General features: G+C 71.0%; 99 protein-coding genes and 1 pseudogene (1 of these 100 running past the window's edge). 55 read left to right on the forward strand and 45 right to left on the reverse strand.

Annotated elements, in window-relative coordinates:
- Positions 1-132 precede the first annotated feature (132 nt).
- The 3 genes from ABZ027_RS22060 to ABZ027_RS22070 form a co-directional block, all read right to left on the reverse strand.
- Positions 133-1,533, reverse strand: a complete 1,401-nt coding sequence (locus tag ABZ027_RS22060; protein ID WP_356770842.1) for a glycoside hydrolase family 16 protein — start codon at positions 1,531-1,533, stop codon at positions 133-135.
- Between the two features lie 241 nt (positions 1,534-1,774).
- Positions 1,775-2,605, reverse strand: coding sequence for an IclR family transcriptional regulator (locus tag ABZ027_RS22065; protein ID WP_356770844.1), 831 nt, complete (start codon positions 2,603-2,605; stop codon positions 1,775-1,777).
- 4 nt (positions 2,606-2,609) lie between these two features.
- The gene (locus tag ABZ027_RS22070; RefSeq protein WP_356771050.1) at positions 2,610-3,035 is read right to left on the reverse strand and encodes a MarR family transcriptional regulator; all 426 of its coding nucleotides are present in this window, start codon (positions 3,033-3,035) and stop codon (positions 2,610-2,612) included.
- 307 nt (positions 3,036-3,342) lie between these two features.
- Between ABZ027_RS22070 and ABZ027_RS22075 the strand changes: the two genes are divergently transcribed.
- The 4 genes from ABZ027_RS22075 to ABZ027_RS22090 are packed head-to-tail and all read left to right on the forward strand — an operon-like array spanning position 3,343 to position 7,141.
- Positions 3,343-4,260, forward strand: a complete 918-nt coding sequence (locus ABZ027_RS22075) for an SDR family oxidoreductase (protein ID WP_356770846.1) — start codon at positions 3,343-3,345, stop codon at positions 4,258-4,260.
- A 2-nt stretch (positions 4,261-4,262) separates the two neighbouring features.
- On the forward strand, positions 4,263-5,147 hold the full coding sequence (locus tag ABZ027_RS22080; RefSeq protein ID WP_356770848.1) for an amidohydrolase family protein: 885 nt from the start codon (positions 4,263-4,265) through the stop codon (positions 5,145-5,147).
- Positions 5,148-5,158: 11 nt separating this feature from the next.
- A complete protein-coding gene (locus ABZ027_RS22085; protein WP_356770850.1) occupies positions 5,159-6,670 on the forward strand; it encodes a long-chain fatty acid--CoA ligase in 1,512 nt (503 codons plus the stop codon).
- 15 nt (positions 6,671-6,685) lie between these two features.
- Complete coding sequence (locus tag ABZ027_RS22090; protein ID WP_356770852.1) at positions 6,686-7,141, forward strand: MaoC family dehydratase; 456 nt, start codon at positions 6,686-6,688, stop codon at positions 7,139-7,141.
- A gap of 111 nt (positions 7,142-7,252) precedes the next feature.
- Here the strand turns inward: ABZ027_RS22090 and ABZ027_RS22095 are convergent, their stop codons facing one another.
- The 7 genes from ABZ027_RS22095 to ABZ027_RS22125 are packed head-to-tail and all read right to left on the reverse strand — an operon-like array spanning position 7,253 to position 17,957.
- Positions 7,253-8,929 carry a PHP domain-containing protein gene (locus tag ABZ027_RS22095; RefSeq protein WP_356770854.1) on the reverse strand — a complete coding sequence of 559 codons (1,677 nt, stop codon included), beginning with the start codon at positions 8,927-8,929 and terminating at the stop codon, positions 7,253-7,255.
- Between the two features lie 26 nt (positions 8,930-8,955).
- Complete coding sequence (locus ABZ027_RS22100) at positions 8,956-10,788, reverse strand: LamG-like jellyroll fold domain-containing protein (RefSeq protein WP_356770856.1); 1,833 nt, start codon at positions 10,786-10,788, stop codon at positions 8,956-8,958.
- A 48-nt stretch (positions 10,789-10,836) separates the two neighbouring features.
- The gene (locus ABZ027_RS22105; protein WP_356770858.1) at positions 10,837-13,767 is read right to left on the reverse strand and encodes a glycoside hydrolase family 2 TIM barrel-domain containing protein; all 2,931 of its coding nucleotides are present in this window, start codon (positions 13,765-13,767) and stop codon (positions 10,837-10,839) included.
- Positions 13,764-14,627, reverse strand: coding sequence for a carbohydrate ABC transporter permease (locus ABZ027_RS22110; RefSeq protein WP_356770860.1), 864 nt, complete (start codon positions 14,625-14,627; stop codon positions 13,764-13,766). Before ABZ027_RS22110 ends, ABZ027_RS22105 begins: the two co-directional genes overlap by 4 nt.
- A gap of 15 nt (positions 14,628-14,642) precedes the next feature.
- Positions 14,643-15,605 (reverse strand): sugar ABC transporter permease, encoded by a 963-nt coding sequence (locus tag ABZ027_RS22115; protein ID WP_356770862.1) that lies wholly within the window; start codon positions 15,603-15,605, stop codon positions 14,643-14,645.
- Positions 15,605-16,891: an extracellular solute-binding protein gene (locus ABZ027_RS22120; protein WP_356770864.1), complete on the reverse strand. Its 1,287-nt coding sequence runs from the start codon at positions 16,889-16,891 to the stop codon at positions 15,605-15,607. Before ABZ027_RS22120 ends, ABZ027_RS22115 begins: the two co-directional genes overlap by 1 nt.
- A gap of 46 nt (positions 16,892-16,937) precedes the next feature.
- Positions 16,938-17,957: a carbohydrate kinase family protein gene (locus tag ABZ027_RS22125; RefSeq protein ID WP_356770866.1), complete on the reverse strand. Its 1,020-nt coding sequence runs from the start codon at positions 17,955-17,957 to the stop codon at positions 16,938-16,940.
- Between the two features lie 140 nt (positions 17,958-18,097).
- Between ABZ027_RS22125 and ABZ027_RS22130 the strand changes: the two genes are divergently transcribed.
- From ABZ027_RS22130 to ABZ027_RS22150, 5 genes are all read left to right on the forward strand, one after another.
- Positions 18,098-18,874 (forward strand): DeoR/GlpR family DNA-binding transcription regulator, encoded by a 777-nt coding sequence (locus tag ABZ027_RS22130; protein ID WP_356770868.1) that lies wholly within the window; start codon positions 18,098-18,100, stop codon positions 18,872-18,874.
- Complete coding sequence (locus tag ABZ027_RS22135; RefSeq protein ID WP_356770870.1) at positions 18,871-20,208, forward strand: 6-phospho-beta-glucosidase; 1,338 nt, start codon at positions 18,871-18,873, stop codon at positions 20,206-20,208. The genes ABZ027_RS22130 and ABZ027_RS22135 overlap by 4 nt, the downstream gene beginning before the upstream one ends.
- Before the next feature lie 72 nt (positions 20,209-20,280).
- Positions 20,281-23,337, forward strand: coding sequence for a glycoside hydrolase family 38 C-terminal domain-containing protein (locus ABZ027_RS22140; RefSeq protein WP_356770872.1), 3,057 nt, complete (start codon positions 20,281-20,283; stop codon positions 23,335-23,337).
- Positions 23,338-23,446: 109 nt separating this feature from the next.
- Complete coding sequence (locus ABZ027_RS22145; RefSeq protein WP_356770874.1) at positions 23,447-24,697, forward strand: alpha-L-fucosidase; 1,251 nt, start codon at positions 23,447-23,449, stop codon at positions 24,695-24,697.
- 92 nt (positions 24,698-24,789) lie between these two features.
- Positions 24,790-25,311, forward strand: coding sequence for a cupin domain-containing protein (locus ABZ027_RS22150; protein WP_356770876.1), 522 nt, complete (start codon positions 24,790-24,792; stop codon positions 25,309-25,311).
- Between the two features lie 44 nt (positions 25,312-25,355).
- Here ABZ027_RS22150 and ABZ027_RS22155 read toward each other — a convergent pair whose 3' ends face one another.
- On the reverse strand, positions 25,356-26,534 hold the full coding sequence (locus tag ABZ027_RS22155) for an ATP-grasp domain-containing protein (protein ID WP_356770878.1): 1,179 nt from the start codon (positions 26,532-26,534) through the stop codon (positions 25,356-25,358).
- Positions 26,535-26,941: 407 nt separating this feature from the next.
- On the opposite strand from ABZ027_RS22155, the gene ABZ027_RS22160 reads away from it, so the two are divergent.
- Both ABZ027_RS22160 and ABZ027_RS22165 read left to right on the forward strand, forming a co-directional pair.
- Positions 26,942-27,802 carry a metallophosphoesterase gene (locus ABZ027_RS22160; RefSeq protein ID WP_356770880.1) on the forward strand — a complete coding sequence of 287 codons (861 nt, stop codon included), beginning with the start codon at positions 26,942-26,944 and terminating at the stop codon, positions 27,800-27,802.
- Positions 27,799-28,479, forward strand: a complete 681-nt coding sequence (locus ABZ027_RS22165; RefSeq protein ID WP_356770882.1) for a 4'-phosphopantetheinyl transferase superfamily protein — start codon at positions 27,799-27,801, stop codon at positions 28,477-28,479. The genes ABZ027_RS22160 and ABZ027_RS22165 overlap by 4 nt, the downstream gene beginning before the upstream one ends.
- Positions 28,480-28,514: 35 nt before the next feature.
- Here ABZ027_RS22165 and ABZ027_RS22170 read toward each other — a convergent pair whose 3' ends face one another.
- Both ABZ027_RS22170 and ABZ027_RS22175 read right to left on the reverse strand, forming a co-directional pair.
- Positions 28,515-28,754, reverse strand: a complete 240-nt coding sequence (locus ABZ027_RS22170; RefSeq protein ID WP_356770884.1) for a hypothetical protein — start codon at positions 28,752-28,754, stop codon at positions 28,515-28,517.
- Between the two features lie 192 nt (positions 28,755-28,946).
- Positions 28,947-29,597: a helix-turn-helix transcriptional regulator gene (locus ABZ027_RS22175; protein WP_356770885.1), complete on the reverse strand. Its 651-nt coding sequence runs from the start codon at positions 29,595-29,597 to the stop codon at positions 28,947-28,949.
- A gap of 224 nt (positions 29,598-29,821) precedes the next feature.
- Between ABZ027_RS22175 and ABZ027_RS22180 the strand changes: the two genes are divergently transcribed.
- From ABZ027_RS22180 to ABZ027_RS22210, 7 genes are all read left to right on the forward strand, one after another.
- Positions 29,822-30,493 carry a hypothetical protein gene (locus ABZ027_RS22180; RefSeq protein ID WP_356770887.1) on the forward strand — a complete coding sequence of 224 codons (672 nt, stop codon included), beginning with the start codon at positions 29,822-29,824 and terminating at the stop codon, positions 30,491-30,493.
- Positions 30,494-30,627: 134 nt separating this feature from the next.
- Positions 30,628-31,779 carry an FAD-binding oxidoreductase gene (locus ABZ027_RS22185; protein ID WP_356770889.1) on the forward strand — a complete coding sequence of 384 codons (1,152 nt, stop codon included), beginning with the start codon at positions 30,628-30,630 and terminating at the stop codon, positions 31,777-31,779.
- Positions 31,776-32,078: a (2Fe-2S)-binding protein gene (locus ABZ027_RS22190; protein WP_356770891.1), complete on the forward strand. Its 303-nt coding sequence runs from the start codon at positions 31,776-31,778 to the stop codon at positions 32,076-32,078. Before ABZ027_RS22185 ends, ABZ027_RS22190 begins: the two co-directional genes overlap by 4 nt.
- A complete protein-coding gene (locus ABZ027_RS22195; protein ID WP_356770893.1) occupies positions 32,071-33,486 on the forward strand; it encodes an FAD-dependent oxidoreductase in 1,416 nt (471 codons plus the stop codon). The genes ABZ027_RS22190 and ABZ027_RS22195 overlap by 8 nt, the downstream gene beginning before the upstream one ends.
- Before the next feature lie 31 nt (positions 33,487-33,517).
- Positions 33,518-34,414, forward strand: a complete 897-nt coding sequence (locus tag ABZ027_RS22200) for a dihydrodipicolinate synthase family protein (RefSeq protein ID WP_356770895.1) — start codon at positions 33,518-33,520, stop codon at positions 34,412-34,414.
- A gap of 63 nt (positions 34,415-34,477) precedes the next feature.
- Positions 34,478-35,479 (forward strand): proline racemase family protein, encoded by a 1,002-nt coding sequence (locus ABZ027_RS22205; protein WP_356770897.1) that lies wholly within the window; start codon positions 34,478-34,480, stop codon positions 35,477-35,479.
- Positions 35,480-35,545: 66 nt separating this feature from the next.
- On the forward strand, positions 35,546-36,277 hold the full coding sequence (locus tag ABZ027_RS22210) for a GntR family transcriptional regulator (RefSeq protein ID WP_356770899.1): 732 nt from the start codon (positions 35,546-35,548) through the stop codon (positions 36,275-36,277).
- Positions 36,278-36,296: 19 nt separating this feature from the next.
- On the opposite strand, the gene ABZ027_RS22215 is transcribed toward ABZ027_RS22210, so the two are convergent.
- The 5 genes from ABZ027_RS22215 to ABZ027_RS22235 form a co-directional block, all read right to left on the reverse strand.
- Positions 36,297-37,232 carry a PDR/VanB family oxidoreductase gene (locus ABZ027_RS22215; protein ID WP_356770901.1) on the reverse strand — a complete coding sequence of 312 codons (936 nt, stop codon included), beginning with the start codon at positions 37,230-37,232 and terminating at the stop codon, positions 36,297-36,299.
- The gene (locus ABZ027_RS22220; RefSeq protein WP_356770903.1) at positions 37,229-37,411 is read right to left on the reverse strand and encodes a hypothetical protein; all 183 of its coding nucleotides are present in this window, start codon (positions 37,409-37,411) and stop codon (positions 37,229-37,231) included. The genes ABZ027_RS22215 and ABZ027_RS22220 overlap by 4 nt, the downstream gene beginning before the upstream one ends.
- A complete protein-coding gene (locus ABZ027_RS22225) occupies positions 37,408-38,475 on the reverse strand; it encodes an aromatic ring-hydroxylating dioxygenase subunit alpha (RefSeq protein ID WP_356770905.1) in 1,068 nt (355 codons plus the stop codon). The genes ABZ027_RS22220 and ABZ027_RS22225 overlap by 4 nt, the downstream gene beginning before the upstream one ends.
- Positions 38,476-38,577: 102 nt before the next feature.
- Positions 38,578-40,107: an APC family permease gene (locus ABZ027_RS22230; RefSeq protein WP_356770907.1), complete on the reverse strand. Its 1,530-nt coding sequence runs from the start codon at positions 40,105-40,107 to the stop codon at positions 38,578-38,580.
- A gap of 181 nt (positions 40,108-40,288) precedes the next feature.
- Complete coding sequence (locus ABZ027_RS22235; RefSeq protein ID WP_356770909.1) at positions 40,289-41,587, reverse strand: MFS transporter; 1,299 nt, start codon at positions 41,585-41,587, stop codon at positions 40,289-40,291.
- Between the two features lie 160 nt (positions 41,588-41,747).
- On the opposite strand from ABZ027_RS22235, the gene ABZ027_RS22240 reads away from it, so the two are divergent.
- Both ABZ027_RS22240 and ABZ027_RS22245 read left to right on the forward strand, forming a co-directional pair.
- Positions 41,748-43,799 carry a phosphocholine-specific phospholipase C gene (locus ABZ027_RS22240; RefSeq protein WP_356770911.1) on the forward strand — a complete coding sequence of 684 codons (2,052 nt, stop codon included), beginning with the start codon at positions 41,748-41,750 and terminating at the stop codon, positions 43,797-43,799.
- 64 nt (positions 43,800-43,863) lie between these two features.
- The gene (locus ABZ027_RS22245; RefSeq protein ID WP_356770913.1) at positions 43,864-44,709 is read left to right on the forward strand and encodes a phospholipid scramblase-related protein; all 846 of its coding nucleotides are present in this window, start codon (positions 43,864-43,866) and stop codon (positions 44,707-44,709) included.
- A 76-nt stretch (positions 44,710-44,785) separates the two neighbouring features.
- On the opposite strand, the gene ABZ027_RS22250 is transcribed toward ABZ027_RS22245, so the two are convergent.
- Together ABZ027_RS22250 and ABZ027_RS22255 are read right to left on the reverse strand one after the other, a co-directional pair.
- Positions 44,786-45,766, reverse strand: a complete 981-nt coding sequence (locus ABZ027_RS22250) for a hypothetical protein (RefSeq protein WP_356770915.1) — start codon at positions 45,764-45,766, stop codon at positions 44,786-44,788.
- Positions 45,763-46,560, reverse strand: a complete 798-nt coding sequence (locus ABZ027_RS22255; protein WP_356770917.1) for a phosphatase PAP2 family protein — start codon at positions 46,558-46,560, stop codon at positions 45,763-45,765. Before ABZ027_RS22255 ends, ABZ027_RS22250 begins: the two co-directional genes overlap by 4 nt.
- A gap of 222 nt (positions 46,561-46,782) precedes the next feature.
- Here ABZ027_RS22255 and ABZ027_RS22260 point away from each other — a divergent pair, with 222 nt between their 5' ends.
- On the forward strand, positions 46,783-47,460 hold the full coding sequence (locus ABZ027_RS22260) for a TetR/AcrR family transcriptional regulator C-terminal ligand-binding domain-containing protein (RefSeq protein WP_356770919.1): 678 nt from the start codon (positions 46,783-46,785) through the stop codon (positions 47,458-47,460).
- A 310-nt stretch (positions 47,461-47,770) separates the two neighbouring features.
- Here the strand turns inward: ABZ027_RS22260 and ABZ027_RS22265 are convergent, their stop codons facing one another.
- Positions 47,771-48,745 (reverse strand): DUF2510 domain-containing protein, encoded by a 975-nt coding sequence (locus tag ABZ027_RS22265; protein WP_356770921.1) that lies wholly within the window; start codon positions 48,743-48,745, stop codon positions 47,771-47,773.
- 446 nt (positions 48,746-49,191) lie between these two features.
- Here ABZ027_RS22265 and ABZ027_RS22270 point away from each other — a divergent pair, with 446 nt between their 5' ends.
- Positions 49,192-51,876, forward strand: a complete 2,685-nt coding sequence (locus ABZ027_RS22270) for an AAA family ATPase (RefSeq protein WP_356770923.1) — start codon at positions 49,192-49,194, stop codon at positions 51,874-51,876.
- A 22-nt stretch (positions 51,877-51,898) separates the two neighbouring features.
- On the opposite strand, the gene pcaD is transcribed toward ABZ027_RS22270, so the two are convergent.
- Genes pcaD through pcaH form a run of 4 tightly spaced genes read right to left on the reverse strand, consistent with a single transcriptional unit; the run spans position 51,899 to position 55,751 of the window.
- Positions 51,899-53,041, reverse strand: a complete 1,143-nt coding sequence (gene pcaD, locus ABZ027_RS22275; protein WP_356770924.1) for a 3-oxoadipate enol-lactonase — start codon at positions 53,039-53,041, stop codon at positions 51,899-51,901.
- Positions 53,038-54,369, reverse strand: a complete 1,332-nt coding sequence (pcaB, locus tag ABZ027_RS22280; protein WP_356770926.1) for a 3-carboxy-cis,cis-muconate cycloisomerase — start codon at positions 54,367-54,369, stop codon at positions 53,038-53,040. The genes pcaD and pcaB overlap by 4 nt, the downstream gene beginning before the upstream one ends.
- Entirely contained in the window at positions 54,366-54,971 is a 606-nt protein-coding gene (gene pcaG / locus ABZ027_RS22285; RefSeq protein ID WP_356770928.1) for a protocatechuate 3,4-dioxygenase subunit alpha, read from the reverse strand. Before pcaG ends, pcaB begins: the two co-directional genes overlap by 4 nt.
- Before the next feature lie 6 nt (positions 54,972-54,977).
- Complete coding sequence (pcaH, locus tag ABZ027_RS22290) at positions 54,978-55,751, reverse strand: protocatechuate 3,4-dioxygenase subunit beta (protein WP_356770930.1); 774 nt, start codon at positions 55,749-55,751, stop codon at positions 54,978-54,980.
- Positions 55,752-56,004: 253 nt separating this feature from the next.
- Here pcaH and ABZ027_RS22295 point away from each other — a divergent pair, with 253 nt between their 5' ends.
- Positions 56,005-56,469 carry a MarR family transcriptional regulator gene (locus tag ABZ027_RS22295; protein WP_356770932.1) on the forward strand — a complete coding sequence of 155 codons (465 nt, stop codon included), beginning with the start codon at positions 56,005-56,007 and terminating at the stop codon, positions 56,467-56,469.
- 30 nt (positions 56,470-56,499) lie between these two features.
- Here ABZ027_RS22295 and ABZ027_RS22300 read toward each other — a convergent pair whose 3' ends face one another.
- Positions 56,500-57,504, reverse strand: a complete 1,005-nt coding sequence (locus tag ABZ027_RS22300; protein WP_356770934.1) for a DUF3048 domain-containing protein — start codon at positions 57,502-57,504, stop codon at positions 56,500-56,502.
- 183 nt (positions 57,505-57,687) lie between these two features.
- On the opposite strand from ABZ027_RS22300, the gene ABZ027_RS22305 reads away from it, so the two are divergent.
- Positions 57,688-58,878: an alcohol dehydrogenase catalytic domain-containing protein gene (locus ABZ027_RS22305; protein ID WP_356770936.1), complete on the forward strand. Its 1,191-nt coding sequence runs from the start codon at positions 57,688-57,690 to the stop codon at positions 58,876-58,878.
- Between the two features lie 51 nt (positions 58,879-58,929).
- On the opposite strand, the gene ABZ027_RS22310 is transcribed toward ABZ027_RS22305, so the two are convergent.
- A complete protein-coding gene (locus ABZ027_RS22310) occupies positions 58,930-59,997 on the reverse strand; it encodes an ATP-dependent DNA ligase (protein WP_356770938.1) in 1,068 nt (355 codons plus the stop codon).
- 74 nt (positions 59,998-60,071) lie between these two features.
- Between ABZ027_RS22310 and ligD the strand changes: the two genes are divergently transcribed.
- Positions 60,072-61,136, forward strand: a complete 1,065-nt coding sequence (ligD, locus tag ABZ027_RS22315) for a non-homologous end-joining DNA ligase (RefSeq protein WP_356770940.1) — start codon at positions 60,072-60,074, stop codon at positions 61,134-61,136.
- Here the strand turns inward: ligD and ABZ027_RS22320 are convergent.
- Positions 61,123-63,279 (reverse strand): family 16 glycoside hydrolase, encoded by a 2,157-nt coding sequence (locus ABZ027_RS22320; protein ID WP_356771052.1) that lies wholly within the window; start codon positions 63,277-63,279, stop codon positions 61,123-61,125. The genes ligD and ABZ027_RS22320 overlap by 14 nt on opposite strands.
- 71 nt (positions 63,280-63,350) lie before the next feature.
- Positions 63,351-65,780 (reverse strand): ThuA domain-containing protein, encoded by a 2,430-nt coding sequence (locus tag ABZ027_RS22325; protein ID WP_356771054.1) that lies wholly within the window; start codon positions 65,778-65,780, stop codon positions 63,351-63,353.
- A gap of 253 nt (positions 65,781-66,033) precedes the next feature.
- Between ABZ027_RS22325 and ABZ027_RS22330 the strand changes: the two genes are divergently transcribed.
- Positions 66,034-66,981 carry a multicopper oxidase domain-containing protein gene (locus ABZ027_RS22330; RefSeq protein WP_356770942.1) on the forward strand — a complete coding sequence of 316 codons (948 nt, stop codon included), beginning with the start codon at positions 66,034-66,036 and terminating at the stop codon, positions 66,979-66,981.
- 88 nt (positions 66,982-67,069) lie between these two features.
- A complete protein-coding gene (locus ABZ027_RS22335) occupies positions 67,070-68,107 on the forward strand; it encodes a LacI family DNA-binding transcriptional regulator (RefSeq protein WP_356770944.1) in 1,038 nt (345 codons plus the stop codon).
- Positions 68,108-68,120: 13 nt separating this feature from the next.
- Here ABZ027_RS22335 and ABZ027_RS22340 read toward each other — a convergent pair whose 3' ends face one another.
- Entirely contained in the window at positions 68,121-68,912 is a 792-nt protein-coding gene (locus tag ABZ027_RS22340) for a VOC family protein (RefSeq protein ID WP_356770946.1), read from the reverse strand.
- A 255-nt stretch (positions 68,913-69,167) separates the two neighbouring features.
- Here ABZ027_RS22340 and ABZ027_RS22345 point away from each other — a divergent pair, with 255 nt between their 5' ends.
- Positions 69,168-69,413 (forward strand): WhiB family transcriptional regulator, encoded by a 246-nt coding sequence (locus ABZ027_RS22345; RefSeq protein ID WP_356770948.1) that lies wholly within the window; start codon positions 69,168-69,170, stop codon positions 69,411-69,413.
- A gap of 152 nt (positions 69,414-69,565) precedes the next feature.
- On the opposite strand, the gene ABZ027_RS22350 is transcribed toward ABZ027_RS22345, so the two are convergent.
- The 4 genes from ABZ027_RS22350 to ABZ027_RS22365 all read right to left on the reverse strand — a co-directional run bounded on the left by ABZ027_RS22350 (position 69,566) and on the right by ABZ027_RS22365 (position 74,217).
- Positions 69,566-70,543 carry an acyl-ACP desaturase gene (locus ABZ027_RS22350; RefSeq protein WP_356770950.1) on the reverse strand — a complete coding sequence of 326 codons (978 nt, stop codon included), beginning with the start codon at positions 70,541-70,543 and terminating at the stop codon, positions 69,566-69,568.
- Positions 70,544-70,754: 211 nt separating this feature from the next.
- Positions 70,755-71,531: a dimethylargininase gene (gene ddaH, locus ABZ027_RS22355; protein ID WP_356770952.1), complete on the reverse strand. Its 777-nt coding sequence runs from the start codon at positions 71,529-71,531 to the stop codon at positions 70,755-70,757.
- A gap of 205 nt (positions 71,532-71,736) precedes the next feature.
- Positions 71,737-73,362 carry an ABC-F family ATP-binding cassette domain-containing protein gene (locus ABZ027_RS22360; RefSeq protein ID WP_356770954.1) on the reverse strand — a complete coding sequence of 542 codons (1,626 nt, stop codon included), beginning with the start codon at positions 73,360-73,362 and terminating at the stop codon, positions 71,737-71,739.
- Between the two features lie 438 nt (positions 73,363-73,800).
- Positions 73,801-74,217 carry an SsgA family sporulation/cell division regulator gene (locus tag ABZ027_RS22365; RefSeq protein WP_356770956.1) on the reverse strand — a complete coding sequence of 139 codons (417 nt, stop codon included), beginning with the start codon at positions 74,215-74,217 and terminating at the stop codon, positions 73,801-73,803.
- Positions 74,218-74,536: 319 nt separating this feature from the next.
- Between ABZ027_RS22365 and ABZ027_RS22370 the strand changes: the two genes are divergently transcribed.
- The 4 genes from ABZ027_RS22370 (at position 74,537) to ABZ027_RS22385 (ending at position 77,048) form a co-directional block, all read left to right on the forward strand.
- Positions 74,537-75,619 (forward strand): oxidoreductase, encoded by a 1,083-nt coding sequence (locus ABZ027_RS22370; RefSeq protein ID WP_356771056.1) that lies wholly within the window; start codon positions 74,537-74,539, stop codon positions 75,617-75,619.
- A gap of 69 nt (positions 75,620-75,688) precedes the next feature.
- The gene (locus ABZ027_RS22375) at positions 75,689-76,018 is read left to right on the forward strand and encodes a plasmid stabilization protein (RefSeq protein ID WP_356770958.1); all 330 of its coding nucleotides are present in this window, start codon (positions 75,689-75,691) and stop codon (positions 76,016-76,018) included.
- Positions 76,019-76,073: 55 nt separating this feature from the next.
- Positions 76,074-76,805, forward strand: a complete 732-nt coding sequence (locus tag ABZ027_RS22380) for an endonuclease V (protein WP_356770960.1) — start codon at positions 76,074-76,076, stop codon at positions 76,803-76,805.
- 96 nt (positions 76,806-76,901) lie between these two features.
- Positions 76,902-77,048: a hypothetical protein gene (locus ABZ027_RS22385; RefSeq protein ID WP_356770962.1), complete on the forward strand. Its 147-nt coding sequence runs from the start codon at positions 76,902-76,904 to the stop codon at positions 77,046-77,048.
- A 34-nt stretch (positions 77,049-77,082) separates the two neighbouring features.
- On the opposite strand, the gene ABZ027_RS22390 is transcribed toward ABZ027_RS22385, so the two are convergent.
- Positions 77,083-78,261: a saccharopine dehydrogenase NADP-binding domain-containing protein gene (locus ABZ027_RS22390; protein WP_356770964.1), complete on the reverse strand. Its 1,179-nt coding sequence runs from the start codon at positions 78,259-78,261 to the stop codon at positions 77,083-77,085.
- A 182-nt stretch (positions 78,262-78,443) separates the two neighbouring features.
- Between ABZ027_RS22390 and ABZ027_RS22395 the strand changes: the two genes are divergently transcribed.
- The gene (locus ABZ027_RS22395) at positions 78,444-79,709 is read left to right on the forward strand and encodes a CaiB/BaiF CoA-transferase family protein (protein WP_356770966.1); all 1,266 of its coding nucleotides are present in this window, start codon (positions 78,444-78,446) and stop codon (positions 79,707-79,709) included.
- Here ABZ027_RS22395 and ABZ027_RS22400 read toward each other — a convergent pair.
- Positions 79,648-79,773 (reverse strand): annotated as a pseudogene (locus ABZ027_RS22400) (hypothetical protein); the annotation flags it as partial. The gene ABZ027_RS22395 and the pseudogene ABZ027_RS22400 sit on opposite strands and share 62 nt — an antisense overlap.
- On the opposite strand from ABZ027_RS22400, the gene ABZ027_RS22405 reads away from it, so the two are divergent.
- From ABZ027_RS22405 to ABZ027_RS22415, 3 genes are read left to right on the forward strand one after another with little or no spacing between them, the layout of a single operon-like run.
- Complete coding sequence (locus ABZ027_RS22405; protein WP_356771058.1) at positions 79,718-80,848, forward strand: acyl-CoA dehydrogenase family protein; 1,131 nt, start codon at positions 79,718-79,720, stop codon at positions 80,846-80,848. The pseudogene ABZ027_RS22400 and the gene ABZ027_RS22405 overlap by 56 nt on opposite strands.
- Before the next feature lie 22 nt (positions 80,849-80,870).
- On the forward strand, positions 80,871-82,085 hold the full coding sequence (locus ABZ027_RS22410; protein ID WP_356770968.1) for an acetyl-CoA C-acetyltransferase: 1,215 nt from the start codon (positions 80,871-80,873) through the stop codon (positions 82,083-82,085).
- Positions 82,086-82,126: 41 nt separating this feature from the next.
- Entirely contained in the window at positions 82,127-84,304 is a 2,178-nt protein-coding gene (locus ABZ027_RS22415) for a 3-hydroxyacyl-CoA dehydrogenase NAD-binding domain-containing protein (RefSeq protein ID WP_356770970.1), read from the forward strand.
- A gap of 81 nt (positions 84,305-84,385) precedes the next feature.
- Here the strand turns inward: ABZ027_RS22415 and ABZ027_RS22420 are convergent, their stop codons facing one another.
- Positions 84,386-85,165, reverse strand: coding sequence for a MerR family transcriptional regulator (locus tag ABZ027_RS22420; protein WP_356770972.1), 780 nt, complete (start codon positions 85,163-85,165; stop codon positions 84,386-84,388).
- Between the two features lie 237 nt (positions 85,166-85,402).
- Between ABZ027_RS22420 and ABZ027_RS22425 the strand changes: the two genes are divergently transcribed.
- The 7 genes from ABZ027_RS22425 (at position 85,403) to ABZ027_RS22455 (ending at position 96,470) form a co-directional block, all read left to right on the forward strand.
- Positions 85,403-86,869: an amino acid permease gene (locus ABZ027_RS22425; protein WP_356770974.1), complete on the forward strand. Its 1,467-nt coding sequence runs from the start codon at positions 85,403-85,405 to the stop codon at positions 86,867-86,869.
- A 148-nt stretch (positions 86,870-87,017) separates the two neighbouring features.
- A complete protein-coding gene (locus ABZ027_RS22430) occupies positions 87,018-88,436 on the forward strand; it encodes a glycosyl hydrolase family 28-related protein (RefSeq protein ID WP_356770976.1) in 1,419 nt (472 codons plus the stop codon).
- Positions 88,437-88,733: 297 nt separating this feature from the next.
- Positions 88,734-90,218, forward strand: a complete 1,485-nt coding sequence (locus ABZ027_RS22435) for a glycosyltransferase family 2 protein (protein WP_356770978.1) — start codon at positions 88,734-88,736, stop codon at positions 90,216-90,218.
- Between the two features lie 196 nt (positions 90,219-90,414).
- Positions 90,415-92,370: a Xaa-Pro dipeptidyl-peptidase gene (locus ABZ027_RS22440; RefSeq protein WP_356770980.1), complete on the forward strand. Its 1,956-nt coding sequence runs from the start codon at positions 90,415-90,417 to the stop codon at positions 92,368-92,370.
- Positions 92,367-93,611, forward strand: coding sequence for a M14 family zinc carboxypeptidase (locus ABZ027_RS22445; RefSeq protein ID WP_356770982.1), 1,245 nt, complete (start codon positions 92,367-92,369; stop codon positions 93,609-93,611). Before ABZ027_RS22440 ends, ABZ027_RS22445 begins: the two co-directional genes overlap by 4 nt.
- 145 nt (positions 93,612-93,756) lie before the next feature.
- Entirely contained in the window at positions 93,757-94,785 is a 1,029-nt protein-coding gene (locus ABZ027_RS22450) for an oxidoreductase (protein WP_356770984.1), read from the forward strand.
- A gap of 44 nt (positions 94,786-94,829) precedes the next feature.
- Positions 94,830-96,470: an ABC-F family ATP-binding cassette domain-containing protein gene (locus ABZ027_RS22455; protein ID WP_356770986.1), complete on the forward strand. Its 1,641-nt coding sequence runs from the start codon at positions 94,830-94,832 to the stop codon at positions 96,468-96,470.
- A gap of 1 nt (position 96,471) precedes the next feature.
- Here the strand turns inward: ABZ027_RS22455 and ABZ027_RS22460 are convergent, their stop codons facing one another.
- The 5 genes from ABZ027_RS22460 to ABZ027_RS22480 all read right to left on the reverse strand — a co-directional run bounded on the left by ABZ027_RS22460 (position 96,472) and on the right by ABZ027_RS22480 (position 101,586).
- Positions 96,472-97,041, reverse strand: a complete 570-nt coding sequence (locus tag ABZ027_RS22460; RefSeq protein ID WP_356770988.1) for a putative glycolipid-binding domain-containing protein — start codon at positions 97,039-97,041, stop codon at positions 96,472-96,474.
- 92 nt (positions 97,042-97,133) lie between these two features.
- Positions 97,134-99,521 (reverse strand): Tex family protein, encoded by a 2,388-nt coding sequence (locus ABZ027_RS22465; RefSeq protein WP_356770990.1) that lies wholly within the window; start codon positions 99,519-99,521, stop codon positions 97,134-97,136.
- A 132-nt stretch (positions 99,522-99,653) separates the two neighbouring features.
- Complete coding sequence (locus ABZ027_RS22470; protein WP_014676189.1) at positions 99,654-99,785, reverse strand: LPFR motif small protein; 132 nt, start codon at positions 99,783-99,785, stop codon at positions 99,654-99,656.
- A 97-nt stretch (positions 99,786-99,882) separates the two neighbouring features.
- Positions 99,883-100,752 (reverse strand): hypothetical protein, encoded by an 870-nt coding sequence (locus tag ABZ027_RS22475; RefSeq protein WP_356770992.1) that lies wholly within the window; start codon positions 100,750-100,752, stop codon positions 99,883-99,885.
- A gap of 78 nt (positions 100,753-100,830) precedes the next feature.
- Positions 100,831-101,586: an enoyl-CoA hydratase-related protein gene (locus ABZ027_RS22480; RefSeq protein ID WP_356770994.1), complete on the reverse strand. Its 756-nt coding sequence runs from the start codon at positions 101,584-101,586 to the stop codon at positions 100,831-100,833.
- 278 nt (positions 101,587-101,864) lie between these two features.
- On the opposite strand from ABZ027_RS22480, the gene ABZ027_RS22485 reads away from it, so the two are divergent.
- Positions 101,865-102,374: an ATP-binding protein gene (locus ABZ027_RS22485; protein WP_356771060.1), complete on the forward strand. Its 510-nt coding sequence runs from the start codon at positions 101,865-101,867 to the stop codon at positions 102,372-102,374.
- Between the two features lie 7 nt (positions 102,375-102,381).
- On the opposite strand, the gene idi is transcribed toward ABZ027_RS22485, so the two are convergent.
- The 3 genes from idi to galE form a co-directional block, all read right to left on the reverse strand.
- Positions 102,382-102,975: an isopentenyl-diphosphate Delta-isomerase gene (gene idi / locus ABZ027_RS22490; protein WP_356770996.1), complete on the reverse strand. Its 594-nt coding sequence runs from the start codon at positions 102,973-102,975 to the stop codon at positions 102,382-102,384.
- A 186-nt stretch (positions 102,976-103,161) separates the two neighbouring features.
- Entirely contained in the window at positions 103,162-104,100 is a 939-nt protein-coding gene (locus ABZ027_RS22495; protein ID WP_356770998.1) for a cation diffusion facilitator family transporter, read from the reverse strand.
- 130 nt (positions 104,101-104,230) lie between these two features.
- Positions 104,231-105,220 (reverse strand): UDP-glucose 4-epimerase GalE, encoded by a 990-nt coding sequence (gene galE, locus ABZ027_RS22500; RefSeq protein ID WP_356771000.1) that lies wholly within the window; start codon positions 105,218-105,220, stop codon positions 104,231-104,233.
- Between the two features lie 488 nt (positions 105,221-105,708).
- Here galE and ABZ027_RS22505 point away from each other — a divergent pair, with 488 nt between their 5' ends.
- The 11 genes from ABZ027_RS22505 to hpnE all read left to right on the forward strand — a co-directional run.
- Positions 105,709-107,505, forward strand: coding sequence for a DUF5941 domain-containing protein (locus ABZ027_RS22505; RefSeq protein WP_356771002.1), 1,797 nt, complete (start codon positions 105,709-105,711; stop codon positions 107,503-107,505).
- A complete protein-coding gene (locus ABZ027_RS22510; RefSeq protein ID WP_356771004.1) occupies positions 107,502-108,254 on the forward strand; it encodes a phosphocholine cytidylyltransferase family protein in 753 nt (250 codons plus the stop codon). Before ABZ027_RS22505 ends, ABZ027_RS22510 begins: the two co-directional genes overlap by 4 nt.
- The gene (locus ABZ027_RS22515; RefSeq protein WP_356771006.1) at positions 108,242-109,303 is read left to right on the forward strand and encodes an iron-containing alcohol dehydrogenase family protein; all 1,062 of its coding nucleotides are present in this window, start codon (positions 108,242-108,244) and stop codon (positions 109,301-109,303) included. Before ABZ027_RS22510 ends, ABZ027_RS22515 begins: the two co-directional genes overlap by 13 nt.
- A complete protein-coding gene (locus ABZ027_RS22520) occupies positions 109,281-110,060 on the forward strand; it encodes a CDP-alcohol phosphatidyltransferase family protein (protein WP_356771008.1) in 780 nt (259 codons plus the stop codon). Before ABZ027_RS22515 ends, ABZ027_RS22520 begins: the two co-directional genes overlap by 23 nt.
- Positions 110,057-110,941: a glycosyltransferase family 2 protein gene (locus ABZ027_RS22525; RefSeq protein ID WP_356771010.1), complete on the forward strand. Its 885-nt coding sequence runs from the start codon at positions 110,057-110,059 to the stop codon at positions 110,939-110,941. The genes ABZ027_RS22520 and ABZ027_RS22525 overlap by 4 nt, the downstream gene beginning before the upstream one ends.
- 115 nt (positions 110,942-111,056) lie before the next feature.
- Entirely contained in the window at positions 111,057-111,986 is a 930-nt protein-coding gene (locus tag ABZ027_RS22530; RefSeq protein WP_356771012.1) for an ABC transporter permease, read from the forward strand.
- Complete coding sequence (locus ABZ027_RS22535; RefSeq protein WP_356771014.1) at positions 111,979-112,758, forward strand: ABC transporter ATP-binding protein; 780 nt, start codon at positions 111,979-111,981, stop codon at positions 112,756-112,758. Before ABZ027_RS22530 ends, ABZ027_RS22535 begins: the two co-directional genes overlap by 8 nt.
- Before the next feature lie 388 nt (positions 112,759-113,146).
- Complete coding sequence (gene hpnC, locus ABZ027_RS22540; RefSeq protein WP_356771016.1) at positions 113,147-114,049, forward strand: squalene synthase HpnC; 903 nt, start codon at positions 113,147-113,149, stop codon at positions 114,047-114,049.
- Complete coding sequence (hpnD, locus tag ABZ027_RS22545; protein ID WP_356771018.1) at positions 114,046-114,996, forward strand: presqualene diphosphate synthase HpnD; 951 nt, start codon at positions 114,046-114,048, stop codon at positions 114,994-114,996. Before hpnC ends, hpnD begins: the two co-directional genes overlap by 4 nt.
- On the forward strand, positions 114,996-115,136 hold the full coding sequence (locus tag ABZ027_RS22550; protein WP_356771020.1) for a DUF6380 family protein: 141 nt from the start codon (positions 114,996-114,998) through the stop codon (positions 115,134-115,136). The genes hpnD and ABZ027_RS22550 overlap by 1 nt, the downstream gene beginning before the upstream one ends.
- On the forward strand, positions 115,133-115,343 hold the 5' portion of the coding sequence (gene hpnE, locus ABZ027_RS22555) for a hydroxysqualene dehydroxylase HpnE (RefSeq protein ID WP_356771022.1). 1,304 nt of this gene lie beyond the right edge of the window; the window shows 211 of its 1,515 coding nt (coding positions 1-211); its start codon is at positions 115,133-115,135; its stop codon lies beyond the right edge, outside the window. The genes ABZ027_RS22550 and hpnE overlap by 4 nt, the downstream gene beginning before the upstream one ends.

Here is a 115,343-nt window from a genome sequence, read left to right on the forward strand (position 1 = left end):
CGCCCGGTTTTCGCCGGTCATGGGGTCTTGGTCGGGCGGAAATTCGTTAATGATCAAGCGGAACAGCTTGGAATCGGACCCTCGGGTCTATTAACCACGCGCGCGTGGAGCCCCCAGTGCCGAAGTCGCTTGTCAGTGGCCGAAGTTGAACCAGTTGACGTTCACGAAGTCGGACGGCTGGCCGCTCGTGAAGGTGAGATACACGTCGTGCGTCCCCGTCACCGAACTGATGTTGGCCGGGACCGTTCGCCAGGACTGCCAGCCGCCGGTGCCGGCGACTGCGAAGCTGCCGACGGGCGTGGCGGTACGGCTGTCCAGGCGGACCTCGACAAGTCCGCTGACGCCGCCCGACGCGCCGCTCGCGACCCGGGCGACGAACTGCCTGGCCGCCGTGGAGCCGAAGGTGACGCCCTTGTACAGGGCCCAGTCGCCGTTCGCGAGGGAGCCGATGTTCTGTCCGCCGCCGGTGTCCGACGTGGTCTCGGTGGCCGTACCGGACTGGGCGTCGTACGACTCGGCCTGGATGGTGCCGTAGGCGTCCCGGTTGCCGGGGGGCGGGGGAGTGGTGCCGCCTCCGCCCGACGACAGCACCTGCACGTAGTCGACGACCATCGGCACGCCGGAGCGGGTGTCGCCGTCCAGGCCGCCGCCGAAGGCGTCCGGGAAGGCGCCGCCCATCGCCACGTTCAGGATCAGGAAGAAGCCGTGGTCGGTGGCGTTGGTCCAGGTCGTCGCGTCCACCTGGTTCGCGGTGACGGTGTGGAAGTTGACGCCGTCGACGTAGAACCGGATCGCTTCCGGGCTCGCCGAACGGTCCCACTCCATCGTGTAGGTGTGGAAGCCGGACTGGCAGGTCGTGTTCGGGCAGGCGGTGGAGTTGCCGAGGCCCGTGGTCTCGTTGCAGGGGCCGCCCGGGTTGCTGCCGCAGTGCATGGTGGCCCACACCGTGTTGCGGCCCTGGACGTTCTCCATGATGTCCAGCTCGCCCACGCCCGGCCAGTTCTGGTAGTTGCCCCGGTAGGGCGCGCCCAGCATCCAGAACGCGGGCCAGTACCCCTCGGCGGCGGTGCCGGTGACGTTCGGCATCTGGAGGCGGGCCTCGACGCGCAGCTTGCCGCCCGCCGGGGGCTGGAAGTCGGTGCGGTTGGTCTCGATGCGGCCCGAGGTCCACCTGCCGGAAGCGTCACGCAGGGGGGTGATGCGCAGGTTGCCGTTGCCGTCGAGCGAGACGTTGCCGGTGCTGTTGGTCATCGTCTCGACCTCGCCGGTGCCCCAGTTGGCGGGGCCGCCCGGATACGAAGTCCCGGTCGCGTACTGCCAGTTGGAGGTGTTCACGCCGGTGCCGGCGCTCCCGGTGAAGTCGTCGAGGAAGACCTGCGTCCAGCCCGACGGGGGCGTGGGTGCGGAGGCGTTCGCGGAGGGGGAGGCGACCGTGGCGGCCGCCGCCGCGAGGCCGAGCGTGCTGACGACGGCGACGAGTGCCCGTCGCAGCGGGCGTCGCCGTCTGTGGGGTGTGCCGGAGGTGTCAGTCATGGGGGGCCTCTCGGGTACGAGGGGGAATGCGCGGGTGCCTCGAAGAGCACCGCCCTGACGTCTGAGAGCGCTCTCAGGGTGCGCGGTCAATGTGCTCCCCGGCACTGGGGTCGTCAAGAGGTGAAACCGAGAAAGTCTTTTTGGCGCAGGTGAGTTGACACGGTGAACGGCCACGGGGACCGACGGTGGGCGGGACCGCGGCGGGGACCACGTGGTCAGGTCAGCAGGCGCGCGCCCGTCCTCATCGCTGCGAGGCTGCCCCTCCGGCGGACCTCGCCCCGCCCCGCGGCCGTCCCGCGTCCGGCTGCCACCCCAGGGCCCGGGAGATCCCACGCGCCGCGAGCCGCACCGCCGGGACGAGCACCGGCACCTGGGCGCCGTCCTGCGGCACCACCACCGACACCGCCGCGACGAGGGTCCCGCCCGGTCCGCGCACGGGCGCCGCCACCGACAACGCGTCCTCGGTCACCTGACGGTCGCTCACCGCCACGCCCGAGCGCCGCACCTCGGCCAGCGTCCGGCGCAGTCGTCCGGCGTCGGTGAGGGTGTACGGGGTGAGGGAGGCGAGCGGCCTGGCGCAGTACTCCTTCTGCAGTTCCGCGTCGCCGTACGCGAGCAGCACGAGTCCCACCCCGGTGACGTGCAGCGGCCAGCGGCCGCCGACGCGGATGTGCACGCCGACCGACGAACGGCCCGAGATCCACTCGGTGTAGACGACCTCCGAGCCGTCGCGCACCGCCAACTGCACGTTCTCGTGCGTGGCCTCGTACAGGTCCTCCAGGTGCGGCAGCGCGGCCTGGCGCAGCGCGAGTCCCCGGGGCGCCAGGGCGGCGACCTCCCACAGTCGCAGTCCGACGTGGTAGACGCCCGAGTCGTCCCGCTCCAGGGCACCCCACTCGGTGAGTGCGCCGACGAGCCGGTGGGTGGTGGTGAGGGACAGCCCGGCCCGGCGGCTGATGTCCGTCAGGCACAACGCCGGGTGGTCGTGGTCGAACGCGGCGAGGACCGACAGCAGCCGGTCGGGCGCGGAACGCGCCGCCTGCGACAGGGCGGCGTCGGCGGTCGTCGGCATGGCCTCACCCCAGCCCGGTCTCGGCGACTCTCTGCAGCAGCGAGTGGAGCACATCGCGCTCGGCGGGGTCGAGGGGCTGGAGCAGCTCGTTGGTGACCCGCAGTCCGGCCTCGTCGGTGTCGCGCAGGAAGGCGCGGCCGTCCGCGGTGAGCACGACGATGCGGCTGCGCCGGTCGTCGGGCGAGGGCCGGCGCTCCGCGAAGCCCAGCTTCTCCAGGTCGTCCACCAGTCCGACGATCGCGCTCGGGTCGTAGCCGAGGGAGGTGCTCAGTTCACGTTGCAGGGCCCCCTCCGACGTGGTGAGGAAGCGCAGCAGCGCGTAGTGGCGCAGGCGCAGGCCGGATTCCTGGAGGGAGGCGTTGAACAGCTGCCCCGAGCGCAGTCCGAGCCGGTAGAGCAGGTAGCCGGTGTCCGCGTGCAGGCCTCGCATCCACGGCTCGTAGGCGTCGATCGGAGCGGGGCCCGCGGCAGGGGGCGTCGGGTGCGGCTGGCGGGCGATGGTGGTCTCCCTGGTCGGGGCCCCGTCGGGGCGGTCGTGCGGGGCGCGTCGTGCGGGCGCGTCGTGCCTGGTGCTCCCAGTCTGACGCACCTGCCCGGTCGACAACAACTATTGACGTCAACAATTATTGCTCTTAGCTTCGATCTCGGCGGCCGTATCGAGCCGCTCCAAGCAGCTCCGAGCCGTTCCAACCGCACCAAGCCGCATCACTCGCGTCAGTTTGTGAAGGGACCCGCCCGTGCCCAGCATCGATCTCACCGGCAAGGCCGCCGTCGTCACCGGCAGCGGCCGGGGCCTCGGCCTCGCCTACGCGCACGCCCTGGCCGCCCACGGCGCCTTTGTGGTCGTCAACGACATCGACGAGGACGTGGCCGAGCAGGCCGTGAAGTCCATCACCGCGGCCGGTGGCACCGCCGTCGCCGAGGTGGTCCCGGTCGGCACAACCGAGGCCGCCGACCGGCTGGTGGGCCGCGCCGTGGCGGAGTTCGGGCGCCTCGACGTCCTGGTCACCAACGCCGGCATCCTGCGGGACAAGGTGCTGTGGAAGATGACCGACGACGACTTCGACGCGGTGATCACCACCCACCTCAAGGGCACCTTCACCTGCGCCCGTGCCGCCGCCGTCCGTATGCGCGAGCAGGGCGAGGGCGGCAGCCTGATCCTGGTCGGCTCCCCGGCCGGGCAGCGCGGCAACTTCGGGCAGACGAACTACGCCGCGGCCAAGGCGGGCATCGCCGCGATGGCCCGTACCTGGTCCATGGAGCTGGGCCGCGCGGGCATCACCGTCAACGCGATCGTGCCGGTCGCCGCGACCGCGATGACCGAGACCATCCCCGCCTTCGCCCCGTACGTCGAGGCCATGAGGAACGGCGAGCCGCTGCCGGGCTTCCTCCGCAAGGGCGAGGGCTTCGGCACCCCCGAGGACTGCGCCGCGCTCGTCCCGTTCCTCGCCTCCGAGGCCGCCCGGGGCATCACGGGCCAGGCCATCGGCATCGGCGGTGACAAAGTGGCACTCTGGTCGCATCCGCAGGAGATCAGCGCGGCCTACGCCGACGGCGGCTGGACCCCCGAGACCCTGGCCGACGCCTTCCCCACGTCGGTCGGCGCCGAACTCCAGAGCGTCGGCATCCCCGCCCCGAAGTTCCCGGAGGCCTGACCATGGCGACCCTCAACGTCGAGGATCTCGTCGCGATCGACGTCCACACCCACGCGGAGGTGTCCTCGAAGGGACACTCCTCGCTCGACGACGACCTGCACGACGCCTCCTCCGCCTACTTCAAGGTCGAGGGCAAGCGCAAGCCGACCCTGGAGGAGACCGCCGCCTACTACCGCGAGCGGCGGATGGCCGCCGTGATCTTCACGGTGGACGCGGAGTCGGCGACCGGCACGCCGCCCGTCCCGAACGAGGAGGTCGCCGAGGCGGCCGCCGCCAACGCGGACGTCCTCATCCCGTTCGCCTCCATCGACCCCTTCCGGGGGAAGGCGGGGGTCAGGCAGGCCCGCCGCCTGGTCGAGGAGTACGGGGTGAAGGGCTTCAAGTTCCACCCCAGCATCCAGGGCTTCTTCCCCAACGACCGGTCCGTGGCGTACGCCCTCTACGAGGTGATCGAGGAGACCGGCACCATCGCGCTGTTCCACACCGGCCAGACCGGCATCGGCGCCGGTGTGCCCGGCGGGGGCGGGATCCGGCTGAAGTACTCCAACCCCCTGCACGTGGACGACGTGGCCGCCGACTTCCCGCATCTGAAGATCATCCTGGCGCACCCGTCCTTCCCCTGGCAGGACGAGGCCCTCGCGGTCGCCACCCACAAGCCGGGCGTGCACATCGACCTGTCCGGCTGGTCGCCGAAGTACTTCCCGCCGCAGTTGGTGCAGTACGCCAACACCCTGCTCAAGGACAAGGTCCTCTTCGGCTCCGACTTCCCCGTCCTCACCCCCGACCGCTGGCTCGCCGACTTCGAGAAGCTGTCGATCAAGGACGAGGTGAAGCCGAAGATCCTCAAGGAGAACGCCGCCCGCCTGCTCGGGCTGACGAAACCGTAAGGGGCGTCACGATGCGTAACGAGGGACTGGGCTCGTGGCCCGCACGCCGGGCCCGCAAGACCCCGCACCGCACCGCCCTGGTCCACGGTGAGCAGGTGACGGACTACCGCACGCTGCACACCCGCACCACCCGCCTCGCGCACGCCCTGCGCGCCCGGGGCGTCCGGCGCGGCGACCGCATCGCCTATCTCGGCCCCAACCACCCCTCCTACCTGGAGACACTGTTCGCGGCGGGCACCCTCGGCGCGGTCTTCGTCCCCCTCAACACCCGCTTGGCCGGCCCGGAGATCGCCTACCAGCTCGCCGACTCCGGCGCCAGGGCCCTCGTCTACGGCCCCGCGTTCCAGGGGCTGGTCGCCGGGCTGCCGGGCAACAGCGACGTCCGGACCTATGTCGAGGTCGGCGCCGAGTACGAGCAGATGCTCGCCGAGGCACCGGCCGAGCCGATCGACGAGCCGGTCACCCCCGACGACACGTGCATCATCATGTACACCTCGGGCACCACCGGACGCCCCAAGGGCGCGATGCTCACCCACGGCAACCTGACCTGGAACGCGGTCAACGTCCTCGTCGACACCGACCTGATCGCCGACGAACGCGCCCTGGTCTCCGCCCCGTTGTTCCACACGGCCGGCCTCAACATGCTCACCCTGCCGGTCCTGCTCAAGGGCGGCACCTGTGTCCTGGTCGAGGCCTTCGACCCGGAGGCCACCTTCGACCTGATCGAACGGCACCGGATCACCTTCATGTTCGGGGTGCCGACGATGTTCGACCAGGTGGCCCGGCATCCGCGCTGGCCGGACGCCGACCTGTCCTCCCTGCGGATCCTCACCTGTGGGGGTTCCCCGGTGCCGAGCCCGCTGATCGCCGCCTACCAGGCGCGTGGCCTGACCTTCCTGCAGGGCTACGGCATGACGGAGGCCGCACCCGGCACGCTGTTCCTGGACGCCGAGCACGCCCTGAGCAAGGCGGGTTCGGCCGGGGTGCCGCACTTCTTCAGCGACGTCCGGGTCGTCCGGCCGGACCTCGCTCCGGCCGACGTCGGCGAGACCGGCGAGGTCGTGGTGCGCGGACCGCACGTCATGCCCGGCTACTGGGGGCTGCCCGAGGAGAGTGCCGCCGCCTTCGCCGACGGCTGGTTCCGCAGCGGGGACGCGGCCCGGACCGACGAGGACGGCTATGTCTTCATCGTCGACCGCATCAAGGACATGATCATCTCCGGCGGCGAGAACATCTACCCCGCCGAGATCGAGGACCTGCTCCTCGCCCACCCGGACATCGTCGAGTGCGCGGTCATCGGCGTACCCGACGACAAGTGGGGCGAGGTGCCGCGCGCGGTGGTCGTGCCGCGCGAGGGCGCCGCGCTGGATCCCGACGAGGTGCTGGCCTCGCTGGCCGGGCGGCTCGCCAAGTACAAGATCCCCAAGTCCGTGGTGGTGGCGGACGAACTGCCGCGCACCGCCTCCGGGAAGCTCCTGAAGTCCCGGGTGCGCAACCGTTACGGAAATCACCAACTCCCTTAAAGGAATCGGCTACTTATGAGCATCACCGTGAACGGCCTCGACGAACTGAAGAAGCTGGCCGGAAGTGACCTCGGGGCCAGCGAGTGGATCGAGGTCACGCAGGAGCGGATCAACACGTTCGCCGACGCCACGGGGGACCACCAATGGATCCATGTGGACCCCGAGCGCGCGAAGGAGGGCCCGTTCGGCGCGCCCATCGCCCATGGATACCTGACGCTTTCCTTGTTCATCCCGTTGTTCACCGAGCTGCTGGATGTCGAGGGTGTCTCGACGAAGGTCAACTACGGGCTGAACAAGGTGCGCTTCCCGTCCCCGGTGAAGGTCGGGTCGAAGATTCGGCTGGTGGGGAAGCTGGCCTCGGTCGAGGACGTGCCGGGCGGGGTGCAGATCACCGTCGACGGGGCCATCGAGATCGAGGGTGGTGCCAAGCCCGCGGCGGTGTTGCAGAGCCTGTCGCGCTTCTACGCGTGAGCGGTTTCGCCGGCGCCGTGGCTTCATGTCGCCGTAGGGGCTGAGCTTTGTGGGGAACCGCGCGGCCGTTGTGGCTGGTCGCGCAGTTCCCCGCGCCCCTTGCGGGACGCCTCAGTTGCCGACCACGTCCACGAAGATCGGGTTGGAGTAGAACCAGGTGTCGGCCCACGGGTCACCGTCTCCGGGGACGTGCGGGATCGGGCCGTGCGGGTCGATGGCGGCACCCAGGTAGCCGGTACCGTTGCGTTTGCCGTCGCTGCCGCGCAGGCGGACGTAGAAGGACTCGTCCCCGGCGGTGACCGGGATGCGCAGGGTGTACGTCCCGGTCCGGCCGGAGACGTCCTTCGTCTGGACGACCTTGGTGTCGGGAGCCTGCCAGGTGTCCCGGTCGGTCACCGGGCCGCGCACCGCGCCCCGGATCAGGTCCACGTGGGCCAACTGGGGCAGGATTCCCTGGGTGTTGGGGCGGGAGGCCGTGGTGACGGTGACGTTCAGGGTGAGCTTCTCGCCCTTGCGGACCCGCACTCGGCCGCCCAGTGTCACACCGGGACCGAAGTCGCGGTCCCGCTGCAGTCGCACGTCGAGACCGTCGAGCAGATGCCCGTGGTCGAGCCAGACCCGGCCCGCGCGCAGGCCCGCCATCACCGCGCGGTAGCCGTAGCGGGTCACGCCCACATGGGTGCGGCTGAACTGGCCGGGCCAGAAGTCACCGCCGGGCTGCGGGGAGTCCGTGTTCACGGGGTCGGGGATCTTGCCGGTGTTGTCGAAGTTCTGCCCCGGCAGCCAGTCGCCGTTCTTCCACGTGTCGAAGACGACCCGGTGGACGTCGGAGTTGGTGGTGATGGTGAACAGCTTGCCCTCGGCGAGCATCGCGTCCCACATGCCGCCGACCGTCGACGTCATCCAGTCGAAACCGCCGTACAGCACGTACGTGTCCTCGGGGTAGCCGGCCCAGGAGTTCACGGACGGCTTGTTGGTGTACTCGCCGCGCTGTGAGGTGGGGCCCTCCCAGCCGGGGATGCCGCCGCCCTGTGCGCCGGGCGCGCCCTCCATGCCGATCATGATCTCGGGAGCCGCGTCCCGCCAGTTGCGCATCTCGTGCGGGGAGTCGATGCCCAGCCGCATCGGATGGTTGGCGAAGACGAGGACGTCGTCGATGTAGCCCGTGCGGCGCTGTTCGGCGAGCCACTGGATGGCCTTGACCGCGTGCGCCTCGTTACGGGCCGTGTTCGGGTTGTCCGGGGCGCCGTCCGTGTAGTTGAGCAGCTTGCCGTCATAGGCCAGCTCGAACTGGGTGAGGACGTCGACCTCGTGGGGACCGGGCGCGGCGAAGATCGTGCAGTGCTCGGCGGCCGGGATGTACCACTCCAGGCCCTGGAAGATCAGCTGGCGGGGGTTCTCGGCGCGCGCCTTGAGGATTTCCTGGTGCTCCATGGCGGCGCCGTACCAGGCGTGCCCGAAGTTGGAGTGCTCGTTGAAGACCATCCAGTCGAGGCCGTACTTGGCGGCCGCGGTGGCCAGCTGGGAGAAGGTGTACTTCGCGTCGTGGCTGTAGACGCTGTGCACGTGGTGGTCGCCGACCAGGTAGGCGAGGCGGGGGTCGCCGCCGCCGAGCGGTCTGTCGTCCGCCGCTGCCGCCACCGCGGGCGTGGCCGCCGAGCCGAGCGCGAACGCCGCCCCGAACAGGCCGGCGCTGCGCAGCAGCCCGCGCCGGGAGACACCCTGCGGGTCGAGTTCGGAGGGGGAGACGGACGGGTCGGCCCAGGCGGGCAGCTGTTGCTCTGTCATGGTTCTCGCGCCTTTGCTTCGGGACGTCAGTGGTTCATGAACGAGGTGACGGGCAGCGCCCGTTCGACGATCCGGACGTCGCCGAGCCGTCCGTGCAGGATTTGGTCGATCTTCCCGGCGTACTCGTAGCCCCCGAGCAGCCACGGCAGCCCGACGGAGGTGAGCCCGACGGCGGTGGCGTGCGGATTGCGGGCGACGGGGCAGCCCTGGACGTACATGATGGTGTGGGAGCCGTCGTTGACGACGGCGACGTGCCACCACACCTCCCGGGCCGTCTCGTCGCCCCAGTTCGTGGCGATGCCCTCCTGGTTGAGCGGCCGGACCGCCCACTGCGGGCCGGGCCCGTCGGACAGCGACAGCGTGGCGAGCGGCTCGTCGGGATCGTCCGCGGTCTTGCCCGCGGCACCGCCCGTGCCGGTCCGGCTGACCAGACCCGACCATGCGTTGTGGTCGGGGTCCCAGTCGGCCGGGAGGCGGTAGAACGCCTCGATGGTGTAACCGGCCTTGAAGGTCGCGGAGTTGAGGGGCGCCCCGTCGACCGTGCGCAGGTAGGCGCCCTCCAGCGGGGACTTGTACCCCTGGAACTCGAGGCTGCCGTGGCCGGGCTGGTCGGGGTGGTGGTCCGCCGACCAGCCCAGCGAGCCACCGCCCACCGACACCAGGGTCAGGTCGTTGCCGCGGCCGGACAGGTCACGGACGGTGCCGGACACGGGCGACTCGAAGCGCCAGTAGGCGACCGTGCCAGGGACGAGCATTTTCGACACGGGGCGGGCCGGGCGCGCGGGCACCGGGTCGAAGCCGGAGAAGCGGTCGGCGAAGTCGATGTCGACGGAGAACCGGTCGGCGTCGCCGCTCAGCTCGATCTCCTGCCGCTCCAGTTCGTTGAGCCCCTTCGCGGCACGGCCGAGGATCCACGGGGAGACCGTCTCGACGTCGATGACGTCACGGTCCAGGTCGAAGTGGTAGAGGCGGATCATCGCCGCGCCGCCGAAATACCTGTTCTGATAGTTCGTCAGATGCAGGTGGACGTCGTTGCCCGCCGCGTTCTTGCGGGTGGCCCGGCCGGCCGGCCAGTAGTGCCCGTTGAGGGTGAGGAAGATCTGGTCGTGGTCCGCGATCAGCTGGTCCCACAACTGCTGTCCGTAGTCCGACAGGGTGTCGTCCTCGACGACCAGCTCGTGCGTGGTGAGGACGACCGGGGTCTTCGGGTGCCGGGCGATGACGTCCTTGGCCCAGGAGAAACCTTTCGCCGACAGCCTCCAGTCCAGGGCGAGCACCAGCCACTCGCGGCCGCCCGCCTTGAACAGGTGGAAGGTGTTGTAGCCGTCGGGCGAGGCGCCGCCGAAGGTCGGCTTGTCCTTGAACCGCTGCGGCCCGAAGGCGTCCAGGTACGGCGTCGGCCCCCGCTGGTCGTCCGTCGAGGACTTCACGTCGTGGTTGCCGGCCAGGACGCTGTAGCCGACGCCACGCCGGTCCAGCAGCCCGAACGCCTCGCTGATCGCGGTGACTTCGACCTGGGCGCCGTTCTCGGTGAGGTCACCGAGGTGGGACAGGAAGACGATGTTGTCTTCCGTGCCGTGCTCCAGGAGGTAGCGCAGGGACGCCTCGATGGGCGCCTTGTCGATGCTCGGCCCGTCGAAGAGGTACTGCGTGTCGGGCATGACGGCGAGGGTGAAGCGGCGGCTGTCGGGATCGGGCCGCCAGCCCGCCTCCGCGGCCGTGGCCGCCTCGGCGGCCGTCGGCAGCGCGAGACCCGCCGTGGCCGCCGCGCCCAGCAGCGCGGTCGCCCGCAGGAAACCGCGTCTGCCGGCACCGGCCTGCGCGGCCTCGCCCTGGTCGTGCTCATGGGAAACGCACACGTGTGCTCCGTAACACTGCGTAAAGGTGACAGAGGAGGTGTGGGGGGTTCAGTGGGCGCGCAGGGTCCAGCTCCAGCGATGGGTGCCCGGTGCGAGGAGGTAGGAGGGTGAGGTGTCCGGACCGCACGAGGCGGTGCCCAGGCCGCGGTGGGCGGCGTCGAGGTGGACGACGCACCCGGCCCGTGGGGCGAGTTCGTCGTGATGGGTCACGGAGGTCAGGTCCTCCGCGCGGTAGCGGGTCACGGAGACCTGCCGCGGTGTGTCCAGTGCGACTGTCAGCCCGGTGACGTCCGGTGCCGACAGGGTGAAGCGCCGTACGCCGTGCCGCCCACCGCTCTCCTGCGGGCGCAGGTAGGGGGTGAACAACTCGTCCACGGGGACTGAGTGGTGGCCGACCGGTGCTCCGAAGGCGCGGTCCGGATACGACTCCCAGGGGCCCTGCCCGTACCACTCCATCAGGTCCAGGCCCGCCACCGTCTCGAACACGGAGCCGACCCGGGCCACATCGGTGAGGGCCTGCGGCAGTTCGGCCGACTCCTCGACCTGGATGCCGCCGTCGACCGGGGTGAACACCTGCGTGTGCCGGATGACACCGGCGGCCGCGGCGTACTCCGCGGACACCGTGACGCGGCCGTCCGCCCGGCGCACGTCGACGAGCTTGCGCACCAGCGTGTCGAGGCCCCAGGCCCGCCAGTTCGCCGCCATCCCGCCGAGTTCGTCGTTGTCCGTGGGGGCCCGCCACAGCGACAGCGTGGGCGCCGAGGCGAGCAGGGGATGGACCAGCAGGCCGTCGCCGTCGACCTCCACCTCGACCGAACGGTTCCGTACGGGCGGGGGAGTGGTCTGGGGGGCAGCCGCCCGCAGCCGTACCTGCGGCAGGCACACCACCGTCCCGCGCGGGGCCCATGGCTCGTCCCCGGCGGTGGTCACGCGCAGGGTCAGCCACGCCTCCCCGCCGTCCTCGGGCAGCTCGAAGGGCAGCGGCACCGCCGCCGTCTCGCCCGGCCGCAGATCGGGCAGCTCGGCCGGCGCGGTCAGGGTGCCGCCGTCCGCCAGGGACAGCCGCCACTCGCCGGACAGCCAGTCCAGGCCGCGGAAGTGCTGGTGGTTGCCGATGACGACGCCCTCGTGCCGGAGGCACTCCAGCCGCAGGGGCGCCGCGATCTCCCGGTGCTCGTACATCACGGGCTTGGGAGTGCGGTCCGGGAAGACCACCCCGTCGGCGATGAACGGGCCGTCGTGGATCGTCTCGCCGAAGTCACCGCCGTACGCCCAACGATGTCCGGGCGCGGCGACACCGTTGTCATAAAGGCCGGCGCCCCCACGCCCGACCGGTCTGCCGTCGTTCACACGCTGGAGGATTCCGTGGTCCCAGAACTCCCAGATGAATCCGCCCTGAAGGCCCGGGGTGGACTCGATGGCCGCCCAGTGGTCGGCCAGCGTGCCGTTGCTGTTGCCCATCGCGTGCGAGTACTCGCACTGGATCAGCGGCTTGGTCTGCTCCCCGGACAGCGCGTGCGCCACGCAGTCCTCCAGCGGCGCGTACATGGGGCAGGCGATGTCGGAGGCGAGGCCCGGGTCGGCCCAGCCCAGCTTGGCGGCGCCCTCGTACTGGATCGGCCGGGTCGGATCGTGCCGGCGCACCCAGCCCGCCGCCGCGTCGTGGTTCGCGCCGTAGTCGGACTCGTTGCCCAGCGACCAGATGATCACCGAGGGGTGGTTCTTGTCGCGCAGCACCATCCGGGAGACCCGGTCGACGAAGGCGTTCAGATAGCGCGGGTCGTCGGCGATCTCGTGGGCGTGGTCGTGGGACTCGATGTCGGCCTCGTCCACCACGTAGAAACCGAGCTCGTCAGCCAGGTCGTACAGCGCCGGGTCGTTCGGGTAGTGCGAGGTGCGGACCGCGTTGAAACCGAAGCGCTTCAGCAGCACCAGGTCCGCGCGCATCTCGTCGTGCGTCACCGTCCGCCCGGTCAGCGGATGGAAGTCGTGCCGGTTGACGCCCCGGATGTACACCCGCTCGCCGTTGACCAGCAGGTCCCGGCCGACGATCTCGACGTCCCGGAACCCGATCCGGTGGTGCGAGGTGTCGGCGACGGTGCCGTCGGCGCGGTGCAGCCGGACGGCCAGGTCGTACAGCTCGGGCTCCTCGGCGTTCCAGAGGCGTACGTCCGCCGCCGTGGTCAGCAGCCGCGCCTCGCCGAGGAAGTCGGAGACCCGGTCGTCCTCGGTGTTGACCCGGTCGAACTCCGCGTCCTGGGAGAGCGGGCGACCGTCCAGCTCGCCGCTGACGTACCACCCCTCGGGCAGCGCCCCGCCCGTGTCCCGCACCTGGCAGTCCACCCGCAGGTCGCCGTTCCGTCCCGCGCGTACCGTGACGTCCGCGAGCCGCAGCGGGTCGGTCGCGTACAGCAGTACCGACCGTGTGACCCCGCCGTGCCACCACTGGTCCTGGTCCTCGATGTGCGAGGCGTCCGACCACTTCACGACCGTCAGCCGTACGGTGGCCCGCTCGCCGGGGCGCACCGCCTCGGTCAGGTCGAACTCGGCGGCCAGGTGTGAGTCCTTGGAGATGCCCACCGCGCGCCCGTCGACATGCACAAGCAGCACGCTCTCGGCGGCCCCGACCTGGAGCACGATCCGCCGCCCGGCCCACTCGGCGGGCACGTCCACCTCACGCTCGTACACGCCGGTCGGGTTGGCCGCGGGTGTGGCGGGCGGGAACTGGGGGAACGGCATACGGACGTTGGTGTACTGCGGGAGGTCGTCCGTGCCCTGCGTCGTCCAGGCGCCGGGGACGTACGCGGACGACCAGTCGCCGGCCGGCGGCGCGTCCGGCGCCGGCAGCAGCTGGAAGCGCCACTCGCCGTCCAGGTCCAGCGCGCCGGCGCGGCGGTCGACGGCGTTCATCGGCAGCCGTCGCCAGGAGGTCACCTCGGGTGTCTCCCAGGGGCGCAGCGCGAGCAGCGGGTCCGTCACTTGATCGCTCCCTTGCCGAGGTCGCCGATGATCTGCTTGGCGCCGATCGCGAACACGATCAGCAGCGGGATCAGGGCGAGCAGCGCGCCGGTCATCACCATGCCGTAGTCGGTGGTGCCGTGGACGCCGTTGAGCTGCGACAACGCGACCTGGAGGGTGACGTTGTCCGGGTTGGTCAGGGAGATCAGCGGCCAGGCGTAGTCGTTCCACTGGCCCATGAAGGTGAAGATGCCGAGGAAGGCCAGGCCCGGGCGGACCACGGGGAGCGCCACATGCCAGTACTGGCGCAGGAAGTTCGCGCCGTCGATCTTCGAGGCGTCCAGCAGTTCGTCGTGGATCGCGCTCTTCATGTACTGGCGCATCCAGAAGATGCCGAACGCGTTGGCCGCCGCCGGCACGATCAGCGCCGTCATCGAGCCGATCCACCCGATCTTCGCCATGATCACGAACTGCGGGATGATCGCCATCTGCGTCGGCACCATGAAGATCGCCATCAGCAGGACGAACAGCGCCCTGCGGCCCGGGAACTCGAACTTGGCGAAGACGAACGCGGCCAGCGAGTCGAAGAACAGGACCAGGAAGGTCACCGAGCTCGCCACCAGCAGCGAGTTGAACATCGAGCCGAAGAAGTCGATGTTGTCGAAGAGGCTGCGCACGTTCTGCAGGAAGTGCGAGCCGGGCAGCAGCTTCGGCGGATAGGAGAAGATCTCGGTCGACGTGTGCGTCGACATGATGAGGGCCCAGTAGAACGGGAAGGCCGACAGCAGCAGACCGATGACGAGGACCGCGTGCAGCGCGATGCCCCGGCGCCGGGAACCCCGGATGCCCTTGGAGTCTTTGGTGTCCTGGACGGATGCCATGGTGTCCCGGCCTCCCTAGTCTTCGTCCCGGCGCTGCACCAGGCGCCAGTTGATGATCGAGAAGATGACGACGACGAGGAAGATGCCCCACGCCACAGCGGCGCCGTAGCCGAAGTCGTTGTTGTCGAAGGTCTGCTGGAAGAAGTAGAGGACCATCGTCCGGCCCGCGTGGCCGGGACCGCCGGAGAACGTCGAGTCGTTCGAGGTGTTCTGCAGCAGCACCTGCGCCTCGGTGAAGCTCTGCAGTCCGGTGACCGTGGAGACGACGAGCACGAACAGCAGGGTCGGCCGCAGCATGGGCAGCGTGATCCGGAAGAACGTCTGCACGGGCCCGGCGCCGTCCACCCGCGCCGCCTCGTACAGCTCGCTCGGGATGGTCTGCAGACCCGCGAGGAAGATGATCGCGTTGTAGCCGACCCACTGCCAGGTCATCAGTGTGGCAATGGCGACCTTGATGCCCCACGGCGTGTTCAGCCAGGCCACCTGGTCCAGGCCGACGGCTCGCAACAGGGCGTTCACCAGGCCGAAGTTGGTGGAGAACACCGAGCCGAACACGATCGCGATCGCCACCACCGAGGTGACGTTCGGCAGGAAGTAGGCGAAGCGGTAGACGTTCTTGAACCGGACCGCCGAGTTGAGCAGCACGGCCGTGATCATCGCCAGGAAGATCATGGGGAAGGTGGCCAGCGCCCAGATGATGATCGTGTTGCCGATCGAGCTCCAGAAGTCGCTGTCGCTCACCAGGTACCGGTACTGCGACAGGCCCGCCCACTCCATCGAGCCGAGGCCGTCCCAGCGGTGGAAGGACAGGTAGAGCGAGAAGCCGACGGGAATCAGGCCGAAGGCGAGGAACAGCAGATAGAACGGTGAGATCGCGGCATACAGGTGCCAGTACTTGCGCCATCCCTTCTTCGGCCGCGTGGCGGGCGGGGCCGCCACCGCCACGGGGGGCCTCTCCAGCGCGGGGACGGTGGCCATCAGTAGCTCACCCCCAGGTGCTGCGCGATCCGCCGGCACTTGCTCATGGCGTCACTCCAGGCCTTCTTCGGGTCCTTTCCGAGGACGCCGACGTTCTTGATCTCGTCCTTGATGGGCTGCCCGAGCGCCACGTCGAACGGGCTGTTGTAGGCGACCGCGATCTTCTGCGCGGCGGGCCCGAAGACGTCCGTGGTCACCTGGCCGCCGAAGAAGGGGTCGGGCTCGCGCAGTTGTTTCATGCCGTACGAGGCGGGGGTGGACGGGAAGAGGCCGGCGTCGACGTAACCCTGGGCCTGGTTGGAGGCGTTGAGCATCCACGCGATGATCTCGAAGGCACGCTCGGGCTCCCGGCACGCCTTGGTGACCGACAGGAACGAACCACCGTTGTTGGCGGGCCGCACAGGCATGTCGGCCACCCGCCACCTGCCCTTGGTCTTCGGCACGCCGTTCTTCAGGTCGTAGGTCGCCCACGAAGCGCCCAGCTGGCTGGGCAATTTGCCGGACTCCACCGCCGAGAGCTGGTCCGGGGTGCCGGTGACCAGGTTGGAGACCAGCCCCCGCCGCTTGGCCTCCACGGCCAGTGCCCAGGCGTCGCGTACGTGCTCCTGGTCGCCGATGAAGACGCGGTCCTTGTCGACGTAGCGCTTGCTGCCCTGCTGCACCACGTTCTCGAAGACACTGTTGACGTCGGTGAGCAGGGAGGTCCCCGGAACGCGCTGCTTGAGCCGCTCACCCGCCGCGAAGAACTTGTCCCAGGTGTCCAGCTCCCGGGACACGTCGGCGGGCTCGTACGGCAGCCCCGCCTTGCGGAAGACCTCGTACTGGTAGAGGTGCGCGACCGGACCGCAGTCGATCGGGAAACCGATCATGGAGCCGTCGTCGGCGATGCCCTGTTGCCACTTCCACGGCAGGTACTGGCTCTTGTACTTGTCCGCGCCGAGGGTCCGCAGGTCCACGAACTGGTCCGCGTTGGGCAGGTAGGACGCCATGTCCTCGCCCTTGAGGCCCGCGATGTCGGGGACGTGGGCGCGGCCGGCCATCGTGGTGATCAGCTTGGACCGGTAGTAGCCGCCGATCTTGACGGCCTTGAGGTCGACCGTGCTGTCGTAACGGGCCTTGGCCTTGCTGATGGCCGTGTCGCCGAGGCCGCCGTCCCAGTACCACAGGACCATGGTGCGGCCGGTCGAACCGGTCGGGACGGCACAGCCGGACGCCAGACCGCCGAGCGCTGTGGCGGCCGTACCGGCCAGGCCCGCGCGCAGCAGTCCTCTACGTGAGAGCCGCAAAGCTCCCACCGCCTTTCGGATCTGTCAGTACTTCGCTTGTGGGGGGTCAGTGATGAGGGGCGGGCGGGGTGACGGGGGCGTGTCGCACCGGAGGACCGGGGTCCGCCGGCAGCCGCTCCGCCAGGAAGCCGTACGCCCGCTTGAGTTCGGGGTCGGTCAGGGCGCGCCACCAGCGGTCGACGCCGTACCAGCCGGGGGCCGCGAGGGCGCCGCCGTGATGGCGTACGGACAGTCCGGCCGCCAGGACCGCGAAACGCAGCCGCTCCTCCAGCGGCCAGCCGCCGAGCGAGGCAGCCACGAAGCTCGCGCCGAACACGTCCCCGGCGCCCGTCGCGTCCAGGACGTCCACGGCGAGCGCCGGCACGTCCGCGTACTCGCCGGTCGTCTGGTCGACCGCGACCGCGCCGTCCCCGCCGCGGGTGACCACGGCCACCGGGACCAGTTCGGCGAGGGTGCCGAGGGCCGCGACCGCGCTGTCGGTGCGGGTGTAGGCCATCGCCTCGGTCTCGTTGGGAAGGAAGGCGTGGCACAGCGCGAGCTGGTCCAGAAGAGCGGGCGACCACTCCTGGGTCGGGTCCCAGCCGACGTCGGCGTAGATCCGGGTGCCGTTCGCGGCGGCCTTGGCGAGCCAGCCGGGCGGTTCGGCCTCCAGGTGCACGAGGGCCGTGCGCGCCGCGGGCGGGTCGCCCATCAGAGTGTCCTGCGAGTACGGCGGCTCCTGGCCGTGGGTGACGAGGGCCCGGTCGTGACCGTGCGCCAGCGCGACCGTGACCGGCGTGTGCCAGCCGTCCGCGACCCGGGAGAGCGTGAGGTCGACGCCCTCCTGGCCGGCCAGGACCTCCTGGCAGTACGCGCCGTAGAAGTCGTCGCCGAAGACCGTGGCCAGGGATGTCCTGAGGCCGAAGCGGGAGGCGGCGACGGCCAGGTTGGCGATGCCGCCCGGGCCGCAGCCCATGCCGGCTGTCCAGATCTCCTCGCCGGGTGTCGGCGGCTTGCCCAGACCGGTGAGGACGAGGTCGTAGAAGAGCAGCCCGGTCAGCAGCACCTCGGGCCGGTCGTCATCCACGTGAAAGGTCCTCTCATCCGGAGAGCTCGTCAAAACTCTTCATTTCGTGACCGGAATCGTGCGACGATCCGCGAGCTTGGTCAATACCTGAGCAGAACTGAGCATAGAAATGATTGAAGATGACGAGTAGTGTTCACGTCGTGCTGGCAGAACGACGACATCAACTCATCCTCCGGGCCCTGCGCTCCGGTGGCCCCGCGGCCGTGACCGATCTCTCCGAGCAGCTGGGCGTGAGCCCCGCCACGATCAGGCGTGACCTGGTCAAACTCGAGGACGACGGCATGCTGACGCGGGTGCACGGCGGCGCCGTGGCCGATGAGGGCGACCAGCCCTTCGCCGAGGTCGCCGAGGTGCGCGTGGCGGAGAAGGACGCCATAGCCGCGCGGGCCGCCGCCATGGTCGCGGACGGTCAGTCGGTGCTGCTCGACATCGGCACCACCGCCTACCGCCTGGCCCGGCAGCTGCACGGCCGCAGGCTCACCGTGATCACCAGCAACCTGGTGGTCTACGAGGAGCTGGCGGACGACGAGGGCATCGAGCTGGTGCTGCTCGGCGGCATGGTCCGGCGCGAGTACCGGTCCCTGGTCGGCTTCCTCACCGAGGACAACCTGCGCCAGCTGCACGCCGACTGGCTCTTCCTCGGCACCAGTGGCGTGCGCCCCGGTGGGCAGGTGATGGACACGACCGTCGTCGAGGTCCCGGTGAAACGGGCCATGATCAAGGCCAGTGAGAAGGTCGTCCTGCTCGCCGACTCGGCGAAGTTCCCGGGCACCGGCATGGCGAAGGTGTGCGGTCCCGAGGACCTGGACGCGGTGGTGACGAACGCGCCGGTGAACCCGGCGACGCTGGCCTCCTTCGAGGAGGCGGGCGTCGACGTGGTGCCGGCAGGCAAGAACGGAAAGGCGGACGCGGCGTGAAGCTGACGATTCTGGGTGGTGGCGGGTTCCGGGTGCCGCTCGTGTACGGGGCCCTCCTCGGGGACCGCGCCGAGGGCCGCGTCACCCATGTCGTGCTGCACGACCTGGATGCCCGCAGGCTGTCCGCGGTGACCCGGGTGCTGGCCGAGCAGGCCGCCGGGGTGCCCGACGCGCCCGAGGTGAGCGCCACGACCGACCTCGACGAGGCACTGCGCGGCGCCGACTTCGTCTTCTCCGCGATCCGCGTCGGCGGCCTCAAGGGCCGGGCGAACGACGAGCGGGTGGCGCTGGACCAGGGCGTCCTCGGGCAGGAGACGGTCGGCGCGGGCGGCATCGCCTACGGTCTGCGGACCGTTCCGGTCGCCGTCGACATCGCCCGGCGGGTGGCCCGGGTGGCCCCGGACGCCTGGGTCATCAACTTCACCAACCCGGCCGGCCTGGTCACCGAGGCCATGTCCCGCCACCTCGGCGACCGGGTCATCGGCATCTGCGACTCGCCGGTCGGCCTCGGCCGCCGTATCGCCCGGGTCCTGGGCGCCGACCCCCGCGAGGCCTGGATCGACTACGTCGGCCTCAACCACCTCGGCTGGGTGCGCGGCCTGCGGGTGGCCGGCCGGGACGAGCTGCCGCGTCTGCTCGCCGACACCGACCTGCTCGGCTCCTTCGAGGAGGGCAAGCTCTTCGGCGTCGACTGGCTCCAGTCCCTCGGCGCGATCCCCAACGAGTACCTGCACTACTACTACTTCAACCGGGAAGCGGTCCGGGCCTACCAGCAGGCCGAGAAGACCCGCGGCGCGTTCCTGGCCGACCAGCAGGCCCGCTTCTACCAGGAGATGGAGCGCCCCGACGCGGCCGCCCTGACCGCCTGGGACCGCACCCGGGCCGAGCGCGAGGCCACCTACATGGCCGAGAACCGGGAGACGGCCGGCGCCGGCGAGCGCGACGCCGACGACCTCTCCGGCGGCTACGAGAAGGTGGCCCTCGCCCTGATGCGGGCCATCGCCCGCGACGAGCGCACGACCCTGATCCTCAACGTCCGCAACCAGGGCACCCTCTCGGTGCTCGACCAGGACGCCGTCATCGAGGTCCCCTGCCTGGTCGACGCCAACGGTGCCCACCCGGTCGCCGTCGCCCCGCTCCCCGACCACGCCACCGGCCTGGTCTGCTCGGTCAAGGGCGTCGAACGCGAGGTGCTGGCCGCGGCCGAGTCGGGCTCCCGTGCGACGGCGGTGAAGGCGTTCGCGCTGCATCCGCTGGTCGACTCGGTCAATGTGGCCCGCAGGCTGGTGGAGGGCTACACAGACGTCCACCCTGGCCTGGCGTACCTTGTGTAGACGCGCCTGGTAAGCGCTTTCTGGCCTTCGGGCACTCCCCCCTCCCTGGCTTCCTGTTTCCTGGAGATCTTCATGCACGACGAACGCCGCCGGATCGAGGAGCGCGTCGAGCGCGTCCACACCCAGCGCATCAAGCCCGCGATCTACGCGGCCACCGTCCCCTTCGAGGTCGAGGCCTGGCAGGCGCCGGGCGAGCCGGTCCCCTTCGAGGAGGCCGCCGCCGCGACCTACGCTCCCTTCGCGATGGACACCCCCTGGGGCCCGCCGTGGGGCACGACCTGGTTCCGGATGCGCGGCCAGGTGCCGGCCGAGTGGGCCGGACGGCGCGTCGAGGCCGTCATCGACCTCGGGTTCGTGGGCGACTGGCCGGGCAACCAGGCCGAGGCGCTGGTCCACCTCACCGACGGGACCCCGCTCAAGGCGGTCAACCCGCTCAACCAGTACGTACCGATCGCCAACCCGGCGACGGGCGGCGAGACGGTCGACTACCTGGTCGAGGCCGCCTCCAACCCGGACATCCTCGCCGACAACTTCTCCAAGACCACCCACCTCGGTGACGTCCTGACCGCCGGCGACAAACCGCTGTACACCTTCCAGCGCGCCGACATCGCCGTCCTGGACGAGCAGGTCTGGCACCTCGACCTGGACCTTCAGGTGCTGCGCGAACTCATGGTCCACCTCGGCGAGCACGAACCGCGCCGCCACGAGATCATGCACGCCCTCGACCGGGCCATGGACACCCTGGACCTGGACGACGTCTCCGGCAGCGCCGCCGCCGTCCGCGAGGTGCTCGCCCCCGTCCTGGCCCGGCCCGCGCACGCCAGCGCCCACACCGTCTCCGGTGTCGGCCACGCGCACATCGACTCCGCCTGGCTGTGGCCGATCCGCGAGACCAAGCGCAAGACGTCCCGCACCTTCTCCAACGTGACGTCCCTGGCCGACGAGTACGACGACTTCATCTTCGCCTGCTCCCAGGCCCAGCAGTACGAGTGGGTGCGCGACAACTACCCCAAGGTGTGGGCCCGCATCCAGGACGCGGTCAAGAAGGGTCAGTGGGCGCCCGTCGGCGGCCAGTGGGTCGAGGCCGACGGCAACCTGCCCGGCGGCGAGGCCATGGCCCGCCAGCTCATCCACGGCAAGCGGTTCTTCATCGAGCACTTCGGCGTCGAGACCAAGGGCGTCTGGCTGCCCGACTCCTTCGGCTACACCGCCGCCTACCCGCAGCTCGCCAAGCTCGCCGGCAACGACTGGTTCCTCACCCAGAAGATCTCCTGGAACCAGACCAACAAGTTCCCCCACCACACCTTCTGGTGGGAGGGCATCGACGGCACCCGCATCTTCACCCACTTCCCGCCCGTCGACACCTACAACGCCCGCTTCAGCGGCGAGGAGATGGACCGCGCGGTCCGCAACTACTCGGAGAAGGGCGGCGGTACCCGCTCGCTGGCGCCCTTCGGCTGGGGAGACGGCGGCGGCGGCCCCACCCGCGAGATCATGGAACGCGCGCGCAGGCTCGCCGACCTGGAGGGCTCGCCCAAGGTCGTCGTGGAACACCCCGACGACTTCTTCAAGGCCGCCCGCGAGGAGTACCCGGACGCCCCCGTCTGGAACGGCGAGCTCTACCTGGAGCTGCACCGCGCCACCTACACCTCCCAGGCCCGCACCAAGCAGGGCAACCGGCGCAGCGAACACAAGCTCCGCGAGGCCGAGTTGTGGGCGACCACGGCCGCGCTGCACGCGCCGGGCTACGCGTACCCGTACGAGAAGCTCGACCGGCTGTGGAAGACGGTCCTGCTGCACCAGTTCCACGACATCCTGCCCGGCTCGTCGATCGCCTGGGTGCACCGTGAGGCGGAGGCCGAATACGCCCGGGTGGCCGAGGAGTTGGAGGCGCTGACCGCCGAGGCGGTCGCCGCGCTGGGCGCCGGAGGCCCCCGCGTGCTCAACACCAGCCCCTACGACCGCTCCGACGTGGTCCGCACCGCCGACGGCACACCGGCGTACGTGGAGGTACCCGCGAGCGGCAGCGCGCCGCTGACCGACGCCCAGCCCCCACAGCCGGTGAAGGCCGCGGGCCGGACCCTCGACAACGGCCTGGTCCGGGTCGAGGTCGCCGCGGACGGCACACTGGCGTCCGTACGCGATCTGCGGGCCGACCGCGAAGTCCTCGCCGGGCCGGGCAACCTGCTCCGCCTGCACACCGACCTCCCGAACTACTGGGACGCCTGGGACATCGACAAGCACTACAAGAACCGCTACACGGACCTGCTGGAAGCGGAGTCGGTGGCCGTCGTCGAGGAGGACCCCCTGCTCGGCGCGATCCGCGTGACGCGCTCCTTCGGCAAGGGCTCGACGATCACCCAGACCATCACCCTGCGCGCCGGCAGCCCCAGGATCGACTTCGACACCGAGATCGACTGGCACGAGGCCGAGAAGATCCTCAAGGCCGGCTTCCCGGTGGACGTCCGCGCCGCGCACTCCTCCGCGGAGATCCAGTTCGGCCACGTCCAGCGCCCCACCCACACCAACACCAGCTGGGAGGCGGCCCGCTTCGAGGTCTCCGGGCACCGCTGGGTGCACGTCGGCGAGCCCGGCTACGGCGTCGCGGTCATCAACGACTCGACGTACGGCCACGACGTGACCCGCACGGTCCGCGAGGACGGCGGTACGACCACCACGGTCGCGCTCAGTCTGGTGCGCGCCCCGCGCATCCCGGACCCCGAGGCCGACCAGGGGGCGCACCGCTTCACGTACTCCCTGCTCCCCGGCGCGAGCATCGAGGACGCGGTCGCCGAGGGCTACGCCCTGAACCTGCCGCTGCGGGTGGCGGACACCGCGGGCACCCCCGAGCCGGTCGTCTCCGTGGACGGCGAGGGCGTGACCGTCGAGGCGGTCAAGCTCGCCGACGACGAGTCCGGCGACGTGGTCGTCCGCCTCTACGAGTCCCGCGGTGGCCGCGGCCAGGGCGTGCTGCGCACCGGGTTCCCGCTGGCCGGCGCCCAGGTCACCGACCTGCTCGAACGCCCGCTGGAGAGCGCTGAGGTCGGCACCGACGGCACGGTCGCGGTGACACTGCGCCCGTTCCAGGTGCTGACGCTCCGCCTGGAGCGCGGCACCACCGGCCGCTAGCACCGGCACCCGGGGGCGGGCGCCCGCCGCGCCCGCCCCCGGGGACCCCTCATGTTCCCCAAGTCCCCTGGTTCCGCCGAGTGACCTTGTCCTGTAGAGGAGTTCAGCCGTGTCCATGCAGCCGTGGTTCACCGACGCCAAGTTGGGGATCTTCGTCCACTGGGGGATCTACGCCGTCGACGGCGTCCAGGAGTCCTGGTCGTTCTACGACGACATCGTCCCGCACGACCAGTACATGTCCCAGCTCGACCGCTTCACCGGCGCCCGCTACGACCCCAGGGCATGGGCCGACCTGTTCGCCCGGGCCGGCGCCCGGTACGCCGTCCTCACCAGCCGCCACCACGACGGCGTCGCCCTGTGGGACACCGCGTACGGCGACCTGAACCTGGGCCGCGACTACCTCACCGGCTACGTCGACGCCCTGCGCGAGAAGGACCTCAAGGTCGGTTTCTACTACTCGCACTCCGACTGGAACCACCCCGACTACGCCTCCACCCGCAAGCCGGGCCGCCCGCCGGAGCTGGAGGACAACCGCTACTCCGAGGTCGCGGCCGAGGACGAGGACCTGGCTGCCTGGGAGCGGTTCATCGCCTACCGCGACGGCCAGATCCGTGAACTCGCCTCCCGCTACCGGCCCGACCTGATGTGGTTCGACGGGGAGTGGGACCGCAGCGAGGAACAGTGGCGCATCCCCGAGCTCGCCGCGCTCATCCGCTCCTACTCGCCCGACGTCGTCTTCAACGCCCGCATGCTCAGCGAGGGCGACTACGCCACCCCCGAACAGGGCGCCCCCATCGAACCGCCCGCCGGGCCCTGGGAGCTGTGCCTGACGATCAACGACTCGTGGGGCTACCAGCACCACGACCACAACCACAAGTCGCTCAGCCAGCTGATCCGCTACTTCACCGAGACCATCGGCGGGGGCGGAAACCTGCTGCTCGACGTCGGCCCGAGGGAGGACGGCACCATCCCCGAGCCGCAGGTCGAACGTCTCGAAGGACTGGGGGAGTGGATCCGCAAACACTCCGCGGCCGTCTACGGGACGGTCCGCGGACTGCCGGCCGGGCACCACTACGGTCCCAGCACCCTCTCCGCCGACCGCCGCACCGTCTACCTCACCCTGTACGACATCCCGCGCGCCGAGATCGGCGTACGCGGCCTGGTCACAAAGGTCCGCAAGGTCACCGTCCTCGGCACCGGCACAGAACTCGCCCACCGGGTCGTGGGCGGGCTGCACGAGGCGGTCGGAGTGCTGTGGATCGACCCGCCCGCGGCGGCGGACCTCGACCCGCACGCCACGGTGCTCGCGGTCGAACTGGACGGTGAGCTGGAGCTGTACCGGGGATCGGGCCGCTTCTGAGCGGGGACATCCCTGCCTCGCCGAATTGACCCATGATTTCGGCCCTGAAATGCCCCCTGTCACCGGTCGACCGGCTCCCTAGGGTTGTGCACATGACGACGAACAGGGAGCCAGAGACCACGATGACCGCGCCGTTCGCACCGGTCCTCACCCGGGCAGCCGGGGCCGAGACGACGAGCGACCCCAGCAGTGTGATGACGCTCCTCGCGGACTCCGACCACACCGGCGGGCGACTCACCAGCTACCGGTCGACGTTCGCCGAGGGCGCCGTCGGGGCTCCCGCCCATCTGCACACGAAGGCGTCCGAGTCGTTCTTCGTGATCGACGGAGCGCTCCAGGTGCTGGTGGGCGAGGAGATCACCGTCCTCGACGCGGGAGACTTCCTCGTCGTGCCCCCGCACACCCCGCACGCCTTCGCCGCCGCGCCCGGCCGGACGGCCGACGTGCTGTTCGTGTTCACGCCGGGCGCGGGCCGCTTCGACTATCTGCGGCTCCTGGGACGGGTGATGCGTGGCGAGGCCGATCCCCAGGAGATCAAGGACTCGGCGCAGCGTTTCGACAACCACTACGTCGACAGCCCGGTGTGGCGCGAGGCGCTCGCCACCCGCGGCTGACCTGCCGCTGCCCCGGCACCTCCACGGCGCCGGGGCGGCGCAAGCTAGTGCCGTGGCAGGGGTGACGAGGGGCGGGCGCCGCCCGCCGCGGCCTCCAGGCGCAGCGCGCCGGTGGCCTCGGTCCTGACCGCGGAGTCGAGTGGGGCGGGCTCGATCGGCGCCCGCTCCACCGGCGGGGGCGAAGACTGCTGCGGAATGGACACCGGGCGCAACGGCCGTGGCCCTGACACCACCGTGTAGTCCTGCCCCAGGAACGGCGGAGCCATCTCGCCCGGGTCCTCGCCGAGCGCCAACTGCACCGCGGCCCAAGGGACGTTGACCCCGCACAGGGACAGCTGGTGCAGACCGCCGGCCGGGCGGGTGTTGACGTCCATCAGGACCGGCGTGTCGCCGAACATCCGGAACTGGATGTTGGACAGGTAGTGCAGCCCGAAGCCCTCCGCGATCTGTCGCGCGGGCTCCAGCCACTGCTCGGCGAGCGTGAACCCGCGCCGGCGGCCGTTCTTGGTGCGGCCGATGGCCAGCCGGATCCGGTTGTCGGGTCCGGTCAGGCAGTCGACCGACACCTCCGGCTGCTCCAGGCGCGGCATGACCAGCCAGTCCACCGGCTCGTCCGCCTGCTTCAGCGCTCCCAGCACCAGGTCGAGCGAGACGTACGGACTCGGGAAGCCGTTGAGTTGCTCGAGCGAGAAGGGGGTGCGCGTGATGACCCGGAAACCCACCCCGCCCGCGCCGGACGCGGGCTTGAAGCAGGCCTTGTGCCCGCCGGCCTCCAACTCCTCGACGGCCGCGACCAGTTCGTCCGCCGACCGGGCCCGCCACCAGGGCGGCACCGGCACCCCGATCGCCTGGACGGCCTCGTAGGCGATCACCTTGTCGTGGAAGACGGCCACGCCCTCCGGCGGCGGGGCGAGCAGCGCCGTCCCGGCCGCCTCGAACTCGGCGCGGTGCGCAACGATCGCCGACTGGTGCAGCCGGGGCACGAACACGTCGATGCCGCGTCGCACGCACTGGTCCAGCGCGTACTCCACGTACCCGGCCGGGGACAGGCCCTCCGGCTCCAGGTCGGCGGTGTCGGCGGCGGCCAGGACGGGGGAGTCGGCGTCGCCGTGAGTCGCATGGATCTCGACGGCACGGTCGCTGGGATTTCTCCGCAGCTGATCCATGAAGAACACGTTCTCCGCGTACGTGCGGTTGAGCCAGACGCGTACGCGAGAGACCATGCAGGCCGCCTTTCAAGGTTCGCGGGCACGGCGAAGCAGGCCGTGCCCGGCCAGGGTGTTTGGAGGTACACCAAACCGCCCCCGTGCGAAGGGGGGTGTGCGGTGGTGTTGGGGCGATCATACGGGTTCCGAAGGGGCGCGCGTGCAACGCGCGTGTTACGGATTACCCGATCATGCCGACTCCGGCCCTGCCGAGCGGGCAACACCGCTGGTACGCGGCGTGCGGAGCACCGCGGCACGAGGTGTGGGTCGCGGACACGAGGACCGCGGGCGGGCGGCTGGACCACGGACCGGCGTGCCGCCGGACGTCTCGCCGGACCCGCCGGTGGGCAGCCCGAGTCGCCCTTGTTCTCGGGCCCGCGGATATGCTCTCGTGGTCACATTCGGGAGCCCGGAGGAGGCGAGAGGTGACGTCGACGGTCGGCGGTGCCGGACAGCTGCTGGCCATCAGTGACCTGCACATCGGCTACGAGGAGAACCGCGCGCTGGTCGAACGCATGCGGCCGGAGACCGACGACGACTGGCTGCTGGTGGCAGGCGACGTCGCGGAGACCGTGGCCGACATCCGCTGGGCGCTGAAGACGCTCGCGGGCCGCTTCCGCAAGGTCGTCTGGGTCCCCGGCAACCACGAACTGTGGACCCACCCCAAGGACACCGTCACCCTGCGCGGAGTCGCCCGCTACGACCACCTCGTCGACGTCTGCCGGGAACTCGGCGTGACCACACCCGAGGATCCCTACCCCATCTGGAACGGCCCCGGTGGTCCGGTCGCCGTGGCCCCGCTCTTCCTGCTCTACGACTACACCTTCCTGCCGGCCGGCTGCTCGACCAAGGACGAGGGACTGGAGTACGCGCACTCCACCGGGATCGTCTGCACCGACGAGGCCCTCCTGCACCCCGACCCCTACCCGACCCGGGAGGCCTGGTGCCGGGCCCGGGTCGCCGAGACCGAACGCCGGCTCGCCGCGTTGCCCGACCACCTGCCCGCCGTCCTCGTCAACCACTACCCGCTGGACCGGCACCCCACGGACGTCCTGTGGCACCCCGAGTTCGCCATGTGGTGCGGCACCCGGCTCACCGCCGACTGGCACCGCAGGTTCCGCGTCGAGACCATGGTCTACGGCCATCTGCACATCCCCCGCACCACCTGGCACGAGGGCGTCCGCTTCGAGGAGGTGTCGGTGGGCTACCCCCGCGAGTGGCGCAAACGCTCCGAACCCCCGGGTCGGCTGCGCCGTATCGCCCCGAGGGAGACCGCGGCGCCGTGATCGCTGAACTGCTGCCCGGCTCGGTGGTGACCGTGGAGGCGTACGGCCACGACGAGCCCGCGACCACAGGGCTGTACCCCGAGGAAGAGGCCGTCGTGGCAAAGGCGGTCCGCAAGCGGCGCCGCGAGTTCGCCGTCGTGCGCTCCTGCGCCCGCCGGGCCATGGAGAAGCTCGGCGTGCCGCCCCAGCCCGTCCTGCCCGGGGAGCGCGGCGCCCCGCAGTGGCCCGCCGGGCTGGCCGGCAGCATGACCCACTGCGACGGATACGGCGCCGCCGCCCTGGTCCGCGTCACCGACCTGGCCTCCCTCGGCATCGACGCCGAACCCGACGGGCCGCTCCCGGACGGCGTCCTGGGCGCCGTGGCGCTGCCCGCCGAACGGGAGCGCCTGCTCCGACTCGCCCAGGACCGCCCCGGGCCCCACTGGGACCGGCTCCTGTTCAGCGCCAAGGAGTCCGTCTACAAGGCGTGGTTCCCCCTCACCGGGCAGTGGCTCGACTTCTCCGAGGCCGACATCGAGATCGACGTCGACCCCGGCGAGCGGCTCCATGGCTCCTTCCGCGCCGAACTCCTCGTACCCGGGCCGGTGGTGGGCGGCCGACGGCTCGGGCACTTCGACGGCCGCTGGGCCGTCGGGCGCGGACTGGTGGCGACGGCCGTCACCGTGCCGCACGGCTGACGTACGGCACGACGCGCGTCCCGGGCCCGTTACGGCTACCGCTGCGGTGGGCACCAGGTGTGCAGCAGCCGGAAGAACTCCTCCTCATTGCCCGTCAGTCCCGCCTCGGCCAGGGCCTGTTCCGCCTCGGCGAGCACGGCGGGCGGGACGACGGGTGGTCGGCCGGAGTCCGGCGGGCCGGGCGCCACGTCGAACGCGGCCCGCACCGTGTGCAGCAGCCGCAGATAGGCCTGGACGGCGGCGCGCTCGCGGTCGGTCAGTACGGCGGTGTGCATCGGGCGGCTCTCCCCAGGTCGACTGCGTCGGTCACGCCGCACACGGCGGCGCACTTCCAGCTTGCCGCCCGCCACTGACAATCCGGCCCCGCCGCACGCCGGTTCGCCCGCATAGCGCAGGCCCGAGGGCACCCACATCCCCGGCGGGAACATCCCTCCGGGCTGAAGTGGAGGGCCACGGCCGCCCCCGGATCAGGACTCGGGACGCTTGACGCTCTCCAGGAGCATGTCCAGCCACTCCGCGACCTTGTCACGGTGCTGGTCGGTGGGCAGCTGAGCGGCCCGCCAGGCGATCCCGCGGACACCGTGGTCCTGCAGCAGCCGTTCCAGCGGGTCGTCGAGCGCCGCGGCCGCCTCCCGTTCGGCGAGCCTCTGCAGGAGTTCCTGCTCGGTGCGCTGGAGGGCACCGGCGAGCGCCTCGGGGTCCTCGGCCGTGAGGAAACCCGCGTGCACCCGGAAGAAACGCTGGATGGCGTCGCAGTGCTCCATCGTGGGGCGCCGGTCGCCGTTGATGAGCGCTCCGGCCTGCTGCCGGGACATCCCCGCGCCGTCGGCTATCTCCTGCTGGGTGTACTTGCGCCCGGTGGGCTTGAGCCGGGTGCGCCGCAGCAGGTCCAGCCGTTGCAGGAACCGGGCCTGCACATCGGGCTCACCGGCGGGGCGGCCGCTCAGCAGGGCCCTGACCACGGGTTCCGGCACACCGGAGGCGACGGACAGCGCACCGGGGCCGAAGATCTCCGTGTGCGGCACGCCGAGCCGGTCGGCCAGTGCGGTGACTCGGCCGACGACGGCCGACAGCACAGTCGACGCCGCGTCGCCGGGACCCTCGAAGCCGATCGACACCGACAGATCTCCTAGGTCTCTCACAGGCTTCTCACAAGCGGATGCCGTGAACTTCCCGGAGACTAGCCGGTAGTTCGAACTCACATCCAGGTCTCGCCACAACTGTGGCCAATTTCTGCCGTCAACCAGCATGAAATGCCACGATAGTTGACACCGCTCGCGTCGGGGAAGCAGGATCAAGGGCGCCGCGTGAAGGCCGCAGAGGCAAGAGGGGTGACCTCCCGATGGCATATCAGGCAGGTGGGCAGCGGTCCGTACCGCGGTCCGTCCCCGAAGGGCCTGAGGCCCGTACGTATCTCCAGGACTACGCCACCCTCCTGGAAGCCGTCACGTTCCCGTCCGTCGTCCTCGACCACCGCTGGGACGTCGTGCTCGCGAACACCGCATTCGCGTCACTTTTCCGTGGCGTGGGTCCGCACCCGACGGCCATGCCGGGCGACAACTTCCTCAGGTTCGTCCTCTTCCATCCCGACGCCGGCACCGTCCTCGCCGACCACGAGTCGCGCTGGTGCCTGCCGGCGCTGGCACACTTCGCCAGCGCCGTGGAGCGGCACGGCCACGACCACGCGCTGGAGTCCATCCGCCGCGAGATCGCCCAGGACCCGATCATGGACGCCGCCTACCGGCACGGCCTGCCGCACTGGATCCGCGCGGTCGGCGAGCAGGCCGTCGAGCACGACGGCGCCATCCGCCCGCTGGTGCACCCCGACCCGCGCTGGGGCGCCACCGACTGCCGCATCGTCGACGAGACCCCGAGGGCCCTGCGGGACCTGGGCTACACCCGGCTGACGCTGGTGCTGCGCCCCGCGCGCCGTCCGGCTCCCGCGACACGACGGACGGCGCGTCCGCGGCGTACGGCGGGACACCTCAGCGTGGTGCCCGCCCCCGAGGCCTGACAGGCACCGCCGGCGTTCAGGTCGCCGACGGCGCCTCGTCAGCCCAGCACCGGGCCCACCGGGGCCGGTTCAGCCCACATCTTCCCTAGGGAGAGGACATTCCCCGACAGTGCGACATGTGACATAGTACTGACGTGAGCAAGCGACTGACCTGCGATGTCGTGGTCGTCGGAGCCGGAATGGTGGGCGCGGCCTGCGCCCTGTACGCGGCTCGCGCGGGTCTCGACGTCGTCCTGGTGGACCGCGGCCCGGTCGCCGGCGGGACGACCGGCGCGGGTGAGGGCAACCTCCTGGTCTCCGACAAGGAGCCCGGCCCCGAGCTGGACCTCGCGCTGCTGTCCGGCCGCCTGTGGCACCACATCGCCGAGGAATTCGGTGAGTTCATCGAGTACGAGGCCAAGGGCGGCGTCGTGGTGGCCTCCTCGCCCGGCGGACTCGCCGCGCTGGAGCGGTTCGCCGCCGGGCAGCGCGCCGCCGGAGTCGTCGCCGAACCGGTCACCGGCGACGCGCTGTACGCCCTCGAACCCCACCTGGCCCCCGGCCTGCCGGGCGGCGTCCACTACCCCCAGGACCGCCAGGTGATGCCCGCCCTGGCCGCCGCCCACCTGGTACGCGCCTCGACAGCCCGCCTGCTCACCGGCCGGACCGTGACCCAGGTGCTGCGCACGCCCAACGGCGCGGTGAGCGGAGTGCGCACCGACGGGGGCGACATCCACGCCCCGGCGGTCGTCAACGCGGCCGGAACCTGGGGCGCCGAACTGGCCGCCCTCGCCGGGACCCACCTGCCCGTCCTCCCGCGCCGCGGCTTCGTCCTGGTCACCGAACCCCTGCCCCGCCTGGTCCACCACAAGGTGTACGCCGCCGACTACGTGGCCAACGTGGCCAGCGACTCGGCCGCGCTGCAGACCTCGCCGGTCGTCGAGGGCACCGCCGCCGGGCCCGTCCTGATCGGCGCCAGCCGCGAACGGGTCGGCTTCGACCGGACGTTCTCGCTGCCGGCCGTGCGGGCGCTGGCGGCGGGCGCCACCCGGCTCTTCCCCTTCCTCGCCGACGTCCGCGCGACGCGTGCCTACCTCGGCTTCCGCCCGTACCTGCCCGACCATCTGCCCGCCATCGGTCCCGACCCGCGCGTCCCCGGGCTGCACCACGCCTGCGGGCACGAGGGCGCGGGCATCGGCCTGGCCACCGGTACCGGGCACCTTCTCGCCCAGGCGCTGACCGGGCGTACCACCGAGCTGGACCTGGCTCCCTTCCGCCCGGACCGCTTCACCGAGGAGGTCGCGTGAGCTCGCCCCTGGACCTGGCCGGCGCCCGGCCGGGCCCCGCCTTCACGGTCACCCTGGACGGACGCGAGATCCAGGCGCTGCCCGGTCAGACTGTCGCCGCCGCGCTCTGGCAGGCCGGGGTCACCTCCTGGCGCACCACCCGGCTCGCGGGCCGCCCGCGCGGGATCTTCTGCGGGATCGGCGTCTGCTTCGACTGCCTGGTGACGGTCAACGACCGTCCGAACCAACGCGCCTGCCTGGTGCCATTGCACCCGGGTGACGCGATCCGCACCCAGGAAGGGACCGGGCACGATGACTGAACGACCGCTCCTCGCGGTGATCGGCGCGGGCCCCGCGGGCCTCGCCGCCACCGTCGCCGCGGCGGCCCTCGGGGTCCGGGTCACCCTCCTGGACTCCGCAGCACGGGCGGGCGGGCAGTTCTTCCGGCAGCCCGCCGCCGAACTGCGGGCCACTCGCCCGCAGGCCCTGCACCATCAGTGGCGGACGTGGGAAAGGCTGCGGGACGCGTTGGACGCGCACCTGGTGGCGGGCACCGTCCGGCATCTGACGGACCATCATGTCTGGCTGGTGGAGCGGCGGACCACCCAGGGCGACGAGGGCTTCACCGTGCACGCCCTGCTCGGACCCGAGCAGGAGGAGCCCGTCGAGGTACGCGCCGACGCCGTCCTGCTGGCGACCGGCGGCTACGAGAAGGTGCTGCCCTTTCCCGGCTGGACACTCCCCGGTGTCCTCACCGCGGGCGGCGCCCAGGCCATGCTCAAGGGCACCCTCGCGGTGTCCGGACGCACCGCCGTCGTCGCCGGGACCGGACCGCTGCTGCTGCCCGTGGCGACCGGACTCGCCGCGGCCGGGGTCCGGGTGGCCGCGCTCGTCGAATCCGCCGACCCGAAGGCCTTCGTACGACACTCCCGCGCACTGGCCGCGCGGCCCGACAAGGCCGCCGAAGGCGCCCGGTACGCGGCCCGGCTGCTGGGGCACCGGGTGCGCACCCTCGTCCACCACACCGTCGTCGAGGCACACGGCTCCGAGCGGCTGGAGGCGGTGACCGTCGCCGCGCTCGACGCCACGGGACGGGTGCGGCCCGGCACCGGGCGCCGTATCCCCTGCGACACCCTCGCCGTCGGCCACGGCATGCTCCCGCACACCGACCTCGCCGAGACCCTGGGCTGCCGTCTCGACGGGCTGAACGTCCAGGTCGACGACGAGCAGCGCACCGACGTACCCGGTGTCTGGGCGGCGGGCGAGACCACCGGCATCGGAGGCGCGGCTCTCTCCCTCGCCGAGGGGCACATCGCGGGCCGCTCCGCCGCGGCCCGCCTGCACGGCACCGCACCCGACCCCCGCGCATGGACGACGGCCGCGAAGTCCCGTACCCGACTGCGGGAGTTCGCCGCCGCGCTGGACGGTGTGTACGCGCCGCCCGCCCACTGGAGTGACCAGGTCACCGACGACACCGTCGTGTGCCGCTGCGAGGAGGTCACCGGCGGCGCGGTCCGCGACGCCGTCACCGAACTGGGCGCCGGCGACCTGCGGACCGTGAAGCTGCTGACGCGGGCCGGGATGGGCTGGTGCCAGGGCCGGGTCTGCGGGCCCGCGGTCGCGGGACTCGCCGGATGCGCGCTCACCCCGTCCCGGCGGCCGTTCGCCCGCCCGGTGCCCCTGGGGGTGCTGGCCCACGCCGGGGAGCCCGAGGACGACCTTCAGTAAAATGTCACACCCTAGTGAGAGGGAACCTCAGATGACCGCCACCGACATCCGCCCCTGGCGCGGCGTCCTCGTCGCCACCGCCCTCCCGCTGCGCGACGACCTCTCCGTCGACCACGACGCCTACGCCGAGCACTGCGCCTGGCTGATCGAGAACGGCTGCGACGGGGTCGTGCCGAACGGCTCACTCGGCGAGTACCAGGTACTCACCCCCGAGGAGCGGGCCAAGGTCGTCGAGACGGCCGTGGCGGCCGTCGGCGGCGCACGGGTGATGCCCGGCGTCGCCGCCTACGGGTCCGCCGAGGCCCGCCGCTGGGCCGAACAGGCCCGCGACGCGGGCTGCCGGTCCGTGATGCTGCTGCCGCCCAACGCCTACCGTGCCGACGAGCGGTCGGTGCTGGCGCACTACGCGGCGGTCGCCGAGGCCGGCGTGCCGATCGTGGCGTACAACAATCCCATCGACACCAAGGTCGACCTGGTGCCGGAACTGCTCGCCCGGCTGCACGGCGAGGGCTACATCCACGCGGTCAAGGAGTTCTCCGGGGACGTCCGTCGCGCCTACCGGCTGGCTGAACTCGCCCCGGAACTGGACCTGTTGATCGGCGCCGACGACGTCCTGCTGGAGCTCGCCATCGCGGGCGCCAAGGGCTGGGTGGCCGGCTACCCGAACGCGCTGCCCGCCGCGAGCGTGGCGTTGTACCGCGCGGCCACCGAGGGCGACCTCGGCACCGCCAAGAAGCTGTACGAGCAGCTGCATCCCCTCCTGCGCTGGGACTCCCAGGTCGAGTTCGTGCAGGCCATCAAGTTGTCCATGGACATCGTGGGCCGGCCCGGCGGCCCCGTGCGCCCGCCCCGCGTCCCGCTGGCGCCGGACCAGGAGAGCGCCGTCCGCGCCGCCACCGAGAAGGCCGTCGCCGCGGGACTGACCTGAGCCGGACCGCCCGACTCAGCCGAGCCGTCCCTCGCCTCGTCGTCCCGGACCATCAGGAGCGTCATGCGCAGCAAACTCGTCCTGCACGCCGTCGACTCGCACACCGAGGGCATGCCCACCCGGGTCGTCACCGGCGGCATCGGCACGATCCCCGGCGCGACCATGAACGAGCGGCGCCTCCACTTCCGCGCGCACCGCGACGACATCACGCAGCTGTTGATGAACGAGCCACGCGGGCACTCGGCGATGAGCGGCGCCATCCTCCAGCCGCCGACCCGCCCCGACTGCGACTGGGGTGTCGTCTACATCGAGGTCTCCGGCTATCTGCCGATGTGCGGGCACGGCACCATCGGAGTGGCGACCGTGCTGGTGGAGACCGGGATGGTCGAGGTGGTCGAGCCGGTCACCACGATCCGGCTGGACACCCCGGCCGGGCTGGTCGTCGCCGAGGTCGCGGTGACGGACGGCGCCGCCACGGCGGTCACCCTCGCCAACGTCCCCTCCTTCTCCGTCGCCCTCGACCGCAAGATCGCACTGGCCGACGGACGGACGGTGACATACGACATGGCATACGGCGGCAACTTCTACGCCATCCTGCCGCTCGAGCAGTTCGGGCTGCCCTTCGACCGTGCCCGCAAGGACGACATCCTCCAGGCCGGGCTGTCCCTCATGGCGGCGATCAACGCCGAGGAGGAGCCCGTGCATCCGGAGGACCCCACCATCCGCGGCTGCCACCACGTGCACCTGGTCGCCCCCGGCGCCACCGCCCGCCACTCGCGGCACGCGATGGCGATCCACCCCGGCTGGTTCGACCGCTCGCCGTGCGGTACGGGCACCAGCGCGCGCATGGCGCAGCTGCACGCCCGCGGTGAACTGCCCCTGCACACCGAGTTCGTGAACGAGTCCTTCATCGGCACCCGGTTCACCGGCCGGCTCCTCGGCACGACCGAGGTGGCCGGTCGCCCCGCGGTCCTGCCCAGCTTCACGGGCCGCGCCTGGATCACCGGCACCGCCCAGTACCTGCTCGACCCGAGCGACCCGTTCCCGGCGGGATTCGTCCTGTAGACCTCGACGACAATGACGGGTACCGCATGACATCGCACAGCGCGACCGCACAGCGAGGAGAACCCCATGGCCGCCCAGCGCACCAGCGCCCCCACCGCGGTTGCCCCGGCCCTGCCGTCCCTCGGCGGCAAGAAGCACAGCTACCGGGAACGGGTCGCGGACGCCCTGCGGGCCGCGCTGATCGCCGGTGAACTGCGGCCGGGGCAGGTCTACTCCGCGCCGACGCTCGCCGCCCGCTTCGGCGTCTCGGCGACGCCGGTGCGCGAGGCCATGCTGGACCTGGCCAAGGAGGGCCTGGTCGACACCGTCCCCAACAAGGGCTTCCGGGTCACCGCGGTCTCCGAGAAACAGCTCGACGAGTACACCCACATCCGCGCGCTCATCGAGATCCCCACGGTGGTGGACCTGGCGATGACGGCCGACCCGGTCTCGCTGGAGGCGCTGCGCCCCGCGGCCCGGGAGATCGTGCGGGCCGCCGTGGCCGGTGACCTCATCGCGTACGTCGAGGCCGACACCCGCTTCCACCTCGGTCTGCTCGCCCTGGCCGGCAACGCGCACCTCGTCGAGGTCGTCGGCGACCTCCGGGGGCGTTCCCGCCTCTACGGCCTCACCGCCCTCCTGGAGGCGGGGCGCCTGCTGGCCTCCGCCGAGGAACACCTGGAACTCCTGGACGCGCTGGCGGCCCGGGACGGGGACGCGGTGAGAGAGGTGATGACCCGTCACCTCGGCCACGTACGCGGTCTGTGGGCGGCCCGGCAGGTCGATCCCGGGCCGGTTCAATGGCCGGAGCAGGGGTGAGGGCGACCCGCCGCCCGCGTCACAGGTCCAGCACGAGCCGCTTGCCCCGGCAGCGGGACACGCAGATGAGCATGGTCTCGCCCGCTTCCCGTTCCTCGTCGCTGAGCACCGAGTCCCGGTGGTCCGGGGTGCCTTCGAGGACGTCCGTCTCGCAGGTCCCGCAGGTCCCCTCCGTGCAGGAGAAGAGCACCTCGACACCGGCCAGACGCACGGCGTCCAGAACCGACACGTCCGCGGGGACGCTGAGCGTCCGCCCGCTGCGGGCCAACTCGACCTCGAACTCGGTGTTCCCACCCACTACTTGGGTCTTCGGCTGGAAGCGTTCGACGTGCAGCGTCCCGGCCGGGCACCGCTGCTCCACGGCGTCCAGCAGTGCCTCGGGGCCACAGCAGTACACGAGGGTGCCCTCGGGTACGTCGTCGAGCACGGACGCGAGGTCCAGCAGCCCCGACTCGTCCTGAGGGGCGATCGTGACGCGGTCGCCGTAGCCGCCCAACTCCTCGGTGAACGCCATGGACCCGCGGGTGCGGCCGCCGTAGAGCAGGCTCCACTCGGCGCCCACCGCCTCGGCCGCGGCCAGCATCGGCAGGATGGGGGTGATGCCGATGCCGCCCGCGACGAAGCGGTAGGAGGGGGCGGGCCGCAGCGCGAAGTGGTTGCGCGGACCGCGCACCCGCACCGTGTCGCCCAGCCCCAACCGCTCGTGCACGTACGCGGATCCGCCGCGCCCGTCCGGCTCGCGCAGCACCGCGACACGCCAGGCCGCCCGGTCCGCGGGATCGCCGCACAGCGAGTACTGCCGTTCCAGGTCCGGCCCGAGGACCACGTCGACATGGGCGCCCGGCTCCCAGCCCGGAAGCTCCTCGCCCCGCGGGTGCCGCAGGGTCAGGGCGAGCACCCCGTCGGCGGCGAACTCCCGCCTCTCGACGACGAGTTCGGTCTCGTACACGCTCATGACTGATGTCCTCGTGGCTGGTGGCCTTCCGGGTGGCCGAGCATCCACTCCCACATCTCGACCGGGTCCTGGGCGGTGTGCTCGGCCCCGCAGTGGCAGGTGCCGTGCAGGACGTCGGTGCCCGGCAGCCAGTCGATGCGGTAGATCTCGCGCGGCCCTGTCGACGACAGCCCGCTCACAGCACCTTCTCCACGGGCTTGTCGCCCTCCTCGACCAGCCGGGCGAGGATGCGACGCGCGGCCAGCCCACCGGTGTCGATGTTGATGCTCAGCTCCTGGTAGCCGGACCGCTCGCTGCCGAGGGTCCGTTGCAGCAGGTTGAGCGCGTCGACGTCCTGCATGACCACCGTGTGGTTGTTGCCCCGCAGGAACTCGGTGACCTCGCTGTCCTCGGTCGCCCAGTCCCGCGAGACCATCCAGAAGTCGTACACCTTGCCGTCGGCGGAGGGCGTGATGGCGTACGTGATCTCGGTGTGGAAGCCGTTCGGGTCGCTGCCGTCCGCCTCCGGCAGCACACCGACCGGGGCGATCCGGCTGTGCAGCAGATACAGGCAGGGCGCGTGGTACTCGATGTCCTGCCACCGCGTGATCCGCCCCTCGATCCCGGTCGAGCGGGCGTAGAACGGCGGGCACTCGGCGTCGTCCATGTGCCGGCTCACCCGCACGACCCCCGCGCCCTCGTCCACCTCGGTGGTGATCGGCGTCTCGGCGACCTCGGGGGTGCCGATGTAACCACCGTGCAGATACGTCTCGTGGGACAGGTCGAGGAGGTTGTCGACGAGGAGCCCGTAGTCGGCGTCGATGGGCTCCATGCCCCGGACGGTCGTCCAGCCGGGGGAGTCGAGGTGACGGGCCCGCGGAATCGTCTGCGGGTCGGCGAGTGTCGGGTCGCCGATCCACACCCACACCAGGGAGTCCTGCTCGACGACCGGGTAGGAGGTGACCCGGGCGGTGCGCGGGATGCGCTTCTGCCCCGGCACGTACACGCACGCGCCGGTCGTGTCGTACGTGAAGCCGTGGTAGCCGCACACGATCCGGTCACCGTCCAGCCGGCTCTCGGACAACGGGTAACGGCGGTGCACACAGCGGTCGTGCAGGACGACGGGCGTCCCGTCCTCCTCGGTCCGGTAGAACACCAGCGGCTCACCCAGAATCGTCCGGCCGAGCAGCTCCTCGCGCCCTACCTCGTGACTGTAGGCGGCTACGTACCACTGGTTCCTGGCGAAGGCGGTGGTGTGCGGCATGGGCGGCGGCTCCCGTCTGTGATGGTGCTCGCATCGTCGGCGAGGGCGTCACAGGGCCGCAATGCCACTTCCGTCCCGCGGAAGGGGTTCGGTCGCCGCGGGCTACCCCTGCTTGGCGGCCGCAGTACGGGTCGGCTTGCCCAGGGCCCAGAAGAGGACGCCGAGGAGCATGAAGACGATGAGCGGTACCGCCTCCGTCAGCAGGTACTTGACGCGCTCGCCGTGACTCCAGCCGTCCGGCGCGTAGTCCGAGCTGAACCAGTGGTCACCGGCCCCCGGGGCGACCAGCTGCACGCTGGCGAACAGGACGAGCGCGGTGAGCACCACGCTGATGGCGACGGGGAAGGGCGCCCGGTACGGGCGGGGGACGTCCGGGGCCTTGCGGCGCAGGACCGCGAGCGCCGGGAAGATGCCCAGGTAGCTGACGAGAGTGGTGGAGACGGCGAGGCCGAGGACGGCGCCGAAGAGCTTGGCGGCACTGCCGTTGGTCAGTTCGTGGGCCAGGACGAGGACGACGGTGGAGACGATGCCGCTGAGGATGTTGACCCGTACCGGGGTGCCGAAGCGGCTGGAGATGACGCCGAGGAAGCGGGGCGCGGCGCCGTCGTAGCCGGAGACGGCGAGGGCGCGGTCGGAGCCCATGACCCAGGTGACGCCCGAGGACAGCACGGTGAGGATGAACATGATCGCGGCGAGGTCCCCGAGCAGGCTGCCGGCGCCGCTGAGGGTGGCGGTGCCGTCGGAGCCGACGTGGCCGCCGTAGACGGTGAAGACCTGTCGCATCGCGTCGAGGAAGCCACCGAGGCCGGTAATGGCCTTGACCGGCAGGACGAGCAGGATGCCGAGGATCGGCAGCGCGTACAGCGCGACGGCGATGGCGGCGCTGCGGAAGATGGCGAAGGGCACGTCCTTCTGGGCGTCGGTCATCTCGTCGCCGGCGGTGTTGGGCAGCTCGAAACCGACGTAGTTGAACATCAGGACGGGCACCAGGCCGACGAATCCCACGTACGTGGGGGAGAAGTCGCCGAGCCCGAATCCGTGCAGTCCGTGCTGGATGCCGTAGATCACGACGGTGAGGGTGAACAGGCCGAGGAGGAGGAAACGGCTCCAGGCGCCGATGGTGGGGATCCACTTGCCGACGTCGAAGGAGAGGATCGCGGCGAGCACGCCCACCCAGACGAAGACGAGGGTGAAGGCGTAGAAGGCCGGGGTGCTGAGGTCCTTCCCGTCGTTGAAGAAGGTGGTGTAGGCGGTGACGGCGGCGACCGAGAGGGTGCCGCCGAGCCACACCGGATTGGTGATCCAGTAAAGGAAGTTGTTGACGGCGCCCGCGAGTCGTCCGAAGGCCCGGCTGGTCCAGATGTAGGGGCCGCCCTCGTCGGGGAACGCGGCCCCGAGTTCGGCGGTGAGCAGCGCGGAGGGCACGAAGAAGACGACGGCCAGCACGATGAGCCAGGTGAACGCCTCGGCGCCGGATGAGGCCACGGTGCCGATGGTGTCCACGCCGACGATGGTGCACAGGAGGAAGAACAGGATGTCGAAACGGCCGAAGTGCTTGCGGAGTTTTTGCCGCTCCGCCTGTGCTGCTGCCGGAGTGTCGGCCGACTCGAACGCTATCTGGCCAGCGGTCACAGAGAGCTCCTGCGTGCTCGTGGTACGGGCGGTTTCCGGCCATACTCCGCCAGTGCCACAAAAACACACAAGTGTTCATGTACAAGTCTTGACCATTGCTTCTCCGCCTGATCGGGCGGCTGCCGAGGCGGCCCTGAAGCCTCGCCCTCGGGAAGGCCGTCGCGAAGGAGGGGCGATGTCCTCAGCGCCGTAGCTCTGTGTGTGCCGTCTCCGGCAGCCGCAGATACACCAGCGAGGACACCAGGCAGAGGGCGGCGACGTACCAGGGGAAGAGGCCCGCGTGGCCCATCTCCTTGAAGAGAGTGCCGAGGTACGGCGCGGTGCCGCCGAACAGGGCGACCGTCAGGGAGTAGGGGAAGCCGATGCCGGCCGCCCGCACCCGGGGCGGGAAGATCTCGGCGTTGACCGCCGCGCTGATCGACGTGAAACCGGTCAGCAGGATCATGCCGGCGCACTGCACGAGCAGCAGGACGACGAAGGAGTCGCGCAGGGAGTGCAGCAGCGGGACGCTCAGGAGGGCGAAACCGAGGCCGAAGAAGAGGAGCAGGGGGCGGCGGCCGAAGCGGTCGGAGAGCAGTCCGCCGAGCGGTTGGAGCAGCCCGAAGAAGGCGAGCGAGATCGTGCCGGCGAGCAGCGCGTCCGACTTGCTGACGCCCGCGTTGAGTTCGGCGTACGTCGGCAGGTACGACGTCCACGTGTAGTAGGCGATGGTGCCGCCCACCGTGATGCCGCAGATCAGCAGGGACTCGCGGGGATGGCGGCGCAGCGCCTCCAACAGGCCGGGGCGCGGCGCCTGTTGCTGCTCGGTGCTGCGGGTCTCCTGCGCGCCCTGCCGGATCCAGAAGCCGACCAGGCTGAGTGCGGCACCGAGGACGAACGGGATTCGCCAGCCCCAGCCGCTCATCTGACCGTCGCTCAACGTGTCCACCAGCAGGGTGGCGATCCCGGACGCGACGAGCTGCCCGGCCGTGGTCGACACGTACTGGAAGCTGGAGAACAGCCCGCGCCGGCCGGGCCCCGCCGACTCGACCAGGAAGGTCGTCGAGGCCGCGAACTCGCCGCCCACGGACAGACCCTGCAGCAGCCGCGCGAGGACCAGGACCACCGGGGCGAGGACACCCACCGCCGCGTACGTCGGCGTCAGTCCGACCAGCAGGCTGCTGCCGCCCATCAGCAGGATGGTGACGGTGAGCGCGGCGCGTCGGCCGTGCCGGTCCGCGACGGCGCCCATCAGCAGTCCGCCGACCGGCCGCATGAAGAAGCCGACCGCGAACACCGCGAACGTGGACAGCAGCGGCACCAGCGAGTTGTCCGCGCTCTTCGGGAAGACCTCGGCGGCGATGTAGGTGGCCAGGAAGGTGTAGGCGTACCAGTCGTACCACTCCACGGCGTTGCCCACGGAGGCCGCGAGGAGCTGTCGTACGGGCCGTTTCGTCGGGGTGGACGGCGACGTGTGTGTATCTGTCATGATCGCGACCATCCCCCGCTCGGGTGTCCTGACACCTCACGTACCGACGACTTTCACATCAGCGACACCAGACCCTTCCCAGACGTTTGGTGGGCTTGGGAAGCTCGCACCGCGCGCATCCGCTCACGTCACGTTCCGGCCATCCGCAGCTCAGGATGAGAGGCACCCAGCCATGCCCGAAGTCAACCGGCGCAGATTCCTCCAGCTCGGGGGCGCCACCACAGCGTTCACCGCGCTGTCGAACAGCATCCAGCGCGCGGCCGCCCTCCCGGCGAACCACCGCACGGGGTCCATCGAGGACGTGGAGCACATTGTCGTCCTGATGCAGGAGAACCGTTCCTTCGACCACTACTTCGGCTCGCTGCGGGGCGTCCGGGGCTTCGGAGACCCACGCCCGGTGACCCGGCCCGACGGCAAGACGGTGTGGCACCAGTCGGACGGCACCAAGGACGTCCTGCCCTTCCACCCGGACGCCGACGACCTGGGCCTGGCCTTCATCCAGGACCTCCCGCACGGCTGGAACGACGGCCACGCCGCCTTCGACAGGGGCGCGTACGACAAGTGGGTGCCCAGCAAGGGGTCCACGACCATGGCGTACCTGAACCGTGAGGACATCCCGTTCCACTACGCGCTCGCCGACTCCTTCACCATCTGCGACGCGTACCACTGCTCCTTCATCGGCTCGACCGACCCGAACCGTTACTACATGTGGACGGGTTACACGGGCAACGACGGCCAGGGCGGCGGCCCCGTCCTGGGCAACGACGAGGTCGGCTATGGCTGGACCACCTACCCCGAGCGCCTGGAGAAGGCGGGGGTGTCCTGGAAGATCTACCAGGACGTCGGTGACGGCCTCGACGCGAACGGCTCCTGGGGCTGGATCCAGGACGCGTACCGCGGCAACTACGGCGACAACTCGCTCCTCTACTTCAACCAGTACCGGAACGCGAAGCCCGGCGACCCGCTGTACGACAAGGCCCGCACCGGCACCGACGCGCGCAAGGGCGAGGGCTTCTTCGACCAGCTGAAGGCCGACGTGAAGGGCGGCAAGCTGCCGAAGATCTCCTGGATCGTCGCCCCCGAGGCCTTCACCGAGCACCCCAACTGGCCCGCGAACTACGGTGCCTGGTACATCGCCCAGGTCCTGGACGCGCTGACCGCCGACCCGACGGTGTGGGCGAAGACGGCCCTGTTCATCACCTACGACGAGAACGACGGCTTCTTCGACCACCTGATCCCGCCGTTCCCGCCCGCCTCCGCCGCACAGGGCAAGTCCACGGTCGACCCCGGTCTCGACCTCTTCAAGGGCGACAGCGACCATGTCGCCGGGCCCTACGGTCTCGGCCAGCGGGTGCCGATGCTCGTGGTCTCGCCCTGGAGCAAGGGCGGGTACGTCTGCTCCGAGACGCTCGACCACACCTCGATCATCCGGTTCATGGAGCGCCGATTCGGGGTGCACGAGCCGAACATCTCGCCCTGGCGGCGGGCCGTCTGCGGTGACCTGAGCGCCGCGTTCGACTTCTCCCGCACGGACACCCGCCCGGTCGCGCTCCCGGACACCGACGGCTACCAGCCGCCGGACCGCGAGCGCCACCCCGACTACGTGCCGACGCCGCCCGCCAACCCGGTACTGCCCCGGCAGGAGCGCGGCCTGCGCCCCGCCCGCCCGCTCACCTACGCGCCGCGGGTGGACGGTTCGGTGGACCCGGCGAACGGGAGGTTCACCCTCACCTTCGCCTCCGGGCCTAAGGCGGGCGCCGCGTTCCTGGTCACCTCCGGCAACCGCACCGACGGTCCGTGGAGTTACACCACCGAGGCCGGCAAGAGTGTCTCGGACACCTGGAACTCGGCGTACTCGAAGGGGTCCTACGACCTGACCGTGCACGGTCCGAACGGCTTCCTGCGCGCCTTCAAGGGGGCCAACAAGGCGGCGGGGCCCGAGGTCACCGCGCGCCACACCGGCGACGACGTCGAGCTGACCTTCACCAACAAGGGCTCCGCCACGGTGCGGTTGAAGGTCACCGACGGGTACGGCGGCCGGGCCAGGACCTTCACCGTGCGGGCCGGTGCCACCGTGAAGCACACCGTCGACCTCGCGGCGAGCAGGCGCTGGTACGACCTGACCGTCACGTCCGAGGCGGACTCGGCCTTTGTGCGGCGGTTTGCCGGACATGTCGAGAACGGGCACCCGGGGGTCAGCGACCCGGCCATCACGACGGAGTAAAGCCTCCGCACGGAGGTCTGCCGGGGCTGGCCGGAAACTGTTGGTCCCGGGGTAATGTGCCCCGGTGACCACGCAATCGAACACTCCTGCAGGCTGGTACCCGGATCCGCACGGGGCGCCGCAGACGCTCCGTTACTGGGACGGCGCGCAGTGGACCCAGCACACCAACCCGGACCAGCAGCAGGCGGCGCAGGGCAAGCCGGCGCAACAGGCGGCGCCTCAGATGCCGCAGCAGCAGGCGGGTCCGGACCCGCGTGTGCAGCGACAGGTGCAGCAGCAGGCCGGGGTCGCGGCGAGCGGCCCCGGCGGCGGGACCCTGTTCAGCGAGCCGGTGCTCGTGGTGAACCAGAAGGCCAAGCTGATCGAGGTGACCAACGAGTACAAGGTCATGGATCAGAACGGCAACCAGCTCGGCTCGGTCGTCCAGGTCGGGCAGAGCGTGCTCAGGAAGATCCTGCGCTTCGTCGCCAGCATCGACCAGTTCCTCACCCACAAGCTGGAGATCCGCGACGCCTACGGTCAGCCCGTGCTGCTGCTGACCCGGCCCGCGAAGTTCCTCAAGTCGCGGGTCGTCGTGCAGCGTCCGGACGGCTCGCCGGTGGGTGAGATCGTCCAGCAGAACATGATCGGGAAGATCAACTTCGCGATGAACGTGAACGGGCAGCAGGTCGGCGCCATCAAGGCGGAGAACTGGCGGGCCTGGAACTTCGCCATCGTCGACCACACCGAGAACGAGGTCGCCCGGATCACCAAGACCTGGGAGGGCCTCGCCAAGACGATGTTCACCACCGCGGACAACTACGTCCTGCAGATCCACTACCAGTTGCCCGAACCGCTGCTGAGCCTGGTCGTCGCGACGGCGCTGACCGTCGACACGGCGCTCAAGCAGGACTCGCGCGGTCTCGGCTGAACCTGTCGCCGACCTGTTGGGTCACTGACCCGAAGACAGCGTGGGCCAGGAATCCCCTGCTTCGGCTGGGGAGGATTCAATGCGGTGTGAGGTGTCCCGGCGTCGCCGACCGGGGCACCAGCGCCGGTTCGGCGGTCGCCGTCGCCGGCTCCAGCCGCAGCACCGCCGCCACGGGGTGGTCGTCCACGGGGTGGTCGTTGACGGGTCGGGCGTCCACGGGCGGGGCGTTCTCCGCCGCGTGCGGCGTTGCCCGGGTGAGCAGCACCACGCCCCACGACGCCAGTCCCGCTCCGGCCAGCGCGAGGAGCACACCCGCCGTGCCGCCCTGCAGCCGCTCGCCGAGCAGGGCCAGCCCGATCACCGCGGCGGCCATCGGATTGGCCAGGGTCACCATCGCGAGCGGGGCGCCGAGGCCGCCCCGGTAGGCGGTCTGCGACAGCAGCAGTCCGCAGGTCGCGAAGGCGGCGACCAGCAGCGCGACTCCGATCACCTGCACGCTGAACAGCGACCCGGTGCGGTCCGTCGCGGCCACCGTCACCGTCTGGGTGAGCGCCGAGGCGACGCCGGACGCGAAGCCGGACGCACTCGCGTGCCGAAGGCCGGGACGGGCGCCCGGCCGTGCCAGCACACCGATCAGCGCCGCCGTCACGCCCGCGACCGCCAGCGCCTCGCGCACGCTCAGCACGTCCTCCGGGGCGGGCCCGGACGCCGTGACCAGGATCGCGGACAGGCCGAGCAGGGTGAGCGCGGTGCCCCGCCACTCCGCCGCGGCGACCCGACGTCCCGCGACGCGCGCCCCCAACGGCACCGCCGCGACCAGGGTCAGCGCCCCCAGGGGCTGGACCACGGTCAGCGGACCGTACTTGAGGGCGACCACGTGCAGCAGCGCGGCCCCCGCGTTGAGCCCGACCGACCACCACCAGGCGCCCGAGCCCAGCAGCCGCAGCAGGCCCGAGCCGGGGTTGCGGGAGGCCAGCCGCTCCTGGGCGACGGCCGCGGCGGCATAGGCGACGGCGGAGAACAAGGACAGCGCGACGGCGAGCAGGGTGGCGTTCATCGGCCCGCTCCGACCAGGACGTTCTCGTCGGCCGGTACCAGTGTCCGGTGGGCACGGCCGGCGGTCGTGGCCGTCCGGTGCGGCAGGTGGATCACCGTGAGCGCGAGAGCGAGCAGGACGCCGGCCGCGATCGCGTCGAGCCAGTAGTGGTTGGCCGTGCCGACGATCACCAGCAGGGTCAGCAGCGGGTGCAGCAGCCACAGCCACCGCCAGCGCGACCGGGTCGCCACGATCAGACCGATCGCCACCATCAGCGCCCAGCCGAAGTGCAGCGACGGCATCGCCGCGAACTGGTTCGACAGGTGGTCGGTCTGCGGCGGGCCGTACACCGAGGGGCCGTACACCCGGGCGGTGTCCACCAGACCGGTCGCGGCCAGCATGCGCGGCGGGGCGAGCGGGAACACCAGGTGCGTGACCAGGGCCGCGGTGGTCAGTGCGGCCAGGATGCGGCGCGCCCAGACGTAGTGCGCCGGGCGGCGCAGATAGAGCCAGACCAGGAAGGCCACGGTGGCCGGGAAGTGCACGGTCGCGTAATAGGTGTTCGCCAGGTGCGCGAGCGTGTCGCCGTGCAGCAGCAGGGACTGGACCGAGCCCTCGCCGGGCAGGTGGACGGCCCGCTCCAGGCTCCACACCCGGTGCGCGTCGCGGAAGGCCTCGGCGGTGTGCCCCGTCGCCAGTTGCCGACCGAACTTGTAGACGAGGAAGAGCCCTGCGACGAGCAGGAGCTCACGGACGAGCGGCGGCCGGGTGGTTGCGTCCGGTTGCGCTTCTGCAGGCTCGGTGCGGGCGTTCATCCCCCGGCCCCTTCGCTGGCGGTGGTGCGAGTGGCGTGCCGGACGAACTGCTCACGCGTCCGGCACGGACACTCATCGGTACGGGTGCGTACCGAAACGATAGTGTACCGATACGCCAGTGTACCGATACGGTCGCGTACCGGTACACTGGCGTATCGATGACGTACGACACACTGGAACGCGAGCCCTGAGGCCGCCCGCCCCGAGCGAGGAGACGAACAGATGACGTCGCAGGCCGCGGACGGACCGGAGACGGCTGCCGCGTCGCGCCGCTCCAAGATCACGCCCGAGCGTGAGAGGGAGTTCTTCGACGCTGTCCTCGAACAGATCCGGGAGTGCGGGTACGACTCCCTGAGCATGGAGGGCATCGCCGCCAGCACCCGCTGCAGCAAGTCGACGCTGTACCGGCAGTGGCGGACCAAGCCCCAGTTCGTGGCCGCGGCACTGCGCGCCAACCGCCTGATGCGCTTCACCGGCATCGACACCGGTTCGCTCGCCGAGGACCTGCTCGAGGCCGCCCGGACCGCGGGTGCCCGGTCGATGAACGACACCAAGCTGGTCCATGCCCTCGGCCACGCCGTCACCCAGGACGACGAGCTGGCTCAGGCGCTGCGCGAGGCGCTCGTGGAGCCGGAGCTCGCCGCGCTGCGCGAGATCCTCCAGCGGGGCGTCGCGCGAGGTGAGGTCGCCGCCGACCATCCGGCGCTGGAGTACGTCCCGGCGCAGATGTTCGGCGTCACGCGCGCCCGCCTCGTCCTGGAGGGAAAGTACGCGGACCGGGAGTACCTGGTCCGCTTCGTGGAGGCCGCGGTGCTGCCCGCGCTGGGCCTGTCCGGCGGATCAGGCGGCGGTGAGGCGACGTCGACCACGTCGACCGAGCAGCCCGCGTCCGGGGCCTGACCCTGACCCACCGGGCACGCCCCAGGACGCCTCGGATCCAGGCGCTCGGCAGGGCCGCAGACCACCTGAGGTCCGGAGCACCTGAACGCCGGATCGCCTGAGGGCGGGACCATGTGAGACCCAGGCCGCCGTCCATGGGATGACTGGACGGTGACCTGTTCGCGCCGCACCGTGGGGACGGGGGCGGCGCGCACCCCGGCCGGGTGGGGCTCCTCTTTGAGCGGAGGGGAGCTCCATCCGGCCTTCTGATCGCAGGGGTTCCGCGACAGGACGGCGACAGGACCCCCTTGCGCTCAGCCCCCGGGAACGGTCAGACGTTCTGGCCGCTGCCGCCGCCCTTCGACACCTTGATGCCCTTGGTGATCTGGTCGAGGACGGCCTGCGTCTCCTCGACGTCGACACCGAAGCGGACGACGACGAGCTGCTGGGCGTTGGCGGGGGCGGGGAAGACCAGCGACTGCACGTACCCGTCGGAGCCCTTGCTCGTGACCGCCTTCCAGCGGACCAGGTAGCCCTTCTGCCCGGCCACCGTCACCGCCTCGGAGGCCAGCACGTCATGCGAGGTGATCTTGCCGTAGCCCGAGCCGTAGGACTCCTTGGCGTTGGCCGAGATGTCGGCCTTCGCCACCTCCTCGGGCGTGCTCCCCTTGGTGCCGAGCGCCAGCGCGGGCGCGGAGTACGCGCCGCCCTTCGTGCACTTCTGGGAGGTGTCGCCGGGGCAGTCGTAGGAGTCCTTCGACGTGAGCTGCGCGCCGACCGAGATCTCCTGGCCGTACCAGCCCTTCGGGATCGGCAGACTGATCCCGTCGATCGCGTCGGTCACCGAGCCGCTCTCGATCTTCGGCGGATCGGACTTGTCGGGCCCGGGCGACCCCTCGGGTCGGGGCGACTGCCCGCCGGACCCGCCCGGCCCGCCGAAGGGGCCGCCCTGACTGCCCGGCCCCGGCCGCGAGTCGGCGGTGTCGGTGGCCTGGCTGTCGCCGTTGGACAGGGCGTACACGCCCACGCCTATACAGGCCAGAACCACCGCGGCGGCGCCCACCGCGATCCCGGTGCGCAGCCCGCGCCGCGAACCGCTCGGAGGCTGGGCCGGGTACCCCGGGTAGCCGGGATGTGCCGGGTACGGTCCCGGGGCCGGCGTCTGTGGCGGCCCCCATGCGGCGGCCGATCCCGTGGGACGGGTCTGGTCCGTCCATGCCTTACCGTCCCACCAGCGGTCGGTGGCGGGAGCGTCATCTGTCTGCCCGGGGTCGGGATACCAGCCGGGAGGAGTCGCCTGCGTCATGCCCCCACCGTATGAGTACTCGGTGAAAGAGGGATGAGAGGGATCACGGTCGGCCCGTTCCGATCGGTGCCGGTCCGGTACGAGTGGCATCCGCCGACAGCGCGACCAGGAACCTGTGACCCGCCGCCGCCCGGCCCGTGATCCGTCCGGCACCCGGTGGACGACGGCCCCAAGCCACCACCCCGCCCGGCAGACCCGCAGTCACCGTGGACCCACTGCCACGCCCCGTGCGGCCCGCGCGGCCACGGCCCGCTCCCGCGCCGCCATGAGCATTTCTGACTGTTGGTCAGGTTTCATGAGGGCTGGTCACGGGCAGGTCGCGTCGACCGCCGTACCCGACGTCACCCGTCACGGCAACAGGTACCCGGACCCGCCTCCGCTTCGCCGGCCGGACGGCTACGCTCGAGTTCTGTACGCCGTTCGGGCGACTTTGGGGAGGTAGGGGGATGACGGAGGTACAGCCCACGACGGCCGCCTCGGCAGCCCTGTGGGAGCGCGACGCGGAAGTCGACTCCGTCTTACGGGCGGTGCGGGCCCTGCGCGCGGACAGCGCTTCCTCGGGCAGCCTGCTGGTGATCAGGGGCGAGGCCGGCTTCGGCAAGACGGCCCTGCTCGCCGAGACCCGCCGCATCGCCGAACGGCTCGGCTGCACGGTGTGGTCGGCCCGCGGCGGTGAGACTCTCCGGTCCGTCCCCTTCAACGTCGTACGGCAGCTCATGCAGCCCGCCCTGGTGTCGCTGATGCCGGAGGAGATACGCGAGTACCTCGGCGACTGGTACGAGATCGCCAGCCCCGCCCTCGGACTCACCGAGCCCGGCGAGCGGCAGGCCGACCCGCAGAACGTGACCGACGGACTGGTCGCCGCGGTGCGCCGGCTGGCCCGGCGCGACTGGCCGCTGGTGCTGCTGATCGACGACGCGCACTGGGCCGACCAGGAGACCCTGCGCTGGCTCGCCGCCTTCACCGAGCGTCTCGACGACCTGTCCGTGCTGGTCGTGGTGGCCCGCCGCCCCGGAGAGGTCACCGGTGAGAGCGCCCGGCTCCTCGACGTCATCGCCGCCACCGCGGGCGCCCCCGCCACCACTTTGAGCGCCCTCACCCCGCAGGCGACCGCCGGCCTCACCCGCGCCACCCTCGGCGACCACGCCGACGCCCCCTTCTGCCGCGAGGTGTGGGCCGTCACCGACGGCAACCCGTACGAGACCGTCGAACTCCTCGCCAAGGTGCGCGACAGCGGTCTGCAACCCTCCGAGGGCGCGGCGGGCGAACTGCGCGCCCTGAACCGCGCGGCCCGCGGCGGCGGTCTCGTCGCCCGCCTGGAGGAACTCGGCATCGACGCCACCCGGTTCGCCTGGGCGGCCGCGATCCTCGGCACCGACATCTCCGTCGGCCTGGTGGCCAGGCTCGCCACCCTGAGCCGCGCCGAGGCGGAGCGCTGTGCCGAACTGCTGTGCAGCGCCCGCATCCTGGCCCCTTTGGACCCGGCGAACGCCCAGGCGGGCGACGGCGACCTGGAGTTCGTCCACCCGCTGATCGCCACCGCCGTCTACGACTCCATCCCGCCCGCCCTGTGCACGGCGATGCACGGCATCGCCGCCCAGGTCGTCACCGACTCCGGGCGCGGCGCGGCGGCCGCCGCCCGGCACCTCCTCCAGGTCCACCCGGACGACGACGAGGAACTCGTGGAGCAGCTGCGCGAGGCCGCCCGCGACCACCTCGCCGTCGGCGCCCCCGACGCGGCCCGCCGCTGCCTCGAACGCGCCCTGCTGGAACCCCCGTCGCCCGAGGTCCACGCGCACGTGCTCTACGAACTGGGCTGCGCGACCCTGCTGACCGCGCCCGCCCGGACCATCGACCACCTCCAGACCGCGCTCGCCATGCCGGGCCTGGACGGCGCCCAACGCGTCGACGCCGTCGTCCGCCTCTCCCAGGCACTGCTGCACAACGACCAGTTGGAGGAGGCCGTCCGCACGGTCGAGACGGAGGCCGCCCGGCAGGAACCCGGGCCGGCCCGGATGCGGCTGCAGGCCGTGCGGTACATGTGGGAGGGCATCCACGCGGGCGAGACGGTCTCCCCGGGGCGCTCGCAGCGACTCGCCGAACTCGCCAGGACCTGCACCGGCCGGGACAACGCCGAGCGTGCCCTGCTCATCCTGCGCGGCTTCGACGCCATGACCCACGGGGAGAACGCCGAGGAGATCGTCGAACTGTCCGACCGTGCCCTCGTCAACGGCCTGCTCGCACCCGGCCTCGGCTGGACGGACACCGAGTGGGGCGTCGAACTCCCCATGATGCTGGCCTCGTCGTACGCGTACACCGACCGGCTCGACCGCGCGGAGAGCCTGTTCACCCAGGCCCTGCGTGCCTACGAGTCGTCCGGCTGGAGCGGCGGCCACCTCGCCCTGGCGCACGCCTACGTCGGTCTCGGACACCGCAGGCGAGGGCGGCTCAGGGAGGCGGAGGCATCCCTGCGCGAGTCGCTGCGCATCGCCGAACGGGTCGGCCGCGGGCTGCCGTTGTACTGGTCGGCGACCTGCAACCTGGTCGACACGCTGCTCGCCCGCGGCCATCTCGACGAGGCCTGGTCGATCGCCGAGCAGTACGGCTTCGCTCCGCCGTACCCGTCCACCATCGTGCTGCCCGACCCGCGCTCGGTACGCGGCCGTCTGCTGCTCGCGGTCGGCCGCACCAAGGACGGCGTCAACGAACTGGAGGCCGCCGAGAAGGCCGCGGCCGCGCGCGGCCACCACAACCCGGTACTGGTCCCCTGGGCCGTCGACCTGGCCCGCGCCCTCGCCGTGGAGGACCCCAGCCGCGCCGCGCGGCTCGCCGCCGACGCCCGCCGGCACGCCGAGCGCTTCGGCACGGACACCGCCATAGGCGAGGCCCTGCGTTGCGCGGCAGCCCTGGAGACCGGTCAGCGCGCGGTCCGGCTGGCCGGGCAGGCCGTCACCTATCTGGAGGCCTCACCCTGCCAGTACGAACACGCCGCGGCCCGGGTGGAGTACGGCGTCCTGTCCCGCTCGGTCACCGAACTCAACCGGGGCCTGGCACTGGCGCGTTCCTGCGGGGCGGACGGACTGGCGGACCGGGCGAGCGCGGCGCTGGAGGCCCTGCGAGGGCCGCGGTAGTCCGGGCCCGCACCCGTCGGGATCACCCCGCGGTGCCGTCCTCTCCCGCCTCCTCCTCTTCCGCCAGCACCCGCTGGGCCGTCGCGAAGGCCGAGTTCGCCGCCGGGACCCCGCAGTACACGGCCGTCTGCAGCAGCACCGCGCCGATCTCGTCCGGGGTGAGCCCGTTACGCCGGGCCGCCCGCACATGCATGGCCAGCTCGTCGTAGTGGCCGTGCGCGACCAGCGCCGTCAGTGTGATCATGCTGCGCTCACGCCGGGTGAGGGTCTCGTCGGTCCAGATCTCGCCCCACGCGTAGCGCGCGATGAAGTCCTGGAAGCGTGCCGTGAACGGCGTCTGCCGGGCCTGCGCCCGGTCCACGTGGGCGTCGCCCAGCACCTCGCGCCGCACCTCCATGCCCCGCGGGGCGCCCGGCCCGAGGTGCGCCCGCAGCGCCGTCAGTACCGCCTGAGGGCACTGCGCGGGCGCCAGGTGCGAGGCGCCCGGCAGTTCGACGAGCGTGGCGCCCGGGACCGCGTCCGCGATCTCCCGCAGATGCGCCGGCGGGGTCGCCGGGTCCTGTCGGCCGGCGACCAAGAGGGTCGGTACGGAGATGCCGCCCAGCGCGTCCCGCAGGTCGAACGCGGCCAGCGCGTCACAGCACGCGGCGTACGCCTCCGGGTCGGCGTCGCGATGGTCGCGCACGAGCTCCGGCACGGTGAAGCCGGGCGTGAACCAACGGGCGTCGGCGCTTTCGGCGAGCCACCGCACGCCCTCGCGCCGGACCCGCTCGGCCCGTTCCTGCCACGCCTTCCAGCCGTTGAAGTGTGCCGAGGAGCAGATCACCGCCAGCGACGACAGCCGCTGCGGATGGTGCACGGCCAGATGCAGCCCGACCGCGCCGCCCAGGGAGACGCCCGCGTACCCGAACCGGTCGACGCCGAGGGAGTCGGCGAGCGTCAGCACCAGGCCGGCGAGGTCGGCGACGGTCGCGCCCGGCCCGATCAGGTCGGCGGCGGAGCCCCCGTGCCCGGGCAGATCCCAGCGGATGACCCGGTGGGTGGCGGACAACTCGGGGGCGACCTTGTCCCACAGGGCGTACGACGTGCCCAGCGAGGGCCCGAGCAGCAGCGGGGGAGCGGTGGTCGGCCCCTCGGCACGGTGGTTGAGCAGCTTGTTGGTCAACGTCGCTCCAGAGCACGGTCGGTGAGGGCGGCGGCGGCACCCGTGTAGCGGGCGGGGTCGGTGAGTTTGTCGAGGTCGAGGCCCTTCAACTCCGCTTCCTCGGCGAGGAGTTCACGCAGGGGTCGGTGCTCGCGGTAGGTGCGCCGGGCGAGTTCGGTGAGCAGCTCCCTGGCCCGGGCCCGGCCGAGCGGCGGTGCCAGCTCGGCGGACAGCCGCTCCGAGACGATCAACCCATGGGTGAGGCCCAGGTGTTCGCGCATGACGTCGGCGTGGACGCGCAGGTGTTCGGTCAGTTCGGCGGTGTCCCGGGCCGCGCCGCCGACCAGCCGGAGCAGGTCCCGCAGCGGCTCCCACTCGGCGTGCCAGGCCCCGGCCGGCCGCTCGTCCTGCGCCACCAGCGACCCGTACAGCGTGGCGGCGAGCTGCGGAGCGCGCCCGGCCGCGGCGGCGACCAGGGTGGACCGTACCGGGTTCGCCTTGTGCGGCATGGCCGACGAGCCGCCGCCGTCGCCCTCCGTCACCTCGGCGATCTCGGTGCGGGAGAGGGTCAGCACATCCACCGCGATCTTGCCGAGCGCCCCCGCCGTGAAGGCCAGACAGCCGGCCAGGTCGGCGATCGGAGTGCGCAGGGTGTGCCAGGGCAGGACGGGAGCCCGCAGGCCGAGTTCACGGGCGTAACCCCGCGGCAGCGCGAGGGGGTCCGTCGCGCCGTACGTCTCGAAGGCGGCCAACGTACCGGCGGCGCCGCCGAGTTGGGCGGGCAGGGCGTCCCCTGCGGTCGCCACCCGGTCCCGTGCGTCCAGCACCAGCGACCGCCACCCGGCCGCCTTCAGCCCGAAGGTCGTCGGGACGGCGTGCTGGGTCAGCGTCCGGCCCGGCATCACCGTGTCCCGGTTGCTGGCGGCGAGGTCGGCCAGCGCCCGCTCGGTGCGGCCGAGTTCGTCGAGGACGAGGGTCAGCGTGCGCCCCGCCACCAACATCGTCGCCGTGTCCATGATGTCCTGGCTGGTGGCGCCCCGGTGGACGTAGGGGCCGTACTCCTCGCCGACCGCCTTCGTCAGATCGGCCACCAGCGGGATGACGGGATTCCCGCCGGCCCGTGCGCGTTCCGCGAGCGACCGCGTGTCGAAGCGGCCGGCGTCGGCCGCCTCGGTCACCGCCGTCGCCGCCTCGGCGGGCGCGAGCCCCACCGAGGCCTGCGCGCGGGTCAGCGCGGCCTCCGCGTCGAGCAGCGCCTGGAGGAACGCGTGGTCGCTGGTGGTGGCCGCGGCGGGGGAGAGCGCCCACCCGGGGGCGAGCAGGCCTGCGTCCGATGGGGCAGATGTCACTGGAACTCCAGGAAGACCGTCTCGCCTTCGCCCTGAAGGCGGATGTCGAAACGGTACGTGCCGTCGTCCTGCCGGGCGGCGATCAGCGTGTCGCGCCGCTGTGCGTCCAGCCGTGCGAGCAGCGGGTCCACGGCGAGCGCCGCCTCGTCGCCGGGCAGGTAGATCCGGGTGTAAAGGTTCACCAGCAGTCCGCGCGCGAACACGCACACGCTGAGGTACGGGGCGCTCTGTCCGCGGGCGCCGGGCCTGAGGGTGCGCGCGGACCAGTGTCCGCCCGCGTCGGTCTGGACGCGGCCCCAGCCGGTGAACTCCACGCCGTTGCGGCCGAGGAAGCCGCCGCTCGCCGGGTCGCGCCGCATCGAGCCGTCGACCTGCGGCAGACGGCCCTCGGGGTCAGGTCCCCACAGCTCCAGGAACGCGTCCGGGAGCGGGTTGCCCTCGCCGTCGTACACATGGCCCTGGAGCGCGATCGTGTCCGGGTGGCCGATCGGGGCGATGTCGCCGCCGCCGGGAAACGGCAGGGCATGCCCGTAGAACGGGCCGACCGTGTGCGACGGGGTGGGCAGCACGGTCTCCGGGCGACTGGTGTCGATCTTCGTCATGGCAGGTCAGCGCCCTTCTTCGAGCCAGGTGGCGTGCGGGCCGTCGAGCACGATGTCCCAGTGGTAGCCCATCGAGAACTCCGGCACCGACAGGCTGTGGTCGTACGTCGCCACCAGCCGCTGCCGGGCCGCGTCGTCCGTCACCGACTGGATGATCGGGTCGTAGGGGAACAGCGGGTCGCTCGGGAAGTACATCTGCGTCACCAGCCGCTGCGTGAACGCCGTACCGAAGAGCGAGAAGTGGATGTGGGCCGGCCTCCAGGCGTTGACGTGCTGGCGCCACGGGTACGGGCCCGGCTGCACCGTCGTGAACCGGTAGAAGCCGCTGTCGTCGGTCAGCGTGCGGCCGACGCCGGTGAAGTTGGGGTCCAGCGGGGCGTCGTGCTGCTCGCGCTGGTGCGCGTAGCGGCCGGCCGAGTTCGCCTGCCAGATCTCGACCAGCTGGCCCCGGACCGGTCGCCCCGCACGGTCCAGCAGCCGGCCGGAGACGGTGATGCGTTCGCCGATCGGCTCACCGTTGTGCTGCCGGGTCAGGTCGTTGTCGATCTCGGTGATGTCCCGCTCGCCGAAGGCGGGGGAGGACAGCTCCACCAGCTCCGGGTCCTTGCTGACGTCGATGGCGATCGGCGGCTGCTTCGGGTGCCGCAGCACCGAGGAGCGGTAGGGGGCGTAGTCGCGGCGCGGCTGGTGCTCGACGGGGGCGCCGTCGGCGATCCGCTTCTCGTACGCGGCGTGCGCGGCCGCGATCTCCAGGTCGATGTCGTGCTGGGTCAGAGGCATGCGGCTTCCTGGGGTTTCCGGACGGTCTCGGCGGAGTCGGAGCGCCCGTCGAGGCGACTGGCGAAAACAATTAGTCAGGGCACTGATTATTCCGATGAGGTCGTGACTCACGCTGCCACCGGAGCGGCACGCCGTCAATACCCTGAAGAACTGCCAGTTCAGTTGCCATAGGTACACCGCCACAGGCCGCAGACAGCGACGCCGCCGCCCGGTATTGTTCAGTGCACCAACGAATACGACCTCGGGAGCGCACATGGCCGCGGTGGACCTCTCCACCCACCCCGGGCACCTGGCCCGGCGGCTTCAGCAGGCGCACTACCTGTTGTGGAACACGATGGTCTCCGAGGAGATCACCTCTCCGCAGTTCGCGGTCCTGAACGCGCTGGTGGCCGAGCCCGGCCTCGACCAGCGCACCGTGGGGGAGCGGGTGGACCTGGACCGCTCCACCATCGCGGAGGTGATCAGCCGCCTAGGCCGGCGCGGACTGCTCGACAAGGTGCGCGACGAGCGGGACGGCCGGCGCTTCCTTCTGCGCCCGACCGACGACGGGCTGCGCACCCACCGCAAGCTCACCGTGCGTACGGCCCGGATGAACCAGGTGTTCCTGGCCCCGCTCTCGGCCGAGGAGCAGACCGTCTTCTTCGACCTCATCCGCCGGGTCTCGGACGCGGCCGAGGGGCTGCGCCATCCCGCGGAGCCCCTGGCCGCCAGGCCCTGAGGTCCGCGGTCTGAGGTCTGCGGGCGCGGCTCAGGCCTTGGTGAACACCACCCACACCTGACCCCGGGCGAAGTTCATCGGCTTACCGGCCGCCGTCGTGAAGGCCGTACCGTCGGTGGCCGAGGCGCGCTTCCAGTTCACGTTGTAGGCGCGTCCGCCGCGCAGCACCTCCGCCTTCCCCGAGCCGACGGTCTCGGTGTACGGCGTGTTGTTGCCGAGGAAGTCGTGGAACGCCGAAGCGCGGATCTTCACGTGCTGCACGACCACCGTGGCAGGAGCCATGCGCTTGCCGTCGGTCGTCACGGCCGGTGTGCCGTCCATCGAGACCAGCCAGCGGGCCTGCTTGCCGGACCAGGTGAAGGTGAAGCGGGCCGAGGGGTAGCGCACGGTCCGCGACTTCTCGGGCTGCCCGCCCGACGGCGCGGCGCCGTAGTGGAAGCCGGTGGTCAGCGCGTCGGCGCCCGGCGCGGAGGACAGCAGCTTGTTCGGACGCAGGTAGAGGTTGTGCGGGGCCGGCTTGTCGGTGCCGCGATAGTAGGCGCCGGCCGCCTTCCCGGGCGGCCGCGCGTCCAGCGGGGCCTTGTTGATCAGCGGCAACAGCTTGCCCTGCGCCCCGGAGAAGGCCAGTGTCGGCCGCTCGAACTGACGCAGCAGCTCCAGGTCCGACTCACGTGCGCTGCGTACCGGGCCCACGGCCTTCGGCAGCTTCGTCGCGTACACCGCCATCAGCCGGCTCAGGCCGCCCTCGACCTGCTCGGCGTACACGATGTCCGCGGAGTTCAGGCCCGTCTGGGGTCTGGCCGCCGCCGCGTTGTCGATCTTCACGGCCAGTGGGGAGGCGCCGTGTGCGCCGCTCTCGGCCGGGCTGGGGCTCTGGTCCGGGCTCGACTGGAGTGTCCGCGGCTCGCCGCGGCTGTCGTCGGTCGGGTCGGGTGAGCCCGTGCAGCCCGCCGCCAGCGACGCCGTCACCGTGGCGGCCAGCAGTGCCGCCGCCGAGGCGGTGCGGCGGGTGCGCGCCTTCTGCCCCTTGCTCACCGTGGCCACCTGTCTCGTGTCATCGATTGTGCGCTTATAAGTTCATTGTGCCCATACCTGCTCGATTCTGATTGCGCGCGTTCATCAGGCCGATCGGCTGAGTCCGGCGGTTCGCGGTGAGGCGCTCGGGTACCCGGACGGCACCGCAGACCCGAACCCGTCCACGTGACCCAGGGAGTGGTGATGAAGGCAGTGATCTGGCAGGGCAAACGGGACGTACGGGTGGAGAACGTGCCCGACCCGAAGATCGAGGAGCCGACGGATGCCGTCATCCGTGTCACCTCCACCGGGCTGTGCGGCTCCGACCTGCACCTCTACGAAGTGCTCTCCCCGTTCATGACACCGGGCGACATCCTCGGGCATGAGCCCATCGGCATCGTCGAGGAGGTCGGCGCCGGGGTCCCGGACCTCGCGGCCGGCGACCGGGTGGTCGTCCCGTTCCAGATCGCGTGCGGCAACTGCTGGATGTGCATGACCGGCCTGCCCACCCAGTGCGAGACCACCCAGGTCACCAGCGAGGGCATGGGTGCGGCCCTGTTCGGCTACACCCGCCTGTACGGCTCCGTGCCCGGTGCCCAGGCGGAGTACCTCCGGGTGCCGCAGGCCCAGTACGGCCCGATCAAGGTGCCGGAGGGCCCGGCTGACGACCGCTTCGTCTACCTCTCCGACGTACTGCCCACCGCCTGGCAGGCGGTCGCCTATGCCGACATCCCGCAGGGCGGCAGCGTCGCCGTGCTCGGCCTCGGTCCGATCGGCGACATGGCCTGCCGCGTCGCCCAGGTGCGCGGAGCCGGACGGGTGTTCGGTGTGGACCTGGTGGACGAACGGCTGCGCAGGGCCCGGGAGCGGGGCGTGACGACGTACGACATCAGGAACTTCGACACCGAGAAGGAACTGGTCCAGGCGATCCGCGACGAGACGGACGGACGCGGACCCGACGCGGTGATCGACGCCGTCGGCATCGAGGCGCACGGCAACGCGGCGGCCAAGCTCGCCCAGCAGGCCGCGGCCCTGCTGCCGCGCAAGATCGGCGCGCCGTTCGCGGAACGCTTCAGCATCGACCGGCTCGGCGCCCTGCACACCGCCATCGAGCTGGTGCGCCGGGGCGGCACGATCTCGCTGTCCGGGGTGTACGGCGGCATGGCCGACCCGCTGCCGCTGCTCACCGTGTTCGACAAGCAGATCCAGATCCGGATGGGCCAGGCCAACGTCCGCCGCTGGAGCGACGAGATCATCCCGTACCTCACCGACGAGGACCCGCTCGGCGTCGACGACTTCGCCACCCACAAGGTGCCGCTGACGGACGCTCCGCGCGCGTACGAGATGTTCCAGAAGAAGGAGCAGGGCGCGGTCAAGGTGCTGATGACTCCCTGAGCCGGCGGGTCTCCTGAGCCTACGGCCACCCGCCGCAGGGCCCCGCCCGCGTCAGGGTCCGCCGAGGATCTCCGTCAGGTCGTAACGCACCGGCTCCTCCAACTGCGCGTACGTGCAGCTCTCGGGGGTCCGGTCGGGGCGCCAGCGGCGGAAACGGGCCGTGTGCCGGAAGCGCGCGCCGTTCTCCATGTGGTCGTACGCCACCTCGGCCACCCGGTCCGGCCGCAGCGCTACCCAGGACAGGTCCTTCTTGCCCGACCAGCGGCTGGGCGCGCCGGGCAGCCGGGCGCTCTCGTGCGCCGCCTCCTCGGCCCAGGCAGCCCAGGGGTGACCCGAGGCGTCCGCCATGCGCAGGGGCTCCAGTTCCCCGATCAGCTCGGCGCGCCGCTTCATGGGGAAGGCGGCGGACACGCCCACGTGCTGGAGCGCGCCCCGTTCGTCGTACAGACCGAGCAGCAGCGAACCGACGACCGGGCCGCTCTTGTGGAGCCGGTATCCGGCGACCACCACATCCGCCGTCCGTTCGTGCTTGACCTTGTACATGGCGCGCGCGTCCTGCAGGTAGCGCACGGACAGCGGCTTGGCGACGACCCCGTCCAGGCCTGCCCCCTCGTACTGCTCGAACCACTGCCGGGCCACCTCGACGTCGGTCGTCGAGGGCGCCAGGTGCACGGGCGCCGTGACCCCGGACAGGGCTTCGGCCAGCAGTTCCCGGCGGCCGCTCAGGGGGACGTCCAGCAGTGACTCGTCCGCCAGCGCCAGCAGGTCGAAGGCGACGAACGACGACGGTGTCCGCTCGGCCAGCATCCGCACCCTGGAGTCCGCCGGGTGGATCCGCTCGGTCAGCGCGTCGAAGTCCAGCCGCCCCTCCCGCGCGATGACGATCTCCCCGTCCAGCACACAGCGCTCGGGCAACCGCTCCTTGAGCGACGCCACCAGCTCGGGGAAGTACCTGGTCAGAGGCTTCCCGGTACGGCTGCCCAGTTCGACCTCGGCCCCGTCCCGGAACACGATCGCCCGGAACCCGTCCCACTTCGCCTCGTACTGCATCCCCGGGGGGATGGTCGCCACCGACTTGGCGAGCATCGGCTTCACGGGTGGCATCACCGGCAGGTCCATGCTCCGATTCTGCCCCTGCCTGTCATGGAACGCCCGGTGTGCGGGGCTTGCGAGGTAGGCCTACCGTGTCTCGCATGGGTGCAGCGGTGGAACTGGAGGCGGGCGGCCGGACCGTACGGCTGTCCAGCCCGGACAAGGTCTTCTTTCCCGAGCGCGGTTTCACCAAGCTGGACCTCGCCCGCTACTACCAGGCCGTCGGCCCCGGCATCCTGCGCGCCCTGCGCGACCGCCCCACCACCCTGGAGCGCTACCCGGACGGTGTGACCGGGGAGTCTTTCTTCCAGAAGCGCGCGCCCAAGAACATGCCCGACTGGATCCCCACCGCCCACATCACCTTCCCCAGCGGCCGCAGCGCCGACGAGATGTGCCCCACCGAGGAGGCCGCCGTGCTGTGGGCCGCCCAGTTCGGCACCCTCACCTTCCACCCCTGGCCGGTGCGGCGCGACGACGTCGACCGCCCGGACGAACTGCGCCTCGACCTCGACCCGCAGCCCGGCACCGACTACGCCGACGCCGTCCGCGCCGCCCACGAACTGCGCGCCGTCCTCGACGAGTTCGGTGGCCTGCGCGGCTGGCCCAAGACCTCCGGCGGTCGCGGCCTGCACGTCTTCGTCCCCATCGAGCCACGCTGGACCTTCACCCAGGTGCGGCGGGCCGCGATCGCGGTCGGACGGGAGATGGAACGCAGGATGCCGGACCACGTGACCATCAAGTGGTGGAAGGAGGAGCGGGGCGCCCGCATCTTCGTCGACTACAACCAGACGGCCCGGGACCGCACCATCGCCTCCGCGTACTCGGTACGGCCCCGACCGCACGCCCCGGTGTCCGCGCCCCTGCGCTGGGAGGAGGTCGGCACCGCGCACCCCCGGGACTTCGACATCGCGTCCATGCCCGCGCGGTTCGCCGAACTCGGCGACGTGCACGCGGACATGGACGACCACCGTTTCTCCCTGGAGGCCCTGCTCGACCTCGCCCGCCGCGACGAGCACGACCACGGGCTGGGCGACCTGCCCTACCCGCCGGAGTATCCGAAGATGCCAGGAGAGCCCACGCGGGTCCAGCCGAGCAGGGCGAAGAAGGGGGCGTCCGAGACGGTGGACCCGCCGAAGACACCCCCCTCGGGACCTACAGCCCCTTGACGCGGATGTCCCGGTACGAGACCACGTCCGTGGTTCCGTGCACCTGGAGTCCGATGTAGCCGGAGGCGAACCGCCGCCCGTCCGTGCCCGGGTCGTCCGAGCGGGGCGGGGTGAAGTCCTGGCCGCCGTTGTTGTCGAACTCGTTGATCAGCACACCGTTGCGGTAGATCGAGTAGTGCTGGTCGACCACCCGGATCTCGTAGTCGTTCCAGGTGCCCTTCTGGGTGACGCCGGCACCGGCGAGCCCCACCCGGTCGAAGCCGTACACCGACCCCGTCTTGTACATGTCGCCGTCGGGACGGTCGAGCACCTGCACCTCGTGCCCGTACTTGATGGCGACCCACTCCGGCCGCGACTCCTCCGGGTGGTCGAGCACCCACGGGAACCGCACGAACACACCGGAGTTGGCGTTCCCGGTGCCCGGCGCGTCGTCACGCCACTGGAGCTTGAGCGAGAAGTCGCCGTACTTGCGCTCGGGGAACCACAGCATGCCGAGCCCGTCCCGCGTGGTGCCCGAGGTGATCGAGCCGTCCGGGTTCAGCCCGAAGGAACCACCGCCCACCTGCTGCCACTTGGCGAAGGACTCCGCGGTGCCGTCCATGATGGTGCGGTACCCCTCGGTCTGGCCGGGAGTGCCGAGGCCCGACTCCCGGGCCGCCCGCTGGATCGCGGTGTACTCGCGCTGGTCGAGCACGCCCTCCTTGAGCAGCTTGTCCAGCACCGTCCTCACATGCTTGAGGAACAGCGCGTGGGACGTCCACTCCTTCTCGTCCTCGATCAACTCGTTGATCCGGCACCGGTTGTTGGTCACCCGGTTGGGCACACCCGAGTCGACCGTGCCCACGATCACCGTCAACCGCTCGTCGTACTCCGGGCAGTTGGGCGCGGGCACCCCGCCGCCGGCCGCCACCGCGAAGCTCACCGTGCGGGCAGCGGAGGTGTTGCCCGCCTTGTCGCTCGCCCGGTACGCGAGGGTGTGCGCACCGGCGCGGTCGACCACCACGGGCGCGGTGTACGCGAGGTACGGGCCGGCGTCGAGCGAGTACTCGATCCGGTCGACACCCGAACCGCCCCCGTCGGTGGCGCTCACGGTCACCCTGGCGCTGCGAACGTACGCGCCGTCGGAGTTCCGGGTGCCGTCGACGCTCACGCCCGTCACCGGCGGGGTGGTGTCCTGCGGAGCCGCCGCGACCACCGTGAACGTGACGCTCTTCTCGGCGGCCACGTTGCCCGCCTTGTCGGTGGCCCGGTAGCGCACGGTGTGCGTGCCGACCTGGTGCACCATCACGGGGGCGGTGTACGGCTGCCAGGCGCCCGAACCCACCGCGTACTCGACGGTGTTGACCCCGGATCCGGTGTCGGAGGCGCTGACCGTGACCGTGGCCATGTCGATGTACGTCCCGTCGGCGTTGCGCTCACCGCTCACCGTCGCCGAGGTCTCCGGCGCGGTCGGGTCGTCGGAGGGCGGTGCGACGACCGTGAACGTGACGCTCTTCTCGGCGGCCACGTTGCCCGCCTTGTCCAGCGCCCGGTAGCGGATCCGATGGCTGCCGACCTGGTCGACGACGACCGGCGCGGTGTACGGCAGCCACTCGCCGGTGTCGCCGACCGCGTACTGGACGGTGTCGACTCCGGAGCCGCCCGCGTCCGTCGCGCTGACCGCGACGCTCGCCGCGCCGACGTACTCACCCTTGGCGTTCTGCGTTCCGGTCACCCGGGCGGCCGTCTCGGGCGGCGTGGTGTCCGCGCCACTGCCCTCGGTCACCACCAGGATGCCCTGCATCTGCCCGTGGCCGGGAATCGTGCAGTGGTAGAAGTAGCGGCCCGGCGTGAGCGTGACCTCGGCGGTGTAACGGCCGCCCTGGTCGTCGTTGGGGTTGGCGAGGATGTTCAGCTGGACGTCGTCGTTGAACTCGGGATCGGACGTCACGAAGGTCAAGGTGTGCGGCATGCCGGTGGTGTTGCCGGTCGCCTTGCTGTTCTCGAAGACGATCGTCGCCGGACCAGCCTCCGCCGTCTTCGGCACCGAGGTGTACTGGGTGATGTCGTCGCCGGCGGTCCAGGTGAGGACCTGTGCGGCGGCCTGCTCCGGGGCCTGTCGGGTCTGCCCCGCCGCGGGCAGCGTCTGCAGCCCGAGCATCATGAGCAGCGTGGCCACCAGGGCCGTGAGGATTCTTCGTCGGTCTCGTCGGTCTCGTCGGCCTCGTGGGCGTATCACTGCGTCCCCCTCGCCAGCTGGTCGGCGGCCGGAGTGGGCCCGCCGCCCTTGTAGGTGACCCGCCACAGCGCCGACTTGGAGTCCGAGGTGAAGAAACCACGGCCGTAGTCGAGGACGTACAGGGCGCCGTCCGGGCCGAACTTCCAGTCCATGAGGTTCTTGATGCCGTCGTTGCCGATCGGCACGATCTTCTTCAGGGACTCCGAGTGGACCGGCAGACCGCCGTCACCGTGCGTCTTGGGGTCGGTGAGCACGGCGTTGCGCGGCTGGTCGGCGTCGTAGAAGTCACCGACGAACCACTTGCCGTCCCAGTAGGACGGCCACTTCGTCCCGCTGCCGCTCGACGGGTCGTAGCGGTACACGGGCCCGTTCATCGCGGCCTGCCCGCCGCCCTTGAGCCACGGCAGCCGGTAGGTGGCCTCCTCCTGCTTGTACGAGGGGACACCGTTCGCGTCGCGCGGGTAGTCCGGTGCGCCGCCCTGTGGGGAGTACCAGATGTTGTTCCCGGTGACCGGCGGCAGGTTGACCAGGCCGTCGTTGTTCGGGGACTCGTTCTTCGGGTGGTCGCAGTCGTACCAGCCGAGCGGCTGGTCGGGGTTCGGCAGGTTGCGGTCCCGGTAGGGCTGCTTGTTGCCCATGCAGTACGGCCAGCCGCGGTTGCTCGCCTTGGTGATCACGGCGAAGGTGTCGTACTTGGCGGGGCCCCAGGTCGTCGACGGCGCGCTCGCATCCGGGCCGACCCAGCCCGCGTACAGGATGTCGGTCCGCTGGTCGACGAAGATCCGCGCCGGGTTGCGCACCCCCATCGCGTAGATCTCGCCGCGCGTCTTGCCGCCGCCCTCGTCGGTCTCCTTGCCGGTGAAGAGGTTCCCGGCGGGCAGCGTGTACGTGCCGTCGGACTCCGGGTGGATGCGCAGGATCTTGCCGTTGAGGTTGTTGGTGTTGCCGGCCGTGCGGCGCGCGTCGGCGAAGGAGACGCCCTTGTAGCTCGGCTGCGGGTTGTTGCCGGAGTAACCGCCGCTGAACCCACTGGAGTTGTTGTCGCCGGTGGCGATGTACAGGTTGCCCTTGGAGTCCCAGGCCATCCCGCCGCCCGAGTGGCAGCAGCTGTGGACCTGCACCGGCCACGTGAGCAGCACCTTCTCACTGCTCAGGTCCAGCTTGTTCGTGGCCCGGTCGAGGGTGAAGCGGGAGACGCGCCGCTCGGCCGTCTGCTTGTCGCGGTCGAGCCGCGAGTGGGGTGTGTAGTGCAGGTACACCCAGCCGTTCTGCTCGAAACGCGGGTCGAGTTCGATGCCGAGCAGGCCTTCCTCGACCTTGACCAGTTCGTCGCCGCCGCCCTTGTTCCCGAAGACCGTCAACTCGCCCGCCAGGGTGACCTTCTTGGTCTTGGGATCGTAGATGTGGATCTGTCCCTTGCCCTTGCCGATGTCCGGGTTGTTCCAGTCGGTGATGACGGGCTGGGAGGAGTCGGCGCCACCCCGGCCGATGTAGAACACCCGGCCGTCGGGCGCGGTGACCAGGCCGTGCGGCTCGCCGATCTGATCGTTCTGACCGGGCTGGTTGGGCTGGGTGAGCCGCTCCGCCTGGTAATTGCCGTTGATCGTCGCCTTGCAGTCGGCCTGCGACAGCCGCGTGGTCCACAGCAGCGCGCCGCGCAGGTGGGCACGGAAGTCCGTCTCGTCGTACGACGACACCGTGCCGCCCATGCCGGTGTAGAAGGAACGCCCGCCGTCGTAGTCACGGCACCAACTCACCGGATGGTCCCAGCCGTTGGCGCTCGCACCGGGCTGGTACGTGGACTCGCGCACCCGGGCCACGGTGTGCACGTCGCCCGAGGGGTTCTTCGTCCAGTTGAACCACTGGTCAGGGCGCTTCCACTGGACGGGCAGGTCCTTGGTGGCCGGGTGCTGCCGGTCTCCCACCTCGACCGTCGCCCGCTGCACGGCCGTCGGACTGGAGGTGGCGGGACGGGCGCCGACCAGTCCGGTGAACCAGTCCGAGTACGGCTCCGCGCGGGCCGCGTCATGAATGCCGACGAATCCGCCGCCGGCCTCCATGTAGGCCTCCAGACCCGCCTCCTGCTCCGGGTCGAGGACGTCTCCGCCGCCGGTCAGGAACACGATCGAGTTGAAGCGGCCCAGTTTCGTCTCGTCGGTGAAGACCGAGGCGTCGCTCGTCGCCTCCACCTTGTAGCGCTGGTTCTCCGGGCCGGTCAGCCCGATCTTCTCGATCGCCTCGATCCCGGCGTTCACGACGGGGGACTCGTCCCCGGCCGCCGCGGATCCGTGGAAGATCAGTACGCGTACGTTCGAGCCACCCGGTGGTGACTTCACGGACATCGTTGTCAGGGGCGGCCCCGGGTCCGGGCGCGCGATGGCGGTCGGTCCCGACAGCAGTCCGGCGGCGACGGCCCCGGTGGCCACGGTGGCCACCCACGCCCGTCTTCTGATGTTTCTCGCGCCTTGTGTACTCGGCCCTCGTAAGTGCATGGGCACCTCCTCGGTCACGGCGACAGCGCCAAGGAAGCTAGACCTCTTTTCGCGGCTCGCCAATACCTATGACCGGAAAAGCGCAAACTTTGTCCTGAGTGTGGGTAAACTGCCGCGAGGCCGGTACGGTCACAGGTTCATCACAGGTGCTACTCCGCAAGTTCCGTCTCACGGTGGGGAGTTCCGCATGGACAGACGCCGATTCAACCAGCGAGTGCTGCTGGGTGGCGCGGTCGCTGCGACATCGTTGTCCCTCGCGCCCGAGGCGGCGAGCGCCGGCTCACGGGTGCGGACCGCCCCCGCCGGGGGCGAGGTCAGACACATGAAGCTGTACGCCGAGAAGCTGGCCGACGGGCAACTGGGCTACGGCCTGGAGAAGGGGAAGGCGACGGTCCCCGGACCGCTCATCGAACTCAACGAGGGCGACACGCTGCACATCGAGTTCGAGAACACCCTGGACGTGGCGGCGAGCCTGCATGTGCACGGCATGGACTACGAGATCACCAGCGACGGCACGAAGCTGAACAAGAGCCACGTCGAGCCGGGCGGCACCCGCACCTACACCTGGCGCACCCACGCGCCGGGCCGGCGCGCGGACGGCACCTGGCGGGAGGGTAGCGCGGGCTACTGGCACTACCACGACCACGTGGTGGGCACGGAGCACGGGACCGGCGGTATCCGCAAGGGCCTGTACGGACCGGTGATCGTCCGCCGCCAGGGCGACGTGCTGCCGGACCTGACGCACACGATCGTCTTCAACGACATGATGATCAACAACAAGTTGGCGCATGCCGGCCCGAACTTCGAGGCCACGGTGGGTGAGCGGGTCGAGTTCGTGATGATCACGCACGGCGAGTTCTACCACACCTTCCACATGCACGGTCATCGCTGGGCGGACAACCGCACGGGCCTGCTCACCGGGCCCGACGACCCCAGCCGGGTCCTCGACAACAAGATCGTGGGACCCGCCGACTCCTTCGGCTTCCAGGTGATCGCGGGGGAGGGGGTCGGAGCGGGCGCGTGGATGTACCACTGCCATGTCCAGAGTCACGCCGACATGGGGATGGTGGGGCTGTTCCTGGTGAAGAAGAAGGACGGGACGATTCCGGGGTACGAGCCGCACCCGCATGGCTGACGGCGCTGTCCGTGGTGCCGAGAGCGCTCTCACGTCGGTGCCGCCGCCAGGACTATCCTGAGCGGCACCCGCCGACGAGGAGCCGCACGTGCCCGAGACCGCCCCGCGTCCCACGCTGGAGGCCGTGGCCGCACGGGCCGGGGTCTCACGGGCCACCGCCTCCCGTGTGGTCAACGGCGGTGACGGGGTGCGGGAACCGCTCGTGGAGCGGGTGAGGCGGGCGGTCGAGGAACTCGGGTACGTACCCAATCAGGCGGCCCGCAGCCTGGTGACCAGACGCCACGACGCGATCGCCGTGGTCGTCGCCGAACCGGAGACCCGGGTCTTCGCCGACCCCTTCTTCGCCCTGCAACTGCGCGGTATCTCCAAGGAGTTGACGGCCCACGACAACCAGCTGGTGCTGCTGCTCACCGAGGGCCGTGACGACCACGCCCGGGTCGGCCGCTATCTCGCCGGCGGCCATGTCGACGGGGCGCTGGTGTTCTCGCTGCACCTCGACGACCCGCTGCCCGCACTGATCCGGCGGGCCGGCGTCCCGACCGTCTTCGGCGGCCGTCCCGGCTGGGACGACGGCAGCGGCGACGACGCGCCGTACGTCGACAGCGACAACCGCGGCGGCGCCCGCGAGGCCGTACGCCATCTCGTCGGCCTCGGCCGCACCCGCGTCGCCCACATCACCGGCCCCCTGGACCAGACATCGGCGGCGGACCGGCTCGACGGGTTCCGGGACGTCCTGCCCGACGCCAACCCACGGCTCGTCGTGAGCGGCGACTTCACGCCGGCCGGCGGTGAGCGGGCGATGCGGGAACTCCTCGACCGCTGCCCCGACGTGGACGCCGTGTTCGCCGCCAACGACCTCACCGCCGCCGGGGCCCTCAGGGTGCTGCGCGAGCGGGGGCGACGGGTACCCGAGGACGTGGCCGTGATCGGCTTCGACGACATGCTGCCCGTCGCCGAACAGACCGATCCACCGCTCACGACGGTCCGTCAGGACATCGAGGAGATGGGCCGGTTGATGGCCCGGTCACTGCTGCGGAACCTCGACCACCGCGACATCCCGCCGCAGGAAGACGCGCCGTCCGGTGTCGTCCTGCCGACGACACTGGTCCGCCGCGCCTCCGCGTGACCCCCGCCCGTCCCTACTGCTGCCGGGGCGGCGAGCTCTTGATCACCGCGAAGCGGGCACCGTACGGGTCGGCGAGTTCGGCGATCCGGCCGACGTCCTCCAGGTCGGTCGCGGGCAGGCGGACCGTGCCGCCCCCGTGCTGCGCCGCGCTGACCGCCCGGTCCGCGTCCGGGACCTCGAAGTACGGCAGCCAGGTCCCGGACGTCGCCCTGGCCGGGTCGTCCTCCAGTGGGACCATGCCGCCGAACATGGCCTCCGGCTCGGTCCCCTGCGGGTGGACGGTGGTGTAGGTGCCCCCGGCGAAGGTGAGGGCCGAGGTCTCCCAGCCGAACAGCGCGTGGTAGAAGCCGGCCGCCGCGGGCAGATCCCGCGTGTACAGCTCCAGCCAGCACAGCGAGCCAGGATCCCGTACGACGTCCAGGCCCTTGTTGGCCGCGGGCTGCCAGATACCGAAGGTGACCCCTGCCTGGTCGGCGAGGATCGCCACACGGCCCTGGTCCATGACGTCCGTCGGCTGCATGAGCACCGAGCCGTGCGCCTGCTCGGCCGCCTTGGCGGTGGCGTCCGCGTCCGGTGTCTGGAAATACACGGTCCAGGAGGGCGGGCCCTGTTCCGGGGTGGTCTGCATACCGCCCGCGGCTGTCCTGCCGTCGAGCTGGAAGAAGCCGTAACCGCCGGCCTCGGGCCCGCCCGGACGGAACCGCCAGCCGAACAGGTCGGCGTAGAAGGAGGAGGCGCCGTCGATGTCGGGGGTGCCGAGATCGAGCCAGTTGGGAGCGCCGGTGACATAACGGGTGGTGAGCATCGCTGCCCTCCTTTGAAGGGTCCCGTTGCCTGCACTGCCGAGTCTCGCACCGCCCGCCGACAACCGCTCGGGGTTGCGCCGAGGTGACCGGGCACCCTGGGTGACCGGCTGATCCCGGCTTGTCGTACCGCCGTCCCGCGCGCCGCCGTGCGCCGGAGCGCCCGGCCGGGTCATCATCGGTCGGCCGGAGGTCGTGGACGCGGCGTTGATCCTCCGTTGATGGAATGTTTTTCGCCGCCCGGCACGATCTCGCCCATGCAGATCGACACCATCACCCCGGCCGATTCCGCCTGGCAGACCCAGGCCCTGTGCGCGCAGACCGGCGCGGAGTTCTTCTTCCCCGAGCCGGGCAGCTCGGTACGCGAGGCGAAGCGCATCTGCGGCATGTGCGACATGCGCTCCGCGTGCCTGGAGTACGCGCTGGTGCACGACGAGCGCTTCGGCGTGTGGGGCGGCCTGTCGGAGAAGGAACGGCTGCACCTGCGGCGCGCCCGACCCTGACACGCGGGTCGCGTGCGCCCGCGGCCCCGCGGCCCTGCGACCACCCGGCCCCTGCGACCATCCGGCCCCTGCACCCGGGCCACCGCCCGGAACGACGAAGGGCCCTCGTACGGCGATGCCGTGAGGGCCCCGTCGGGCAGGAGCAGTGGTCGTCAGGCGCTCGCGCGGGCCGCCATCCGCGCCTTGCGCGCCGCCAGCTTCTCGTCGAACTTCGAGGCCTCCGCGTCCAGACCGCCCATGTACAGGCCGAGTTCCTCCTGCGCCTTGAGGCCCTCCGGGCTGAGCCCGTCGATCTCCAGGACCTTCAGGAAGCGCAGCACGGGCTGGATCACGTCGTCGTGGTGGATGCGCATGTTGTAGATCTCGCCGATCGCCATCTGCGCGGCTGCCCGCTCGAAGCCGGGCATGCCGTGGCCGGGCATGCGGAAGTTCACGACCACGTCGCGGACCGCCTGCATCGTCAGGTCGGGCGCGAGATCGAAGGCCGCCTTCAGCAGGTTCCGGTAGAAGACCATGTGCAGGTTCTCGTCGGTCGCGATGCGCGCCAGCATGCGGTCGCAGACCGGGTCACCGGACTGGTGGCCGGTGTTGCGGTGCGAGACGCGGGTGGCCAGCTCCTGGAAGGCGACGTAGGCCACCGAGTGCAGCATCGAGTGGCGGTTGTCCGACTCGAAGCCCTCGGCCATGTGAGCCATGCGGAACTGCTCCAGCTGGTCCGGGTCGACCGCGCGCGAGGTGAGCAGGTAGTCGCGCATCACGATGCCGTGCCGGCCCTCCTCGGCGGTCCAGCGGTGCACCCAGGTGCCCCAGGCACCGTCACGGCCGAAGAGCGAGGCGATCTCGTGGTGGTAGCTGGGGAGGTTGTCCTCGGTGAGCAGGTTCACGACCAGCGCGATGCGGCCGATCTCGGTGACCTTGGACTGCTCCTTCTCCCAGGCCTGGCCGTCCTCGAAGAGGCCGGGGAAGTTGCGTCCGTCGCTGAACGGCACGTACTCGTGGGGCATCCAGTCCTTGGCGACCTTCAAGTGCCGGTTGAGCTCCTGCTCGACGACTTCCTCCAGCGCGTACAGCAGCCGGGCGTCGGTCCAGGCGGAGGACGAGCTGCCGAGATGAGGGGAAGTGATCGTCACGGGTACTCCAGGGGACGTGGAACAAGTTCGGAAGCGTCCGGCGAGCGGTGCCGGTGTACTACCTACGGAATCGTAGGCTACGTATCCGTAGGTTACGAGACCGTAGGTTAAGGCGGCTGTAAAGATCCCTGATCAGCCCGGTTACCCAGGCATGACAAGCGACCGCGACACTCGCAGGTCCAGGGCCGATCGGCGTACCGGAACCGCCCGTTCAGGCGTACAACTCGCGCATGCGCACCGAGAGGCATGTCACACAGCCTTCGAGCTTCTCGAACTCGCTGATGTCGACCACGACGGTCTCGTGGCCGAGATCGGCGAGCAGCTCCGCCGTCTTCGGTGCGCTCGCCGCCATCAGCAGTTTGTCGCAGCCCAGCAGCACGACGTGCGCCCCGGACTCCTCCGGTACCGACAGGAAGCGCGGGAACAGCGACGGCTTGTCGACCTTCGGGATGTGCCCGATCACCGTTCCGTCGGGCAGCGCCGTCACGGACGACTTCAGGTGCAGCACCTTGCTCACCGGCACCGCGACGACCCGCGCCCCGAGCGGCTCGAAAGCGGCCCGCACCTGCTGGACACCGGCCGCGTTGGTGCGCCCGCCCCGGCCGACGTAGATCGTGTCGCCGATCTTCAGCACGTCACCGCCGTCCAGGGTGCCGGGCTCCCAGATCCAGTTCACCGAGCAGCCGAGTCGGGCCACGGCCTCCTCGACGCCCATCGTCTCGTCCCGCCTGGAGGCCGCGCCGGGCCGGGTGATCAGTGCGACGTTGCGGTACATGACGACGGTGTCCTCGACGAACACCGAGTCCGGGCAGTCGTCCACCGGGTCCACCTCGATGGTCTCCCAGCCGTGTTCGCCCAGGGCCTCGACGTACGCCTCCCACTGTTCGAGCGCGAGGCCGAGGTCGACCTTCTCCCGCTCGATGTGCGTCACCAGGCCTTCGGCGAGGCGGGGGCTGGGGCGGCGGACGAGGGCCTTCTTGCTGGGCACGAGGGGATCTCCGTATCGGCGGCTGTCGAGGCGCCCGTGATGCGGCGTCGATCAGCCATCATGCAGCGCCCGCGCGCACGGGCCAAACCCTCGGCGTCGGGCTGTGGCCCTCCAGGGGTCGCCGGAGATCACCCGGCCGCCGGCGGCGGCTTCGGTGAGGGTGATCCCGTCGGGCGACTGTCCCAGGTCAGGAGGGGCACGTCTGTCAGGAGGGGTACCAGTCGGCTTCCTTCGTGACGTCTTTCAACTCTCCGTCTTCCAGCAGCAGGCGGCGGGTGATGCCGATCGACTCCAGGAACGGCAGGTCGTGACTGGCCACGATCAGCGCTCCCTCGTACGACGCCAGGGCGGTCGTCAGCTGCCGCACGCTCGCCATGTCCAGGTTGTTGGTCGGCTCGTCCAGCATCAGTAACTGCGGCGCGGGCTCCGCCAGCATCAACGCGGCCAGCGCCGCCCGGAAGCGTTCGCCGCCGGAGAGGGTCGCCGCCCGCTGGTCGGCGCGGGCGCCCCGGAACAGGAAGCGGGCCAGCCGGGCCCGGATCCGGTTGTTGGTGGCGCCGGGCGCGAACCGGGCCACGTTCTCGGCGACGGTCAGCTCGCCGTCGAGGACGTCCAGCCGTTGCGGCAGGAACCGGAGCGGGACATGGGTCCTCGCCTCGCCCGAGACCGGCTCCAGTTCCCCGGCGATCGTCCGCAGCAGCGTCGTCTTGCCCGCGCCGTTGCGCCCGATCAGCGCGATCCGCTCCGGACCGCGCACGTCGAAGCCACCGGCCACCCGCGCCCCGTACGCCAGCTCCAGATCCAGCAGAGTGAGGACGTCACGGCCCGGCGGTACCGCCGTGTACGGCAGTTCGACGCGGATCTCGTCGTCGTCCCGGACGGCCTCCACCGCCTCGTCGAGCCGCTCCTTCGCGTCGGCGAGCCGCTCCTCGTGCATGATGCGGTGCTTGCCCGCGGACTCCTGTGCCGCGCGCTTGCGGGCCCCCATGACGATCTTCGGCTCGCGCTTCTGGTCCGTCATCTTCTGGCCGTAGCGCTTGCGCCGGGCCAACTTGACCTGGGCGTCGACCAGTTCACGTTTCTGCTTCTTCAGGTCGTTCTCCGCGACCCGCACCATCCGCTCGGCGGCCTCCTGTTCGGTGGCGAGCGCGTCCTCGTACGCCGAGAAGTTGCCCCCGTACCAGGTGATCTCCCCGGCGCGCAGGTCGGCGATCTGGTCGACCAGGTCGAGGAGTTCGCGGTCGTGGCTGACCACGACCATGACGCCCGGCCAGGACGCGACGGCCGCGTACAGCCGCCGACGGGCGTACAGGTCGAGGTTGTTGGTGGGTTCGTCGAGCAGCAGGACGTCCGGTCGGCGCAGCAGCAGGGCGGCGAGCCGCAGCAGGACCGACTCGCCGCCCGACACCTCGCCGACGGTGCGGTCCAGGTCGATGTGGCCGAGCCCGAGTTCGCCGAGGGTGGCGAGGGCCCGCTCCTCCACGTCCCAGTCGTCGCCGACCGTCTCGAAGTGCTCCTCGGCCACGTCACCGGCCTCGATCGCGTGCAGCGCCGCCCGCCGCTCGGCGATGCCGAGTGCCTCGTCGACCTTCACCGTGGTGTCGAGGGTGACGTTCTGCGGAAGGTAGCCGACCTCGCCCGCGACGCGTACGGCGCCGTCGGCGGGGGTGAGCTCTTGGGCGATCAGCTTCAACAGGGTTGATTTTCCTGACCCGTTGACACCGACGAGGCCGGTGCGGCCGGGCCCGAAGGAGGCGTCGAGGCCGTCGAGGACGGGGGTGCCGTCGGGCCAGGCGAAGGCGAGCGAGGTGCAGGTGATGGAGGTATGCATACGGGGTCTCCGCGGTTGCTCGAAGCGATCAGGTGCAAGCGCGTATGGAGACACCTGCGACCGACGGGGGAGAGTCCCGGGGCATGAGAGAGGCCCTGTTCCACAAACGGAGGACGGCTCGAACGCCGAGGTCGCACACAGCGCACACACCTCAGGTGTGTGGCCTGGTGTCTCAGAACCTCAGACGAGCAACGTCCTACTCCTATCGGCGGCAACAGAACCGCTGAACACGTTAGGTAAGGGCGCTGACGGCTGTCAACGGATTAACGACGCGGGCGGCGGCGGCCGTCGCTCACGGATCGGACGGGACGCCGAACAAGCCTCGGCCCCGCTCGCCCCGGCGTGGGAGCCGCTGCCGGACGCGTTCGAGCAGGGTGAACCCGACGCGCGGCTGGTACGGGGAACCGGGGAGCCGGGCGGGCGTCGGGAGTGGACGGCTCAGCAGGCGTCCCGCATCAGCTCCGCCAGGTCGTGGTCCAGGTTCAGCTGCAGGTGCTCCAGGCCGACCGGCACCAGCTCGGCGGTCGCCTCAAGGAACGTCCGCAGCTCGCCGGAGCGGACGTGGACGACGGCGGTGCCCTCGGGGGCGTGGAACTCCAGGACGGTGCGGTCGTAGCCGTACGGCCGCACCCGTACGTCGCCGTGGCCCTCGGGCCCCCGGAGCCCGGCGCTCAGCAGCTCGCGGCTGAAGGTCCAGCAGACCTCCACGCCCTCCAGGGTGGCGGGGGCAGGGAAGGTCATACGGACGGCGAACGGGTCACGTCGGTCGTAGTGCAGTGTGGCGGGGATGCTCGGCATCCGTGGCGAGGCGGCGACGAGACGGGCCTCGACTGGCTGATCGATGACGATGGACAACGCCTTGCTCCCTTGTGGACGGCGGGACGGACTTCCGGGGATGAGGCCGGGCACAGGAAGAGACGCCGGAATGACTCAATCCGTGCACACCCATATCGAGTGACCTCTGTCACCGTGTTCATTCACGCAAGTGATCCAGCTCATCTCATGGGTTGCGAGGGGCACTTGTGGCGAGTGCGGCAAACCCGCACAGGGCGGACGCGGGCCTCTGGACCGGCGCCTCGGCGGTGGGCTAGCTTCGCCCGCCATGAGGCGCTTGGGGATCACGCGACGCATGACAGGTACGACCCGTCCGACCCGTATGACACGTACGACACGTATGAGCCGGGTGGCCGCGGCGGGGGCCGCCTACGCGGCGGCAGTGGCCGTCCTGACGGCGGTACCCGCACAGGCGCAGGCACCGGACGGCCCGGCCTCACTGGGTCGGACGCCGCACTGGGAGGCCAAGGGCACCGACAGCCCCCAGGTCCGTTTCCGGGGCCTGGCGGCCGTGGGTCGGAGCACCGCGTGGGTCGCCGGGACGCAGGGGACCGTGCTGCGTACCACCGACGGCGGGGCGAGCTGGCGGAACGTCTCGCCGCCAGGGGCCGCGGAGCTGCAGTTCCGGGACATCGAGGCGTTCGACGCGCGAAGGGCCGTGGTGCTGGCCATCGGCGAGGGCGAGGCGTCCCGGGTGTACCGGACCGAGGACGGTGGCGCGACCTGGACCGAGTCCTTCCGCAACACCGACGCGAAGGCCTTCTACGACTGCCTCACCTTCTTCGACCGACGCCACGGCCTCGCCATGAGCGACCCGGTGGACGGGAAGTTCCGCATCCTGTCGACCGCTGACGGCGGCCGTACCTGGAAGGTGCTGCCGAACGCCGGGATGCCGGCCGCGCAGGAAGGTGAGGCGGGGTTCGCGGCGAGTGGGCAGTGCCTGGTCTCCTCGGGCCCCCGGGACGTGTGGCTGGCCACCGGCGGGGCCGCGCGCGCACGGGTACTGCACTCCGCCGACCGTGGGCTGACCTGGACGGCGTCCGACACGCCCATCCCGGCGGGCGACCCGGCCCGCGGTGTCTTCGCGCTCGCCTTCCGCGACCGCGCGCACGGTCTCGCCGTCGGCGGCGACTTCACCGCGGGCCTGCCCTCCCCGCGGGCCGCGGCCCGCACCGGCGACGGCGGCCGTTCCTGGCGGCCCGCCGCCGAGCTGCCGCCCGCCTACCGCTCCGGCGTCGCCTGGCTCCCGCACAGCCGCACCGCCGCCCTCGCCGTCGGCCCGACCGGCACGGATCTGACGACGGACGGCGGGCGCTCCTGGCGGACGGTCGATACGGGCTCGTACGACACCGTGGACTGCGCGCCCGACCTGGGCTGCTGGGCGGCCGGTGAGAAGGGGCGGGTGGCCCGCCTGGAAAACTGACGCCGATGGTGTGCCGTGGGGGCCGGAATCCGGGTACCCGTTCACCGAACGTGAGAGGAGTGAGCGAACATGCCCAGTGGTTCCAGCTCCAAGCGGGAACGCCAGTACGAGCACATCAAGGAGAGCGCTCAGGACCGGGGCGAGAGCACCGGGCGCGCCAAGGAGATCGCGGCGCGCACCGTCAACAAGGAACGCGCTCGGTCCGGCGAGTCGAAGACCGCCAGCCGTACGTCCACCCAGGACATGTCGTCCGGTAAGCGCGGCGGCCAGCGGTCGGGCAAGGGCTCCCAGGGCCCCACCTACGACCAGCTCTACCAGGAGGCCAAGCAGCGGGGTGTCAAGGGCCGTTCGGACATGAACAAGAGCGAGCTCAAGCGCGCGCTGGGCGGCAAGAGCTGACCCTGGCGACCCAGGTGCCCCCACGGCCTGCGGGAACCGTACGCTCGTCACCACCATGACGACCGTACCCATTCCCGCGGGCTGGCCCGCGACCGAGGCCGAGGCCCGCGCGGTCCAGGACGAGCTGCGGGGGCGGGTGGTGCTCGACGAGCCGGGCCCGCAGCCCGGCACCGGCCGGGTGACCGGCGTCGACGTGGCCTACGACGACGCGCGCGACCTGGTGGTGGCCGCGGCCGTCGTCCTGGACGCGATTGGCCTCACCGTCCTCGCGCAGGCCACGGCCGTCGGCAGGGTGTCCTTCCCCTACGTGCCCGGCCTGCTCGCCTTCCGTGAGATCCCCACGGTCATGGCCGCCCTGGACAGGCTGCCATGCCCGCCCGGCCTGGTCGTCTGCGACGGCTACGGCCTCGCCCATCCGCGCCGTTTCGGGCTCGCCAGTCACCTCGGCGTCCTGACCGGACTGCCCACGATGGGCGTCGCCAAGAATCCCTTCACCTTCACCTACGACGATCCCGGCGCCCGGCGCGGCAGCGCGTCCCCGCTGCTGGCCGGCGGCGGCGAAGCCGACGGTGACCAGGCCGGGGGCCGGATCGGCGGCGAGGAGGTCGGCCGCGCCCTCCGCACCCGGGACGGCGTCAAACCGGTCTTCGTCTCCGTCGGCCACCGCGTGAGCCTCGACAACGCCTGCGCCCACACCCTCGCGCTGGCCCCGGAGTACCGTCTGCCGGAGACGACCCGCAGGGCCGACGCGCTGTGCCGCGCGGCGCTCCGGGACGCGACCTCCTGACGGCCGCTTCGTCATCTGAGTACCTGGATCTGAGTACCTGGATCTGAGTATCTGTACGGATGCCGGCCCGCCGTCCCGGTCGGCAGGCTGTACCGCATGACGACGCACCGAGCCCCCAAGCCCCTGTCCGACCCGACCCGGCCCGTCGAGCGTGCGGTGACGGGTGCGCTGGTCCTCGCCGTGGCGCTGGGGCTGGCCTGGATCGGCGGGATGATCTACACCGTGCTCGGGTGGTCGCTGTAGGACCGGGGCGGGGCCTACGCACCCATGAGACCCCCTAGCGGCTCGCCGCCACCCGGAACGTGATCCCCGCCGACCGCAGCCGTTCCAGCAGCGCGTCGCCCATCGCGACCGTCGGGGTGACCTGACCGGCGCTCGGCGGCAGGTCGTCGAAGGCCAGACAGAGCGCCGCCTCGGCGAAGATCTTCGCCGTCTCGCCGTAGCCGGGATCCCCGCCCGCGACCTCGGTGAACACGCGCCGTCCGCCGCCCTCACCCACGAAGCGGATCCGGAACCAGCTCTTCGCGCGCTTCTCGGGGCCGGGGCCTTCTCCCGGCTTCACCCGGTCGGACAACCAGCGCCGGGCGGGCGACAGTTGGGCCGCCGCGAGCAACGCCGCCACCGCCGCGACCCCGCCCACCGCGACCGGTAGACGCCGGACGGCCGCGTACTGCCGGTAACGGAAGTCGGGCCCGTAGCGTTCCAGCGCCGTCGCGGACCGGCGCACGATCTGCGGGTCGATCGTCGGCAGCGGCAGCGCCCACGCGTCGACCTCCGGCGCGAACCGCGGCGCGCCGGCCGGGGCGCAGGTCCGCCGTCCGACCAGCCTGGGCTCGTGCCGCCTCCGTTCCCGCGCGGCGGCCACCACCTGCCGCCCGCGCGCGAACTGGTTGAGCGCCGAGGCGAACGTACCGCCCGAGAAGGCCGCGTCCATGCTCACGAACCCGTCCACCGTCAGGGGCACACCCTCAGGAAACTGCCCGACCGTGAAGTACACGCCCAGGTCGTGGGGCACCGAGTCGAATCCGCACGCGTGCACCAATCGGGCGCCCGTCTCACGCGCGCGTGCGTCATGACGGACGTACATCAGGTCCACGAACTCCGGCTCACCCGTGAGGTCGAGATAGTCCGCGCCGGTGTCCGCGCACGCGGCGACGAGATCCTCGCCGCACGTCGCGTAGGGGCCCACCGTCGTGGCCACCACGCGGGCCTGCTCGGCGAGCGCGCGCAGTGAGGCCGGGTCGGACACGTCCGCCCGCAGCACCCCGACCTCCGTACCGCCGGGCAGCCGCTCGCGCAGCTCCCGGAGCTTCGCCTCGCTGCGTCCGGCGACGGCCCAGCGCAGCCCCTCGGGCGCGTGTGCGGCGAGGTACTCCGCCGTCAGCGTTCCCACGAACCCGGTGGCCCCGAAGAGGACGACGTCGTAGGGACGGTCTGTCTTGTTCAGCCTGCTCATGACACCCCTCGGTCTGGCCTGCGCGCCGTTGTCGGTGGCCGAGGCTAGCGTGAGGAGGGTGCGGTCCGACCGGGAGGCCGCCACACTTGTCTAAGCGCTTGCTCGCCGGGTCTTGTGCCCGGTGCCACGTCTTCTTAGCATCGTTGGTGTTACAGCAGTTGTGTCACGACCGAGGGGGCTGAATGGCAACGACGCCAGGACCGGGTCCGCTCAGTGGTGTACGCGTGGTCGAGCTGGCCGGCATCGGGCCCGGTCCCTTCGCCGCCATGCTCCTGGCCGACCTGGGCGCCGACGTGGTGTGCGTGGACCGGCCCGCGGGTTCCGGCCTCGCGGTCGACCCGGCCTACGACATCACCCACCGCAACAAGCGCTCGGTGATCGTGGACCTGAAGGCCCCGGACGGCCCGGCCCGCGTCCTGGACCTGGCCGAACACGCCGACATCCTCGTCGAGGGCTACCGCCCCGGAGTCGCCGAACGTCTCGGCGTCGGCCCCGAGGCCTGCCACACCCGCAACCCCAAGCTGGTCTACGGCCGGATGACCGGCTGGGGCCAGGACGGACCCCTCGCCCCGCGTGCCGGCCACGACATCGCGTACATCGCCGTCACCGGCGCCCTCGGCATGATCGGCGCCCCGGACCAGCCCCCGGCCGTCCCCGCCAACCTGCTCGGGGACTTCGCGGGCGGCTCCCTCTACCTCGTCGTCGGCGTCCTCGCCGCCCTCCACCACGCGCGCGCCACCGGCACCGGACAGGTCGTCGACGCCGCCATCGTCGACGGCACCGCCCATCTCTCCGCGATGATCCATGGCATGCTCGCCGCCGGTGGCTGGCAGGACCGGCGGGGCGCCAACCTCCTCGACGGCGGCTGCCCGTACTACGGGACCTACGAGACCGCCGACGGCGGACACATGGCGGTGGGCGCCCTGGAACCCCAGTTCTACGACCTGTTCCTGCGGCTGCTCGGCCTCACGGACTTCGCGGACGCCCGCAAGGACCGGACCCGCTGGAGCGAACTGCGCGAGGCGGTCGCGGCCCGGTTCAGATCCCGCACCCGCGACGAGTGGACGGAGGTCTTCGAGGGCACCGACGCGTGCGTGGCGCCCGTCCTGTCGCTGCGCGAGGCCCCGCACCATCCGCACCTCGCCGCGCGCGGCACCTTCGTCGACCACGGCGGCATCACCCAGCCCGCACCCGCGCCGCGCTTCTCGGCGACGCCGACCACCGTCCGTACGGACCCCGCGCGGCCGGGCGCCGACACCGCGGAGGTGGCACGCGACTGGGGCGTACCCGGCCTCTTGACGGGCCTTGAAGCGAAGGGCCCTGAAGCGAAGGGCCCTGAAGCGAAGGGCCCTGAAGCGAAGAGCATCGAAGCGACGCATCTCGAAGCGACGCATCTCGAAGCGACGCATCTCGAAGCGACGCACCTCGAAGCGAAGGGCATCGAATGAAACGGCAGCTGTTCGCCCCCGAGCACGAGGCGTTCCGGGAGACCGTGCGTGCCTTCCTGGCCAGGGAGGTGCTGCCGTACTACGAGCAGTGGGAGAAGGACGGCATCGTCTCCCGCGAGGCCTGGCGGGCGGCCGGCAAGCAGGGCCTGCTGGGGCTAGCGGTGGACGAGGAGTACGGAGGCGGCGGCACCGCCGACTTCCGTTACAGCGCCGTCCTCGCCGAGGAGTTCACCCGCGCGGGCACCCCCGGACTCGCCCTCGGCCTGCACAACGACATCATCGGCCCGTATCTCACCTCCCTCGCGACCGAGGAGCAGAAGCGGCGCTGGCTGCCCGGCTTCTGCGACGGCACGCTGATCACCGCCATCGCCATGACCGAACCGGGCGCCGGCTCCGACCTCCAGGGCATCAGGACGCACGCCGCGGACCAGGGCGACCACTGGCTGCTCAACGGCAGCAAGACGTTCATCTCCAACGGCATCCTCGCCGACCTGGTGATCGTGGTGGCGAAAACGACACCTCAGGGCGGCGCCCACGGCCTCTCCCTGCTGGCCGTCGAGCGCGGCACGGCGGGTTTCGAGCGCGGCCGCAACCTCGACAAGATAGGCCAGAAGGCCCAGGACACGGCCGAGTTGTTCTTCCACGACGTCCGCGTCCCCAAGGAGAACCTGCTCGGCGAGCGCGACGGCGCCTTCGGCCACCTGATGACGAACCTCGCGCAGGAGCGGCTGAGTATCGCCGTCGCCGCGATCGCCGCCGCCGAGCACCTGCTGGAGATCACGACCCGGTACGTCAAGGAGCGCGAGGCCTTCGGCCGGCCCCTGGCGAGCAAGCAGCACGTCCGGTTCGAGGTGGCCGAGATGGCCACCGAATGCGCCGTCACCCGAGCCTTCCTCGACCGCTGCATCGCGGACCACTCCGACGGCGCACTCGACGCCGTGCACGCCTCCATGGCCAAGTGGTGGGCGACCGAACTGCAGAAACGGGTCGCCGACCGCTGCCTGCAACTGCACGGCGGCTACGGCTACATGTCGGAGCACCCCGTCGCCCGGGCCTTCACCGACGGCCGCATCCAGACCATCTACGGCGGGACGACCGAGATCATGAAGGAGATCATCGGCCGTTCCCTGCTGGGCTGACCCTCCCCGAAAGGCTGGACCTGTGAGCACCGAAGCGTACGTGTACGACGCGATCCGCACCCCGCGCGGCCGCGGCAAGGCGAACGGCGCCCTGCACGGCACGAAGCCCATCGACCTGGTCGTCGGACTCATCCACGAGATCCGCGACCGCTTCCCCGACCTCGACCCGGCCGCCGTCGACGACATCGTCCTCGGTGTCGTCAGCCCGGTCGGTGACCAGGGCTCCGACATCGCCCGGACCGCCGCCATCGCCGCCGGGCTGCCGGACACCGTGGCCGGCGTACAGGAGAACCGCTTCTGTGCCTCGGGTCTGGAGGCCGTCAACATGGCTGCCGTGAAGGTTCGTTCGGGCTGGGAGGACCTCGTCCTCGCGGGCGGCGTCGAGTCGATGTCCCGGGTGCCGATGGCCTCGGACGGCGGCGCCTGGTTCAACGACCCGATGACCAACCTCGCCGTCAACTTCGTGCCCCAGGGCATCGGCGCCGACCTCATCGCCACCATCGAGGGCTTCTCCCGGCGGGACGTCGACGAGTACGCGGCCCTGTCGCAGGAGCGCGCGACCACCGCCTGGAAGGAGGGCCGCTTCGACCGGTCCGTCGTCCCGGTCAAGGACCGCAGCGGCCTCGTCGTCCTCGACCACGACGAGCACCCGCGCCCGGGCACCACCGCGGACTCCCTCGCCAAGCTGAAGCCGTCCTTCGCGGACATCGGCGACCTCGGTGGCTTCGACGCCGTGGCCCTCCAGAAGTACCACTGGGTCGAGAAGATCGACCACGTCCACCACGCGGGCAACTCCTCCGGCATCGTCGACGGCGCCTCGCTGGTCGCGATCGGCTCCCGGGAGGTCGGCGAGCGCTACGGCCTGACCCCGCGCGCGCGGATCGTCTCCGCCGCCGTCTCCGGCTCCGAGCCCACCATCATGCTCACCGGCCCCGCCCCCGCCACCCGCAAGGCCCTCGCCAAGGCCGGGCTGACCATCGACGACATCGACCTCGTCGAGATCAACGAGGCCTTCGCGGCCGTGGTGCTGCGCTTCGCCAAGGACATGGGCCTGTCTCTCGACAAGGTCAACGTCAACGGCGGCGCGATCGCCCTCGGGCACCCGCTGGGCGCGACCGGCGCCATGATCCTCGGCTCGCTCGTCGACGAACTGGAGCGCCAGGACAAGCGGTACGGCCTCGCCACCCTCTGCGTCGGCGGCGGCATGGGCATCGCGACCATCGTCGAACGCGTCTGAACCCCAGCGGCTTTCAAGAGACTTCTACGGAGACCCTCGCCATGACACAGAGCACCACCATCCGCTGGGAACAGGACCGCACGGGTGTGGTCACCCTCGTCCTCGACGACCCGAACCAGTCCGCGAACACCATGAACGAGGCGTTCCGTGACTCCCTCGCGGTCGTCACCGACCGCCTGGAAGCCGAGAAGGACACCGTCCGGGGCGTCATCTTCACGTCCGCCAAGAAGACCTTCTTCGCCGGCGGCGACCTGCGCGACCTCATCCGCGTCACGCCCGAGACCGCGCAGGACCTCTTCGACGGCGGCATGGCGATCAAGCGGAACCTGCGCCGCATCGAGACCCTCGGCAAGCCGGTCGTCGCCGCGATGAACGGCGCGGCCCTGGGCGGCGGTTACGAGATCGCCCTCGCCTGCCACCACCGCATCGCCCTGGACGCGCCCGGCGCCAAGTTCGGCTGCCCCGAGGTCACCCTCGGTCTGCTCCCCGGAGGCGGCGGCGTGGTCCGTACGGTACGCCTGCTGGGCATCGCCGACGCGTTGCTGAAGGTCCTCCTGCAGGGCACCCAGTACAGCCCGCGGCGCGCCCTGGACAACGGCCTGGTCGACGAAGTGGCGGCCACCCAGGAGGAGCTGCTCGCCAAGGCCCGCGCCTTCATCGACGCCCACCCCGAGTCCCAGCAGCCCTGGGACAGGCCGGGCCACCGGATCCCCGGCGGCACTCCCGCGAACCCCAAGTTCGCCGCGAACCTGCCCGCCTTCCCGGCCACCCTGCGCAAGCAGACGGGCGGCGCCCCCTATCCCGCCCCGCGGGCCATCCTGGCCGCCGCGGTCGAGGGCTCCCAGGTCGACTTCGAGACCGCGCAGGTCATCGAGGGCCGCTACTTCGTCGAGCTGGCCGCGGGCCAGACGTCGAAGAACATGATCCAGGCCTTCTTCTTCGACCTCCAGGCCGTCAACTCCGGCGCCAACCGGCCGGGGGGCGTCGAGCCGCGCCAGGTCCGCAAGGTCGCCGTCCTCGGCGCCGGGATGATGGGCGCCGGGATCGCCTACTCCTGCGCCCGCGCGGGGATCGACGTGGTCCTCAAGGACGTGTCGCTGGAAGCGGCCGTCAAGGGCAAGGCGTACTCCGAGAAGCTGTGCGCCAAGGCCGTCTCCCGTGGCCGTACCACCCAGGACAAGGCCGACGCGCTGCTGGCCCGGATCACGCCCACGGCCGACCCGCAGGACCTGGCGGGCTGCGACGCCGTCATCGAGGCCGTCTTCGAGGACACCTCGCTCAAGCACAAGGTGTTCCAGGAGATCGAGCACGTCGTCGCGCCGGACGCGCTGCTGTGCTCCAACACCTCCACCCTTCCCATCACCGCGCTCGCCGAAGGTGTCGAACGCCAGGACGACTTCATCGGGCTGCACTTCTTCTCACCCGTCGACAAGATGCCGCTCGTCGAGATCATCAAGGGCGAACACACCGGCGAGGAGGCCCTGGCGCGCGCCTTCGACCTGGTCCGGCAGATCAGGAAGACACCGATCGTCGTCAACGACTCGCGCGGCTTCTTCACCTCCCGTGTCATCGGGCAGTTCCTCAACGAGGGTGTGGCGATGGTCGGCGAAGGCATCGAGCCCGCGTCGGTGGAACAGGCGGCGGCTCAGGCGGGCTACCCGGCCAAGGTCCTCTCCCTGATGGACGAACTGACGCTCACACTCCCGCGCAAGATCCGGGGCGAGACGAGGCGGGCGGTCGAGGAGGCGGGCGGCACCTGGACCGCGCACCCCGCCGAGGCGGTCATCGACCGCATGGTCGACGAGTTCGGGCGCACCGGACGCGGCGGCGGGGGCGGCTTCTACACCTACGGGGAGGACGGCAAGCGGACCGGGCTGTGGCCGGGCCTGCGCGAGCACTTCACCCGCGAGGGCGCCGAGATCCCCTTCGAGGACATGCGGGAACGCATGCTCTTCTCGGAGGCCCTCGACACCGTCAGGCTCCTCGAGGAAGGCGTCCTCACCTCCGTCGCCGACGCCAACATCGGCTCCCTCTTCGGCATCGGGTTCCCCGGCTGGACCGGCGGCGTCCTCCAGTACATCAACGGCTACGAAGGGGGCCTGCCCGGCTTCGTAGCCCGCGCACGGGAACTCGCCGAGCGCTACGGCGAGCGGTTCACGCCTCCCACGCTGCTGGTGGAGAAGGCGGAGCGGGAGGAGACCTTCCGCGACGGGAGCTGAGCGTTCGGGGCGGGTGTGGGCGCGGGGACGGGAGCGGGGGCTGGTGTGGGCGGCGCCCCGCCCCTGTCCGCCCCGCCCCCCTCAGGCGGACCGGCCCCCCGAGCCCCCGGCCCCACCGGCCGCGTCGGGCGCACCGCCCGGCGGCGAGCCGGGTGCCCCGTCCGTCGGCGCGTCGGTGAGCAACTCGCGCAGTTCCTCCGTCAGCGACCGCTGGAACGTGGTCAGCAGGGCCTGCAGCACCAGGGGGCGCATGTGCTCGGACAGCGACCTCACCTCCCGCGCCGCTCGCTGGGACACCTCGTCGCCGAAGAGCCGTGCCAGCTCGTGGGCCGCCGCGCGCGAGTGCTGGATGAGGACCTCGCGCGAGGCGAGGATCGCCTCCTGCGACAGCGGTACGTCGAGCAGCTGCACGCCGAGCCGGAGCAGGCCGAGGTCGGTGCGGTACAGGCCGGCGTCCGGCGCGATCACGTTCATCGCGACGAGCCGCTCCAGGTCCTCGTCGCCCAGCTTCCGGCCCGCCCGCCGCTCCAGCTCCGCGGGCGTGAGGATCTCCACCGCGTCCGGCGCCCATGAGGCCACCACGGCCCGGTGGATGGCGAGGTCGTGCGCGCTCAGCCCGGGCGGCAGCTGCTGCAGATAGCGCTCGATGGCCGCCAACGTCATGCCTTGCTGCTGCAACTCCTCGATGAGCGCGAGACGTGCCAGATGCTCCCGGCCGTAGTGGCCGACCCGCCGTGGACCGATCGACGGCGGCGGCAGCAGACCTCTGGTGCCGTAGAAGCGGACCGTGCGGACCGTGACACCCGCGCGCGCGGCCAGCTCGTCGATCGTGAGAGTCGGCTCCTCGGCCTCGGTCGTCATGTGCAGCAGTATCGCTGTCTCACCAACGGTGTGAAACCTCTTCCACACCCCCGACGACCACGCGACATGTCTCCCTCCGACATGTGCGGGTTTCGATGTGTGACGTGCGCCATCGCGTGCTGGGTGGTTTCCGGGGAAGGGGCCCCCTCGGTCCGTGCCGCCGCCCGGGGCACGGGCCGAGGCATGTCCGGACACCCGAGCGAGGCCCGCAGGGGCGCACCAGAGAGTGGATTCACCGTGAGCAAGGACGCCGCGCAATCGGCACAGGCCGCCTCCCGCACCGACGTGGCCCAGGCGCCCGCGGACGCGGGCGACGCCGGCTACAGCAAGGACCTCAAGCCCCGTCACGTCAACATGATCGCCATCGGGGGCGCGATCGGAACCGGACTCTTCCTGGGCGCCGGCGGCCGCCTGCACGACGCCGGCCCGGCGCTCGCGCTGGCCTACCTGGTCTGTGGGATCTTCGCCTTCTTCGTGGTCAGGGCGCTCGGAGAACTGGTCCTCTACCGCCCCTCCTCCGGCTCGTTCGTGTCGTACGCGCGTGAGTTCCTCGGCGAGAAGGGGGCGTACGTCGCAGGCTGGATGTACTTCCTGAACTGGTCGACGACCGGTATCGCCGACATCACCGCGATCGCGCTCTACACGCACTACTGGAGCCTGTTCACCGACATCCCGCAGTGGGTGCTCGCGCTGATCGCCCTCGCGGTGGTTCTGGTGGTGAACCTGATCTCGGTGAAGATCTTCGGCGAGATGGAGTTCTGGTTCTCGATCATCAAGGTCGCCACCCTCGTCGGCTTCATGCTGATCGGCATCTTCCTGCTGGCCACCCAGCACGAGGTGGGCGGACGGACCCCGGGCGTCGGCGTGATCACCGACAACGGCGGCGTGTTCCCGCACGGCATGATGCCCGTCGTCCTCGTGATGCAGGGCGTGATCTTCGCGTACGCCGCCCTGGAACTGGTGGGTGTCGCCGCCGGCGAGACCGCCGAGCCGGAGAAGGTCGTCCCGCGCGCGGTGAACTCGATCATGTGGCGGGTCGGCCTCTTCTACGTCGGTTCCGTCGTCCTGCTGGCCCTTCTCCTGCCCGGCTCGCTCTACTCGGCCGACCAGAGCCCGTTCGTCACCGTGCTGTCCAAGATCGGCGTCCCGGCCGCGGGTGACGTGATGAACCTGGTGGTCCTCACTGCCGCGATGTCCTCCCTCAACTCCGGCCTGTACTCCACGGGCCGCATCCTGCGCTCCATGGCCATGGCGGGCTCGGCGCCGAAGTTCACCGCCCGGATGAACCGCAGCCAGGTGCCGTACGGCGGCATCCTGCTGACCTGCGCGGTGTGCGTGCTCGGCGTCGGCCTGAACTACCTCATGCCGAGCCAGGCCTTCGAGATCGTGCTGAACGTCGCCTCTCTCGGCATCATCAGCACCTGGGTCATCATCATGATCTGCCACCTGGTCTTCGTCCGCCGCGCGCGTGCGGGCCTGGTGACCCGCCCCTTCTTCCGCCTCCCGTTCAGCCCGTTCACGGAGATCACCACGATCGTCTTCCTCCTGGCCTGCCTGGCGATGATGTGGAACGACCCCGAGGTCGGCCGCAAGACCCTCTTCCTCATCCCCGTGATCGCCCTCATGCTGATCGGCGGATGGTTCGGAGTCCGCCGCCGGGTGTCGGAGACAGCGGACAGGGAGCTGTCGGACTTCACGAAGTAGCGGGTCGCCGAGGAGCCGGTCGGGAAGGAGTTCTTCGCGAAGCGGCCATAAGGGGACAACGGGTGGGCATGCTCCCTCAGAGTGACAGCTCGCGTTCGCAGCGTGATCGCGCGAGGTCAACGGTACGTCCGGAGCGACGGAGGCGATCATGGCCACCAGTTACTGGTTCAACGTCCTGGATTACGGTGCGACCGCCAACGGCGTCACCGACGACACCAGCGCGATCCAGACCGCGATCAACGCGGTGCCCGCCTCTGGCGGAACGGTCGTCTTCCCGGCGGGCACCTACAAGATCTCCTCCGCCTTGGTGGCCCGCTCCAACCTGATCCTCCAGGGTGTCAGTGACGGCTCGTCGGTGATCGCGCAGAGCAGCACCACCGCCCATGGCCTGAGCGGCTCGGACATCACGAGGCTGACCGTTCAGGATCTCACTGTCCAGGGGCCGGGGAGTGGCAGCGGCAAAGGGATCGTGCTGACGCGATCGGCGAACCCCGCGACCGTCTCCCTGGCGTTCTCGCGGGTGACGGTGAAGTTCTTCGGCAACACCGGAATCGAACTGTCCAACCCGATCGTGTCCACGTTCACCGGAGTGACCTCGGCCAACAACGGGAACCACGGCTGGGACATCCACGGTGTCTCCGGAGGTGCGGCAGGCACCAGTTGCTCGTTCGTCTCCTGCTACGCCGACATCATCACCAACGCCGGCTTCCGTCTCGACACGATGGCCTACTGCTCTTTCGTCGGCTGCGCCGCTGACCACTGCGGCATCGGCTACGAGGTGGTCGGCATCGGAAGCCAGGCGATCAGTTTCACCGGATGCGGCGCCGAGTCCGCGGTCAATCGCGGCACCGGATACGACGGCTACAGCTGGAAGATCAACGCAGCGATCGGCGTGGGCCTGTTCAACCCCTTCACCTACAACAGCCCCAACGTCAGCATCTGGGTCACCGGCGGTGCCCGAGGGGTCAGCATCCTCGGATTCGCCGAGAACACCCCCACCGGCGCGGCGGTCAACTCCATCAAAGTCGACTCAGGTTGCTCGGCGACCCTCGGCGACTTCAGCAACGTGGAACCGCTGTCGCTGTCCGGCAACACCAACATCATCAACGACACCGCCGGCGGCACGGTCGCCACCGGGTTCGTCTACGGCGCTGACTCCGCCTACTACGAGGGCACCGTCTCCTCCGGCGCCGCGCCGACCTCGGCCGACCATCTGACGCGCAAGGACTACGTCGACGCCAAGGTCGACCCCGCCCCCGTCACACTCACCGACGCCCCCACCATCGCCACCAACGCGGCACTCGGCTGCGTCTTCCGCGTCACCCTCCAGGGCAACCGAACTCTTGGCACGCCCACCAACCCCACCAACGGCCAACGCGTCATCTGGGAACTCATCCAGGACGCCACCGGAAACCGCACCCTCACCCTCGGCTCGGCCTTCGTCCGGGGCACCACCATCCCGACGGTCACCCTCACCACGACGGCCGGGAAAAGGGACTTCCTCACCGCGATCTACAACGCCACCACCAACAAGTGGTACGTGATCGACTTCGTCAAGGGCTTCTGAACAGCGAGAACGCGGGCTGACCACAACATCCACTTGCCGGGTGGTCTTCGCTGTGGGCATTATCGAGGTAGGTCGACTGTAGGGCGTGACCGTCGTACAGCGGCATAGGAACCAAGCCGGACGGGTCGGTCCGGGCCTTGGAGCGGCGGTGCCGCGACACTCGGACGAGGACAGTCTCCCCAACGACGTCAAGAAGGCCGCCCGCCGCCCTTCGCCTGCACACACCGACGTCACGGGAGCAGGCAGTACCCACTGCGGCGTCGCGAGGGATTCGTCCTGACCGATGGGCATTGCGGGATGTTGAACCTGCTGCACCGTCCGACGGGCGGACACACCCGGCGCAAAGCCTTGGGGCACGCGTTCGTGCACCATCACCGGGAGTTGACTCCCGACGGACGGACCTTGCCCGGGCACATACCGGACCTTCGCGGCCTCGAGCCCGGACGGATCGTCGTGCTGGTGCCCGCGCACAACGAGGAAGATCTCATCGCCGAGACCCTCCAGTCACTCGCGGCCCAGACCAAGCCGGCGGACGAGGTCATCGTGGTCGCCGACCGGTGCACGGACCGCACCGTTCCGATCAGCGCGGCCCATGGCGCGACAGTCGTCGAATCGGTCGGGAACACACAGGCCAAGGCGGGTGCCCTCAATCAGGCCCTGGACAAGCTGCTGCCTCGGCTGTCCGACGACGACGCGGTCCTGGTCATGGACTCCGACACCTCGGTGACCCCCGAGTTCATCGCCCGGGCAACGCGCCGCCTGCATGAAAAGCAAGTCGGTTGCGCGCCGGTCGGCGGTGTGGGCGCCGTCTTCTACGGCTTCCCCCTGCGCGGGCTGGTCAGCCACCTCCAGGACAACGAGTACGTGCGCTACGCACGTGAACTGCGACGTCGCCGCAGCCGGGCCGACGTCCTGACCGGCACCGCCTCCCTGTTTCCTGTCAAGGCCCTGCGCCATGTCCGCCGAGCGCGCCAAGCGGGCGAACTGCCCGGGGGCGAGGGCGTCTACGACGTGGAGGCGCTGACCGAGGACAACGAACTGACTCTCGCGCTCAAGCACCTGGGATACCGCTGTGTGTCCCCCCGCGCCTGCATCGTGGGCACCGAAGTCATGCCCGACTGGTCCCGGCTCTACTACCAGCGGCTGCGGTGGCAACGCGGCGCTCTGGAGAACATCAAGGCCTACGGCCTCACCCGTGTCGTGCTGCCCTACGCGAGCCGACAGGCGCTCACCTACATGGCTGTGGCCTTCGTCCCCTTTTTCCTCACCGTCCTGCTGTACACCACCCTGACCAAGGGTTTCCCCGGCGTGCCGTCGTTCTGGCTCGCAGTCACCGGAATCGCGGCCTTCGAACGTGTCTGGGCGGCCAAGAACGGTGGTTGGAAGGCATTGGTGCTCGCCGGCACGATCGTGCCGGAAGTCCTCTTCGACCAGTTCCTCAACTTCGTCTACGTGAAAGCACTCATCGATGTCCTGAGCGGCTCCTCGGCCACCTGGGAACGAGTGCTCACCCGTCACAGACGCGGACGGAAGCTGCTGATGACCACCTTCGGTTCCGTCCTCCTGCTCGCTGGTGTCGTGGGCCTGGCATTCGCCTGTATCGCGCTCGGTATCGCGTGGACCTTGATCGCGATTTTCGTGTTGAGCGGCGTCACCGCGGCCGTCGTCCGTCTCAGCCGTCTGTACCCCTTCGGTCTGCTGCTGGCCCTGCCCAGCGGGGATTCGAAGCACAGCAAGATCCCTCCCTGGCATCAGCCGGGGAGGATGACGCACACGGCGTGAGAGGCCGGCACAGAGCTGGGTCGGCACACGAGAGGAACCACTCGCCTGACGCTCGTGCACGTCGTTCGTCGTCATGACGCCTTGACGCCGTTGACCCGCACCTCGCTCACGCCTTGCGTCCGTGAAGCCCTTGGCGCATCACACGCACGCGATTGCCCTCTTCTGCGCGGGAGTTGACCGATGTACCGTCCCGCGCATGCCGACATCCATGCGCTTCACGACCTGGAGATCGCTCGCCTCGGTTGCCGTCGCAGCCCTGACGGCCGCCCTCCTCACCCCGGCCGTGGCCCACCCTGCCCCGCGCGAGAGCCGACCCGTCTACTCGTACGACAACGCCGTCCGCGAGGCCGTCTGGGTGGACACCGGACTCGACGGCGACGGCGACGGGAGGAGCGACCGCGTCGCCGCCGACATCGTCCGCCCCCGTGAACCCGCCCAGCAGGGCCGCAAGGTTCCCGTGATCATGGACGCCAGCCCGTACTACTCCTGCTGCGGGCGCGGCAACGAGAGCCAGCTCAAGACCTACGACGCCCAGGGCAACGTCGTCCAGGCACCGCTGTTCTACGACAACTACTTCGTGCCCCGCGGCTACGCCTTCGTCGGTGTCGACCTCGCCGGCACCAACCGCTCCGACGGCTGTGTGGACGTCGGCGGACGCTCCGACATCCAGTCCGCGAAGGCCGTCATCGACTGGCTGAACGGCCGCGGCAAGGCCTACACCACCCGCACCGGCTCCACCCGCGCCGAGGCGACCTGGACCAACGGCAGAACCGGCATGATCGGCAAGAGCTGGGACGGCACCATCGCCAACGGCGTGGCCGCCACCGGCGTCAAGGGCCTGAAGACCATCGTGCCGATCAGCGCCATCTCCACCTGGTACGACTACTACTTCTCCAAGGGCGCCCCCCTTTACGACTCCGGCCCCGACTGGCTGTCCGACTACGTCGACAGTCCCGACGCCCGCGCCAGGTGCGCCGCCGTCCAGCAGAAACTCGTCGACGGGGCCCCGCGCACCGGTGACCTGACCCCGCTGTGGGCCGAGCGCGACTACGTCAAGGCCGCCTCCAAGGTGAAGGCGAGCGTCTTCCTCATCCACGGCATGCAGGACCTCAACGTCCGTATGCAGCACGTCGGCCCGTGGTGGGACGCACTCGCGAAGAACGGCGTCGAGCGCAAGATCTGGCTCTCCCAGACCGGCCATGTCGACCCGTTCGACTTCCGCCGCGCCGCCTGGGTCGACACCCTGCACCGCTGGTTCGACCACGAACTCCTCGGCTACGACAACGGCATCGACCGCGAGCCCATGGCCGACATCGAACGCCACCCCGACCAGTGGGTCACCTCGAAGGCGTGGCCGCCGCGCGGCACCGGCACCACCACCCTGCGCCCCGCCGAGGGCGGCCAGGAGGGCGTCGGCACGCTCGGCCTGCGCAAGGACACCGGCACCGAGACCTTCACCGACGACCCGCAGCTGAGCGAGACCGACTGGGCCGCCCGGATCGACAGCCCGACCCCCGACAAGGCGGGCTTCACCACCGGACCGCTCACCCGCGACCTGCGCCTGTCCGGGTCCTCGAAGGTCACCGTCACCGCCACCCCGACCACCTCCACGGCCCACCTGTCCGCCGTCCTGGTGGACCTCGGCCCCGACACCGTCCGGGACTACGGGGCCGCCGGCGAGGGCATCACCACGCTCACCGACCGCACCTGCTGGGGCGCGAGCACCGCCGGTGACAGCGCCTGCTTCAAGGAGACGCGGGCGAAGACCACCGCCGTCGACCAGACGGTCGTCAGCCGTGGCTGGGCCGACCTCGGAAACCACGCGTCCGACGCGAAGGGCCGTCCGCTCACCCCGGGCAGGGCGTACACCATCACCCTCGACCTGGGCGCCACCGACCACGTCGTCCCGGCCGGACACCGCCTCGCGCTGATCATCGCCGGCACCGACAAGGACCTCATCGACCCGCCGTCCACCAGGCCCACCCTCACCCTCGACCTGTCCCGCACCGCGGCCCGCGTCCCGTTCGTCGGCGGAACGGCCGCCTTCGCCCACGCCACCGCCGGCTCCGCGTCCGCCGCACCCGAGGCCACCACCCTCGACGGCGTGACCGTGCCGCGCGCCACCCACCGCGTCCCGGAGGGAAGCCGATGATCCGCGCCCTGACCCTCACGACCGCGGCCCTGGCCGCCGGTCTGGTCGCGATACCGGCAGCCGCCACGCAGGCACCGCCCCGTACCGGCTTCGAGCAGTCGAACGGAGCCCACTGGACGTCTCAGCCCGAGGAACAGGCCTTCCTCGCCGCCGTGGACCGGGCGAGCACACGTGTCTCGGTCGCCCCCATCGGGACCACGAAACAGGGCCGCCCCCTCCAACTCGTCCGGATCGGCGCCCGGCACGCCCCGAACAAGGCGCTGCTCGTGTGCAGTCAGCACGGCGACGAACCGTCCGGCCGCGAGGCCTGCCTGACCACCATCCGCGACCTGGCGTACGCGAGGGACCGCCCGACCCGCAGGTTCCTGGAACGCACCACCCTGCTCGTCATCCCGACCGCCAACCCCGACGGCCGCGCCGCCGACACCCGCGGCAACGGCGACGGCGTCGACGTCAACCGCGACCACCTCGCCCTGCGGACCGCCGAGGCGCGTGCGGCGGCCGCGGTCATCCGGGACCAACGCCCCGACGTCATCTACGACTTGCACGAGTACGGCGCCACACCCCCGTACTACGACAAGGACCTCTTCGACCTGTGGCCGCGCAACCTCAACACGGACCCGGCCGTCCACGACGAGGCCCGAACCCTGTCCGAGGGGTACGTCCGCCCGGCCGCACAGAGCGCCGGCCACTCGACCGGCACGTACGGCATCTGGACCGACCCCGACACCGGCGAGCCGATCCGGCAGGTCGCCGGGGACGGGCAGGAACGCATCCTGCGGAACATGTCCGGCGTCAAACACGCGGTCGGACTGCTCATCGAGAGCCGGGTCGAGCCGCTCACGGACGTCACGGAAGCGGTCAACAACCGGCGCCGGGTCACCTCGCAACTGGCCGCCCTCAAAGGCCTGGTGCGGTTCACCGACGCGCGCCGGGCCCGGATCGAGGCGGTGACCGACTCGGCCCGCCGCGCCGGTCACGCCGACGCCGGACCGGTCTACGTCGGCGGCGCCGACAACGACCCGCCAGAACCGGCCGAGGTGATCCAGGACCCGCCCTGCGGCTACCGGCTCACCGCCGACCAGTACGCCGAGGTGCGGGACGAACTCGCCCTGCACGGAGTGCGGACGAAGGGCACCTACGTCCCGCTCCACCAGTCCGCGCGCGCCCTCGTCCCGCTGCTGCTCGACGAACGCGCCCCCTACCACCTCACGGTCGGCGAGGCGGTCACCGACTGCTGAACCCGGCCCACGGGCCCTACGCGAGCCGGGAGGCGGCCCGTTCCGCCGCCTCCCGGGCACATCCCCGGGGCACCACCACGCCGAGGCAACAGCGGAATATGTCATGCAGTGCTCATATTGGCCCCACTCTGGGGATACTCACAGCATGTCTGCCGCATACGCGACCTTCGGCCTGGCACCGGCGATGCGTGCCGGTGGGGTCCTCGCCGACGGGGGCTACCAGGTACACCGCGACTTCGTGGACTTCATCGTCGACGGACGCCCGCTGCTCTTCCAGCTCTCCGACCTCGACGCCGTCTCCCCGCTCGCCTCCGACGTCCCACCCGCGATCTTCACCGCCCAGGTCCGCAGCCTGCTCCTGGAGACCGGCGCGCCGCTGCCCGACGGCCGCTACATCGTCTACGGCTGCCCCGAGTGCGAGGACCTGGCGTGCGGCGCCGTCACCGCGGTGATCGAACACGACGGCGACGACGTCGTCTGGCGGGACTTCGCCTGGCAGACGGACCAGCGCGCCGACCTGGAGCTCAACGGCTATCACGGCATCGGCCCGTTCCGCTTCGACGGCGCCGAGTACCGCTCGGCGCTGGCCGCCCTGCTGGACGGGACCGCACCCGCCGCGCACCGCCGCCGGGTCCTGCTGATCGGCGCCCGCGTCGCGCTGCCGGCCAAGCTCGCCGCCGCGCTGCGCACCATCGGCATCGGCGCCGACATCACCCGCGACGCACACGACGTCCCCGCCGAGGAACTGCGTGCCTACGGCGCCGTCGCCTTCGGCCGCGGGATCACTCAGGAGGAACGGGCCGCCGTACGCCACTCCTTCGACCAGGCCGGCGTCGAGGTCGCCTACGTCGACGGCCTCGCCCCGATCGTGCCGCTCCTCGTCGCCCAGATCGAGCACGCCCTGGACCGCAGCCCGACGGAGCGGCGCCGCCTCACCCGCCTGGTCGCCGCCGACGGCGAGGCGGGCGTCGAGGTCACCTCACCGTGCCGGGTCCGCCTCACCGCCTACCGCCTCGACCGCCTCAACCGCACCCACACCCACGAGCTCTTCGACGGCGTCCTGGAACCGGGCCGCCACCGCATCGCCCTGGACCCCAAGGCGGTGAAGGGTGAGTCGTTCGTGGTGGCGCGGACCTCGGGGAGTGTGCTGGTGGAGGCGATGGCGCACGGGTGACCGGGCGCGGACCGGCGACGCCGCCCATTAGGATCGGCGGTCTGATGACTGCCACTCTCGTCGCCAAGAACCTCACCGCCGGGCACGGCGACCGCTCCCTGTTCGCCGGGCTCGACCTCGTCGTCGCGCCCGGCGACGTGATCGGTCTGGTCGGAGCCAACGGCGCCGGCAAGTCCACCCTGCTCAGGCTGCTCGCCGGGCTGACCGCACCGGAGGAGGGCGAGCTCAGGCTGTCCCCGCCGACGGCGACCGTCGGCCATCTTCCGCAGGAGCCGGAACGCCGACCGGGGGAGACCGTGCGGGACTTCCTCGCCCGCCGCACCGGCGTGGCCGAGGCCCAGCAGGTGATGGACGAGGCCACCCAGGCCCTCGTCGACGGGGCACCGGGCGCGGACGACGCGTACGCCACGAGCCTGGAGCGGTGGCTCGGCCTCGGCGGCGCCGACCTGGACGAGCGGGCCGAGGAGGTCGCCGGTTCGCTCGGCCTGACCGTGGACCTGGACCAGCCGATGACGTCCCTGTCCGGCGGTCAGGCCGCACGAGCCGGACTGGCCTCGCTGCTCCTGTCCCGCTACGACGTCTTCCTCCTCGACGAACCGACCAACGACCTCGACCTGGACGGCCTGGAGCGCCTCGAACGCTTCGTGAGCGGCCTGCGCGCCGGCACCGTCGTGGTCAGCCACGACCGGGAGTTCCTCACCCGCACGGTCACCAAGGTCCTCGAACTCGACCTGGCGCAGCAGCAGATCACCCTGTACGGCGGCGGCTACGAGGGCTATCTGGAGGAGCGGGACGTGGCGCGCCGGCACGCCCGTGAGGACTACGAGGAGTACGCCGACAAGCGGTCCGCGCTCGAAGGGCGCGCCCAGATGCAGCGTTCCTGGATGGACAAGGGCGTCAAGAACGCCCGGCGCAAGGCGAGCAACGACAACGACAAGATCGGCCGCAAGTTCCGCAGCGAGGCCAGCGAGAAACAGGCCGCGAAGGCCCGGCAGACACAGCGCATGATCGAGCGCCTCGACGTGGTCGAGGAGCCCCGCAAGGAGTGGGAACTGCGCATGGAGATCGCGGCGGCCCCGCGGTCCGGCGCGGTCGTCGCGACCCTGCGGGACGCCGAGGTGCGGCGCGGCGACTTCGTGCTCGGGCCGGTGTCCCTGCAGATCGACTGGGCGGACCGGATCGCGGTGACCGGCGCCAACGGCTCGGGCAAGTCCACCCTGCTGGGCGCCCTGCTGGGCCGCGTCCCGGTGGACGCCGGCTCCGCCGCCCTCGGCTCCGGGGTCCTGGTCGGCGAGGTCGACCAGGCCAGGAAGCTGTTCCACGGCTCGGAGTCCCTGCTGGACGCGTTCGGCGCGGCCGTCCCGGACACCGAACCGGCCGAGGTCCGCACCCTCCTGGCCAAGTTCGGCCTCAAGGCGGAGCACGTCCTGCGCCCGGCCTCGACCCTCTCCCCGGGCGAACGCACCCGGGCCGCACTGGCCCTGTTGCAGGGACGCGGCGTCAACCTCCTGGTCCTCGACGAGCCGACCAACCACCTCGACCTGCCGGCCATCGAACAACTGGAGTCGGCGCTCGACTCGTACGAGGGCACGCTGCTCCTGGTGACCCACGACCGCCGGATGCTCGACGCGGTCCGCACCACGCGGCGCCTGGAGGTGGCGGCGGGCAAGGTGACGGAGCGCTGACCTACGGGGTGGCCAGGCGACGCGCCAACGCCGGGTAGTCGACGACGTACCCGTCCGCGTCGAACTCGACGTCGCTGCGGAAGTCGCCGGAGACGAAGCGGATCCGCCCGCCGAGTTCCGTCCGCCCGAGATGCGTGTACGTCTGCGGTGACGCGTGCACGGTCAGGTCCGGCACGGACACCCAGGCCATCAGGAACTCGCGCTCGCCCGGGGCGAGATGGAGCCCGTGACGCAGCACCGGCATGGTGTTGGTGAGCGGACACAGGCCCAGATCGCAGTCGAGAGCGCCGTCCACGTCGGCCGGCCGTTCCCCGTCGGCGGTCCACCGGCCCTCGCCGTCGTGCCGCAGGTCGAGAGTACGAGTGCCGGAGGCCGTCTCCGCGGTCACGCGCAGCCGACGGGTCACGAAACCTGCGGCGGTGTCGAGCGTGTACGAGATCCAGTAGGGCTCCGGGGTCGTCCCGACGGCACGCCCGTGGGCCCGCAGCCTGTCCCCGTCGAGCTCGACCCAGGCGGTCTCGTAGCCCCTGCTCGCGGTGACGTCCCAGGTGATGACGCGTGAGATCGACATGACGTCACCCTACGAGCACACCGGGCCCGGACCCGGCGTCGCCGGACGGTCCGGGCCCGGGCGCTCAGCGCCTGACCTTGGTGGGACGGCGCTCAGCGCCTGCCCTTGCCAGGATCGGTGAGTCCCGCGCGGCGCAGCGCGTCGGCCATCGCGCTGTTGGCGGGCGGCGGCGCCTGACGCGAACCGTTGCCACCGCCGCCACCGCGGTTCTGCCGCTGCTGCGGAGGACGTCCGCCCCGCTGCCGCCGCTCGCCGCCCGAGCCCTGCTGCCGGTCCTGCCCGGCCGCCTCGTCCTCGAGCCGCAGCGTCAGCGAGATCCGCTTGCGCGGGATGTCGACGTCGAGGACCTTCACCTTGACGATGTCGCCCGGCTTCACCACGTCCCGCGGATCCTTGACGAACGTCTTGGACAGCGCGGAGACGTGCGCCAGACCGTCCTGGTGGACGCCGACGTCGATGAACGCCCCGAAGGCCGCCACGTTCGTGACCACGCCCTCCAGGATCATCCCGGGGGACAGGTCGGAGATCTTCTCCACACCGTCCTTGAAGGTGGCCGTCTTGAACGCGGGCCGCGGGTCGCGTCCCGGCTTCTCCAGCTCCTTGAGGATGTCCGTCACGGTCGGCAGACCGAAGGTGTCGTCCACGAACTCCTGCGGCTTCAGCGAACGCAGCACACCGGTGTTGCCGACGAGCGAGGCGACCTCCTGTCCGGACGTCTTCACCATCCGCCGCACCACCGGATACGCCTCCGGGTGCACGCTGGACGCGTCGAGCGGGTCGTCGCCGCCGCGGATCCTCAGGAAGCCCGCGCACTGCTCGTACGCCTTCGGGCCCAGCCGCGCCACGCCCTTCAGCTGCGTGCGGGACTTGAAGGGCCCGTTGGCGTCGCGGTGCGCCACGATGTTCTCGGCGAGCCCGGAGGTGATGCCGGAGACCCGGGACAGCAGGGGGGCCGAGGCCGTGTTGACGTCGACCCCGACGCCGTTCACACAGTCCTCCACCACCGCGTCCAGCGAACGCGACAGCTTCACCTCGGACAGGTCGTGCTGGTACTGGCCGACCCCGATCGACTTCGGGTCGATCTTCACCAGCTCGGCCAGCGGGTCCTGGAGCCGGCGCGCGATCGACACGGCGCCGCGCAGCGACACGTCCATGTCGGGCAGCTCCTGCGAGGCGAACGCGGACGCCGAGTACACGGACGCGCCCGCCTCGGACACCATCACCTTGGTGAGCTTCAACTCCGGGTGTTTGGTGATCAGTTCACCGGCGAGCTTGTCGGTCTCGCGGGACGCCGTGCCGTTGCCGATCGCGATCAGCTCGACCGCGTGTTCCTTCGCCAGCCGCGCCAGCTTGGCGATCGCCTCGTCCCACCGGTTCGCCGGGACGTGCGGGTGGATGACGTCCGTCGCGACCACCTTGCCGGTCGCGTCGACGACGGCGACCTTCACGCCCGTACGGAACCCGGGGTCCAGGCCCAGCGTCGCGCGGGTGCCGGCCGGTGCGGCGAGCAGCAGGTCGCGCAGGTTCGCCGCGAAGACGTTCACCGCCTCGTCCTCGGCGGCCGTGCGCAGCCGCAGCCTGAGGTCGATGCCCAGGTGCACGAGGAGCCGGGTGCGCCAGGCCCACCGGACGGTGTCCTTGAGCCACTTGTCGGCGGGACGGCCCCGGTCGGCGATGCCGAAACGGTGCGCGACCATCTGTTCGTACGAGGACGGGCCGGGCTGCTCGGAGGGTTCCTCCGGCTCCAGGACGAGATCGAGGACCTCCTCCTTCTCACCGCGCAGCATCGCCAGGACGCGGTGCGAGGGCAACTCGGTGAACGGTTCGGCGAAGTCGAAGTAGTCGGCGAACTTGGCGCCCGCCTCCTCCTTGCCGTCCCGGACCTTGGCGGCCAGCCGCCCGCGCACCCACATGCGTTCGCGCAGCTCGCCGATCAGGTCGGCGTCCTCGGAGAACCGCTCGGTGAGGATCGACCGGGCACCGTCGAGGGCGGCCTGCGGATCGGCCACGCCCTTGTCGGCGTCGACGAACGCGGCGGCCGCGGCCAGCGGGTCCACACTCGGATCGCCGAGCAGCCCCTCGGCCAGCGGCTCCAGGCCCGCCTCGCGCGCGATCTGCGCCTTGGTGCGCCGCTTCGGCTTGAACGGCAGGTAGATGTCCTCCAGGCGTGCCTTGGTCTCGGCACCCCGGATCCGCGCCTCCAGCTCATCGGTGAGCTTGCCCTGCTCGCGCACCGATTCCAGGATCGCCGCCCGCCGCTCCTCCAGCTCCCGCAGATAGCGCAGCCGCTCCTCGAGCGTGCGCAGCTGCGCGTCGTCGAGCATCTCGGTCGCTTCCTTGCGGTAGCGGGCGATGAAGGGGACCGTGGAACCGCCGTCGAGCAGCTCCACGGCAGCCTTGACCTGCCGCTCCCGTACGCCGAGTTCCTCGGCGATCCTGCCTTCGATGGACCCTACTTCGATGGACCCGGGTGTCGTCACGATCCCGTACCGCCTTCTCCACTGAGGTTGCGCGGCAATTGTGGCAGGTGGCACCGACACTCGGGGATCAGGGCACTTTCCCGGCGGGCCGCCGCCCGCGGCGCGTCGCCGCGGGCCCGGCGGACGTCCGGCTCAGGCCCTGCTGCCGCGGGCCGAGCTCGACGCGCCGCCGAAGAGGCGGGCGAGCGCCCGGAAGGGCAGCGTCACGACGGTGGCGATGGCCCCACCGATCTGGCGCAGTACGTCTGCGATGGCACGGAACACGAGTCTCCCCTTTCCTTCGCCCCGGCCACCATGACCGGGGAGAAGGACGAGTACCTCGCGGACGGGCAGGCATGCTTGCCGGCCGTGACCAAAATGATCAGCGCTTGCCGCGCAGATCCGCCGGGAAGGCTCCGGAGGTGAGCGCTGCGCGCGCGAAACCCGCGCCGAGCTCGGTCAGGCGTGCCACGCCGTCCGCGCCCAGGTGCTCGTACGGGGCGCGGTCCAGCCGGTCCGTCTCCCGCTCGATCTCCTCGCGCAGCGCGATCCCCCGCTCGGTCAGCTCGCCGTCCTCGTCGAGCAGGCCGCGCCCGCGCAGCCGCCCGACCGTGGCGTCCCACTCCTCCCGGGTCCAGCCACGGGTGTCGAACACCCACTTCGGCGAAATCCCCTTGCCGGTCGCCGTGTGCGTGACCACGGCCTCCAGACCGTCGAGCTCGGCGGACACCAGAACCGCGAGGTGCCCGTCGCCCCGGTGTTCGCGCAGCAGGGTGGCCGCGTGCCAGTACGCCAGGTGCGGCTCCTTCGGCACCGGCAGGTCGGCGTGCGCGGAGTACAGCGGGCGGGCGGAGCGCGAGCAGGCCTCGGCCGCGCGCAGGGCCAGGCGGGCGGCCTCCGCCATCTCCGCCGACGCGACCGTCTCCTCGCCCAGCAGGCGACGCAGCGTCGTGTCGACGGCACGCGCGCGGGCCGCCAGGACCTGCTCGGGCGTGGCGGTCTCCCACACCGCGGGCACATGGCGGGCCACCAGTTCGTGCTTGTAGTTGTAGAACGCCGCCGTCACCGCGCCCGCCCCGACCGGACCCAGCGCCGCCGCCCGTACCGCGAAGTTGACGGCCCGGGGGTGCGTGACACCGACCGCGCCCAGCTCACGGCTCAGGTCGGGGGAGAAGTAGTACGTCGCGTGCAGGGTGTTGAGGACGTTGTGACACTGACGGCCCGCACGCGGGTCCAGGGCAACGGTAGTCATGACGAGCACGTTACCGACCGGTCGGTACCTCTTCCAGGCCCGGGGCGAGGTCGGGCGGGCCGACGGAGGCGCACCGCCTCAACCCGACGTGGGCACGTTCCAGGTGAAGCGTGGCTGTCTGCGTTCCAGGAACGCGGCGACACCCTCGGCGGTGTCGCCGCTGCCGCGTGCCTGCCCGGCCCAGTGGGCGTCCCGGTCCGTGCGTCCGTCCGCGAACTCCTTCGCCGCGGCCTGCGTCAGCTGCGAGCGGGACACCAGGACGCGGGTGAACTCCGCGACCCGCTTGCCGAGTTCGCCCGCGGGCAGCGCCTCGTCCACCAGGCCCGAGCGCAGTGCCCGTTCGGTGTCGATCAACTCCCCGGAGAACAACAGGTACTTGGTCGTCGCCGGGCCCACCAGCGACACCAGCCGCCGGGTGGAGGACGCCGCGTACACGATCCCGAGCTTCGCCGGTGTCACCCCGAACAGCGCGCCCTCCTCGGCGAACCGCAGATCGCAGGCCGCCGCCAGCTGAGACCCACCGCCCACACAGTGTCCGCGCACCGCGGCCAGCGTCGGCTTCGGGAAGGCCGCGAGGGCCTCCTCGGCGCGCACCGCGAGCCCCTGCGCCTCCTGCGGCGACCCCTGGAGGGTGGAGATGTCGGCACCCGCGCAGAACGTCCCGCCCTCACCGGTCAGTACCAGCGCCCGTACGTCGGGATCGGCCGCCAGCCGGTCGAGCAGGGGCGGCAGGGCCCGCCACATCTCGGCGGTCATCGCGTTGCGCTTGGCCGGGTGGTGGATGACGACGGTGGCGACCGAGTCGGCGACGGCGTGCAGCAGCTGGGGCTCCATGCGCCGGATGCTATCCAGCGGCCGGGCGGCCCGGCGGGGAGGGTGGCGAGGGCTGGGCGGAGCGGCCGGGCGTGGCCGTCGCCCGAACGCGTACCACCCGAATGGTTCACGAAGGCGGCGTGCAGCGGACAAAGGTGGTCCCCCCTTCGACCATGGCGTACGTCAACGGTCCAAAGCGCTCGATACCCGCTGACTTCTGTTCAGGTCTCTGGGTGGGGGAGCCGGTTCCCAACACTCGAGGTGTGGTGACAATCGAGCGCAAGGGTGGCGACCTGACGATGGACGACCACGGGCGCGGGTCCGCCCCTCGCCCCGTAGACGGGGCGGACGAGCCCCTCGACCCCGGGCCGCCGGATCCGCTGCCGTACGAAGGCGTGTGGCGGTTCACCGCGCCGACGGTCGACGCCTCCGTCCCGCAGGCCCGGCACGCCGTACGGGACCTGCTGCACCGCCAGGACGTGCCGGTCTCGGAGGACCTGGCGCAGGGTGTGCTGCTGATCGTCTCGGAGCTGGTCACCAACGCCGTGCGGCACGCGGCGCTGCTGTCGCCGACACTCGCCGTGGAGATCGCCATCGCCGCCGAGTGGCTGCGGGTGTCCGTGGAGGACAACCACCCCTACCGGCCGACCGCCCTGGAGACCGACCACGCTCGCACCGGTGGCCGTGGCCTGCTGCTCGTGCGCGAGATCACCCGGGAGGCAGGCGGGGTGTGCGACGTGGAGCACACCGCGAACGGCGGCAAGGTGATCTGGGCCGCGCTGCCGCTGCGGCCCACGCGCCTGCCGTAGGGCCAGGTCACCAGCCGGCGGACGGTCCCGTCAGCTCCCTGACCGCCGGCCGGGCCGCGTCCAGGACGGTCATGAACCAGGACGAGAAGGTGTCCTTCGCGTGCCGCTCGGCCAACTCGGCGGGGGTCACGAAGGCGGTCTCGCCGACCTCCTCCGGGTCCGGCCGCGGTGCGGACTGCACCAGCCCGACGAAGAGGTGGTTGTACTCCTGTTCCACCAGGCCGGAGTCCGGATCCGGGTGGTTGTAGCGGACCGTGCCGGCCTCGGCGAGCAGCGACGGGGAGACCCCGAGCTCCTCGTACGTCCGCCGGGCCGCCGCCGCGAAGGGTGCCTCGCCGGGATAGGGGTGCCCGCAGCAGGTGTTGGACCACACACCGGGGGAGTGGTACTTGCCGTGCGCCCGCTGCTGGAGCAGCAGCCGGCCCTGCTCGTCGAAGAGGAACACGGAGAAGGCGCGGTGCAGCTGTCCCGGCGGCTGGTGTGCGGCGAGCTTCTCCGCGGTGCCGATCGTCACACCGTTCTCGTCGACCAGTTCCAGCAAGATCGCGTCTGCGGTGCCGTTCGACGGACTGTGCGTCGCGGTGGCAGGTGTGATCGGCATACCCATCCTTCACATCGGTCTACGCGCCCCAAGTGTGCCGTACGAAACCGACACTCCCGGCAGTGGTCGTGCCCGGCGCGGCGGCCACGGAACCGCTCGGGGCGGGGCGGCGGGCACCGGAACGCCCAGGTGCACCGGATCGCTGCATTCCGCCAGAACGCGCATGGCACCGACCGAACTGGCGTCTCAATGGCACAGTCGGGCCTCGTGCTGCGCGTGCCCGACCGGCTCCAGCTGGAAGGTGCAGTGCTCCACGTCGAAGTGGTCGCCGAGGCAGCCCTGGAGCTCGTGCAGCACCTTCTCGTGGCCGATCGCGCTGAGCACGTCGGAGCGCACCACCACATGCGCGGACAGCACCGGCATCCCGGAGGTGATCGTCCAAGCGTGCAGGTCATGGACGTCCTCGACGCCGTCCAGGGCCAGGATGTGGGACCGGACCTCCGCGATGTCGACGCCCTTGGGGGCGGCCTCCAACAGGACGTCGAGGGTCTCGCGCAGCAGCTTGAAGGTGCGCGGGACGATCATCAGACCGATCAGCAGCGAGGCGATCGGGTCGGCCGCCTGCCAGCCCGTGGTGAGGATCACCACGGCCGAGACCAGCACCGCGAGCGAGCCCAGCGCGTCCGCCGCGACCTCGAGGAACGCGCCGCGCACGTTCAGGCTGTCCTTCTGACCGCGCATCAGCAGCGTGAGCGAGATCATGTTCGCGACCAGACCGATCAGGCCGAACACGATGGTCAGTCCGCCCTCGGTGGCGGCGGGGGTGACGAACCGCTGGATCGCCTCGTACAGCACATAACCACCGACCCCGAGCAGGAGCAGACAGTTGGCGAGCGCGGCGAGGATCTCCGCACGGGCGTACCCGAAGGTGCGCCGGTCGCTCGGCGGCAGGTTGGCGAAGTGGATCGCCAGCAGCGCCATGCCCAGGCCCAGCGCGTCCGTGGCCATGTGGGCCGCGTCCGCGACCAGGGCGAGCGAGTCGGCGACCACACCGCCGATGATCTCGACCACCATCACGGTGAGCGTGATCGACAGTGCCACCCGCAGCCGCCCGCGGTACGCCGCGGTGGCCGTACCGCCGGCCGGCGGGCCGTGCGTGTGTCCGTGATCGTGCCCAGCCCCCATGAAAAACGCCTCCTGTGTTCCGTCCGGGTCTTCCGTCCGGGATGACAGTGAACTACGGGTGGGGGGTATCCGGCAACGCGGCACTGAACACCGTTGTCATGTGCCGTGACCTGCGGAAACGCTATGCAGGTCAGAGTCGTGCGGCGGGACCGAGGCCGTGCCGCAGCAGCCAACCCCGCCACGCCGACTCGACCATCTCCGTCACCCCGCGCCGAGCCGTCCAGCCGAGCACCTCGGCGGCCCGGGCGGCCGAGGCGACCGCCCGGGGCGCGTCCCCGGGGCGCCGGGCCTCGACGACGGGTGCCCGCCGGTCACCGCTCACCTCACCGATCACCGTGATCAGTTCGCGGACCGAGACGCCCTCCCCGCGGCCGATGTTGACGGTCAGGTCCCCGCGGGCGGTCTCCCCGGTCAGCCGCCGGGCCGCCGCGAGATGGGCCTCGGCCAGATCGGCGACGTGAATGTAGTCACGCACGCAGGTGCCGTCCGGCGTCGGATAGTCGTCGCCGAAGATGCGCGGGGCCTCGTCGCGGGTGAGCCGGTCGAAGACCATCGGGACGATGTTGAACACCCCGGTGTCCGCCAGTTCCGGCGCGGCGGCACCGGCGACGTTGAAGTAGCGCAGGCACGTCGTCGCGATGCCGTGCGCCTCGCCCGCGGCCCGCACCAGCCACTCCCCGGCCAGCTTGGTCTCGCCGTACGGGTTCACCGGGGCGCACGGAGTCTCCTCCGTGATCAGGTCCACGTCGGGGCTGCCGTACACGGCGGCCGAGGAGGAGAACAGGAAACGCCGGATCCCGGCCTCGGCGACCGCCTCCAGGAGCGTGGCGAGACCACCGACGTTCTCCCGGTAGTAATGAGTCGGCCGGGCCACGGACTCGGCCACCTGCTTGCGCGCGGCCAGGTGCACCACCCCGGACACCGCGTGCTCCGCGCACACCCGCTTCAGCAGGCCCGCGTCCAGCGACGACCCGTGCACGAGCGGAACACCGGCCGGCAGCCGCGCGGGCACCCCGGCCGACAGGTCGTCCAGGACGAGGGCGCGCTCACCGGCCTCGGTCATGGCCCTCGCCACATGTGCCCCGATGTAACCGGCACCGCCGGTGATCAGCCATGTCATGGTCGCCCACCCTATGCCCAGGAGGGCGCTGAAGATCTTGGCCGGGCTCCCGACGCCTGGCACGCACATCTGCCGCGTTGCCGACATGCCCTAGTAGCTCCTCCCCCACTCTCGGCTGCGCTCGAGCGGGGGGACCCCCATCGAGGGCATCCCGGCGCCTTGCAGCTGCACGCACCAGCCGCCGCTCGCTGATCCGGCCAAGATCTTCAGCGCCCTCCTAGGCCCGGATGCCCGGCGCAATGTCCCGGATGCCCGGTCTGCAGACGCAAGTTTGTGGGAGGGGCCCGCGATCCACGATGATGATCGCGGCGAAGGCCGGAGGAGACGACGTTGATCGGCACCTGAACGGGCGGTGAACGCGGTCTTCCGGGTATCCGATAGCCTCTGCCGACATGCCGCCCGCCTGGTAAAGCCATGCGACGCCAAGGGGCGCCCCCACCATGCACATGCCCGGCGCCCGCGCGTCGGCACCCAGGGAGTGAGTTCGGTTGTCGACCGCCATCCTCACCGGTCAGCCGGTCCCCGGATCGTCGATCGAGGGTGATCTGCGGTCCCTCGGTTTCGACGTCCGGATCGCCTCGGACGCCGCGGAGGCCGAGACCCAGCTCGCCCAGGTCCCCGGTGACCAGCGGGTCGCCGTGGTCGACGCCCGCTTCGTGGGCCACCTGCACGCGCTGCGCCTCGGCCTCACCGACCCCCGTTTCCCGCTCTCCGCGGTCACCGGGGCCGTGACCGCCCAGCCGGCCGGCCGGCAAGCCCTGACCCGGGCGATGGCCCGCGAGAACTCCGCGGGCGGCGGCACCGCCCTCGCCGTGGACAGCCTCGCCGACCGCATCGTCACCGCCCTCGACGCCGACGGCACCGCCGTGCACCGCCCCGAACTCGGCCGCCTGGTCGCCGCCGTGCCCGCCGACGCGCAGGCCGGCAACGAGGCCCGGCAGGCCGTCGCCGCCGTCGACGACGAGGCGATACGCCTGAAGTCGGCCGTGAAGGCCCGCGACGGCTTCTTCACCACCTACTTCATCAGCCCGTACTCCCGCTACATCGCCCGCTGGTGCGCCCGCCTGGGCCTGACCCCGAATCAGGTCACCACCGCCTCCCTGCTCACCGCCCTGATAGCGGCGGGCTGCGCGGCCACCGGCACCCGGGGCGGCTTCGTCGCGGCCGGCGTGCTGCTGATCGCGTCCTTCGTCCTGGACTGCGTCGACGGACAGATCGCCCGCTACTCCCTCCAGTACTCCACGCTCGGCGCCTGGCTGGACGCCACCTTCGACCGGGCCAAGGAGTACGCCTACTACGCGGGCCTCGCCCTGGGCGCCGCCCGGGGCGGCGACGACGTATGGGCCCTGGCCCTGGGCGCCATGGTCCTGCAGACCTGCCGGCACGTCGTGGACTTCTCCTTCAACGAGGCCAACCACGACGCCACCGCCAACACAAGCCCCACCGCGGCCCTCTCCGACAAGCTCGACAGCGTCGGCTGGACGGTGTGGATACGGCGGATGATCGTCCTGCCGATCGGTGAACGCTGGGCGATGATCGCCGTTCTGACGGCGGTGACCACTCCTCGTATCACCTTCTACGCGCTGCTCATCGGCTGCGCGTTCGCGGCGACCTACACCACCGCGGGCCGGGTGCTGCGGTCCCTGACCCGTAAGGCACAGCGCACGGACCGGGCGGCGCGGGCGCTGGCGGACCTCGCGGACAACGGGCCGCTCGCCGCCCTCGTGGCGCGTGCCACCCGCGTCCGGCTCGGCGCCCCGCTTCTGGTGGCGCTCGCCGGAACGGCCGTCCTCGCCGTGGCCCTCTTCTCCGGTGTGACCTGGGCGCCGGTCGCGGGCGCCGTCGTCTACACCGTCACCGCCGGCCAGGCGCTGTACCGCCCCCTCAAGGGCTCCCTCGACTGGCTCGTCCCTCCGCTCTTCCGCGCCGCCGAATACGGCACCGTCCTGATCCTGGCGGCCCAGGCGGACGTACAAGGGGCCCTTCCTGCGGCTTTCGGCCTGGTGGCGGCCGTCGCCTACCATCACTACGACACGGTGTACCGCATCCGCGGCGACGCCGGATCACCCCCGGCCTGGCTGGTGCGCGTCATCGGGGGGCACGAAGGGCGGACGCTGCTCGTCGCCGTCCTGGCCGCGGTGCTTACCGCCTCGCAGTTCACGGTCGCGCTCACGGTCCTCGCCGTGGCCGTCGCCCTGGTGGTGCTCGTCGAGAGCATCCGTTTCTGGGTGGCTGCCCATCAGGGTGGCGCGCCCGCCGTACACGACGAAGGAGAACCCGCATGATCGGCCTCGTGCTGGCGGCCGGCGCCGGACGGCGTCTGCGCCCCTACACCGACAGCCTTCCCAAGGCACTGGTGCCGGTGGGGCCCGCGGGTATAGAGGGCGAACCGACGGTCCTGGACCTGACGCTCGGCAACTTCGCCGAGATCGGTCTGACCGAGGTCGCGATCATCGTCGGCTACCGCAAGGAGGCCGTGTACGACCGCAAGGCTGCCCTTGAGGAGAAGTACGGCCTCAAGCTCACCCTGATCGACAACGACAAGGCCGAGGAGTGGAACAACGCCTACTCCCTGTGGTGCGGACGTGACGCCCTCAAGGACGGTGTGATCCTCGCCAACGGCGACACCGTCCACCCGGTCTCCGTCGAGAAGACGCTGCTCGCCGCCCGCGGCGACGGCAAGAAGATCATCCTCGCACTGGACACGGTGAAGTCCCTCGCGGACGAGGAGATGAAGGTCGTCGTCGACCCCGGCAAGGGCATGACGAAGATCACCAAGCTGATGGACCCGGCCGAGGCGACCGGCGAGTACATCGGCGTCACCCTCATCGAGGGCGACGCGGCCCCGGAACTGGCCGACGCGCTCAAGGCGGTCTGGGAGACGGACCCGCAGCAGTTCTACGAGCACGGCTACCAGGAACTCGTGAACCGCGGCTTCCGTATCGACGTGGCACCGATCGGCGACGTCAAGTGGGTGGAGATCGACAACCACGACGATCTCGCCCGCGGACGGGAGATCGCGTGCCAGTACTGACCCGGCTCATCCCCTCCCCGCTCGTCGTCGACATCCGCCCGGGTGCCCTCGACGACCTGGGCTGCGTCCTCGCCGACGAGCGCATCTCGCACTCCGGCAAGCTCGCGATCGCCGTCAGCGGCGGCTCGGGCGCCCGGCTGCGTGAGCGGATCGCCCCCACCCTGCCCGGCGCCACCTGGTACGAGGTCGGCGGCGGCACGATCGACGACGCGGTCCGGCTGGCCAGTGACATAAAGGCCGGCCACTACGACGCCGTCGTGGGCCTCGGCGGCGGGAAGATCATCGACTGTGCCAAGTTCGCGGCGGCACGCGTCGGCCTCCCGCTGGTCGCCGTCGCCACCAACCTCGCGCACGACGGCCTGTGTTCGCCGGTCGCCACCCTCGACAACGACGCGGGCCGCGGCTCGTACGGTGTGCCGAACCCGATCGCGGTGGTCATCGACCTGAACGTGATCCGCGAGGCACCCGTCCGCTTCGTCCGCTCCGGCATCGGCGACGCCATCTCCAACATCTCCGCGGTCGCCGACTGGGAGCTCGCCAACCGCATCAAGGGCGAGAAGATCGACGGTCTCGCCTCGGCGATGGCCCGCCAGGCCGGCGAGGCGGTGCTCAGGCACCCGGGCGGAGTCGGTGACGACGCCTTCCTGCAGGTGTTGGCCGAGGCACTGGTCCTCACCGGTATCGCCATGTCGGTGTCGGGCGACTCCCGCCCGTCCTCCGGGGCCTGCCACGAGATCAACCACGCCTTCGACCTGCTGTTCCCCAAGCGGGCCGCCGCCCACGGCGAGCAGTGCGGACTCGGCGCGGCCTTCGCGATGTACCTGCGCGGAGCCCACGAGGAGTCGGCCTACATGGCCGAGGTGCTGCGCCGGCACGGGCTGCCGGTGCTGCCGGAGGAGATCGGCTTCACCACGGACGAGTTCGTCCGTGCCGTGGAGTACGCCCCTCAGACCCGGCCCGGCCGATACACGATCCTCGAACACCTCGACCTCAAGACCGAACAGATCAAGGACATCTACGCCGACTATGTCAAGGCCATCGGTAGCTGAACTCCGTCCGGTCGTCCACCCCGCGGGGGTGAAGGACCGGCGCAGCGGTGAGCACTGGATGGGGCGCCTCTACATGCGAGAGGTGTCCCTGCGGGTCGACCGCTACCTGGTCAACACCAGGGTCACGCCCAACCAGCTCACGTACCTGATGACCGTCTGCGGCGTCCTCGCGGCCCCGGCCCTGCTGGTGCCGGGGATCCCGGGGGCCGTGCTCGGCGTGGTCATGGTCCAGCTGTACCTGCTGCTGGACTGCGTCGACGGTGAGATCGCCCGCTGGAGACAGCAGTTCTCCCTCGGCGGGGTCTACCTGGACCGGGTCGGCGCCTACCTGACCGACGCCGCGGTGCTCGTCGGCTTCGGTCTGCGCGCCGCCGACCTGTGGGGCTCCGGGCGGATCGACTGGCTGTGGGCCTTCCTGGGCACGCTCGCCGCCCTCGGCGCGATCCTGATCAAGGCCGAGACCGACCTGGTCGGGGTGGCCCGCCACCAGGGCGGACTGCCGCCCGTCAAGGAGGCCGCGTCCGAGCCCCGTTCCTCCGGGATGGCGCTGGCCCGCAAGGCCGCCGCCGCGCTGAAGTTCCACCGTCTGGTGCTCGGTATAGAGGCGTCCCTGCTGATCCTCGTCCTGGCGATCGTCGACCAGGCGCGCGGCGACCTGTTCTTCACCCGGCTCGGCGTCGCCGTGCTGGCCGGCATCGCCCTGCTCCAGACCCTGCTGCACCTCGTGTCCATCCTCGTGTCGAGCAGGCTGCGATGAACCCGGGCCTGAAGGTCGGCGCGGTGATCATCACCATGGGCAACCGCCCCGAGGAGCTGCGCGCCCTGCTCGACTCGGTCGCCAAGCAGGACGGCGACCGGGTCGAGGTGGTCGTGGTCGGCAACGGCTCGCCCGTCCCGGACGTTCCCGAGGGCGTCCGGACCATCGAGCTGCCGGAGAACCTCGGCATCCCGGGCGGCCGCAACGTCGGCATCGAGGCCTTCGGCCCCGGCGGCCGCGACGTCGACATCCTGATGTTCCTGGACGACGACGGCCTCCTGGCCGGCCACGACACCGCCGAACTGTGCCGGCAGGCCTTCGCGTCCGACCCGAGACTCGGCATCATCAGCTTCCGCATCGCCGACCCCGAGACCGGAATCACCCAGCGCCGCCACGTCCCGCGGCTGCGCGCCGCCGACCCGATGCGCTCCTCCCGGGTCACCACCTTCCTCGGCGGCGCCAACGCCGTCCGTACGAAGGTCTTCGCCGAAGTCGGCGGACTCCCCGACGAGTTCTTCTACGCACACGAGGAAACCGACCTGGCATGGCGGGCCCTCGACGCGGGCTGGATGATCGACTACCGGTCGGACATGGTGCTGTACCACCCGACGACCGCGCCCTCACGGCACGCGGTCTACCACCGCATGGTCGCCCGCAACCGGGTCTGGCTCGCCCGCCGGAACCTCCCCGCGCCCCTGGTCCCCGTCTACCTGGGCGTCTGGCTGCTGCTCACCCTGCTGCGGCGCCCCTCGCGGTCCGCACTGAAGGCCTGGCTCGGCGGGTTCCGGGAAGGCTGGAGCACGCCGTGTGGGCCGCGCCGGGCCATGAAGTGGCGTACCGTGTGGCGGCTGACTCGACTGGGCCGGCCCCCCGTCATCTGACAAGCTCGTATCCGACAGCAACCGGGCCGTACCGAGGCCCCGGGCCCGTACCGGGGCCCCCGGCCCATGGCATGCCCGCACAGGCTGCGCATCTCGAACACGAAAGTTTCCACTAGTGAGTGAGACAACGCACGACGGCACGGTCGCGGTGAGCGCGCCCGGGCCGGCCGACGAGGGCCTCACGGCGGCTCAGCTCGCCGCCAAGCACGGACTGACCGTGAGCGGCGCCCGGCCGTCCCTGGCCGAGTACGTCCGCCAGCTCTGGGACCGGCGCCACTTCATCCTCGCGTTCTCGCGGGCGAAGCTGACCGCCCAGTACAGCCAGGCCAAGCTCGGGCAGCTGTGGCAGGTGGCCACCCCGCTGCTGAACGCGGCCGTGTACTTCTTCATCTTCGGCGTCATCCTGAACGCCGGACGCGGCATGCCGCGGGACGTGTACATCCCGTTCCTGGTCACGGGCGTGTTCGTGTTCACCTTCACCCAGAGCTCGGTGATGGCGGGCGTCCGCGCGATCTCCGGCAACCTCGGCCTGGTGCGCGCGCTGCACTTCCCGCGCGCCTCGCTGCCGGTCTCCTTCGCGCTGCAGCAGCTCCAGCAACTGCTGTTCTCGATGGTCGTGGTGTTCATCGTGGTGATCGCCTTCGGCAGCTACCCGGACCTGTCCTGGGTGCTGATCGTCCCGGTGCTCGCCCTGCAGTTCCTCTTCAACACCGGCCTGTCGCTGATCATGGCCCGGGCGGGCGCCAAGACCCCCGACCTCGCCCAGCTGATGCCGTTCGTGATGCGTACCTGGATGTACGCGTCCGGCGTGATGTTCTCCATCAAGATCATGCTGGAGGACAAGCCGGCCTGGATCGCAGGCGTCCTGCAGTGGAACCCGGCCGCGATCTACATGGACCTGATGCGTTTCGCCCTCATCGAGGGCTACGGCTCCGAGAACCTGCCCGACCACGTGTGGGCGGCGGCCGGCGGCTGGGCCGTGCTCTTCGCGCTCGGCGGCTTCGTGTACTTCTGGAAGGCGGAGGAGCGGTACGGCCGTGGCTGAGAACATCGAGGACGCGCGGATCCCCACCGTCATCGCGGACGAGCTGCACATCGTCTACCGCGTCAACGGCGCCAAGACCGGTAAGGGCAGCGCCACCGCGGCCCTCAGTCGCATCGTCAAGCGCGGCGAGGAGCGCGGAGTGCGCAAGGTGCACGCCGTCAAGGGTGTCTCCTTCGTCGCCTACCGCGGCGAGGCGGTCGGCCTGATCGGCTCCAACGGCTCCGGCAAGTCGACCCTGCTGCGCGCCATCGCCGGCCTGCTGCCCGCCGAGAAGGGCAAGGTCTACACCGACGGCCAGCCGTCCCTGCTCGGCGTCAACGCGGCCCTGATGAACGACCTCACCGGCGAGCGGAACGTCATATTGGGCGGGCTGGCCATGGGAATGACCCGCGAGCAGATCAAGGAGCGCTACCAGGAGATCGTCGACTTCTCCGGGATCAACGAGAAGGGCGACTTCATCACCCTCCCGATGCGTACCTACTCCTCCGGGATGGCGGCCCGTCTGCGCTTCTCCATCGCCGCCGCGAAGGACCACGACGTCCTCATGATCGACGAGGCGCTGGCCACCGGCGACCGCAAGTTCCAGAAGCGCTCCGAGGAGCGCATCCGGGAGCTGCGCAAGGAGGCCGGCACGGTGTTCCTCGTCAGTCACAACAACAAGTCGATCCGTGACACCTGCAACCGCGTCCTGTGGCTGGAACGCGGCGAGCTGCGCATGGACGGCCCGACCGACGAGGTCCTCAAGGAGTACGAGAAGTTCACGGGCAAGTAGCCCATCCGCGCCCGGGCGAAAAGAGACCGTTCCGCTTTCCCGGACCCCGCCGGAACTGCTCCGGCGGGCCTGAGCGTCTGCAAAGGAAACGTCAACTTCGGCCCGTCTTGGGAATCTTGGGCCCAATCGGTGTGTTGTTGTGATCTGCAGGACACCCCAGCGAACCACGCCGCGTTGTACAACGTAAGCTGTACCGGTCCCGAAAACGCGGCAAGTGGGGCGATAATGCACGACATCCTCCGCCGCGCCGTCGCACGAACGGTCGGGCGGCGTGTCCGAAATAGTGCGCATTGGGTCGGCGGTGTAGAACGGGAGATGTGACGGCAATGGCTACGGAAACTCCCCAGCTCCACGCAGCGTGCGCCGTCCCCGCTCCGGGCAGCCGGCGGTGACGGGAACCGGCACGATCCGCCCCGGCGCGGCGGAGCGCGGCACGCTCGACAAGGCCGCCGCGGAGAATTTTCCCGTGGCGCCCTTCTTTCTGCCCGCAGCCTGGCGCACCGACCTCATGGCCGTCTACGGCTTCGCCCGCCTCGTCGACGACATCGGTGACGGCGACCTGGCACCCGGTGGCGCCGACGCCCGCCTGCTCGGTGTGCCACCCGGGGCGGCCGAGGACCGGATGGCGCTGCTGGACGCCTTCGAAGCCGACCTCCGCCGTGTCTTCGACGCCACCCCGCGCCACCCCCTGCTGCGCCGCCTCCAGCCGACCGTCCGCCGTCACGCGCTCACCCCCGAGCCCTTCCTCGGCCTGATCGCCGCGAACCGCCAGGACCAGACGGTCACGCGCTACGAGACCTACGGCGACCTCCTCGCGTACTGCGAGCTGTCCGCCAACCCCGTCGGCCGCCTGGTCCTCGCCGTGACCGGCACCTCGACCCCCGAGCGGATCCGGCGCTCCGACGCGATCTGCACGGCCCTGCAGATCGTCGAGCACCTCCAGGACGTCGCCGAGGACCTCGGTCGCGACCGCGTCTACCTGCCCGCCGAGGACATGAAGCGCTTCCACGTCCAGGAAACGGATCTCGCCAGGAAAACCGGGGGCGCCTCGGTGCGCGCGCTGGTTGCCTACGAAGCACAACGCGCCCACGATCTCCTGAATGAAGGCGCCCCCCTCGTGGGTAGCGTCCACGGCAGGTTGAAGCTGCTGCTCGCAGGGTTCGTGGCGGGAGGAAGGGCGGCGCTCCGAGCGATCGCCGCCGCCGAATACGACGTACTTCCCGGCCCGCCCAAGCCCGGCACACTGCGGTTGCTGCGCGAGGTGGGCGTCACTCTGCGAGGAGAGGGGTGATCCGGACCGTGGAGTCGGAACCATACGTGTCCGCACCGGTACTCGCCGCCTACAGCTACTGCGAGACCGTCACCGGGCAGCAGGCCCGCAACTTCGCCTACGGCATCAGGCTGCTGCCGACGCCCAAGCGCCGTGCGATGTCGGCGCTGTACGCGTTCTCCCGGCGCGTCGACGACATCGGCGACGGCGCGCTGGCGGACGAGGTCAAGAGCGAGAGACTCGACGAGACCCGGGCGATGCTGGCCCGGGTCCGCGACGGAGCGGTCGGCGAGGACGACACCGATCCCGTCGCGGTCGCCCTCGCGCACGCCGCCGACGTCTTTCCCATCCCGCTCGGCGGCCTGGACGAACTCATCGACGGTGTGCTGAGGGACGTACACGGCGAGACCTATGAGACCTGGGACGACCTGAAGGTGTACTGCCGCTGTGTGGCCGGCGCCATCGGGCGGTTGTCGCTCGGGGTGTTCGGTACGGAACAAGGGGCGCGTGGCGTGGAACGCGCGCCGGAGTACGCCGACACGCTCGGGCTCGCGCTCCAGCTCACCAACATCCTGCGGGACGTCCGCGAGGACGCCGAAGGCGGGCGTACCTACCTGCCCGCCGACGACCTCGCCAAGTTCGGCTGCTCGGCCGGCTTCAACGGGCCGAAACCACCTGAGGGCGCCGACTTCGCGGGCCTCGTGCACTTCGAAGTGCGCCGGGCCCGCGCCCTGTTCGCCGAGGGCTACCGGCTGCTCCCCATGCTCGACCGGCGCAGCGGCGCCTGTGTCGCCGCCATGGCCGGCATCTACCGCCGCCTCCTGGGCCGGATCGAGCGCGACCCGGAGGCCGTGCTGCGCGGCCGGGTCTCGCTGCCCGGGCGGGAGAAGGCGTATGTCGCCGTGCGCGGCCTGTCCGGCCTGGACGCCCGGCATGTGACCCGTATGACCGTCAGGAGGCGCGCCTGATGGACAATCCGGTCCAAGGTGATGCCGTCGGAGAAAAGCGGCACGCAACCCTCCGGCGGGCTACGGCGTCCCTGACTGCGACGATCAGCCGTGCCCCGTTCGACCTGTGCGGGGGCCGGGCAGGGGAGGGCGCACCATGACCGACGGCACGCGGTCCGACGAGCCGCTCGCCCACACGCCCGCACGCTTCGGGCCGGACGCCGTCGTGATCGGTGGCGGACTGGCCGGGATCACCGCCGCGCTCGCGCTCGCCGACGCCGGGGTCCGGGTGACGTTGCTCGAAGGCCGGCCACGCCTGGGCGGGCTCGCCTTCTCCTTCCAGCGCGACGGACTGACCGTCGACAACG

The organism is Streptomyces sp. NPDC006332, from assembly GCF_040612855.1.
In the GTDB taxonomy this organism is placed as follows: domain Bacteria; phylum Actinomycetota; class Actinomycetes; order Streptomycetales; family Streptomycetaceae; genus Streptomyces.

Bases quoted from the DNA above. Each gene is read 5' to 3' on its own strand.
- ABZ027_RS22095 (WP_356770854.1), bottom strand. From the start codon at position 8,929: ATGACAGAGCAACAGCTGCCCGCCTGGGCCGACCCGTCCGTCTCCCCC.
- ABZ027_RS22180 (WP_356770887.1), top strand. From the start codon at position 29,822: ATGGCATATCAGGCAGGTGGGCAGCGGTCCGTACCGCGGTCCGTCCCC.
- ABZ027_RS22295 (WP_356770932.1), top strand. From the start codon at position 56,005: ATGGCCGCGGTGGACCTCTCCACCCACCCCGGGCACCTGGCCCGGCGG.
- ABZ027_RS22520 (WP_356771008.1), top strand. From the start codon at position 109,281: ATGTCAAGGCCATCGGTAGCTGAACTCCGTCCGGTCGTCCACCCCGCG.
- idi (WP_356770996.1), bottom strand. From the start codon at position 102,975: ATGCCGATCACACCTGCCACCGCGACGCACAGTCCGTCGAACGGCACC.
- ABZ027_RS22370 (WP_356771056.1), top strand. From the start codon at position 74,537: ATGAGCCGGGTGGCCGCGGCGGGGGCCGCCTACGCGGCGGCAGTGGCC.
- ABZ027_RS22265 (WP_356770921.1), bottom strand. From the start codon at position 48,745: ATGACGCAGGCGACTCCTCCCGGCTGGTATCCCGACCCCGGGCAGACA.
- ABZ027_RS22115 (WP_356770862.1), bottom strand. From the start codon at position 15,605: ATGGCCACCGTCCCCGCGCTGGAGAGGCCCCCCGTGGCGGTGGCGGCC.
- ABZ027_RS22415 (WP_356770970.1), top strand. From the start codon at position 82,127: ATGACACAGAGCACCACCATCCGCTGGGAACAGGACCGCACGGGTGTG.
- ABZ027_RS22240 (WP_356770911.1), top strand. From the start codon at position 41,748: ATGCCCGAAGTCAACCGGCGCAGATTCCTCCAGCTCGGGGGCGCCACC.
- ABZ027_RS22480 (WP_356770994.1), bottom strand. From the start codon at position 101,586: ATGGAGCCCCAGCTGCTGCACGCCGTCGCCGACTCGGTCGCCACCGTC.
- pcaH (WP_356770930.1), bottom strand. From the start codon at position 55,751: ATGCCTCTGACCCAGCACGACATCGACCTGGAGATCGCGGCCGCGCAC.
- ABZ027_RS22550 (WP_356771020.1), top strand. From the start codon at position 114,996: ATGGACAATCCGGTCCAAGGTGATGCCGTCGGAGAAAAGCGGCACGCA.
- ABZ027_RS22495 (WP_356770998.1), bottom strand. From the start codon at position 104,100: ATGGGGGCTGGGCACGATCACGGACACACGCACGGCCCGCCGGCCGGC.
- ABZ027_RS22140 (WP_356770872.1), top strand. From the start codon at position 20,281: ATGCACGACGAACGCCGCCGGATCGAGGAGCGCGTCGAGCGCGTCCAC.
- ABZ027_RS22395 (WP_356770966.1), top strand. From the start codon at position 78,444: ATGGCAACGACGCCAGGACCGGGTCCGCTCAGTGGTGTACGCGTGGTC.
- pcaG (WP_356770928.1), bottom strand. From the start codon at position 54,971: ATGACGAAGATCGACACCAGTCGCCCGGAGACCGTGCTGCCCACCCCG.
- ABZ027_RS22195 (WP_356770893.1), top strand. From the start codon at position 32,071: ATGACTGAACGACCGCTCCTCGCGGTGATCGGCGCGGGCCCCGCGGGC.
- ABZ027_RS22150 (WP_356770876.1), top strand. From the start codon at position 24,790: ATGACGACGAACAGGGAGCCAGAGACCACGATGACCGCGCCGTTCGCA.
- ABZ027_RS22110 (WP_356770860.1), bottom strand. From the start codon at position 14,627: ATGGCATCCGTCCAGGACACCAAAGACTCCAAGGGCATCCGGGGTTCC.
- ABZ027_RS22435 (WP_356770978.1), top strand. From the start codon at position 88,734: ATGTTGAACCTGCTGCACCGTCCGACGGGCGGACACACCCGGCGCAAA.
- ABZ027_RS22525 (WP_356771010.1), top strand. From the start codon at position 110,057: ATGAACCCGGGCCTGAAGGTCGGCGCGGTGATCATCACCATGGGCAAC.
- ABZ027_RS22430 (WP_356770976.1), top strand. From the start codon at position 87,018: ATGGCCACCAGTTACTGGTTCAACGTCCTGGATTACGGTGCGACCGCC.
- ABZ027_RS22420 (WP_356770972.1), bottom strand. From the start codon at position 85,165: ATGACGACCGAGGCCGAGGAGCCGACTCTCACGATCGACGAGCTGGCC.
- ABZ027_RS22340 (WP_356770946.1), bottom strand. From the start codon at position 68,912: ATGCTCACCACCCGTTATGTCACCGGCGCTCCCAACTGGCTCGATCTC.
- ABZ027_RS22450 (WP_356770984.1), top strand. From the start codon at position 93,757: ATGTCTGCCGCATACGCGACCTTCGGCCTGGCACCGGCGATGCGTGCC.
- ABZ027_RS22330 (WP_356770942.1), top strand. From the start codon at position 66,034: ATGGACAGACGCCGATTCAACCAGCGAGTGCTGCTGGGTGGCGCGGTC.
- ABZ027_RS22090 (WP_356770852.1), top strand. From the start codon at position 6,686: ATGAGCATCACCGTGAACGGCCTCGACGAACTGAAGAAGCTGGCCGGA.
- ABZ027_RS22485 (WP_356771060.1), top strand. From the start codon at position 101,865: ATGGACGACCACGGGCGCGGGTCCGCCCCTCGCCCCGTAGACGGGGCG.
- ABZ027_RS22305 (WP_356770936.1), top strand. From the start codon at position 57,688: ATGAAGGCAGTGATCTGGCAGGGCAAACGGGACGTACGGGTGGAGAAC.
- ABZ027_RS22070 (WP_356771050.1), bottom strand. From the start codon at position 3,035: ATGCGAGGCCTGCACGCGGACACCGGCTACCTGCTCTACCGGCTCGGA.
- ABZ027_RS22235 (WP_356770909.1), bottom strand. From the start codon at position 41,587: ATGGTCGCGATCATGACAGATACACACACGTCGCCGTCCACCCCGACG.
- ABZ027_RS22205 (WP_356770897.1), top strand. From the start codon at position 34,478: ATGCGCAGCAAACTCGTCCTGCACGCCGTCGACTCGCACACCGAGGGC.
- ABZ027_RS22385 (WP_356770962.1), top strand. From the start codon at position 76,902: ATGACGACGCACCGAGCCCCCAAGCCCCTGTCCGACCCGACCCGGCCC.
- ligD (WP_356770940.1), top strand. From the start codon at position 60,072: ATGGGTGCAGCGGTGGAACTGGAGGCGGGCGGCCGGACCGTACGGCTG.
- ABZ027_RS22225 (WP_356770905.1), bottom strand. From the start codon at position 38,475: ATGCCGCACACCACCGCCTTCGCCAGGAACCAGTGGTACGTAGCCGCC.
- ABZ027_RS22080 (WP_356770848.1), top strand. From the start codon at position 4,263: ATGGCGACCCTCAACGTCGAGGATCTCGTCGCGATCGACGTCCACACC.
- ABZ027_RS22445 (WP_356770982.1), top strand. From the start codon at position 92,367: ATGATCCGCGCCCTGACCCTCACGACCGCGGCCCTGGCCGCCGGTCTG.
- ABZ027_RS22060 (WP_356770842.1), bottom strand. From the start codon at position 1,533: ATGACTGACACCTCCGGCACACCCCACAGACGGCGACGCCCGCTGCGA.
- ABZ027_RS22440 (WP_356770980.1), top strand. From the start codon at position 90,415: ATGCCGACATCCATGCGCTTCACGACCTGGAGATCGCTCGCCTCGGTT.
- ABZ027_RS22255 (WP_356770917.1), bottom strand. From the start codon at position 46,560: ATGAACGCCCGCACCGAGCCTGCAGAAGCGCAACCGGACGCAACCACC.
- ABZ027_RS22320 (WP_356771052.1), bottom strand. From the start codon at position 63,279: ATGATGCTCGGGCTGCAGACGCTGCCCGCGGCGGGGCAGACCCGACAG.
- ABZ027_RS22270 (WP_356770923.1), top strand. From the start codon at position 49,192: ATGACGGAGGTACAGCCCACGACGGCCGCCTCGGCAGCCCTGTGGGAG.
- ABZ027_RS22345 (WP_356770948.1), top strand. From the start codon at position 69,168: ATGCAGATCGACACCATCACCCCGGCCGATTCCGCCTGGCAGACCCAG.
- ABZ027_RS22210 (WP_356770899.1), top strand. From the start codon at position 35,546: ATGGCCGCCCAGCGCACCAGCGCCCCCACCGCGGTTGCCCCGGCCCTG.
- ABZ027_RS22460 (WP_356770988.1), bottom strand. From the start codon at position 97,041: ATGTCGATCTCACGCGTCATCACCTGGGACGTCACCGCGAGCAGGGGC.
- ABZ027_RS22170 (WP_356770884.1), bottom strand. From the start codon at position 28,754: ATGCACACCGCCGTACTGACCGACCGCGAGCGCGCCGCCGTCCAGGCC.
- ABZ027_RS22380 (WP_356770960.1), top strand. From the start codon at position 76,074: ATGACGACCGTACCCATTCCCGCGGGCTGGCCCGCGACCGAGGCCGAG.
- galE (WP_356771000.1), bottom strand. From the start codon at position 105,220: ATGACATGGCTGATCACCGGCGGTGCCGGTTACATCGGGGCACATGTG.
- ABZ027_RS22250 (WP_356770915.1), bottom strand. From the start codon at position 45,766: ATGAACGCCACCCTGCTCGCCGTCGCGCTGTCCTTGTTCTCCGCCGTC.
- ABZ027_RS22310 (WP_356770938.1), bottom strand. From the start codon at position 59,997: ATGGACCTGCCGGTGATGCCACCCGTGAAGCCGATGCTCGCCAAGTCG.
- ABZ027_RS22200 (WP_356770895.1), top strand. From the start codon at position 33,518: ATGACCGCCACCGACATCCGCCCCTGGCGCGGCGTCCTCGTCGCCACC.
- ABZ027_RS22390 (WP_356770964.1), bottom strand. From the start codon at position 78,261: ATGAGCAGGCTGAACAAGACAGACCGTCCCTACGACGTCGTCCTCTTC.
- ABZ027_RS22360 (WP_356770954.1), bottom strand. From the start codon at position 73,362: ATGCATACCTCCATCACCTGCACCTCGCTCGCCTTCGCCTGGCCCGAC.
- ABZ027_RS22260 (WP_356770919.1), top strand. From the start codon at position 46,783: ATGACGTCGCAGGCCGCGGACGGACCGGAGACGGCTGCCGCGTCGCGC.
- ABZ027_RS22510 (WP_356771004.1), top strand. From the start codon at position 107,502: ATGATCGGCCTCGTGCTGGCGGCCGGCGCCGGACGGCGTCTGCGCCCC.
- ABZ027_RS22085 (WP_356770850.1), top strand. From the start codon at position 5,159: ATGCGTAACGAGGGACTGGGCTCGTGGCCCGCACGCCGGGCCCGCAAG.
- ABZ027_RS22065 (WP_356770844.1), bottom strand. From the start codon at position 2,605: ATGCCGACGACCGCCGACGCCGCCCTGTCGCAGGCGGCGCGTTCCGCG.
- ABZ027_RS22475 (WP_356770992.1), bottom strand. From the start codon at position 100,752: ATGACTACCGTTGCCCTGGACCCGCGTGCGGGCCGTCAGTGTCACAAC.
- ABZ027_RS22215 (WP_356770901.1), bottom strand. From the start codon at position 37,232: ATGAGCGTGTACGAGACCGAACTCGTCGTCGAGAGGCGGGAGTTCGCC.
- ABZ027_RS22155 (WP_356770878.1), bottom strand. From the start codon at position 26,534: ATGGTCTCTCGCGTACGCGTCTGGCTCAACCGCACGTACGCGGAGAAC.
- ABZ027_RS22455 (WP_356770986.1), top strand. From the start codon at position 94,830: ATGACTGCCACTCTCGTCGCCAAGAACCTCACCGCCGGGCACGGCGAC.
- ABZ027_RS22375 (WP_356770958.1), top strand. From the start codon at position 75,689: ATGCCCAGTGGTTCCAGCTCCAAGCGGGAACGCCAGTACGAGCACATC.